A 111,015-nucleotide genomic window follows, 5' to 3' on the forward strand; every position below is an offset into this window, starting at 1 on the left:
AGCGAAGCCGTCCTCCGTGCGCGCGCGGGGGGCGGCCCGACCCTCGTCGAGGCCGTGACCTACCGTATCGACGCCCACACCAACGCCGACGACGCCACCCGTTACCGCGGTGACTCCGAGGTGGAGACCTGGCGTGCGCACGACCCGATCGCGCTCCTGGAGCGCGAGTTGACCGAGCGCGGGCTGCTCGACGAGGACGCGCGGCGTTCCGCGCGCGAGGACGCCGAGACGATGGCCGCGGACCTGCGGGCGCGCATGAACCAGGACCCGGTGCTCGACCCCATGGATCTGTTCGCCCATGTGTATGCCGAGCCCACACCGCAACTGCGCGAGCAGGAGGCGCTGTTGCGCGCGGAACTGGCGGCGGAGGTCCACGGGCCAGAAGGAGCCGGGCGATGACGACCGTTGCCCTGAAGCCGGCCACCATGGCGCAGGCCCTCGGGCGCGCGCTGCGCGACGCCATGAACGCCGACCCCACCGTCCATGTCATGGGTGAGGACGTCGGCACCCTCGGCGGCGTCTTCCGGGTCACCGACGGGCTCGCCAAGGAGTTCGGCGAGGACCGCGTCACGGACACACCGCTGGCCGAGGCGGGCATCCTCGGGACGGCCGTCGGCATGGCCATGTACGGGCTGCGGCCGGTCGTGGAGATGCAGTTCGACGCGTTCGCCTACCCGGCGTTCGAACAGCTGATCAGTCATGTCGCGAAGATGCGCAACCGCACCCGGGGCGCGATGGCGCTGCCGATCACCATCCGCGTCCCGTACGGCGGCGGCATCGGCGGCGTCGAGCACCACAGCGACTCCTCCGAGGCGTACTACATGGCGACTCCGGGGCTCCATGTCGTCACGCCCGCGACGGTCGCCGACGCCTACGGCCTGCTGCGCGCCGCCATCGCCTCCGACGACCCGGTCGTCTTCCTGGAGCCCAAGCGGCTGTACTGGTCGAAGGATTCCTGGAACCCGGACGAGCCGCCGACCGTTCAACCGATTGGCCGCGCGATGGTGCGGCGCTCCGGCCGGAGCGCCACGCTCGTCACGTACGGGCCGTCCGTGCCCGTCTGTCTCGAAGCCGCCGAGGCGGCGCGGGCGGAGGGCTGGGACCTGGAAGTCGTCGATCTGCGCTCCCTGGTGCCGTTCGACGACGAGACGGTGTCGGCTTCGGTACGGCGGACCGGGCGCGCGGTCGTCGTACACGAGTCGGGTGGGTATGGCGGACCTGGCGGGGAAATCGCCGCGCGGATCACCGAGCGCTGCTTCCATCATCTGGAGGCGCCGGTGCTGCGCGTGGCCGGGTTCGACATCCCGTATCCGCCGCCGATGCTGGAGCGGCACCACCTGCCTGGCGTCGACCGGATCCTGGACGCCGTGGGGCGTCTGCAATGGGAGGCGGAGAGCTGATGGCCCAAGTGTTGGAGTTCAGGCTTCCCGACCTCGGTGAGGGACTCACCGAGGCGTTGATCGTCCGCTGGTTGGTCGAGGTCGGCGAGGTCGTCGCCGTCGACCAACTGGTCGTCGAGGTCGAGACCGCCAAGGCGATGGTCGACGTCCCTTGCCCGTACGGGGGTGTGGTCACCGCCCGGTTCGGCGAGGAGGGTGGGGAACTGCCCGTGGGTGCCCCCCTGTTGACGGTCGCCGTGGGTGCGGCTGCCTCCGGCGAGGGTGACGAGGCCGACGAGGGGTCCGGGAACGTGCTCGTGGGTTATGGCACCGGGGCGCCTTCTGCGCGGCGCAGGAGGGTGCCGCCGCCGGGGGTCACCGGTCTGACGGGCGGCGCGCGTGCCGAGGGGCGGCCGGCGCCGGGTGTCTCGATGGCTGCGGACGGTGCGGTGGACGCCCCTGACGAGGTGCGTGAGGCGGGCCGTCGGTCTGCCGTGCGCGCGGGAGACGGGGACCATACGGATCCCGACGGCCGGTATGGCGCGGGCTCGGATGTCCGCGACCGCCCGGCCGATGGCGACCACGGCAATCACGGCGAACACCGGACACGCGGTGATCACGGCAATCACGCTGATCACGGTGGCGTCGCGGTGTACGGGGACGGGCCCGTGCCGGTCATCTCTCCGCTCGTACGGCGACTTGCGCGGGAGAACGGCGTGGATCTGCGCGAGTTGGAGGGCTCGGGGCCCGACGGGCTGATCCTGCGGGCGGACGTCGAGTACGCGCTGCGCGCGGCGGCAACCGGTCACGTACGGGTGCCCGTTGCCGCGGAACCACTCCGGGCACCGGCCGTCGGCCACGGGCCTGTCGCGCCCATGGGCGCACCTCAGTTTCAGTCCCGGCCGGCGACCGGGGCCGCTCCCGCTGCCGCCTCGAACGGCACCCGCGTCCCCCTGCGGGGCATCCGCGGAATCGTCGCCGACAAGCTCTCCCGCAGCCGTCGCGAGATTCCCGACGCGACCTGCTGGGTGGACGCCGACGCCACGGAACTCATGCACGCGCGCGTGGCGATGAATTCCGCCGGTGGCCCGAAGATCTCCCTCCTGGCCCTGCTCGCCCGGATCTGCACGGCGGCGCTGGCCCGCCACCCGGAGCTGAACTCGACGGTCGACATGGACGCCCGCGAGGTCGTCCAACTCGACCAGATCCACCTGGGTTTCGCGGCGCAGACCGAGCGGGGGCTCGTCGTACCCGTCGTACGGGACGCGCACGCCCGCGACGCGGAGTCGCTGAGCGCGGAGTTCGCGCGGCTGACCGAGGCCGCACGGACCGGGACACTGACCCCCAGGGACCTCACGGGCGGCACCTTCACCTTGAACAACTACGGGGTGTTCGGGGTCGACGGCTCCACGCCGATCATCAACCACCCCGAGGCGGCCATGCTGGGCGTCGGCCGGATCGCCCCCAAACCCTGGGTGCACCAGGGCGAACTGGCGGTGCGGCAGGTCGTGCAGCTCTCCCTCACCTTCGACCACCGGGTGTGCGACGGCGGAACGGCGGGCGGGTTCCTGCGCTATGTGGCGGACTGCGTGGAACAGCCGGCGGTGCTGCTGCGGACGTTGTGACTGGCGCTGTCCACATGCTGCCCAGGGGGTGGCAATGATCCTTCGGGCGCTCATACTCGGGGGATGAACGCGTACGAGGCCCCGGGCGACCCCGGCGCCGGTCTCCCGTACGACGCCGTCGTGCTCGCCGGAGGCGCCGCGCGGCGGCTCGGGGGGGTGGACAAACCCGCGGTGCGGGTGGGCGGCCGGGCGCTGCTGGACCGGGTGCTTGCCGCCTGCGCCGGTGCCGCCACCACGGTGGTGGTGGCCGAACCACGGCCCACCGCCCGTCCCGTGGTGTGGGCCCGGGAGAACCCGCCTGGTGGGGGACCGCTCGCCGCGCTCGGCGCCGGGCTGCGGCACACCACCGCGGAGTACGTCGTCGTGCTCTCCGCCGACCTGCCGTTCCTGGAGGCGGGGACGGTACGGCGACTGGTGGAGGCCCTCCAACTGAGCAGCACCGACCCGGTGGACGCCGAAGGGAAACCGGGCGGCCCCGACGGCGTCCTGCTCGTCGACCCCGAGGGCAGGGACCAGCCGCTCGTGGCCGCGTATCGAGTGCCGGCGCTGCGGCGGGAACTGCACTCACTCGCCGCCGGGTCCATCAACGGGTCCTCCACCGCCGCAGACGTCAGCACTTCCGCCGCTGCCGGGGCCGTCGGCGGTTCCGCTGCCTCCGCAGCCCTCGGCGACTCCGCCACGGGCGGCGGTCTGGCCGGGCTGCCGCTCCGGCGGCTCACCGCCGCGCTCGATCTCCTCCGAATCTCCGACCCCGTCGCGTCCTTCGACTGCGACACCTGGGACGACATCGCCGCCGCCCGGGCACGTATCAGGGAGCATGGGCACGTGTTGGATGAATGGATTTCCGCAGTCAAGGACGAATTGGGCATCGATCTGGACGTCGACACCGGCGTCCTGCTCGACCTGGCCCGCGACGCCGCGCACGGTGTGGCCCGGCCTGCCGCGCCGCTGACCACGTTCCTCGTGGGCTACGCGGCCGCGCGCGCCGGGGGAGGACCCGAGGCGGTGGCCGAAGCCTCCCGCAAGGCCGCCGCGCTGGCGCTCCGCTGGGCCGAGGAGGACGCCGCCGCCGACGCCAAGCCGGAGACCGGTCCCGCTGAAGGTCCCGCATCCGGCTCCGGTGCGGGTTCCGACGCCCGGCCGGACGCCGGATGACCGCCGCGCGCGGCACCCGGGACAGCCACGACGCCGACGGCCTCGACGACTTCGACGTGGAGGAAGTGCTGGCGCTGGTCAAGGAGGGCAGCGCCCGCGCCTCGGGCGGGCCGGGCCCCGGGGACAGTGCCGCCGGGGACCGCTCCGGCGCGTCCGCCACCCCCGTGCCCACCCCCCAGGGCGAGCCCCACACGCACGCCGCCAACAGCGGCCACGGAGATCACCGCAGCGGCCACGGCGGCAGCGGTCACGGCGTACGTCACGAAGCCACCCCCTGGCCGCAGGCCCGCACCACCGCCGAGCGAGCCGCCCGTGCCCTCCCCCGCCCCGCCCCCGTCTCCGTACCCCTGGACTCCTCCCTCGGCCTGGTCATCGCCGCCCCCCTCACCGCGCTCTCGGACCTCCCCTCCTTCGACACCTCGGCGATGGACGGGTGGGCGGTCGCCGGGCCGGGCCCCTGGGACGTGCGCGAAGGAGGTGTGCTCGCCGGGCACGCGCAGCCAGCGGCGCTCACCGACGGCGAGGCGGTGCGGATCGCCACCGGGGCGCGTGTCCCGCAGGACGCCACCGCAGTGCTGCGCAGTGAGCACGGGCGTATCGACGACAAGGGGCGGCTGCACGCGGCCCTCCCCCAGGCTTCCGGCTCCGCCCGGGCAGGGGCGATCTCCAGCGTCACGCATGGGCAGGACATCCGGCCGCGCGGCCAGGAATGCCGCAGCGGTGACCAACTCCTGCCGGTCGGCGCGCTGGTCACGCCCGCCGTGCTGGGTCTCGCCGCGGCCGCCGGGTACGACACGCTTGCCGTCATCCCCCGCCCCCGCGTCGAAGTCCTCGTACTCGGCGACGAGTTGCTCACCGAGGGGCTGCCCAAGGAAGGGCTGATCCGGGACGCTCTCGGCCCGATGCTGCCGCCCTGGCTTCGCGCGATCGGCGCCGAGGTCATCGCGATGCGCAGGCTCGGTGACGACGCCAAGGCCCTGCACCGGACCATTACCGGCTCCGAAGCCGACCTGATCATCACCACCGGCGGCACTGCGGCCGGTCCCGTCGACCATGTCCACCCCACGCTGCGGCGCATGGACGCCGAACTCCTCATCGACGGCGTCAAGGTGCGCCCCGGCCACCCCATGCTGCTGGCCCGCATCAAGCCGAACCAGTACCTCGTCGGCCTGCCGGGCAACCCCCTGGCGGCCGTATCCGGGCTGCTCACGCTCGCCGAGCCCCTGCTGCGTATCCTCGCCGGACGTGCGGCGGCGGAGTCGTACACGCTGCCCCTCACGGAAACCGTGCACGGGCACCCGTACGACACCCGGCTGGTTCCCGTCGTTCTGCGTGCCGACCGGGCCGTGCCGCTGCACTACAACGGCCCCGCGATGCTGCGTGGCATCGCGGCGGCGGATGCCCTCGCGGTCGTACCGCCGGGCGGTGCCCGCGCGGGTCAGGAGTTGGAGCTCCTCGACCTGCCGTGGGCCGCGGCAGGCATCGGGGTGTGTTTCACGTGAAACAACCGGGCCATGACGCGATTGCCCGCCAGGCGGACGAACACCTCGTGACCCATCGAGTGAAACTCCCGAAGAACTTGGTGGAACGTCCGATCCGCCAGGTCGGCAAGCGCGTGGCGATGGCCCTGCTGGTGCTCGCCGCCACCGCGTTCATCGTGTGGGTCGACCGTGACGGCTACACCGACAACTCGGACGGCGCCGTCGATCTGCTCGACGCGTTCTACTACGCGACCGTCACCCTCTCCACCACCGGATACGGCGACATCACCCCGGTCAGCGACGGCGCCCGGCTCACCAACATCTTCGTCATCACGCCACTGCGCGTGCTGTTCCTGATCATCCTGGTCGGCACCACGCTCGAAGTCCTCACGGAACGCACGCGCGAGGAATGGCGGCAGAACCGCTGGAGGGCGGCCTTGCGAGATCACACCGTCGTTGTCGGCTTCGGTACCAAAGGGCGGTCGGCCATTGAGACCGTCTGTGCGACCGGGTTGAAGAAGGAGCAGGTCGTGGTCGTCGACCCCAACTCCAAGGTGGTCGACGCGGCGACGGCCGACGGATACGCAGGGGTCATAGGGGACGCGACGCGCAGCGAGGTGCTGGATCGGGCCGAGGTGCGCAAGGCCCGGCAGATCATCATCGCCACCCAGCGGGACGACACGGCCGTGCTGGTCACGCTGACCGCACGGCAGCTCAACAGCGGGGCGAAGATCGTCGCCGCGGTGCGGGAGGAGGAGAACGCGCCACTGCTGCGCCAGTCCGGCGCCGATGCCGTGATCACCAGCGCCAGTGCGGCCGGGCGGCTGCTCGGGCTCTCCGTGCTCAGCCCCGCCGCGGGCATGGTCATGGAGGACCTCATCCAGCAGGGCAGCGGCCTCGACATCGTGGAGCGGCCGGTCATAAAGGCCGAGGTCGGCAAGGGTGTACGGGAGACGGAGGACCTGGTGGTGAGTGTCGTACGAGGGCATCGGGTGCTCGGATACGACGATCCGGCCGTCGGGACACTGCAGTTGACGGACCGACTCATCACGATCGTGCGGGTGACGCCGGGTACCCATGTGGCACCCGACGCCCGTCGACTCCGTACGGACTAGGCCGACGGGACTTGGCGGTTACTTGGGCACGGATCGGCGCAGGTCCTCACGGTCGCCTGCGCGCGGACCACCACCGGCCCTGGCAATCGCCTGTGCTTGCGATCACTTGCGGTTGTACAGGCGCATCGTGATCGGTCCGAAGACGAGGACGAGGAGTCCTGCCCAGCCCAGTGACCAGGCGACTTCCGCGACCGGCCAGTCGCCGGCCATCAAGCCGCGCACCGCGGACGACACGTGGGTGATCGGGCTGTTGTTGACGAAGGCCTGGAGCCAGCCGGGCATGGTCTTCGGGTCGACGAAGACGTTCGAGAGGAAGGTCAGCGGGAAGATCACCATCATGCTGACGCCCATCACCGACTTCTCGGTGCGCAGCAGCAGTCCGAACATGGTCCAGATCCACGAGAACGCGAACGAGAAGACCAGCAGAAGCGCGATCCCGGCGAGTACACCGAGGACCCCGCCGTCGGGACGGTAGCCGAGGATCACGCCGACGACGAGCATCACCGCCGAGGCCATCGTGTAGCGCAGGGCGTCGCCGAGGAGATAGCCGACCATCACCGACGGCCGCCAGATCGGCAGCGTACGGAAGCGGTCGAAGACGCCCTTCTCGATGTCCGTGTTGACCGAGACACCCGTGTACATCGTGATCATCACGACCGACATCACCAGGATGCCCGGCAGCAGGAACTGGATGTACTCCTTGGGCGATCCGGCCAGGGCACCGCCGAAGAGGTACGTGTACATCAGCACCATCATGATCGGGAACGCGGTGACGTCGAAGAGCTGCTCCGGCACGTGCTTGATCTTGAGGATCGCCCGCCAGCCGAAGGTCAGCGACGCCGACAGAGCGCTGGGCCGCGGCGGCCGGTCCTTGCTGATGAGGAGCTCGGCCAGCGACTCGGCGCTGACGGGGGCGAGATCCTGGCTGTCCGTGGTCGTCGCGGTGCTCATACCGCCGCCTCCTTGTCCATGGTGTCGTCGGCCGCGGGAGCCTCGGGGTCGGTCACATGTCCGGTGAGGGCGAGGAAGACCTCGTCCAGGCTGGGCTGGCCCAGCGAGAAGTTGTCGACGATCACGCCGGTGCGGGCCAGTTCGGCGAGGGCCCGCGCGGCCTGTTCCGCCGCGCCCCGGCCATTGGCGGCGCCCGCACCGACCCGGGCCGTCAGCGCCACCGGGTCCGGCTCCAGTTGAACCTCGACGTCCAGGGCCAGGCGCAGTACCTCCTGAGCCTGCGGCCGCTGCGCCGGATCACGCAGCCGCAGATGTACGGAACCGGCGCCGACGGACGCCTTCAGCTCGCCCTTCGTCCCCTCGGCGATCACCTTGCCCTTGTCGATCACCGCGATCCGGGACGCCAACTGGTCGGCCTCGTCCAGATACTGCGTGGTGAGCAGCACGGTGGTGCCCTGGGCGACGACCGCGCGCACGATGTCCCAGACCTGGTTGCGGCTGCGCGGGTCGAGGCCGATGGTCGGCTCGTCGAGGAAGAGCAGGTCGGGGGTGTTGAGGATGGAGGCGGCGATGTCGATACGGCGCCGCATGCCGCCCGAGTAGTGCTTGACCTGCTTGCCCGCCGCCTCGCTCAGCCCGAAGGCTTCCAGAAGCTGGGCCGAGCGGATCGTCGCCGTCCGCTTGTGGTGCCCGAGGAGGCGGCCGAGCAGCACCAGGTTCTCGCTGCCGGTCAGGTCCTCGTCCACGGACGCGTACTGGCCGGTGAGGCTGACTCTTTCGCGTACCCGGTCGGCCTCCTGTACGACGTCGTGGCCGAAGACGTGCGCCTGGCCGCCGTCGGGGCGCAGCAGGGTCGCCAGCATCTTCACGGTGGTGGTCTTGCCGGCGCCGTTCGGGCCGAGGACGCCGTAGACCGTGCCGGCGGGTACGGCGAGGTCGACGCCGTCGACGGCGCGGGTTTCGCCGAACGTCTTCACCAGACCCGCGGTCTCGATGGCCAGACCGGATGTCGGTGTGCTCGGTGCGCTCATGTCTCGGTGTCCTTCCGGGTGCGTGGCTACGCAAGGGGAGACCGCTGCCGTGACGCGAACTCATCGCCCGCCGTACGAGTAATTCGCGCAGTTGTCCGTTTTCGCTGTTCGCGCAGCCGTCCGTCACCACGGCCCGTTGACTTTGCGGTCCCTTTGCCTACGCCGTGCCTCTGCCGGAGGATCCGCGCATCCCCATTACCGCGAGGGGTAGCGTCCCCCTCATGTACGCGATCACGATTCCTGAACCTGGTGGGCCCGAGGCGCTGGTGTGGGACGAGGTCCCGGATCCGGTGGCCGGTCAGGGCGAAGTGCTGGTCGAGGTGGTGGCCAGCGCCGTCAACCGTGCTGACCTGCTGCAACGCCAGGGCCTCTACAACCCGCCGCCCGGCGCGTCCCCGTACCCCGGTCTCGAATGCTCGGGCCGCATCGTCGAGGTCGGCCCGGGTGTCTCGGGGTGGGCGGTCGGCGACGAGGTGTGCGCGCTGCTCTCGGGCGGCGGATACGCGCAGAAGGTCGCCGTTCCGGCCGGGCAGCTGCTGCCGGTGCCCGAGGGCATCGACCTCAGGCAGGCCGCCGCGCTGCCCGAGGTGACCTGCACCGTCTGGTCGAACGTCTTCATGGTGTCCCATCTCCGCCCCGCCGAGACCCTGCTCGTGCACGGCGGCTCCAGCGGTATCGGCACCATGGCGATCCAGCTGGCGAAGGCCGTCGGCGCGCGGGCCGCGGTCACGGCGGGCACCAAGGAGAAGCTCGACTTCTGTGCCGAGCTGGGCGCGGACATCCTGGTCAACTACCGCGAGCAGGACTTCGTCGAGGAGATCAAGCGGGCCACCGACGGCGCGGGCGCCGACGTCATCCTCGACAACATGGGCGCCAAGTACCTGGACCGGAACGTCAAGGCACTCGCCGTCAACGGGCGGCTCGCGATCATCGGCATGCAGGGCGGCATCAAGGGCGAGCTGAACATCGCCACCCTCCTCAACAAGCGCGCCGCCGTCACCGCGACCTCGCTGCGCATCCGTCCGCTGGGGGAGAAGGCGGCGATCGTCGCGGCCGTACGCGAGCATGTGTGGCCGCTGATCGCCTCCGGCCACGTACGCCCGGTCGTCGACCGTGAGCTGCCGATGAGCGACGCGGCGGAGGGCCACCGGGTGCTGGAGGGCAGCGGACACATCGGGAAGGTCCTGCTGGTCGCTCCCTAGGGAGCACCCTGCCCGGGAGAATCCAGCCGCGCGCCTCCCAAGGAGCGCGCTGCTCGGGAGTTTTTTCAGCCGGGCGTTTCTCAGGGCCTGCGCCGTTTGAGCGGTGTCAGTCGGGCGTATCTCGGGGAACGCGCCGTTTGAGCGGTGTCAGTCGGCGCTCCTCAGAAAGTGCGCCGTTTGAGCGGTGTCAGTCGGGCGCTTCTCAGGGAGCGTGCCGTCCGAGCGGTGTCAGCCGGGCGTTTCCCGGGGACTGCGCCGTCCGAGTGGTGTCAGCCGCGTCGGACCCGCAGAGCGAAGAACGCCAGTCCCAGACCCAGCCCGATGAGGATCAGCCCGCTGCCGAGCGGCACGATCTGGAGTACCGGCTCCGGGCTGCTTCCGGGGCGGCCGACGCTCTGCCGTACCGGGATCGCGGCCTCCTGCGGCGGCTCGGAGGCGGCGCTCGCCTCCGAGCGGCCGGGGACGGCGGGGTCGCGGTCCGTGTACGTCGGCTCCGCGGCCTCGGATTCCGGCTGCCGCCCGGGCTCCTCACGCCCGGGTCGCGCACGGCCCTCTCCCGGACGGCTCCCCGCACGGGAGGCATCGGCGCTGGGGTCGGGGGCGTACGAGGGGGCGTGTGAGACACGGTAGGGGGCTGCGTACGAAGGGGACGTCGCCCCGGTCGTCAGGGCCAGCAGCAGTCCCGCCACGCGCAGCGCACGGAGCCATGGAGTCACGCCGGTGACCCCCTCCCGGTGAGGAGTCCATGATCGGTCGGTCCAGCCTCACATGCCCCCTTTGCCCCGGCATCTCGGCTGCTCCCTCTGCTCTCGGCGTCCCTGCCGACGCGGGCCGGGGGGCGGCGCGGTGGACGGGTGCGAGACAATGGACGGCATGGAGATGCCGAGGAACGAACGGTCGCCGGAGAACCCTCAGATCCTGGTCCTGGGCCAGGACGGAATGACTCTCGGTGGCGCCGGAGACGAGGACTCCCGCGAGATCCCGGTGACGGAGATGGTGGAACAGCCCGCCAAGGTGATGCGCATCGGAAGCATGATCAAGCAGCTCCTTGAGGAGGTGCGCGCCGCACCTCTTGACGAAGCCAGCCGTGTCCGGCTCAAGGAGATCCACGCGAGTTCCGTGAAGGAACTGGAGGACGGCCTGGCCCCCGACCTGGTCGACGAGCTGGAGCGGCTCTCCCTTCCGTTCACGGACGAGGCGATTCCCTCCGACGCCGAACTGCGCATCGCGCAGGCACAGTTGGTGGGCTGGCTGGAAGGCCTCTTCCACGGGATCCAGACCACCCTCTTCGCTCAGCAGATGGCGGCGAGGGCCCAACTGGAGTCGATGCGCCGCGCCCTTCCGCCGGGCGCCGGTGGCGCGGAGGGAGACGAGGACCCCCGCACGGGCGGCCGCTCGGGCGGACCGTACCTGTAGCCCCCGACGGCGACACCCGGACAACGAAACGGGCCCGGCACGAAAGTGCCGGGCCCCACTCGTACCTGGATCAGGACGGATCGCCCGTCGACACCTTGAGCTCGATCTCGGGCATGTCCTTCGGGTCGACGTCCGTGCCCTCGGAGGGGAACTGGTCCATGACCGTGCCCTCGCCGTACGTGTTCTCGTCGACGTATTCGATCTTCATCTGCCAACCCGCGGCCTGGAAGCAGGACTTGACCGACTGGAGGTACTTCAAGGAGAAGTTGGGGACCTGGATTTTGGTCTCGTCGTTGTACGACTCCTCCGGCTCCGTGCACTTCTCCGTCTCGATGGTCTTCGTCGTGTCCGGCCCCTTGTGGCTCGCCACCACAGAAGGCGACTGGCTGGCCTCGCTGCCGCCGCCACTGCTGCCGCCGAGCCCGCCGTACAGCGCCAGCGCCGCGATCAGGCCGCCGACCGCGACGACCGCGACCACGATCGAGCCGACGACAACCCCCCTGGCGCTCTTGTGGCCGCCCCCGGAGCCGCCCGGCTGGGGAGTCGCGTACTGGGGCGTCAGGTTGTACGGCGGAGGGGTCGAGAGGCCCTGCTGCGGGGAGTACGCCGAGGTCCCCGGCGGTGTCGGATAGCCGCCCTGCTGCGGATAGCCGTACGACGGAGCCGGAGCGGGGTGCGGAGTGGGTGCCGGGGTCGGCGGACCGTAGGGACCCGGCTGGTAGGGCGACTGGACCGGACCCGGTGCCGGAGCGGCCTGGTCGACGGGCGGGAAGACCGCGGAGCCGACGCCCGCGCCGCTCGACGTACGGGCGCCCGGCACGATGCTCGGCGCGGCGGCGTGCAGCGACTGGGCCACGCGCAGGCACTCTTCGCGCATCGCCTCGGCGCTGGGAAACCGCTCGTTCGGGTTCTTCTTCAGCGCGCGGGCGACCAGCGCGTCCACGGCCGGCGGCAGCGAGCGGTTGACCGAGGAGGGCGCGACCGGCTCCTCCTGGACATGCGCGTACGCGATGGCCAGCGGCGAGTCCGCCTCGAACGGCAGCCGCCCGGTGGTGAGTTGGAAGAGCATGATGCCGACCGAGTACAGGTCGGATCTGGCGTCCACGGCTCTGCCGAGGGCCTGCTCCGGCGAGAGGTACTGCGGTGTGCCGACGACCATGCCGGTCTGGGTCATCGAGGTGACACCGGACTGCATGGCGCGGGCGATGCCGAAGTCCATGACCTTGATGACGCCGCGTTTCGTCGTCATCACGTTGCCCGGCTTGATGTCCCGGTGGACCAGGCCCATCTCGTGGCTGATCTCCAGGGCGGCCAGCACATCCGCGGTGATCTTGAGCGCCTTGTCCGCGGGCATGGCGCCGTACTGCGCGATGTCCTGGTCGAGCACCGAACCGAGCGGGCGGCCCTCGACGTACTCCATGACGATGTACGGCGTCGTCATGCCGTCCAGGACGTCCTCGCCGGTGTCGAAGACCGAGACGATGTTCGTGTGCGTGAGCTTCGCCACCGACTGGGCCTCGCGGCGGAACCGCTCCCGGAAGGCCTGCTCGCGGCCGAGTTCGGTGTGCAGCGTCTTGATGGCGACCTGGCGGTCGAGCACCGAGTCGTACGCGAGATGGACCGAGGCCATGCCGCCCTCGCCGAGCAGATCACGCAGTTGGTAGCGGCCGCCGGCGACCGCACGCCCCGCGTACCGGCCCTGTGCGCCGTCCTGGCTCATCTTCTGCGTCCCCCATCGGCGCGGCGGGAGCAGCTGGTCGCCCCCGCGGTCCGTGACTCGATTGTCGTGATCGACGGTGTGATCTGCCCGGTGATCGGCCGGTGTTCAGTGATCGACTGGCTCATTCCCGGCCAAGTCTGCCCGAGGGCACTGACACGTCAAGTTCGGTGCCCGTTCCGTGACCGTCTGAGAAAGAAGCGTCGCGGAAGCGTTACAGGTGCCCTACGGCCGGTACACAGGATTTGCACGTGGGTACCCGCGACGGGTTGGATGGCCGATCCATCCCACTTCCGTCTCGGACCGGAGCCTTGCGCAGAGCCTGTAGCGTGGCCCGACGGAGACCGTGACAACCACCGCGCAGACCGCGGGCAGAAACGACGGCGAGGACTGATGGCACAGCAGCAGCGCGCTCAGGGCCCGTCCGACCCCGAGGCGACTGGCGGCGGTATGTCGGATGCGCCGGAGCTGTGGGGTAACGGCGGGCTGGTCGGCGACGGCCGGTATCGGCTGACCCACAGACTGGGCCGAGGCGGCATGGCCGAGGTGTTCGCGGCCGAGGACGTACGCCTGGGGCGCACCGTCGCGGTCAAGCTGCTCCGCTCCGACCTGGCCGAGGACCCGGTCTCCAAGGCCCGCTTCACCCGCGAGGCCCAGTCGGTCGCCGGTCTCAACCACCACGCGGTCGTCGCCGTGTACGACTCCGGCGAGGACGCGGTCGGCTCCCGCATCGTCCCGTACATCGTGATGGAGATCGTCGAGGGCCACACGATCCGCGATCTGCTGATCAACGCCGAGGCCCCCGGGCCCGAGCAGGCGCTGATCATCGTCTCCGGTGTCCTGGAGGCGCTCGCCTACTCGCACCAGCACGGCATCGTGCACCGCGACATCAAGCCGGCGAACGTGATTATCACGGAGACCGGCGCGGTCAAGGTGATGGACTTCGGCATCGCACGCGCCCTGCACGGCGCGCAGTCGACGATGACCCAGACCGGCATGGTCATGGGCACGCCGCAGTACCTCTCCCCCGAGCAGGCGCTCGGCAAGGCCGTCGACCACCGCTCCGACCTGTACGCGACGGGCTGCCTGCTCTACGAACTCCTCGCGCTGCGGCCCCCGTTCACCGGTGAGACGCCGCTGTCGGTCGTCTACCAGCACGTACAGGACATCCCGGTGCCCCCGTCCGAGGTCTCCGACGCGGCGCCGCCGGAGCTCGACGGGCTGGTCATGCGCTCCCTGGCGAAGGAGCCGGACGACCGGTTCCAGACCGCCGAGGAGATGCGCGGGCTCGTCCAGTACGGGCTTCAGATGCTGTACGACCAGGGCAGCCACACCGGCACCTGGAACACCGGCCCTGTCGACATGCACGGCGGTCCGCGTACTCCGCCGGGAGGCTACGCCGGCACGGCCGCGCTGCCGCATCCCGGCGACTCCGGCACCTCGCAGATCCCGCAGCCGATCCTGCCGAGCGGATACGGCGGCGGGGACGACGGCGGTTTCGAGGGGCACGGCAACAAGGGCGGCGGCCGCGGCAAGCTGTGGATCCTCGCGGTCCTCGCGGTGATCGCCATCGCGGCGGGTGTCGCGTTCGCGCTCAGCAGCGCCGGTGGCGGTGGCGGCGGGGCCGGCACGTCGACGTCGCCCACGGCGTCGACGTCGTCCACCGAGGGCAGCGATTCCAGCGCGACGCCCAGCGATGAGCCCACGGACACCTCCACCGACGACTCGACGGACAACGGCAACACCACGGGCTCCGGCTCGCAGTACACGCCCTCGTACACGCCGTCGCCGAGTTACAGCAGCGAGCCGTCGAACGAGCCCTCGGGCGAGCCGAGCGAGACGGCGCCGACCACCACGGAGCCGACGGACGAGCCGACCACCACGGAGCCGACGGACCCGGCGACGACGCAGCCGACGGACCCCGGAGGCGTCACCGGCGGCCCCCCTGGCGGCTTGGCCGGCGGCAACTGACCCGGCGAGCGAAACACCCTCCTTACGCGCGCGTGCGGCTCCACAACGGGCTCCACGCGCGCGTGCCGTGTGCCGCCGGACGCCGGGATCACCCCGCGAACGCCTCGCGCACCGCCTCGTACTCCCGTGTCCACCACACCGCCAGCGCCGAAGCCGCCGGGAACTGTGGATCGGCGCGGGTGTCCCCGCGCTCGTAGTGCCAGCGCAGTATCCAGAAGTCGTTGAGGCGCTCCCACCACACCCGGTGCACGGCTGCGGTGAGTTCGGAGGGGGTGGCGTCCGCGGTACGCCGGTACGCGCGCGCGTAGGCCCGCACTTTCGTCAGGTCGAGTGCGCCGACGGGCCGTACGAAGAAGATCACCGCGGCGCGTACCGCCTCCTCGGCGCGGGGCTGGACGCCCAGCCGGTCCCAGTCGACGATCGCGGCCGGTTCGCCGTCGCGGTAGAGCAGGTTGAACGGGTGGAAGTCGCCGTGCACCCAGCCCACCGAGGCGGCCTGCGGAGGCCGCCGGTCGGCATGCCGTTCCAGCAGGGCGCGCCGTTCCAGGAGCCGGTGCCGGGCCAGTTCGTCGAAGGCGTCGGACGGGCGGTGGCGGCGTACCCGGGTGAGCAGGTGGTCGATGAGCGCGAAGGTGTCGGCGGGGTCGGCGCCGTCGGCCGGGGCGGCACCGGGCGACGGAGCGGCGCCGTCGGCCGGGGCGGCTCCTTCGGCCGGTTTCGCCGAACCGCGTCCCTGCGCCGGCATCACCTGCTCCAGGCTCGCGTGGACGACGCCCAGGAGGGCGCCCAGCCGCGCGCACTGCTCAGTGGTGAGCTGGCCGCCGTGCCGGTGCCGTCCGTCGACCCACGGGTGCAGTGCGTACGCGTGGCCCCCGACGACGGCGACCGTGCGGCCGTCGGTGCCGGTCAGCGGCGGGGCGACGGGGACGCCGAGGTCGGCGAGGCGCTGGGTCGCCCGGTGCTGGCGGGCGATCGCGGCGGGGTCGGCGGTCTCGGGGTCGAAGTGGTGCTTGAGGAAGTACCGGCCGCGGGTGGTGCAGAGCCGGTAGCCGCGGTTGAGCAGCCCCTGGTCGACGGGTTCGCAGGTCAGCGCGGACCCGGCGGCGTACTGGCGGAGGAGGGCGCCCAGAGGGGGCGCGTGAGACATAGGGGGTGGTACAGGAGAGCGCGGCACGCGGCAGATGCTAAAGCACGAAAGGGCCTCTGACCTCGGGTTTGTCACACACAGTCGTCCTGCTCGCAACATCGGTCACAGAACGTGCTGGAACCGCCGTTCCAGGCCACCGTCCGTCGCGTGCACGGTGCAGAACTGCGGCTCGATGCCCAGGTAGACCGGCTCGTAGGGCTCGCCGTCCACGAGACGCGGCGCGGGGCCGAAGCGCTCCAGCTGGACCTCGGTCGGCTCTAGGGTCTCGCACTGGCCCACGATCTGCGCGGTCCACAGGCCCTCGCCCGGCCGCGCGGAGTTCAGGTTGTCGGTGCCGTACGCGACGATGCTGTCGGCACACGCCAGGTGGTAGCCGAGGTTCCGGGGCATCCGCAGCAGGACGCGGCCGTCGGCCACGATGTGCCGGGCGAACGCGAGGAAGGGCAGTGCGCGCAAGCTGGTGGCCATCCGGCCGTAGTCGGTGCGGCCGATCAGTTCCACGGCGAACCGCTCGTCGATGGGCTGCTCGTTGGCCGGCTGTGCGTCGGGCATACGACCAATTTCCGGCACCCGGAGGACCGGAAAAAGGGCCACCCGCCCTCTGTAGGGGGGCCATAAGTCCCGAATGACCCCCCAGTGGGCGAGCACTACTGACGCTGCTCCTGCTCCACCTGGAGGCGCGCCACGTACGCCGCCGCCTGGGACCGCCGCTCCATCCCCAGCTTGGAGAGCAGACTCGACACATAGTTCTTGATCGTCTTCTCGGCGAGATGCAGCCGTTCGCCGATCGCGCGATTGGTGAGCCCCTCGCCGATCAGATCGAGGATCCTGCGCTCCTGCTCGGTGAGGTGGCCCAGCTTGTCCTCGCTCTTGGTGGCGCCGCCGTCGCGCAGCCGCTCCAGGACGCGGGCGGTGGCCTCGGGGTCGAGCAGGGACTTCCCGGCGGCGACCTCACGTACGGCCGTGAGCAGTTCGTTGCCGCGGATGGCCTTGAGGACATAGCCCGAGGCGCCCGCCATGATCGCGTCGAAGAGGGCCTCGTCGTCGGCGTACGAGGTCAGCATCAGGCACTTGATGTCCGGGTCCTGGGAGCGGATCTCGCGGCAGACCTCCACGCCGCTGCCGTCCGGGAGCCGTACGTCCAGGACGGCGACGTCCGGGCGGGTGGCCGGAATCCGTACCAGCGCGTCGGCGGCCGTGCCGGCCTCGCCGACCACCTCGATGTCGTCCTCCCCGGAGAGCAGCTCGTGGACGCCGCGTCGGACCACTTCGTGGTCGTCGAGGAGAAATACGGTGATTTTCCCGTTTTCGCGCACGCTGTCAGTGTCACACAGGACCATTGGCCCTGCCCCGGAGTGAACTCTTCCCGTGCCTGGGGTGACCGGGATAACGTGCCGGTGTTCCGGCCCCCTGCAAGGCTGTTACCAGTGCTGTGACCAGCGGCTGTTCCCGACCGACGCGACGTACTTGGACGCCCGACTGAAAAGTAGTTGGAAATCCGAGTAAAAACGCAGGTCAGGAGCGGTCTCACAGAATTGTGAGGCACTGGGTAACGTGGCTGTTGCAGGGCGCTCGCCGGGGCACCTGTCACGTCTGTTCCCGGCCGAGTGCACCCACCCCGTGCACGGGTACTGGAGCAGGCGAGCCGCACTGGCCCACCGGCAACCCCGGGGGCCGGACCGACGGAGGAGTACACGTGACCGTGGAGAGCACTGCCGCGCAGAAGCCGCGACGCAGCGCCGGTACGAAGAGCGCCGCAAGCACCGGCACGACCGGTTCGAAGAGCGCCGCAAGCACCGGCACGACCGGTTCGAAGAGCGCCGCAAGCACCGGCACGACCGGGACGAAGCGCGCCGCGAGCACCGGTGCCAAGCGCGCCGGCGTCAAGAAGTCACCGGGCGCCGACCCCGAACTCATTCAGCTGCTGACCCCCGAGGGCAAGCGGGTCAAGGACGCCACGTACGACCCGTACGTCTCCGACATCACCCCCGAGGAGCTGCGCGGCCTGTACCGGGACATGGTGCTGACCCGCCGCTTCGACGCCGAGGCCACTTCCCTTCAGCGCCAGGGCGAGCTGGGCCTGTGGGCCTCGCTGCTCGGCCAGGAGGCCGCCCAGATCGGCTCCGGGCGCGCCACCCGCGAGGACGACTACGTCTTCCCGACCTACCGCGAGCACGGCGTCGCCTGGTGCCGCGGGGTGGACCCGACCAACCTGCTCGGCATGTTCCGCGGTGTGAACAACGGCGGCTGGGACCCGAACACCAACAACTTCCACCTGTACACGATCGTCATCGGCTCGCAGACCCTGCACGCCACCGGCTACGCCATGGGCATCACCAAGGACGGCGCCGACTCGGCCGTGATCGCGTACTTCGGGGACGGTGCCTCCAGCCAGGGCGACGTCGCCGAGTCGTTCACCTTCTCCGCCGTCTACAACGCCCCCGTGGTGTTCTTCTGCCAGAACAACCAGTGGGCCATCTCCGAGCCGACCGAGAAGCAGACCCGCGTCCCGCTCTACCAGCGCGCGCAGGGCTACGGCTTCCCCGGCGTCCGCGTCGACGGCAACGACGTCCTCGCCTGCCTGGCCGTCACCAAGTGGGCTCTTGAGCGGGCCCGCCGCGGCGAGGGCCCCACCCTCGTGGAGGCGTTCACCTACCGCATGGGCGCGCACACCACCTCCGACGACCCGACCAAGTACCGGGCCGACGAGGAGACCGAGTCCTGGCAGGCCAAGGACCCGATCCTGCGCCTGCGCAGCTATCTCGAGGCCTCAAACCACGCGGACGAGGGATTCTTCGCGGAACTCGAAGCCGAGAGCGAGGCGTTGGGCAAGCGAGTACGCGAAGTCGTACGGGCCATGCCGGACCCGGACCACTTCGCCATCTTCGAGAACGTGTACGCGGACGGGCACGCGCTCGTCGACGAGGAGCGGGCCCAGTTCGCCGCCTACCAGGCGTCGTTCGCGGACGAAGGGGAGGACAAGCAGCGATGACCGCGGAAAAGATGGCGCTGGCCAAGGCGATCAACGAGTCGCTGCGCAAAGCCCTGGAGACCGACCCCAAGGTCCTGATCATGGGCGAGGACGTCGGCAAGCTCGGCGGTGTCTTCCGGGTGACCGAGGGACTCCAGAAGGACTTCGGCGAGGACCGGGTGATCGACACCCCGCTCGCCGAGTCGGGCATCGTCGGCACGGCGATCGGCCTCGCGCTGCGCGGCTACCGCCCGGTCGTGGAGATCCAGTTCGACGGTTTCGTCTTCCCCGCCTACGACCAGATCGTCACGCAGCTCGCGAAGATGCACGCGCGGGCGCTCGGCAAGATCAAGCTCCCCGTCGTCATCCGCATTCCGTACGGCGGCGGGATCGGCGCGGTCGAGCACCACTCGGAGTCCCCCGAGGCGCTGTTCGCGCACGTGTCGGGCCTGAAGGTGGTCTCCCCGTCGAACGCGTCCGACGCCTACTGGATGTTGCAGCAGGCCATCCAGAGCGACGACCCGGTGATCTTCTTCGAGCCGAAGCGACGGTACTGGGACAAGTCCGAGGTCAACACGGAGGCGATCCCCGGACCCCTGCACAAGGCGCGGGTGGTGCGCGAGGGCACCGACCTGACGCTGGCGGCGTACGGCCCGATGGTGAAGGTGTGCCTGGAGGCCGCGGCGGCCGCCGAGGAGGAGGGGAAGTCGGTCGAGGTCCTGGACCTGCGGTCGATGTCCCCGCTCGACTTCGACTCCGTGCAGGTGTCGGTGGAGAAGACGCGTCACCTGGTGGTGGTGCACGAGGCGCCGGTGTTCCTCGGCACGGGCGCGGAGATCGCCGCCCGGATCACCGAGCGGTGCTTCTATCACCTGGAGGCGCCTGTCCTGCGGGTCGGCGGCTATCACGCGCCGTATCCGCCGGCACGCCTGGAGGACGAGTATCTTCCGGGCCTGGACCGGGTGCTCGACGCCGTCGACCGCTCGCTTGCGTACTGAGGAGAGGGTCGTGACGACGATGACTGAGAAGGCGTCGGGGCTCCGCGAGTTCAAGATGCCCGATGTGGGCGAGGGACTCACCGAGGCGGAGATCCTCAAGTGGTACGTCCAGCCCGGCGACCAGGTCACCGACGGACAGGTGGTCTGCGAGGTCGAGACGGCGAAGGCGGCCGTGGAGCTGCCCATTCCGTACGACGGTGTGGTGCGCGAACTCCGTTTCCCCGAGGGGACGACGGTGGACGTCGGCCAGGTGATCATCGCGGTGGAGGTGGCAGGAGGAGCCGCCCCGATCGAGGAGGCCCCCGCGGCACCGGTCGAAGCGCCCGCCGCCGAGCAGCCCAAGCCCGAGGGCCGCACGCCGGTCCTCGTCGGCTACGGCGTCGCCGTGTCCTCCACCAAGCGCCGCCCCCGCAAGGGCGCCGAGGTTCCGGCCCAGGCGGCCGAGCCGGTCTACGCGGCTTCGGCGATCCAGGCCGTCCAGGCCGAGCTGAACGGACACGGGCACTCCGCGTCCGCGGCGGCCCGTCCGCTGGCCAAGCCCCCGGTCCGCAAGCTCGCCAAGGACCTCGGCGTCGACCTGGCGACGATCCGTCCGGCCGGCCCGGACGGCATCATCACGCGCGAGGACGTGCACGCGGCGGTGGCACCGGCGCCGACGGCTCCGGAGCCGGTCGTCCAGCAGCCCGTGGCCGCTCCTGTCCGGACCGCGGCGCCCGTCGCCTCGTACGACGCGGCGCGCGAGACCCGTATCCCGGTCAAGGGTGTCCGCAAGGCCACGGCCGCGGCGATGGTCGGTTCGGCGTTCACCGCGCCGCATGTCACCGAGTTCGTGACGGTGGACGTGACGCGCACGATGAAGCTCGTCGAGGAGCTCAAGCAGGACAAGGATCTCGCCGGTCTGCGGGTGAACCCGCTGCTCCTGATCGCCAAGGCCCTGCTGGTCGCCATCAAGCGCAACCCGGACATCAACGCGTCCTGGGACGAGGCCGGTCAGGAGATCGTCCTCAAGCACTACGTGAACCTGGGCATCGCGGCCGCCACCCCGCGCGGCCTGCTCGTCCCGAACATCAAGGACGCGCACACCAAGACCCTGCCGCAACTGGCCGAGTCACTGGGTGAGTTGGTGGCCACCGCCCGCGAGGGCAAGACCTCCCCGACCGCGATGCAGGGCGGCACGGTCACCATCACCAACGTCGGCGTCTTCGGCGTCGACACCGGCACGCCGATCCTCAACCCCGGCGAGTCCGCGATCCTCGCCGTCGGCGCCATCAAGCTCCAGCCCTGGGTCCACAAGGGCAAGGTCAAGCCCCGCCAGGTCACCACGCTGGCGCTGTCCTTCGACCACCGGTTGGTGGACGGGGAGTTGGGCTCCAAGGTGCTGGCAGATGTGGCGGCGATCCTGGAGCAGCCGAAGCGGCTGATTACTTGGGCGTGACCCGAGAACCCCGGGCTGTCGTCCGTGAAGAGTCCCGTCGGCGAATCCGTTCGGTTCGGTGAGACGTCTTTGCCAAGGGGTAATTGAGTCCCAGTGACACGCCGCGCCTACGGCGTGTCACTGGGACTCGCGGCACGACCGCTGCCTTCCTCGGCACCATTCAGTTCCGCCCAGACCGTCTTGCCCACGGTGAGGTTCTCGACGGCCCAACGGCTGGCGAGCACGCGGACGATGAGCAGGCCTCGCCCGAACTGGTCGCCTTCCTGTGCCGTGCGGGGCTCCGGCAGGCGCTCGCCCTTCGGATCGGTGACGGCGATCCGTAACACCTGACCGATGAGCGACGTCTCCACGCGGAACAGCCGGTCCCGCAGACACCCATGCAACAGCGCGTTCGTGCACAACTCGCTTGCCAGCAGTGCCGCGTCACCGGCTGCGCCGGGATGACCCCACTCGGCGGCGAGGTGGGCCACCCGTCTGCGCGCGCGGGGGATGCTCTGCGGATACGGGGTGTAGCTGACGGCGTCGTAGCGGTCGGGCCTGTGCGGATGGTTCTTGTGGCGGTCGGGGTCGCAGGAGCCGGTCATGGGCGCACCTCCTTGTGCGGGGCGGGTGCCCGGGCGGCTGCCAGGTGGGTGGGGGGAGGTGGCTCAGCCGTACGGCCCTGGGGTGGGCAGCGCGGTGCACTTCCGCCAACTGGTGTCGCTGGGTGGGCGAGTGAGTACTGAAGGTAGCGGGGTGAGTGGGTGGCCATCAAGTGTGAGGCCATAGATTTCTACTCGAACTTGCTTGCTCGCGGTGCGGCGACAGCACAGACTGTGGCCAACTCGGTTGGAGGGAACGCGGGATGGCGGGCAGGAACCCTGATCGCGGCGTGTCCGTGTCGACAGTGCTGGCGCGTCGACTGGGAGGCGAGCTGCTGCGCATGCGCGAGGCGTGCGAGATGCGCCAGGCGCACGCGGCCGACGCCTTGTCGGCCTCGGTGGCCAAGGTCGCCAAGATGGAGCGCGGCCTGGTGCCGATCCGTGACCCGGACATCCGTGCGCTGTGTCACCTGTATGGCGAGACCGACGAGACGGTGGTCGAGAGGCTGCTGACGCTTGCGCGGACGGACCGCGAAAGACGCAAGGCCCACGGTTGGTGGAACCAGTACCCGCAGCTTCCTGCAATGGTCGAGTACGTGGCTCTGGAGGACATTGCTACCAGCATCCGTACCTGGCAACTCGCCCTCATCCCCGGTCTGTTGCAGACACCGGACTATGCGCGGGCCGTGGCGGTCGGAGCCGGCTCATGGGAGGACCCGAACGAGATCGAGCCCTTCGTGGAGGCGAGACTGGCCCGTCAGGCGCGCCTGCGGTCGGACCGCCCATTGGAGCTCTGGGCGGTGATGCACGAGGGGGCATTGCGCCAACTCGTCGGTGGCCGTGAGGTGATGAGGGAACAACTGGGGCATCTGCTGGATCTGGCTCGCACAGACACGGTGAAGGTGCAGGTCCTACCTCGGCTGGCGGGCGCGAGTCCGGGCATGATCGGGTCCTTCAGCATTGTCTCGTTCGCTGAACCCGGAGCCCTGGACGTCGTACACATGGACGTACCCTCTTCTACGCTCTGGTTGGAGAGCGAGGAGGACGCTGCTCGGCACGGCCGAATCTTCGACCGCATCGCGCGGGTCGGGCTGGCGGAGCGCAACGCCCTTGAGCTGATCGAAGCCATTCGCAAGGAGATGTAGGCCCGGTGACCGAGTTCGCGTTCGAGTTCGTCAAGTCCAGCTATAGCGGTGGAGACGCCGGACAGGAGTGCGTCGAAGTCGCCCCCAACATCCCCGGCACCGTCGCCGTCCGTGACTCCAAGGACGCGGACGGGCCGATACTCCGCCTTGCCCCCTCCGCCTGGGCGGCGTTCGCCGGGTTCGCTGCCGCACGCGCTCCGTTGCCGTAGGGGCCCGCTGACCGCTCGCATCCGATCGAAGCACTCACGCAGGCGACGCCAGCTCTCTCGCCTTCCGTCCGTGCGGATCTGCACGCCGACCTGCCGAGCGTCGAGATGCCTGTATCCCGGTTACGGAGTCTGGGCAGGGCACGGCAGGGCATGGGGAGACGCAGGGGCCCGTTTTCGGGGGGCTCGCTGTGACGATCTTTCGAAAGGGCGTCATGGGCAGGGCTTTTAGTCATTACGCGGATGAGCTGGCCGCAGCTCTCCTTGTCGGGGTTCCCGTCTGCATCGCAACGGCATGGCTGCTGCACACATTCATCCTGCGCCACAAGTCAGGAAGGGCGTCCTGGCGTTTGGCCGTGCTGGACGGCCTCTTGGCGGCTTCCGTTCTGCCGTTTCTCTACGCCACTCTTTCCCAGGGGTACGGAACTGGGCGGACGTTGAGTCTGATTCCTTTCGATGAACTTTCCTCGTCGCTCGGGACCACTCAGATGGCACTGTCAGGGGTGACGTTGCTGAACATCGGCGGAAACGTGGCTCTGTTGTTCGCTTTTGGCTTGCTCCTTCCGCTTCGAAGCCGATGGTGCTCGGGCTTCGGACGGGTTGCCATGGTCACCGCGCTGTTGTCCACGGGCGTGGAGGCGGCACAGTATGTGCTGGATGTTGGACGGGTGTCGTCGGTGGACGATGTCCTCATCAATGTCGTGGGTGCCATGGCCGGCGCCCAGGTGAGCCGACGGTGGTGGCTTTCGCGTCGTCATGAGTTTCAGGACGCCTCGATCCCGGCGACCGTCTCTCCTTGACACACCACGGCGGGCGGCTCGCGCATCGCCCCTTCGCCGCCGATCGCGTCGGCCCGGGACGTGGTGGGCGCATGGAGGGGGCCTGCCGCTCGTACGCGGCAGGCCCCCTCCCGTATGCCTGAAATGCCTGTATGCCTGAAATCCCTGAAGCTACCGGCTACTTGGCGAAGGCGTAGTTCATGAGCTTCTTCGCGTCCGACTCACGGGCGGGGATGGACGTGGAGGCGAGGACCGTGCCGATGACGGTCTTGCCGTTGCGGGTGGCCGCGAAGACGAGGCAGTACTTGGCCTCGGGGCCGGAGCCGGTCTTCACGCCGATCATGCCGCTGTAGCCGCTCAGCAGCGACTTGTTGGTGTTCTCCCAGGTGTAGTTGCGGTAGCCGCCGCTCTTGGTGGTGACCTTCTGCGTGGTGGTCTTCGTCTTCACGACCGTCTTGAACGTGGAGTTCTTCATCGCGCTGCTGGCGATCTTCGTCAGGTCCTTCGGCGTCGAATAGTTGGAGCCGTTGCCGATGCCGTCGAACGAGTCGAAGTGCGTGTTCGTCAGGCCGAGGTTCTTGGCGGCCGTGTTCATCTTGCCGATGAACGACTTCACGCGGGCCGCACGCGTCGTGCCCGTGCCGAACTTGTCGGCGAGCGCGTACGCGGCGTCACAGCCGGACGGCAGCATCAGCCCGTAGAGGAGCTGACGGACGGTGACCTTGTCGCCGACGATCAGGTGGGCGGACGAGGCGGTGTTCGTCACGATGTAGTCGCTGTACGCCTGCTGGATCGTGACCTTGGCGTCCAGGTTGAGGTTCGACTGCGCGAGCACGACCTTGGCGGTCATGATCTTGGTGGTGGAGCCGGTGGAGAGGCGGGTGTCCGCCTTCTTGGTGTACAGGGAGGTGCCTGTGCTGTTGTTCATCACGTAGCCGCCCTTGGCGGCGATCGTGGGTGTGGTGAGGGCCTGTGCGGGAGCCGCGCTGAGGGCTCCGGTCGCGATCATGGCGCCGGTCGTGACGACTACGGCGGCAGCTCTGCGGACGCGCGTGCCCTTAATGCCGGTTATCAAGTTTCCTACCCCGATTACGTTAAATGCCCAAGGAGCGCGGCTACATGGAAGTGCCGCCTCTCGTGTGACACGTAAGTGGACCGAATGGTTGTGCGCTTTCTTGGAGAACTTCGCGCGTGTGTCCGAGGGGCCGCGTCCGGCGTAGGGGCGTCCGCATTCTGGAAGGGGCGCGACGATGCGTACGTGTTGTATCTATGCTGTGCGCATGTCCTCCGCCCCGTCCCCCGCAGCCACCCCGACCGTGCCGGTGCCCGCTCCTGCGAAACAACCCCCCGCCGCCGAGCGCGTCTACGCGCACGTCAAGCAAGGTGTCCTGGAACGCCGTTACGAGGGCAGCACGCTGCTCACCGAGGGCGAGCTCGCCGAGGCCGTGGGGGTCTCGCGCACGCCGGTGCGCGAGGCGCTGCTCCGGCTGGAGGTGGAGGGGCTGATCAGGCTCTACCCGAAGAAGGGTGCGCTCGTCCTGCCCGTCTCCGCGCAGGAGATCGCGGACGTGGTGGAGACCCGGCAGCTCGTCGAGGGACACGCGGCGCGCAAGGCCGTACCGGCATCGCCGCGGCTCATCGCCCGCCTGGAGGAGCTGCTCGCCGAGCAGAAGGAGCAGGCCGCCGCCGGGGATCTGGCCGCCGCGGCCGTCACCGACCGCTGTTTCCACGCCGAGATCGTCCGCAGCGCCGGCAACGAGATCCTCTCCCGGCTCTACGACCAGCTCCGCGACCGGCAGTTGAGGATGGGCGTCGCCGTGATGCACGCCCACCCCGACCGGATCACCAAGACGCTCAGCGAGCACGAGCAGATTCTCTCGGCGCTGCGCTCCGGTGACGCGGAGGAGGTCGTCGGCCTCATCCATCGGCACGTCAGCTGGTTCTCCAACCTGGCGCGGGGCGAGGTCCGATGAGTTCCCCGGCCACGCTGCCCGGGGATCCGCCCGGCGGTCGGCGCGCCATCGCCGTCTGGAGCGTCGGCGTCTCCGTCTACTTCGTCGCCGTGATCTTCCGTACGTCGCTGGGGGTGGCCGGCCTGGACGCGGCGGACCGCTTCCACATCAACGCCTCCGCCCTCTCCACCTTCTCGATCCTCCAGCTCCTCGTCTACGCGGGCATGCAGATACCCGTGGGCCTGCTGGTCGACCGTCTCGGCACCAAGAAGGTGCTGGCCATCGGCGCGGTGCTGTTCACGGCAGGTCAGTTGGGCTTCGCGTTCTCCCCCTCGTTCGGGACGGCGCTCGCCTCGCGCGCGCTCCTTGGCTGCGGCGACGCGATGACCTTCATCAGCATCCTGCGGCTCGGTACCCGGTGGTTCCCCGCCCGGCGCGGGCCGCTCGTCGCACAGCTCGCCGGTCTGGTGGGGATGGGGGGCAACCTCGTCTCGACGCTGGTGATCGCCCGGCTGCTGCACGGGGTCGGATGGACGGCGGCGTTCGCGGGCAGCGCGGGCGCCGGTGTCGTGGTCCTCGTCCTCATGCTGCTGTTCCTGAAGGACCACCCCGAGGGGCACGAGCCGGAGCCGTTCCCGCACCAGGGCGCCCCGTACGTCCGGCGCCAGATCGCGGCGTCCTGGCGGGAGCCCGGCACCCGGCTCGGGATGTGGGTGCACTTCACCACCCAGTTCCCGGCGATGGTGTTCCTGCTCCTGTGGGGGCTGCCGTTCCTCGTCGAGGCGGAGGGACTGTCCCCGGCCTCCGCCGGTGACCTGCTGACGCTCGTCGTGCTGTCCAACATGGTCGTCGGACTGGTGTACGGGCAGATCGTCGCCCGGCATCACGCGGCCCGGCTTCCGCTGGCGCTCGGCACGGTGGCCGCGACGGCGGTCGTCTGGGCGGGGGTGCTGGTGTACCCCGGGGAGTACGCGCCCACCTGGGTGCTGGTCGTGCTGTGCACGGTGCTCGGGGCCTGCGGGCCCGCTTCCATGCTGGGGTTCGACTTCGCCCGGCCGGCGAATCCGCCCGAGCGGCAGGGGACCGCGTCCGGGATCACCAACATGGGCGGCTTCGTCGCCTCCATGATCACGCTGCTCGCGATCGGTGTGCTGCTGGACGCGACCGGTGGCAGTTACCGGCTCGCCTTCTCCGTCGTGTTCGTGCTTCAGGCGGTGGGCCTGAGCCAGATCTTCCGGTTGCGGAAGCAGGCGGCTCGCAGGGAGCGGGAGCGGTTGGTTGCCAGCCGGGTGGAGACGGTGCACGTTCCGGCGTAGGGGGTCGTGGGTTTCGCCCCCTACGCCCCTACCCGTCCCCCGTTCCTGGTGGTCCGCCCCGGACCCCGCTCCTCAAACGCCGCCGGGGCTCAAACCACCTACCGGGTGACCGTGAAGTTCCGGAGGATCGCCGTCGTCAGTTCCGGGTCGCCCTCCGTCTTGATGCGGTCGGCGACCGCGTCGGGTGTCACGCGTCCGCAGGCCAGACGGTGATAGGTCTCCCAGTCGAGGGTGAGGGTGGCGGCCGGGCCCAGCGAGGGCGCGCCGTCTATCGTGCCGTGGCCGTCGGCGTCGACGCGGACCGTGCGGAGGAACTCCACCGGCCCGTGGACATCGATGACGACCGCCGAATTCGCGGGCGCACCCGCGTCCTTGGCGACCACTTTCGGGAGAGCGGCGAGAAGCTCGTCGCGCGCGATGTAGGCGCCCGGGGAGTCGAGGTCGCCGGGCCGGCCGAGGGCGGCGCGGAGGTCCTGCTCGTGCACCCACACGTCGAACGCATGGTTGCGCATGGCGTGTTCGAGGGTGACCTCGGTGCTGAGGGGGCCACGCATCTTGGTGTCGGGCTGCCTGTTCTCGTTCCGCAGCTGGCGGTTGCGGCGGATGATCATGTACTCCAGCTCGGAGGTCATCTCGGGCGCCGTGTGGTGACGGCGTACGTCGACCTGCATCTCCGTGTACCGCTGGTGTTCGTTCGTCACGTGGTACAGGTCGCGCGGGAGCGTGTGGATCGGCCGGGGGTCGCCGAGCATCTCGGAGTCGAGGCCGATGACGTGCGAGACGAGGTCGCGCACCGACCAGCCCGGGCAGGGCGTCCGCCTGTTCCACTCGCCTTCCACGAGCGGCGACACCAGTTCGGATATCGCTTCGATCGACTGGGTCCAGGCGTCGGCGTAGGACTGAAGGCTGGGATGCAGACTCACGGAACGGGACCCCTCGGGCGATTGGACGCGGGCAGTGCACAGGCAGCGGGTGTCTTGGGACGCTAAGTTACGCTGCTGTGAGGCACCCCGGCAGTGCTTTGGTGTGACGATCGTAGGCCCGTATCAACGGCTCGAATGCCAGGACGGTGGTACTGTGCGCGCCTCTATCCTCCAAGTCGACGTAAAAGACACCGAATCCGTTGATTCACGGCGCACGAGGGTGGCGGGTCTGGTACGGGAGCAGGCCGGCGCCGACCTTGTCGTACTGCCCGAGCTGTGGACCACGGGGGCGTTCGCGTACGAGGAGTTCGGCGCGGAGGCCGAGCCGCTGGTGGGGCCCACGTACGAGCTGATGGCGAAGGCTGCGAGCGACGCGGGCGTGTGGCTGCACGCAGGCTCGATCCCCGAGCGTGACCCCGACGGGCCCCTCTACAACACCTCCCTCATCTTCTCGCCCACCGGTGAACTGGCCGCCGCCTACCGCAAGATCCACCGCTTCGGCTTCGACAAGGGCGAGGCCGTGCTGATGGGGGCCGGGTCCGAACTGGTGACCGTCCGCCTGCCGGAGACCACCCTCGGCATCGCCACCTGCTACGACCTCCGCTTCCCCGAACTCTTCCGCGCACTCGTCGACGCGGGCGCCGAGACCCTCGTCCTGGCGGCCGGCTGGCCCGAGCGCCGCCGCTCCCACTGGACGCTGCTCGCCCAGGCCCGTGCCGTTGAGAACCAGGCGTACGTCCTTGCCTGCGGAACGGCCGGTACGCACGCCGGAGTTCCCCAGGCCGGGCACTCCATCGTGGTCGACCCATGGGGCGAGGTCCTCGCCGAGGCGGGCTCCGGCGAGGAGGTCCTCACGGTGGAGTTCGACCCGGCGAGGGTCGCGTCGACGCGCGAGCAGTTCCCGGCGCTGAAGGACCGGTTGCTGGGGCTGGAAGTCCCCCGCCGCTGATTCGGTCAGTCCTCCCCGCGTTCCTTCTCCGCCAGGTGGATCACGCACACGGCCACCGCGATCACCAACGCCGGATCCGCGTCCTCCCGTACGACGTCCACGCCGTATGTCTCGCGGACGTGCAGCCAGCGGCGGGAGATCTGGGCGAGGAGTTCGTTGTCGTAGTCGACGGCGAACTCGCGGTCGAGGATCTTGCCGCTGACGTCGAGTTCGGTGCCGTCCACCAGGGACACCCGGTAGTGGTTGCGCAGCAGCGACAGCCGCTTGCGTTTGATCGTCGCGAGCGGGTCCCCGTCACGTTCGATGATCATCGTGTCGCGCAGGGCGAGCATTTTCCGGTGGATGTCGATGAGGACGCGCCCCTGCGTGTCCTTCAGCTCGAAGGTGTCCCGCAGCCGCATGGCCTTGCCGTCGACGAGGAAGACCTTGTTGCCGTGGTCGTCCTCGATCCAGTAGTCGTCACCGAAGCCGAGGAGCCGGTCGCGTACGAGGTATCTCATGCCCTCACCGGTTCCCCGGCAGGCGGTCCGAAACGCCGCCGGTAGGCCGACGGGCTGAGTCCGGTCGCGCGCCGCACCCGCTCCCGCAGGTTCGCCGCGGTCCCCAGACCGCTGCGCTCCGCGACGACGTCCAGCCGCTCCTCCCCGCGCTCGATGAGCCGGCAGGCCAGCGCGACGCGCTCCCCGGTGAGCCACGCCAAAGGGGTCGTGCCGAGCTGGGCCCGGAAGCGCCGGTGCAGCGTGGCCGGGCTGACCGCCGCACGCGCCGCGAGGTCCGCGACCGTGAGCGGTTCGCCGATCCGCCGCTGTGCCCACGCCAGCAGCGGGGCGAGCGACTCGTCCGGTACGTCGGGCACGGGCCGCTCGACGAACTGCCGCTGCCCGCCGTCGCGGTGAGCGGCGAACACGAGCCGCCGGGACACCGCGTTGGCGATCTCGGCGCCGTGGTCGCGCCGCACGAGGTGCAGCCCGAGATCCAGTGCGGCCGCACTGCCGGCCGCCGTCAGCACATCGCCTTCGTCCACGAAGAGCACGTCGGGCTCCAGCAGGACCTTCGGATGGAGCTCGCGGAAGGAGTCCGCCCAGCGCCAGTGGGTGGTCGCCCGGCGCCCATCGAGCAGCCCGGCCTCGGCGAGCGCGAAAGTGCCGGTGCAGAAGCTCACGATCCGGGTGCCGCGCGCATGGGCGCGCCGGATGGCGTCGCGCACGGCGGCGGGGCGCGGTACGACGTTGTCGGGACGGCCGGGCACGATCAGTGTGTCCGCGCAGTCCACCGCGTCGAGCCCCGGCAGGCCGGCCAGGGTGAGGAACCCGTGGTTCATCCGCACGCCGGGCGTGGGGCCGCACAGGGTCAGCTCGTAGAGCGGCACCGGCCGGCCGAGTTCGGGCCGCGGCAGCCCGAACAGCTCGGTCGCGACGCCGACCTCGAAGGGGTTCGTGCCCTCGTCGATGATCACGGCGACCCGGTGCGGCCGGGTCGGGGGTGCGTGCTGAGAGGATCCTTGCGGCATGTGCGATTTCTAGCACTCGTACGGAGACCCGGCACCCCGGACGATGAGGACATGGACCCGATCTCCCTGGACAAGGCCCTGTCCTCCTTCACCGACCTGTGGAGCCCCCGCATCGTCACCGCCGTCAACGACTACGACGTACGCGTGGCCAAGGTCGAGGGCGAACACGTCTGGCACGTGCACGACCACACCGACGAGTTCTTCCTGGTCGTCGACGGCGAGCTGCACATCGCGCTCCGGGAGGCGGCCGGCGAGCGGACCGTCGTCCTCCCCAAGGGCTCCGTCTTCACCGTCCCGCGCGGCACCGAACACAGGCCGGCCGCCCCCACCGGCGCCTCGATCCTGCTGTTCGAACCCACCGGCACCCTCACCGTCGGCGACCGCCACGACGAGATCCCCGAGCACGTGGACACGACGACCGGCCACGCCCTTCACTAGGTCCTTTCCGGCCGGACGGGGCCTAGTGGCACCCTTGACCCCATGGCAGACTCCGCAACCCGTCGCGTCCGTGTCCGCGCCCCCGAGCTGATCGGCAAGGGCGGCTGGCTGAACACGGGAGGTGAGCAGTACACACTTGCTGACCTGCGGGGACGCATCGTCGTTCTCGACTTCTGGACCTTTTGCTGCGTGAACTGTCTGCACGTCCTGGACGAGCTGCGGGAGCTGGAGGAGAAGCACCGGGACACGGTGGTGATCATCGGGGTGCACTCGCCGAAGTTCGCCCACGAGGCCGAGCACCGGGCCGTGGTCGACGCCGTCGAGCGGTACGGCGTCGAGCACCCGGTCCTCGATGATCCCGAGCTCGCGACCTGGAAGCAGTACGCCGTACGCGCCTGGCCGACGCTCGTCGTGATCGACCCCGAGGGGTACGTCGTCGCGCAGCACGCCGGAGAGGGGCACGCGCACGCGATCGCACGGCTCGTCGAGGAACTGGAGTCCGAGCACGCCGCGAAGGGGACCCTACGACGCGGCGACGGGCCGTACGTGGCGCCCGAGCCCGAGCCGACCGTGCTCCGCTTCCCCGGCAAGGCGCTGGCCCTCCCGGGCGGAAACTTCCTGGTCAGCGACACGACCCGGCATCAGCTGGTGGAACTGGCGGCGGACGCCGAGACCGTCGTACGGCGGCTCGGATCCGGTGTACGAGGGTTCACGGACGGCGGGGCCGCGCGGGCCGCGTTCAGCGAGCCGCAGGGGCTGGCGCTGCTCGACGACGGGTCGGTGGTCGTCGCCGACACCGTGAACCACGCCCTGCGCCGACTCGACCTCGCGACCGGCGAGGTCACCACCCTCGCGGGCACGGGGCGCCAGTGGTGGCAGGGGTCGGCGGTCGCCGGGCCCGCGCGCGAGGTCGACCTCTCCTCACCGTGGGACGTCGCCGTGTTCGGCGGACGGGTGTGGATCGCGATGGCCGGCGTGCACCAGCTGTGGGTGTACGACCCCGCGGAGGGGACCGTCGCCGTCGCGGCCGGTACGACCAACGAGGGCCTCGTCGACGGTCCCGGCCCCGAGGCCTGGTTCGCCCAGCCGTCCGGGCTCGCCGCCACCGCCGACCGGCTCTGGCTGGCCGACGCCGAGACCTCCGCGCTGCGCTGGGTCGACCTCGACGGAGCCGTGCACACCGCCGTCGGCACCGGGCTCTTCGACTTCGGGCACCGGGACGGTCCCGCCGAACAGGCGCTGTTCCAGCACCCGTTGGGGGTCACCGCCCTTCCCGACGGCTCGGTCGCCGTCAGCGACACCTACAACCACGCGCTGCGCCGCTACGACCCCGCCACCGGCGAAGTGACCACCCTGGCAACCGACGTGCGGGAGCCGAGCGACGCCGTGCTCGTCGGGGACGACATCGTGGTCGTCGAGTCCGCCCGGCACCGGCTGACCCGGCTGCGGCTTCCCGAGGAGGCCGTACGGGTCGAGTCGGTCGCCCACCGCACCCAGCGCGCGGCGACCGAAGTCGCCCCGGGGGCACTCAAGTTGGACATCATCTTCCAGGCCCCGGCGGGCCAGAAGCTGGACACCCGGTACGGCCCGTCCACCCGGCTGCTCGTCTCCTCGACCCCGCCCGAGCTACTGGTGGTGGGCGAGGGCGCGGGAACTGATCTTTCCCGCGCCCTGGAGCTGAACCCCGCCGTCACGGAGGGCGTCCTGCACGTCTCCGCGATGGCCGCGTCCTGCGACGACGATCCGGCCAACGAGTACCCGGCCTGCCACGTCCATCAGCAGGACTGGGGCGTCCCGGTCCGCCTCATCGAGGGCGGGACGGACCGGCTGCCGCTGGTCCTCGCGGGGATGGACGGCTGACGTATCGGTCGGGACGGACCCCTGGCGTATCGGCCGGGACGGACGCCTGACCTGCGCGCCCTGTCCCAAGTGGCCTGACTCAGCCGCCGTACCCGTCGCGGTAGCTGCCCCGGTGGGGACGTTCCTCGTCGATCACCGGGGCGCTGGGCTGCATGACCACGCGCCTGCGCCTGGCCATGCTGCTGAACGTGGCCACCCCGATCAGTCCGACGATCATGAAGATGAGACCGACCAGATCGAGGTTGACCCCCTGCATGTCCCAGTCGGTCGCGAACGTGAGGATCGCTCCTGCGGCGATCAGAATGATGCATCCGCCCAGGCCCATGGGTGTCGCCTCCCTGCATTCAACTCGGCGTCGTTCTGGCCAACTCCGGGTACCCGCAGTGGAGCTGGACATGCACCGCATGTGGAGGCGTCCGGTTCCGTTACACGGGTCCTAGCCCTCCAGGAACGCCACCATCGCGTTCGCCAGCAGGAACGGGTCGTCCGCGCCGCACAGTTCACGCGCGCTGTGCATCGACAGGATGGCGACCCCGATGTCGACGGTCTTGATGCCGTGGCGGGCCGCGGTGATCGGGCCGATGGTGGTGCCGCAGGGCATGGAGTTGTTGGAGACGAAGGACTGGAAGGGCACGCCGGCCTTCTCGCAGGCGGCGGCGAAGACCGCACGGCCCGAACCGTCGGTGGCGTAGCGGTTGTTGACGTTCACCTTGAGGATGGGCCCGCCGCCCGCGCGCGGGTGGTGCGTCGGGTCGTGCCGCTCCGCGTAGTTGGGGTGCACGGCATGGCCCGTGTCGGAGGACAGGCAGACGGTACCGGCGAAGGAGCGTGCCCGGTCCTCGTACGAGCCCCCGCGCGCGAACACCGAGCGCTCAAGGACGCTGCCGAGCAGCGGCCCGTCCGCGCCGGTGTCGGACTGCGAGCCGTTCTCCTCGTGGTCGAAGGCGGCCAGGACGGGGATGTACGGCAGATACGGCTCACCGGAGTCGGCCGCCGCGACCGCCGCCAGCGCCGCCGTGCCCGCGTGCACGGAGAGCAGGTTGTCCATGCGCGGGCCCGCAAGCAGCTCCTTGTCGCGGCCCAGGTAGGAGGGCGGTTCGACGGAGTGGGTCATCAGGTCCCAGCCGGTCACCTCGCCGGCCGCGAGCCCCGACTCCTCCTCCAGGAACGCGATCAGGTCGCCGTCGCGGACCTGCTCGCCCAGACCCCAAATGGGCTGCAGATGACGCTGCTTGTCCAGCTTCAGGCCCTCCGTCGAGACGGAACGGTCCAGGTGGACGGCGAGTTGGGGCACCCGCAGCAGCGCCCGGTCGATGTTCACCAGACGCGTCGAGCCGTCCCGCAGCGACAGCCGTCCGGCCAGGCCCAGATCCCGGTCCAGCCAGGAGTTGAGCAGCGGCCCGCCGTAGATCTCCACGGCAACCTGGCGCCAGCCGTGCGCCCCGCTGTCCGGGCGCGGTTTCACCCGCAGGTTGGGGGAGTCGGTGTGCGCGCCCACGATCCGGAACGGTGTGTGCGGCTCGGCACCCGCAGGTACGTACCAGGCGATGATCGCACCCCCGCGCAGCACGTACTTCCCGCCGCTCGTCCCCTCCCACGCGTCGGTCTCGGCGACCTGACGGAATCCGGCCTTCTCCAGCCGCTCGGCGGCGTTCGCCACGGCGTGGTACGGCGTCGGGCTCGCCGCCAGGAACGGCATGAGGTCGTCGGTGTGGCCGCGGTCGAAGCGGGGGGGAGTGCTCATGGGGTTCACCTTAACGACGCCAGAAGGCCCGCTCCCGGGGATGGGAGAGGGCCCTCGTAACGGGGTTGTGAAGGGCGGACACGGCCGGACACCTGACTGGAGGGGCGGGTTCCGGTCGGGTGTCCGTCCTTGGCGGAGCACAAGGCCGTCAGTAGCCGGAGCGACCTGGCTCGGCAGTCCCGGGCGAGGGGCCTCAGGAGTGGCGACCGGGCGGTCTCAGTAGTCCCAGCCCGAGCAGTCGTCGTCGTTGTCCTTCACCCATTCACAGACCCGCAGCTTGAAGATCACGCTGCCACCGCCGCTGGTCGCGGTGGTGCCGGTGCCGCTCTTGTTCCACAGGTGGCGCTGCGTGGTGTTGCTCGCGGCCCGGTAGTAATCCGCGTGGGCGTAGGTGGAGGTGTACGTCTTCACGGAGACGAACTCGGAGTCGAGCTTGGTCCAGGCATACGCCTGGTTGTCCGGGGACCACTTCGAGAGGGCCTGGGCCGCGGTGGGCGAGGCTGCGGCGAGGGCCGTTGCGGCCAGCATGATGCCGGCCGTTCTCCTGATTCTGGACATGTCTCTTCCCGTTCCGGCGCTTCGGGGAAGCCCCTGGCGCCACTGATCGATGGTGAGTGATGGGACAACCGGCCGGCCAAGGCAGCCGGTGACGTGCGGGCCGGCCGGAGCCGGGCGCCCCACGCGTACCCGCGGGCGTCTGTGCGGCTATGCGCCGTACGGCCGCCAGCGGGTGGCTTCGTTGATCGCCGAGCGTGCTCCCCAGCACCAGGCGAGGAGGGACAGGAGGGCCAGTCCCATGGCCGTACCCCAGAGCAGGGATCCGGAGAGCTCGATGCCCCGCGTGGCGTCCTCCTGCGGGGCGGCCAGCCAGACGGCGGTCACACAGCCCCACACGATGGCGGACAGCAGGGGAACCAGCAGGCTCCAGGCGGAGCTGGTCCAGAAGAGCCGTCGTCGTCCGGTGAGCACGCTGAGCGGAGCGACCGCCCGGCTCAGCCGTACGAACTCGGCGAGGTTGGCAAGGGCAGCGGCAAGCGCGATCAGCAGGACACCCGGAACGCCGAGGAAGACCACCCAACGTCCATGTTCCGCCGACAGATTGGCGCCGATCAGCCAGGTCTCGCCGAACGTCCCCACGCTCGCGGCGCCGATCGGCAGCCGGTCCCGTACCGTCTGCCGGATCTTGGCCAGGGGCAGTCCGGTCCGATCGGACGAGAGGAGAAGCAACGACTGGGGGGTGTTCTCCTCGGTCAGCTTCGCGGGGAGCGGGTCGCTCCGGCTGACCTTGAAGCCGCCTGTCGCGGGGCCGACCATGACCCACCCCAGCACGGTGCGGAGTGTGACATCGCCCTGGGGAACGTCGACCGTGCGCGTCCCGCGGGACCCGCAGTCCAGGCCCAGTGTCTCCAGCGCGGCGCACGATCCCTGGAGCCGGGTGACCGGCAGCTCGCCGCGCTCCGGGCTGCCCTCCTGATAGACGGCGAGCGTGCGGGTGCCCGCCGGAAGGTCCGCGAGCGCGCGGTCCGCCTGCTCGCGTGTCAGCTGCCCCCCTTTCAGGTCCATCACCAGGACACGCGTCCCGATGGTCTGCAGGGTGGCCGCGGCGGCCTGGGCCGTGGACCCGTACTGCGTGCTCTTGAGCTGAAGCTGGCTGATCAGGACCATGGCGATGCAGACACCGGCCACCAGCCGTGCGGTGATCGCCGGGTGCGCCGCGGCATGGCGGCCCGCCACCAGGGCTCCGGCACTGCCGGTCCGGCGCACGGAGCGGGCGAGTCGGGATCCCACAGCGGCCGCACCGACCGCGACCGCACAGGGCAGAGTGAGCATGACCAGGGCCACGCCTGTGAGATAGAGAGTGGAGCGCAACTGGGAGTGCCTGGCCACGTCGAGCAGCCCGGGCACCCACACGGTGGCGAACACCAGCAGCGGGCAGGCCATCGCGGCCCACTGGACGACCCGCTCCCGGCGCGCCGCCAACCGGGTGGAGCGGGCCTTGGCAGGGTTCGGCGTTCGGTGCAGGGCGCAGACCAGGAGCATTACGGCTGCTGCGGCCGCGCCACCCGCGAGGGCGAGTGCCCGCCACCAGTGGACCAGGTCCGCCGCGGACAGCCGGTAGTCGATCCACGGCAGCGTCACGTCGCCGGTGACTGCGACGGCAAGGGCGGGAAGGGTGCCGAGCAGTGCGCCGGACAGCACGGGAAGCGCGGACTCGCCGAGGTTGAGCCAGAGCCGGTGCCGCCATCCGCCGCCGAGAGCGCTGATGAGCGCGGTACGCCGGTCGCGGGCGGCTGAGCCCATACGGGCTGCGATCACGGTGAGGACCAGGGCGGGGACGAGGAGGAGGTACAGCGCGGTCTGGAGCCGTTCCCGGGGGGCGATGAACAACCAGTCGCCCGAAGAGCCCGGCGCCGAGCCACCGAATCCGACGACGTCGAAGGCCTTGTCCGCGTTGAACTGGCGGTCGGTCGGATTGACGTAGGCGTACAGCTCGCCCGGGCCGGCGAGCCCGGGGGCGGTGATGGTGTCGAGGACTCTGCCGTACCGCTTCTGCTCACCCGCGTTCCTGAGGGCTGTGAGAAGGGCCGGCGACAGCACGGCCTCGCCGGGCTTCGGCCACTCGCCCAGACCGACAGGCAGCGGGGAGCCCGGGGACTCCGGTCTGATGTAGACGACGCTGTACTGCCGTTGGTCGAGCGTGTCGAATCCGTCGATGGCACGCGCTACGGTCTCGCGGCCTGGGAAGTCTGCCTGGAACTGGAGGCTGCGCGAGGCGGAGCGCCGCTCGATGCCGTCGTACGCGGCATACACCGCGACCTCGGCGGTCAGCCCGACCGCGAGCGCGGCGGCCGCGAGAAGCAGTGCGACCCGGCGAATCCGGCCGCCCTCCGCCCGGCGGCCCGCGGCCCATCCCATCCGGAGCAACTGCGAGCGCAGTGAGGAGCGTTTCATCCGGTCACCACCGGGGTTGCCCCGGCTTCGACCAGCCGGCCGCCGTGAAGATCGAGGCGGCGATCGGCGCGTGCCGCCACCGCGAGGTCGTGGGTGACGACGACGAGACCGCAACCCCATCGCTCCGGCACCGCGAAGAGCAGGTCGGCGACGCTGTCGCGGGTCTTCTCGTCCAGCGCGCCGGTCGGCTCGTCGGCGAGCAGCAGCTTCGGCTCGTTGACGAGGGCGCGGGCAACGGCGGTGCGCTGACGCTCTCCGCCGGAGAGGTGCCCGGTCGGGGTGTCCCCGTAGGGCACCTTGAGCTCGCGGAGCAACTCCTGCGCACGCCGGTAGGCCTCGGCGGCGCCGGTTCCGGCGAGCAGCGCGGCGAGCGCGACGTTCTCGACGGGCGTCAGCTCCGGAAGCAGCTCGCCGAACTGGAACACCACACCGATGGACCGGCTGCGGTGCCGCTCAAGCGCGCGCCCGCGCATCCGCACCAGGTCCGAGCCAGCGATCTCGACGCTGCCCGAGCCGGGACGTACCAGGCCGAGTGCGCAACCCAGCAAAGTGCTCTTTCCACTGCCGCTGGGACCGGTGACAGCCACGGAACGGCCGGCGGGCACGTCCAGATCCAGCCCTTCGAGCAGTTCCCGGTCGCCGATGCGATAGCCCAGTCCCCGGATCCTCAGTACGGACGCGGCCTCGTCCGGGCCGTCGTGTTCCCGATTCACTGTGCTTCCCTGCCTGGTGAGTGATGCGGCCTCGTACGGTACGAAGCCCCCTCTGGTCGGCTCGTCGCCACGACCGCGCGGCCTCGTCTGAGGGATGGTCAGGAGTCCCAGCCGGAGCAGATGTCGTCGTTGTCCGCGACCCACTCGCACGCGCGGAGCTTGAACACATCGCTCCCCGAACCGCTGGTCACCGTGGTGTTCACCCCGCTCTTGTTCCACAGGTGCCGCTGGGTTCCGGAACTCGCGGTGCGGTAGTAGTCGGCGTGCGAGTAACCGGACTTCTGCTGCCACACGTTGATGAGGCTGTCGGAGCTGGTCGTGTAGGCGTACGCCCTGTTGTTGGGCGTGAACTTTGACAGCTGGGCGGCGGCCGGAGATGCCCCGGCCAGAGCCAGACCCGCGACAGTGAGCATGACAATGCTGGTCTTCTTCATGTGAACCCCCTGAACATGCCCCTCCCCGGGGCTGGCATGGCCTGATCAGGCCTGTCTGAATGATCATGGGAAAGTGTGGAAAGTGTCAAGAAAATATGTCCACCGTCTGCACACTCGCGGGAACGGTGTGCTCCGGTTTCCTGTGTGCACAAGTCAGTGGCCCGTTCCCGGAATCCGATTCCGGGAACGGGCCACTGACGGGCCGTGCTTCAAGCCGTACGTATCAGACGCGTCAGAACGCCGCCTCGTCCAGCTCCATCAGGTCCAGGTCCACGCCCTCGGCGAGCTTGCGTGCGCCGGTGACGCCGGGGAGGACGGTGGCGGCGAAGAACTTCGCGGCCGCGATCTTGCCGCTGTAGAAGGGCACATCTTTAGCAGACACAGCCTTGGCAGAGGCCGTCTGGAGCTTCTCGGCGGCGACCGCGGCACCGCGTAGCAGCAGGTAGCCGACGACCACGTCACCGGAGGCCATCAGCAGCCGGGTCGTGTTCAGGCCCACCTTGTAGATGTTCTTGACGTCCTGCTCGGTCGCCGCGAGGTCGGTCAGCATCAGGCCGACGATGGTCTCCAGCTCGACGGCCGCCTTGGCGAGCTGCTCGCGGGCGCCCGCCAGCTCCTCGCCGCCGGTGCCGAGCGCGAGGAACTTCTTGATGTCCTCGGCGAGGGAGTTCAGCGCCGCGCCCTGGTTGCGGACGATCTTCCGGAAGAAGAAGTCCTGGCCCTGGATCGCGGTCGTGCCCTCGTACAGGGTGTCGATCTTGGCGTCGCGGATGTACTGCTCGATCGGGTACTCCTGGAGGAACCCGGAGCCGCCGAAGGTCTGTAGGGACTGCGCGAGCTGCTCGTAGCCCTTCTCGGAGCCGTAGCCCTTCACGATCGGCAGGAGCAGGTCGTTGAGCGCGTGCAGCTGCGAGGTGTCCTCGCCCGCCGCCGTCCGGACCGCGATCTCGTCCTGGACGGACGCGGTGTGCAGCACCAGGGCGCGCATGCCCTCGGCGTACGCCTTCTGCGTGATGAGCGCGCGGCGCACGTCCGGGTGGTGCGTGATGGTGACCTTGGGCGCGGCCTTGTCCATGAAGTTCGCGAGGTCGGGACCCTGGACGCGCTCCTTGGCGTACTCAAGGGCGTTCAGGTAGCCCGTCGACAGCGTCGAGATGGCCTTCGTGCCGACCATCATGCGGGCGAACTCGATGATCCGGAACATCTGGCGGATGCCGTCGTGCTTGTCGCCGATCAGCCAGCCCTTGGCGGGGTGCCGGTCGCCGAAGGTCATCTCGCAGGTGTTGGAGGCCTTGAGGCCCATCTTGTGCTCGACGTTCGTGGCGTAGGCGCCGTTGCGCTCGCCCAGCTCGCCGGTCTCGAAGTCGAAGAGGTACTTCGGTACGAGGAAGAGGGAGAGCCCCTTGGTGCCGGGACCGGAGCCCTCGGGGCGGGCCAGCACGTAGTGAAGGATGTTCTCCTCCATGTCGTGCTCACCGGAGGTGATGAACCGCTTCACACCCTCGATGTGCCAGGAGCCGTCCTCCTGCTCGATCGCCTTGGTACGGCCGGCGCCCACGTCGGAGCCCGCATCGGGCTCGGTGAGGACCATGGTCGAACCCCAGGTCCGCTCCACCGCGATCTCGGCGATCTTCTTCTGTACGTCATTGCCCTCGTCGAAGAGGATCCCCGCGAAGGCCGGTCCTGACGAGTACATCCAGACCGCCGGGTTCGAGCCCAGCACCAGCTCCGCGAACGCCCAGATCAGGGACGCGGGGGCGGTCGTACCGCCGATCTCCTCGGGCAGGCCCAGACGCCAGTACTCGGAGTCCATGAAGGCTTTGTACGATTTTTTGAACGACGCCGGTACGGGCGCGGTGTTGGTCTCCGGGTCGAAGACCGGCGGGTTGCGGTCGGCGTCCGCGAAGGACTCCGCGAGCTCGTTCTCCGAGAGCCTGGTCAGCTCGCTGAGGATGCTCTTGGCGGTGTCCACGTCCATCTCCGCGAACGGACCGGTGCCGTACAGCTTGTCGCGCCCGAGCACCTCGAAGAGGTTGAACTCGATGTCGCGGAGATTCGACTTGTAGTGCCCCATGGCGACGGCTCCGTAAGGGATCGGGGAGGCCGAAGCTCTTCGGAGAACTCGGGGCCTCGTTACACGTACCAGCTAGTAGCTACGATGATGCTACCCGTCGGTAATAAGACGCAACCCCGGACGGGCATCTGTGACGAGGCAGTCCGCCGGAGGCGGGCGGGCATCCCGTCCCGCCCGTCGCTCCCGTACCTGCCCGCCCGGACGGCCGTCTCGGTACGCTTGCGCCCATGTACGGCTATGACCAGAACGCGGGCGCACAGCAGGGGTACGCCGCGCCCCAGCAGCAGATGCCCGGGCAGATGCCGGGCGGCCAGATGCCCGGCGGGTACGGGCAGCAGCAGCCGCTCTACCCCGAGCCGTCCCCGCCGTCCCTCGCGGACGCGGTCCGTGCGTTCACCACGGGGTCGATGGCAGCCGAGGACTTCCAGCAGGTCTTCGCCACGTCGAAGGTGTACTGCCCGCGTGGCGACAACCCCGGATTCCTCGCGCTGCACAACACCCAGCAGCCGGTCATCCCCATGTTCACCTCCCTCAAGGAGCTCCGCCGGTACGCCGGCAAGGAGTCCAAGTACTTCGTGATCACCGGCGCCGAGGTGATCGACCTGCTCCCCACCGGCTACGGCTTCGTCCTCGACATGGAGGGCGAGCACCGCATGGTCTTCGACGCGAAGGCCGTGGAGCAGATGGTGGACTTCGCGATGCGCCGTATGTACGGCTGACGTACCTGGAGCAGTGCTGGACGCCCGGAGGGAATGCCCTCCGGGCGTCCGTCGTTACAGGTGGCAGAAAGTTCAACAATCAACTAAAGTGAACGCACAAGGAGGTACCGACATGCCTGCAGTGACCGTCGAGAACCCGTTGGCCCTGCCCCGTGTGGTGGCGCCCGCCGATGCCGTGGCCCGCCCGGTGCTCACCGTGACGACCGCGCCCGGTGGCTTCGAGGGCGAGGGGTTCCCGGTCCGCCGTGCGTTCGCCGGGATCAACTACCGCCACCTCGACCCGTTCATCATGATGGACCAGATGGGTGAGGTGGAGTACGCGCCCGGAGAGCCCAAGGGCACTCCTTGGCACCCGCACCGCGGCTTCGAGACCGTGACCTACATCATCGACGGCACCTTCGACCACCAGGACTCCAACGGCGGCGGCGGCACCATCACCAACGGTGACACCCAGTGGATGACCGCGGGCTCGGGCCTGCTGCACATCGAGGCTCCGCCGGAGGCGCTCGTCATGTCCGGCGGCCTCTTCCACGGCCTCCAGCTGTGGGTGAACCTTCCGGCCAAGGACAAGATGATGGCCCCGAGGTACCAGGACATCCGCGGCGGCCAGGTCCAGCTGCTGTCGACCCCCGACGGCGGCACGCTCCTCCGCGTCATCGCCGGTGAGCTCGACGGCCACGAGGGCCCGGGCATCACCCACACGCCGATCACCATGGTCCACGCGACCCTGGCGCCCGGCGCGGAGCTGACGCTCCCGTGGCGTGCCGACTTCAACGGCCTCGCGTACGTCCTCGCCGGCCGCGGCAGCGTCGGTACGGAACGTCGCCCGGTGCACACCGGTCAGACCGCCGTCTTCGGCACCGGCACCTCGCTGACCGTCCGCGCGGACGAGCAGCAGGACTCCAACACCCCGGACATGGAGGTCGTCATCCTCGGCGGACAGCCGATCCGCGAGCCCATGGCCCACTACGGCCCCTTCGTGATGAACACCCGCGAGGAACTCCAGCAGGCCTTCGAGGACTTCCAGAAGGGCCGGCTCGGCACGGTTCCGGCGGTGCACGGGATGTCCGAGGGCGGGCTGTAAGCGACCGGTTGACTGGTCGTCGAACGCCGGAACCGGCGTCCGTCTCCTGCTGAAGCGTCAGCGGAGACGGGCGCTTTTTCGGTCGGCACCGCTCCGGAAGCCGACGACGGCACATTCCCCTGCACGTTCTTCAAGGCGCTCGGCGCGTCAGTCCGTTCTCCCGTTGACGGGCAGCACAGACACTCCGAAGCCGCGGTACTCCTGCGGTTCAGTGGTGGCGATCTCCCACCCGGAGACGAGACTTGCCGCGACCGCGTGCAGGACGTGCCAGCCCTGCTCGGGAAAGAGCCCGGCCCCGATACGCCCCATGGTGTCAGCGACGATCCGGTCGATCACGGTGACCTCGACCGCCGGGAGCTGTGCCAGGTGCGCGGAGACGCCCGGCCGGTTCCGGGTGGCCTCGGCGAGGCAGAGTGCGGGGACGGACAGCGTGTAGAGCGGGTCCTCATGGGCTGCTACGACGAACCCCGAGAGCCTTCGATTTCCGCGGCCCAGCGCGAGCAGACCATGGTGGTCCAGGACGATCCCGTCGCTCACGCCGCCGCGTTACCGCCCGTACGGCGTGCGGCCGTACGGGCCTTGCTCGCGGCCAGCATCCCACGGGCTTCGACGACTTCCTCCTCGCTCAGCGGCTGCCCGCCGAGCAGGGTCTCCTCGATGTACGCGCGAGCCCGCTCGGCATTGCGCCGTCGCTCCACGCGGCTGCGCATGGTCTCGTTGATCGCCGCCGAGAGCGAAGAAGCCTCTCCCGCTTCGACGAGACGCTGCAGCTCTTCGAGTACGTCAGGGTCCAGGGTTACGGAGATGGGCTTCTTGGCGACCATGATGCGAGGGTATCGCATGGTCATGCGATGAACTCCTGTTGTTGGAAGGGTAACTGGTTTGCGAGGCGCGGACCGCTGAGGTCGGAGGGCTCCACAGGTCAGGTGCGACACGGTTCGCGGAGTGCGATGCGCAATTGGTCGACGCGATGGCGTACGACGTCTGCGGAAAGCGCGGCATGTGAGGCCGTGGCGGCACCGGCGCCCGCGTCCCGGCACGTGCGGCACAGGCCTCCGGGCAGGGCCTCCGGGCGGCCGGGTACGCCGCAGTCGGTGCACTCCATGAGGTTGCGAGGCGTGCGGACGTCAGGCGTGGGTAGTTCGGGCGGCATCTTGTCGCGCAGTCGTCGCTGGACGAGGGCCCGGGGTGAGTGCACCTGTTCGGGGAGCCCGGCTGCGAGGCTCCGCAGCAGTTGGGTCGTGTCGGACCCGCGGGCCAGCCAGTCGGCGGCGAGGCCTTCGAGGGCGGCGCAGTCGGCGGCGGAAAGCGTCAAACGCGGTTCGGTACGGCCGAGTTGGGCGAGAGCCGTATATGCGGGGGACGGACCCGCCTTCTTTGGTCGTACGTCGCTGGGGGCGCCCTTCGGTGCGGGCTCGCGGGGTGCCCGGGGCGCTACGGGATCCGGTTCGGCACCTGGTACGTCACCGTCGAGGAGCCGGGCCCACCATTCGTTGTCACGTGCGGTACGGGACCAGTAGGTGTGGAACACCCACCGGGTTCCGGTGTCGCTGCCCTCGGCTCGGAGGCGTACCCGGCGCAGATGCCCTGTCGCGGAGAGGTTGTTGAGCGCGGTCCGGACGGCCTGCTGGCCGTAGAGGGGGAGGGCTTTCGCGAGGGTTTTGGCGTCCATCGCGGCGCCGTCGGGAAGGCGGTCGATGAATCCGGCGACGTACGCCTCGCGGGCGGGCAGATGTCTGAAGGTGACTGCGCGGGCGGGCAGTGGGTCCGAGGCGGAGCGCTTGCCGTAGCCGGGGTTCGCCAGGGGGTGTGCGGCCGTGGGCAGGGCGACGTTAGAGTCGTCGTAAGCCATGAGATCGCTCTTTTCGATCTTGAGGTCAGACCCCGGTTTGGTGCTGCTAACACCTGCCGGGGTCGTTTGTTGCTGCGAACGGTAGACGGTCGCGACGGTGCGTCGCAAGCCGATCACGAAAAGTCATGTTCGCTGGTGTGTAGGGCAGTTGAGGCGCGGGGAGGGTGGGAGGGTGGGTTGGACCCACCGCCCATTCCATGCAAAGGGAACTCGGGTCCCGGCCGCCGAAGCTCAAGCTCCGGCGGCGTACGCGACGAAGGCGGCCCAGGCGTCCGAGGCGACCGCGAAACCGGGGGCTCCGAGGGCCGGGCTTCGAGTCCCGGACGTGGATGGCGTGGGGGGCGTCACTGTGGCTGGACCTGCGCCAGGTGTAGGCGACTTCCAGGCAGGCGTCGCCCGAGGAGTCGCTGTAGCTGGACTTGAACCACGACACTTCGGCGCTCATAGTTCCTCCGCCACGCGTACCGCCACGTGAAGGTCTCCCCCGGGGCCGTGAGATCCGGGCCCGGACGACGAGTCGGGCCGAGGCCTGGCGCTGGTGGCCGCGCCGGCCGACCAGGGGGCGCGGGCCCACGCGAGGGCGGCATGGGCAAGACGGTCCGGTTCGAACTCGCTCACCCGCTTGCCGGTTGAGCGGCGGCCGGGTTTGTGTGATCGGCAGGTTGACGGCCCTAACACGGGTCGGACATCCGTGTGCGCGATAGCCGCCGAACGCCTGCTGGGGACACTCCGGCGGGGCCATCCTGGTGTCGACGAGGGAGCGGCCATGGAGGCGCAGCAGGAACAGCCGGCTGAGTTCAACACCTACAGCACGCGGGCGGTGGAGGAAGCACACGCGGCGATCAACGCGCACTACTACGACTTTCGCCTGGACGTACTGGGAGAGACGGACGACTTTGTCACGGACCTCTCCGTCGTCGATCTGGGCGGACTGACCGTCGGCAAGATCAGCTTCGGTACGCCGATCAGGGCGCGGACGGGCGAACTGGGCTTCTACAACCTGGCGGTGCCGCTCACCGGCTCCCACAGCGCGCGGCAGGGCCGGGGACCGACCTCGTATGCCACCACCAGCCGCACGGTGGTCTTCGACCCCGCAGGCGACATGCTCATCGACGACTGGTCGCCCGACTGCGCCATCATCACGGTAAAGGTGGACAAGGCGGCGCTGGTAAGGCAGTTGGAGACGCTGTTGGGCCGCGCGGTGCACCGTCGCCCGGTCATCGCGCCGATCATCGACACCAGTCGCGGTCCGGGGCGCAGCTGGACGAACCTGGTGTCGTGGAGCCTGCTGGACCGGGACGTGCCCAACGGCCTGCTCCAGCAGCCGATGTTCGCCAGGCGGATCGAACAGGCGCTGCTGGAGGGCCTGTTGCTGGCGAGCGACCACCAGTACCGCGCGGCACTGGAGGCACCACCCCCGTCCATGCGGCCCGCCGCCGTCAAGCGGGTGATGGACGCGGTGCGCGAGCGCCCGGCCGAGCCCTACGACGCCAGTCAGCTCGCCGTCATCGCCCAGGTCAGCCTGCGCACCCTCCAGGAGGCGTTCCGCAAGAACCTGGGCATGTCCCCGATGACGTACGTCAACGAGGTGCGGCTGCAACGGGTTCGGGAGCAGCTGAGGGTCTCGGCGCCGGGCACGGTCACCGTCTCGGACGTCGCCTACCGGTGGGGGTTCGCGCACCTGGGCCGCTTCGCGCACCGCTACCGGGCCCGGTTCGGGGAGTCCCCGTCCCAGACACTGGGCTCCGCCTGACCCGTGGGGCCGACCGTGCTCCGTGCGGCAACGGTGGCCCCGCCGGGCGGACAGGGGGAACTCGGTGTCTCGGAGACCGGCAGGGTCAGGAGACGATGCGGTACCTGGCCATCATGCAGTCGTCCTCGTGGTCGATGAGGTGGCAGTGCCAGACATAGCCCTGCAGGCTTTCACCGCTCTGCGACGTGAACACCGCGTCGGGGTCGAAGCCCAGCTCGTCGGCGGTCGGGAAGCGGATCAGGACGCGGGTGACCGTGTTCAGCGGACACAGCACGGTGTCCTTCAGCCCGGCCTCCCAGGGCGCCGGGGTCTGACTCTGCCCGGTCAGGTAGGCATCGGTCGGCGGGGCCCAGCGGTTGCCCATGGACGGGGCCGGGTTGGCCTTGAGATAGGCGTTGATGTCGAAGGACTGGCGGCTGAGGACACGCATGTTCACCAGATGCAGGTGAACGGGGTGGTCCTCCACGGTGGAGTTGACGATCTCCCAGACCTCGGTGCTGCCCTGCTTGGGCTTCTCTATCGGATCGTCGCCGTAGCAGAGGTTGCTGAGCGCCATGCCCTCGCCCGTCAGCGTCAGGCCCACCACTCGCCGGGTCGGTACCGGCACGGCCGGCGGCAGGGCAGCGGGCTGGGACGGACCGCCCCGCAGGACGGTCGGCGCGGCCTTGGTGAAGCCCGTGCTGCTGGAGACGGTGAAGCGCATGACCCGGGGCAGGCTGTAGCCGCCGGTGATGGCGGCGATGGAGGGGTTCACCTGCTCGTCGTTGCGCAGCTCGACCGTGTCGCCGCCGGACAGGGCGGAGAAGTCGATCAGCAGATCCGCGCGCTCACCGGGACTGACCCGGATCGACGTGGTGCTGACACCGCTGTTGAGCAGACCGCCGTCGTTCCCGATGACCCGGAAGGGCATGCTGTTGGACAGATAGAGGTGGTACGCCCGCCAGTTGGACGCGTTCAGCAGCCGGAACCGGTACAGCCCGCGCGCCACTTCCAGCGACGGCATCACGACACCGTTCACCGTCATCGTGTCGCCGACCATGGGCTCCTGGAGTGTGCCCTCGGGGGTGCTGCGGGCGGTACGGGGATTGAGGGAGCCGTCCTCGTTGAAGCGGTGGTCGGCGATGATCAGGGGTATCTCGTAGTCGCCACTTGGCAGGCCCAGCGGGTTGCTTGAGGTGCCGGTGTCGAACTCGTCCCGGATCAGGTACATCCCGGCGAGCCCCGCGGGGACGTTCAGCCGGGTGAGCGCCATCGCGTGGTCGTGGTACCAAAGGGCGGTGGCCTCCTGCCCGTTGGTGAACTCGTAGGTCATCGACGCGCCGGTGCGGAAGGTGTTCTCGGTGTGCCCGTCGAACTCGGGCCGCACGACCGCGCCGTGCAGATGGACCGAGGTGCGGGGCCTGGTGCGGTCCTCCTCGGACGCGCCGTCCAGGGTGGTGTCGACCGAGTTGGCGAACAAGTGGCCGTTCAGGTTGTTGGTGAACGTGAGCTTGAGCTTCTCCCCCGACCGGGCCTCGATCGTCGGACCCAGATACGGCTGCCCTCCGAAGGACCACGTGGGCGCGGTGCCCAGGTCCCGGTGGAAGCGGTGGCTGGACCGGGCCATCGACAGGGTGCGGTCACCGCTCAGCGACGGGGGGATCCACAGGTCGTCCACGTAGGGCGTCAGGTCCGGTGAGGGGTAGGTGAGTTGGTCGCCCGGAGAGGTCTGTTCCCCGGCGGGGGCGACCGCCATGGCCCGGGTCACCGCCCCGACCGTTCCCAGGGCACCCAACACCATCCCTGCGCTCAGCAGTCGGCGACGTGAAATTCTGTGCGACATGGAGTCCGTTTCCAAGTTCGTTGGTGGGGGGTCGGACGAACGGAGGAAGGCGTCGCAGGGGCTCACTGAGCCACACCTGAGCCAAAGATCACTCCGGTCGTCCGCGGCCACAGAATTGCACACCAGTGAGCAAAGAGTCTACCGCGGTTGGGTCACGTGAGTTCGTGGATGACAGCCGATCAGAAATCATCCTGAACCGGGCAGTTGGGGTACGAACCCGCTGCGTCACCCGGCTGGACCGTTCCGGCAGGACGGCCCGCTCCTGCCGTGGTCGGGTGGGCGTGTGCAGCTACTTCCCGAAGACGCCCGGCGGTTGGCGGCCTGGTGTGCGGTGGTCCTGCTGGCCGCCGGGGTCGGCTGGGTCGGCGTCGAGCTGTGCTCCCAGGTGCGGACGGCGGTCGTGCCGGTGCTCCTCGCGCTGCTGGGGACGGCCCTGCTGGGACCGCTGTACCAGCGGCTGGTGAAGGCCCGGGTGAACCGGTCGGTGGCGGCCGGGCTCACCTGTGTCGCGGTCGTCGCGGTGGTCGGCGGGGCCGTCTACGTCGTCGTCGCCGCGCTCATCGACACCGGCGACGAGATCGTGTCCTCGCTCAAGGAGGCCGCCAAGTCGGTCTCCGAACACTTCGGAGCGGCGGGCACGTCACTCGACGACCTCGCGACCAACGCCAAGGACCTGCTGTCCAAGTTCGGCGGTACGGCGGCCTCCGGGGTGATCAGCGGCATCAGTGTCGTCGGCGAGGTGATCGCCATGGCGGTGCTCGCCCTGCTGCTCGTCTTCTTCTTCCTCCGGGACTCCCACCGGGCCGTGGGAGCCCTGCGGTCACTCGCGCCGCGCGGCACCGCGGACACCGTCGAAGCCGTGGCCCGACGTGCCTTCGAGGCCGTCGAGGGCTTTATGCGCGGGACGACGATCATCGCGTTCATCGACGCCGTGTGCATCACGGTCGGACTGCTGATCCTCGACGTTCCGGGCGCGGTGGGACTGGGCGCGCTGGTCTTCGTGGGCGCGTACATCCCGTATCTCGGCGCGTTCCTCTCCGGCGCGGTGGCCGTGCTGGTCGCGCTCGCGGACCGGGGCGTCGTCATCGCGCTGTGGGCGCTCGGGGTGGTGCTCGCCGTGCAGGTCCTCGAGGGCCATGTGCTACAGCCGATGATCCAGAGCCGGACCGTGCAGATGCATCCTGCGGTGGTGATGCTGGCGATCACCGCGGGGGCGTCCGTCGCGGGGATCCTGGGCATGCTGCTCGCCGTACCGCTGACGGCGGCCGCGTTCGGGGTGCTGTCGGAGCTGCGGACGCGCTACTCGGCGGAGGCGTCGGACGAGCCGTCGGAAGCGTCGGGAGCGGGCTCGTAGAACTCGAACCAGATGCTCTTCCCCTCGCCCCGCGGGTCCACGCCCCACACGTCCGCGAGGAGTTCCACGAGGACCAGCCCACGCCCGGAGGACGCCAGTTCGCCCGGGTGGCGTCTGTGCGGCAGATCGTCGCTGGCGTCGGTGACCTCCACCCGCATCCGGCGCTTGTCGCCCTCTCCGGTCACCTCGGCGAGGAGGAGGGCGTCGGCGTCCGTGTGCACGAGGACGTTCGTCATCATCTCGGAGACGAGGAGGACGGCGGAGTCGAGCTGGTCCTCGGACGTCCAGTCGTGGAGGAGTTCCCGCACCTGTCGGCGGGCGACCGCGACACCCTCGGGCTCGGCCTGCGCCACGGTCAGCACGGTACGGCGCGTGAAGGACCGTACGGCCGTGACCGTGTCGCCGCAGCCGCAGCCCGGCCCTATCCGGCACAGCAGCAGCACGGCTATGTCGTCCTCGCGTCTGTCCACCAGCGGACCGGGGGTGTGGTGCGAGGAGGGCCCGTGGACGGCCTGGACCAGGGCGTCGGCGAGGGCCTCCATGTCGCCGTCGTGGGCCTCGAGGATCCGGCGGATGCGCCGCCAGCCGGTGTCGAGGTCGTGGCCACCGGTCTCGATCAGCCCGTCGGTGCAGATCAGCATGGTCTCGCCGGGCTCCAGGACGAGCCGGGTCGTCGGATAGTCGGCGTCCGGGTCGATGCCGAGCGGCAGCCCGCCCGCCGTGGGGCGCGTCAGCACGGTCCCGTCCGCCATGCGTATCGCCGGGTCCGGGTGCCCGGCACGGGCGATGTCCAGCGTCCCGGTCTCCGGGTCGACCTCGACGTACAGGCAGGTCGCGAAGCGCATGTCACCGGCGTCGCCCTCGCTGTCGCTGCCGCCGCTGGAGCCGTACGTCACCGAGTCCGTGACCCCGTACAGGAAGCGTGAGGCGCGGGAGAGCACCGCGTCCGGGCGGTGGCCCTCGGCGGCGTACGCGCGCAGCGCGATCCGGAGCTGGCCCATCAGGCCGGCCGCGCGGACGTCATGGCCCTGGACGTCGCCGATGACGAGGGCGAACCGGCCGGTCGGGAGCGGGATCATGTCGTACCAGTCGCCGCCGACCTGGAGCCCGCCGCCGGTGGGGACGTAGCGCGCGGCGACGGTCATGCCCGGCATCTGGGGGCCCAGCGTGGGCATCATCGAGCGCTGGAGGCCGTCGGTCAGTTCCCGCTCGGTCTCGGCGGCGCCGGCGCGGGAGAGGGCCTGGGCGAGCATGCGGGCCACGGTCGTCAGGACCGCGCGTTCGTCGGGTGTGAAGGTGACGGGGTAGGCGAAGGCCGCCATCCACGCGCCCATCGTGCGGCCCGCGACCGTCAGCGGCAGGAACGCCCAGGACTGCCGGCCGAAGCGCTGGGCCAGCGGCCAGGAGACGGGATAGCGCTCCTTGTAGTCCTCCGGGGAGGAGATGTAGACGGCGCGGCCGGTTCGGACGACCTCCGCGGCCGGATAGTCCGTGGTGAGGGACATGTGGACGAACGGTGCCTCGTCGCCCGGCTGCTGCCCGTGGTGTCCGATGACCGTCAGCCGGTCGCCCTCCGCGCCGAAGACAGCGAGCCCGTCCGGCGAGAACCCGGGCATCGACAGGCCCGCCGCGACCCGCAGTACCTCCGCCGTGGACCGGGCCTCGGCCAGCGCGCGCCCGGCGTCCAGCAGGAACGCCTCGCGCGAGCGCCGCCAGTCACCGGTGATGGGCGTGCGCCACGCGGCGTCCGGCGAGGGCTCGGTGACCTCCTGGAGCGTGCCGATCATGTCGTACGCCGGCTTTCCCGGGGTGAACATCGGCTTGGAGCGGCAGCGCAGCGTACGGACCACCCGGCCCTGCCCGTCCATGATCCGGACCCGAACCTCGGCGAGGGTGCCCTCGGCGACGGCCAACTGGACGACCGCGGTGATCTCGTTCCAGTCGACCGGGTGCATCCGGGCGCGTGCGCGGGCCCGCGTCAGCGTGGAGGGCTCCGCGGGCAGGCCGAGCAGCCGTGCCGCCTCGGCGTCGACCGTGACCAGCCCGGTGGCGGTGTCCCAGCGCCATACGCCGGTCGCGAGGGCGGCCAGGACGTCCCCCACGGCGGGCACGGGCTCACCAGTTCGCATTGACCCACTGTAGGGAGAGGGGATCCGTACCTGCCACCTAGACCTGTCGCGGTCGCAGTGGGCTGCGGCGGGGTTATAGGGGGGAGTGATCTTGGCGTGGCCGGTAGTCTTGGGGAAGTTTCACGTGAAACAGAGCTCGATCCACGGCTCTGTTCACGGCTCGATCGGTTCCGATCCGTTCACGTGAACACAGCCCCTGATCCGCAAAGACTGGATGAAACGACGATGCATCGGTACAGGTCCCACACCTGCGGCGAGCTCCGCGCCTCTGACGTCGACAGTGACGTCCGGCTGAGTGGCTGGCTGCACAATCGGCGCGACCTGGGCGGCATCCTCTTCATCGATCTGCGCGATCACTACGGCATCACGCAGCTCGTCGCCCGCCCCGGCACGCCCGCCTATGAGGCGCTCGACAAGATCTCCAAGGAGTCGACGGTCCGCGTCGACGGCAGGGTCGTCTCGCGCGGCGCGGAGAACGTGAACCCGGATCTGCCGACCGGCGAGGTCGAGGTCGAGGTGAGCGAGGTCGAGCTGCTCGGTGCGGCGGCCCCGCTCCCGTTCACGATCAACGCCGAGGACGGGGTCAACGAGGAGCGGCGCCTGGAGTACCGCTTCCTGGACCTGCGCCGCGAGCGTATGCACCGCAACATCCTGCTGCGTACGGCCGTGATCTCGGCGATCCGTCACAAGATGACGGCGCTGGGCTTCAACGAGATGGCGACCCCGATCCTGTCCGCGACCTCCCCCGAGGGCGCCCGTGACTTCGTGGTCCCGTCCCGGCTGAACCCGGGCAGGTTCTACGCCCTCCCGCAGGCTCCGCAGCAGTTCAAGCAGCTGCTGATGATCTCCGGCTTCGACCGCTACTTCCAGATCGCGCCCTGTTTCCGCGACGAGGACGCGCGCGCGGACCGTTCGCCGGGCGAGTTCTACCAGCTCGACGTGGAGATGTCCTTCGTCGAGCAGGAGGACGTCTTCCAGCCGATCGAGAAGCTCATGACGGAGCTCTTCGAGGAGTTCGGCGGCGGCCGCCATGTCACCTCGCCCTTCCCGCGCATCCCGTTCCGCGAGTCGATGCTGAAGTACGGCTCCGACAAGCCGGACCTGCGGGCCAAGCTGGAGCTCGTCGACATCACCGACGTCTTCGAGGGCTCGGAGTTCAAGGCGTTCGCGGGCAAGCACGTGCGCGCCCTGGCGGTGCCGGACGTCGCCGGGCAGTCGCGGAAGTTCTTCGACGGCCTCGGTGACTACGCGGTCGAGCAGGGGGCGAAGGGCCTGGCGTGGGTGCGGGTGACCGAGGACGGTTCGCTGAACGGCCCGATCGCCAAGTTCCTGACCGAGGAGAACGTCGCGGAGCTGACGAAGCGCCTGTCGCTCGCCGCGGGCCACGCGGTGTTCTTCGGCGCGGGTGAGTTCGACGAGGTCTCGAAGATCATGGGCGCGGTGCGGGTGGAAGCCGCGAAGCGTGCCGGTCACTTCGAGGAGGGCGTCTTCCGCTTCTGCTGGATCGTCGACTTCCCGATGTACGAGAAGGACGAGGAGACCGGGAAGCTCGACTTCTCGCACAACCCGTTCTCGATGCCGCAGGGCGGCCTGGAGGCCCTGGAGACCCAGGACCCGCTGGACGTCCTGGGCTGGCAGTACGACATCGTCTGCAACGGCGTCGAGCTGTCCTCCGGCGCGATCCGGAACCACGAGCCCGACATCATGCTCAAGGCCTTCGAGCTCGCGGGCTACGACCGTGACACCGTCGAGGAGCAGTTCGCCGGCATGCTCCGCGCGTTCCGCTTCGGCGCCCCGCCGCACGGCGGCATCGCGCCCGGCGTCGACCGCATCGTCATGCTTCTCGCCGACGAGCCGAACATCCGCGAGACCATCGCGTTCCCGCTCAACGGCAACGCGCAGGACCTGATGATGGGCGCGCCGACGGAGCTGGAGGAGTCCCGCCTCCGCGAGCTGCACATCTCCGTACGGAAGCCGCAGCCGAAGTAGACCTTCGTCCGCGTCCCCCACGGGTTCGAATGGCTCGGAATCGACACCGGTTCCGAGCCATTCTCATGTGGTCCTCGGGAACCCCCGTCAATCACAGCGCTTTGACAGGTTCACTTCATAATCTCCGCGGTCATGACTGAGAACCCCCAACACACAGCAACAGAACAGGAACTGACGCGCCGTCGGGTCATCGTCGCCGGCGGTGCGACGGTCGCGGCAGCGGGTCTGGCGGCCGGCCTGGGCGCGAACGCCTTCGCGGGCGACGGCTCACTCGGGACGGAACCCGCGAGCTCGTCCGGCACCCCGGAGGCCTGCTACGTCCTGACCACGGAGACCACCGAGGGTCCGTACTACATCGACGCCGACAAGATCCGCCAGAACGTCACCGAGGACGAGGAGGGCATCCCCCTCGCCCTCCGGCTCAAGGTGATCGACGCCGAGACCTGTAGACCGGTACGGAACGCCGCCGTCGACATCTGGCACTGCTCGGCCCTGGGCATCTACTCGGGCTACGAGGACATGGGCAACGGCGGTGGCGGCGGCCCCCGGCCCACCGGCGTCCCCACCGGCCCGCCCCCGACGGGCGGCCCCGGCGGTCCCGGCGGTCCGGTCCACCAGGAGCCGACCGACGACGAGCGCTATCTGCGCGGCACGTGGCGGACGGACAAGCACGGCTTCGTCACCTTCAGGACCGTCTTCCCGGGCTGGTACCAGGGCCGCTGCGTGCACATCCACGTCAAGGTTCACGTGGACGGCGAGTGGACCTCCTCCGGATACGAGGGCGGCCACACCTGCCACACGGGCCAGCTCTTCTTCGACGAGGAGTCGGTGCTCGCCTCCGCCGAGCTGGACCCGTACTCGACGAACACCATCGCCCGCACGACCCTCGACGAGGACACGATCTACCCCGACAACGGCGCCGAGGGCGGCCTTCTCCACCTCAGGTACGACAAGAGGCACCTCGCCCGGGGTGTCCAGGCCGACCTGACGCTGGGCGTGGCCCCGGACGAGAACGAGAACGAGAACAGCACGGACACGGCGCCGAGCGCGTCGGCGCCGGCTTCGGTGTCGTAGCTCTCGATCTGGTCGGCCAGGGCCCGGAACTCCACTGGTTCCGGGCCCTTTGTGCCCTCGCGTCCTGGGTAACGGGATACCGAGTACCGCGAAGACGCGGCCGGAGGAACGTTCACGCTGCCCAAGTCAGTTCGCACCAGATGTACTTGCCGGTGTCGGCGATGTGCCGGGGGTCCCGCTGCTGTACCCATCCCCAGCTGTCCGCGCGGCTGTGGACGAGGGCGAGGCCGCGGCCCGTCTCGGCGTCCGGGGCGGTCTGGCGGGCGAGGCGGGGCGGTGCGGGGTCCGCGTTCCAGACCCCGATACGCAGGGCGCCGCCCTCTGCACGGAGCCGTATGGCGGCGGGGCCCTTCGTGTGCTGGACCGCGTTCGTGACCAGCTCCGTCGCCACCAGTTCGGCCGCTTCCGTGAGGTGGGGGAGGCCATGGGTGGCGAGGATCAGGCGGAGGGTGCGGTGGCAGATGGTGACGGCTCGGAGGTCGTTGGGGACTGGCGCCCGGAGCTCCCGGAGAGTGAGCTGGAGCCGAGGGTCGAACACCGGATGCGCCGAAAGGCAGCCCTCTTCAAGGACGGGGCGGCCCCGTACTCGGCGGTGCTGCACGAGTCCGTGCTGCGTACACGTGTCGCGGACCGGCGTGTTGCTCGCGCCCAACTCGAGGAAATCCTCAGGGAGTCAGAGAATCCGCAGGTCACGGTGCGCGTTGTCCCGTTCGACGTGGACGGCTTCGCCGGGGCGAGTTCAGCTCTGGTCTACACGGGCGGGCGGGTACCCGCGCTGGACACCGTTCAGCGGGACACCCCGTACGGCTCGGCTTTCCTGGACGCCGCTGCCCAGCTCCAGTCCATGCGAACACTCTTCCGTAAGGTGGAATCGGCTTCCCTGGAGCCCGCCCGCTCGCGGGACTTCATCCACCGCCTGGCGAAGGAGCTGTAAGACGTGACTCAGTGGCAGAAGTCGTCGTTCTCGGGTGGCGCGGACGGCAACGAATGCATAGAACTCGCCCAGCGCGAAGGCGCCTTGCTCCTCCGTGAAAGCGAAGAGCCCACTCGAGTACTCCCCGTGTCCCGCGACAGCCTGCTCGCCCTCCTGCGGCAGGCCCAGACGAACCGCGCGTGACCGAAGACGACTTCACGCAGACCCTCCGGCGCGCTCCCCCTGCGGAGGACACCCGCCATGGCCGGGGCCAGACTGGACAGTAGGCGGTGATTGGCAGATCCGTCCCAGCCCTGGCAGCCGTGACCAGGCCTTGTCGGAGTCATGTCTGGGACCGATCCGCCAGTCCCCGCGGATCCATCCGGAGCGGAACCGACCTGGAGGAGTCATGACGGCAACCACGCGGACTGAGACTCCCGTCGCGATCGAGGGCGGCGGTGTGGAGGTGCGCACGCGGGAGATCGGGGGAGACATGAGTGTCGCCTTCGCGCGGCTTCCAGGGGGCACGGACATGACACCGGCGGTCAAGGGCCTGCCCGGTGACTCGTGCCAGTGCCCGCACTGGGGCTACCTGTTCAAGGGACGGCTGAAGATGCGCACCGAGCAGGGGGACGAGATCTACGAGGCGGGGCAGGCCTTCTACTGGGCGCCCGGTCACGTCCCGGAAGCGCTTGAGGACTGCGAGTACGTGGACTTCTCGCCGACGAAGGAGTTCAACGAGGTGATCGACCACATCAAGGCGCAGCTGGGATGACCCGGCCCACGGGGCGCTGCTCGGGGAGTGGGATTGATCGGAGTGATGGAAGTGGTCCGGCATGAGCGGGCTGAAGGATTTCCAATCATTGTCGGGTTAGGTCGGCTATTCGGAGGATTCTGTCCGTACGGGAGATGATTCGGAGTCGGGTACAGGCAAATGCTGGCATCTTGAGGGCCTTCGGACGCCGTAGCCGCTCTGGAAAGGCACCGTCATGCAGGCATCCCCCGCCGACAGCGCCACGCTCCCGCCTCAGCAGTCGCAGCTCGGCGAGCAGACGCGAGCAGGGGATTCCCCCAGGAGCCACTCCAGGATTCCGTGGTGGATCTGGGCCCTCGCGGGAGCGCTGTTCTTCGCGTACATGACGCTGTCCCTGCGCCTCCATCAACGGATGCTCTCCAACGCCTTCGACCTGGGAATCTTCGAACAGGTCATCCGGTCCTACGCGGAGGGCCACCTTCCCGTCTCCGAGGTGAAGGGGCCGGACTTCCCTGTGCTGGGGGACCATTTCCACCCCGTTCTGGCGCTTGTCGCTCCGCTCTACCGGCTCTGGCCGTCGCCGATGGTGCTTCTCGTGGTGCAGGCCGCGCTGATCGCCGCGAGCGTTCTGCCGCTGGCCCTCTGGGCCCGTCGGACACTGGGCGCAGCGGCCGCGGGGATCATCGGCACCTGCTACGGCCTGTCCTGGGGTATCGCGAGTGCGGTCGGCGTCGACTTCCACGAGGTGGCCTTCGCCGTACCGCTGCTCGCGTGCTCACTGGCCGCGCTGGGGAGTGACCGGCTTCGTGCCGCGGCGTTCTGGGCGCTGCCCTTGCTGCTGGTGAAGGAGGACCTCGGGCTCACCGTGGCCGTGATTGGCCTCTTCATCGCGCGGCGAGGGGATCGCAGGCTGGGGATCGGCACCGCCGCGGCCGGTCTGTGCGGGACGGCCCTGGCGATGCTGGTGATCCTGCCGGCCTTCAACCCGCAGGGGTCCTACGCGTATACGCACTGGCTGACGACAGGTCCGGAAGGCGGCGGCGAAAGCGGGCTGTCGGATCTGCTGTACAAGGTCACGATCGGTCTCATCACCCCCGAGGCCAAGGTCACGACGTTGCTCTTCCTGCTGGCGCCCACGCTGTTCCTGGCCCTGCGGTCCCCGCTGTTGTGGGTCGCGCTGCCGACTCTGGTCTGGCGCTTCGCCTCCGGGCTCTCCACCCACTGGGGGACCAGCTACCACTACTCGCTCGTACTGATGCCGATTGTCTTCGCCGCCTTCATCGACGCCCTGGTCCGGAGGCAGCCGAGCGGGGTCAGCCTGCGGCGCTATCTCGTGGGCTCGGCCGCGATCACGGCCCTGATCCTTCCGCAGTACCCGCTGTGGCAGTTGGTCAGGCCGGAGACCTGGCGGACCGATCCGCGGATCGCCGTCGCCCATGGCCTCATGGACCGCATCCCCGACGGCGCGACGGTTCAGGCGTCCAACCAGCTCGTGCCCCAGCTCACCGGCCGCACGAGTGCCAGCCTCTACGGCTGGGCCGACAGCCGCCCCGACCCGGAGTGGATCATGGTGGACACCCTGGTACCGCAGCATCGGCGCTGGCCGCAGAGTTTCGGGGAGGAGAAGATCTCCCTGGACCGTGCCCTGGCCGAGGGATACCGCACCGCGGCGGAACAGGACGGCTTCGTACTGCTCACCCGCGCGGGCTGACGGACACCGCCCAGGGCCGGCCGGAGTGATACCTGCCCGCCCGGCGGGCCTACCGCAAGGCCACCGACTCGATGACGACGGGCTTGCGCGGTCTGCCGTCGGTGGATCCGTCCGACGTCCCGGCCACGCCGATCTCCTGCAGTACGTCCATTCCCCCGACGACCTTCGCGAACGGAGTCCACTGGGGCGCCATGCCGACGTCCGGATCGGCGTAACTGATGAAGAACCGGCTTCCATTCCTCCCCGGTGTCACCTTGGCCATCGCCACGGTGCCCGCACGATAGTCCGCGCCGTCGAGGTTCTCGTCGGGGAAGAAGTACCCGGGATCGGATTTGCCGTCCCCTTTGGCGCCGCCGCATTCCAGAACATAGATTCCCCGGGTGGTGACGCGGTGGCATTCGCTGCCGTCGAAGTACCCCTTGCGGGCCAGGAAGGAGAACGAGTTGGTTGTGCAGGGCGCGTCGCCGGTCAGGGCCTTGAGCGTTACCTCTCCTCGGTTGGTGACCAAGGTGGCAGTCAACGGGCGGGCGGCCTTTTCGGCGTCGAAGACGGGGATGTCGGTGGGCTTCCCGCGCTCGGTGGCCGTGTAGGAACACGCTGCCTGTGGCCTGGAATCAGCGTCGAGGGTGGTCAGGGAGACAGACATCCAGGTCAGCGCCGAGCCGACACCGGTGACGGCGAGAGCCATCGTCGCGGCCGCCACCACACGGTTCCTGGGCCGTGGGTAATCCCTCAGTTTTCCTGGCCATTTACTGATGGGCATTCATTCCCCGATCGTGGTGGGTTGCACTGGCCGACACGACGCCGAGAGCGTATCCAGGCGTATTTGGATCAGGGCCGGCGACACACACCGTTCCCGTTTCCTATCGGCGCGCCTCAGACGTTCCTGCCAGGGAGCTGGAATTTCATGAGGATCGTGAATCCAACGGTATGCCTGAACATGATCGTCAAAGACGAAGCGCCGGTGATTCGCCGCTGTCTGGAATCCGTCCGCCCCTTGATCGACACGTGGGTCATCCTGGACACCGGCTCCACCGACGGCACCCAGGACGTCATCCGTGAGGTTCTCGGGGATCTGCCCGGCGCCCTGTACGAGCGGCCCTGGAAGGGTTTCGACGGGAGCCGCAGCGAGGCGGTCGACCTCGCACGCGACCGTGCGGACTACCTGCTGTTCATCGACGCCGACGACCTGATGGAGGTGGAGGAGGGGTTCCGTATGCCGGAGCTGACACATGACGCCTATCGCGTCGCCCTCCACGACGGGCCGATCATCCACTGGCGCCCCGCCCTGGTCTCGACCCGGCTGCCCTGGCGCTATGTCGGTGTCCTGCACGAGTACCTCGACTGCGGGAAGGAGTACAGCCGCGGGATGTTCAAGGGCGCCAACATCCTCTCCGTGGGAGGCGGGGCACGCCTGCGGGAAGGCCAGCGGAAGAAGTACCTGCGCGATGCGGAGATCCTTGAGGAAGGCCTGGTCGAGGAGCCCGACAACGCCCGCTACGTCTTCTATCTCGCACAGAGCTGGCGCGACGCCGACGAGCCGGAGAAAGCACTCGCCGCCTACGACCGCCGGGCGGCCATGGGCGGGTGGGGCGAGGAGGTCTTCTGCGCCCATCTTTATGCCGCGCGGCTCGCGGCACGGCTCGAAAGGCCGGCCGCCGAGGTGATGGACCGCTATCTCCGCGCCCACGAGAGCAGGCCCTCGCGCGCCGAAGCCCTCGGCGATCTGGCGCGCTTCTGCCGCGAAAACGGCCCGCGCTGGCCGCTGGCCCATCTCTTCGCGAAGGCCGCGGCGCAGATCCCCTATCCGAGCGACATCCTGTTCGTCGAGTTCGACTGGTACGACTGGCGCGCACTCGACGAGCTCGCGGTGGCGGCGTACTGGACCGGGAACTACCAGGAGTCCATGGCCTGCTGCGAGCGACTCCTGGACGGCGAGAAGCTGCCCGAGGGACAGCGCGAGCGTGTGACCCACAACCTTGAGTTCGCCCGAAGCAAACCGGGCGAATGCGAACTGGTGATCGCCTGACCGCGCCGGGATCACGCACAGGCAGACTGGCGGCCGCACGGCAACACCGCTCGCGGCGATTCGGACCGGGAGACCCTAGGCACAGGAGCCCTGAGCCTTGTGAAGGCTCGCCGGTACGCGGTGCCGAATTCGCTGTCGCGCACGCACCCATCTGTGGATGCCCAGTACGCCGATATGTTGATAACTCCGTCGAATTCTTAAGGCGTTGCTCCTGCGATCCGATGTTGCCGAAGGATGCTCGAACGTTTTTCCGGAATGGAATCTCGAACGTGTTTCTGGGACATCACTCGATCCACATCATGAGGAGCAGTGTATGAGTCCTGAACATCGGAACCGATCGCCATTCGGTCCGCTTCCCCTGCGGAACGCGTGGCTGACCGGCGGCACCATCGCCTCGCTCGCACTAGTGCTCTCGAGCATCGCGACCCCCGCGGGCGCCATGGCGCGCAACGCCGATCCGGCCAACGGGACCACCGTGGCGAGCCCGTCGACCGGGGACCCCTGCAAGAAGCCGAGGCCGAAGCCAGGGCCGAAGGGGATGACCGCCGGGCCTGTGGCCAACGCAGCCCACGACAAGTGCAAGGTCGGACCGACGGGGCCTACGGGGCCCACGGGTCCCACCGGTGCGACGGGTGCCACGGGTGCGACCGGTGCGGGTGCGACGGGTCCGACCGGCGCGACAGGGCCGACCGGGCCAGGAGCCGGTGCCACGGGCCCGACCGGCCCGACCGGTCCCACGGGCGCGACCGGCGCCACCGGCGCGACGGGCCCCTGTACCGACATCGACACCTACGCGCCCTCGGGCTCGGAGGAGTTCAGCGCCGCGCTCGTCAACGGTGTGGCGTACGCCGGGCGCAGGGACAACACACCGGCGCTGGGCGACTACGAGTGGACGGACCTCAGCGACAACGGGAACTTCCCGGACGACGCCTGCGGTATCTCCATCGCGGCCCAGGGCAACGACGCCTCGGTGAAGGTGGTGACCACGGAGGGCGACGTCTGGGAGACGCTGGGCATCACGAACGGGAACAACTTCACCTGGACCGACGGCTGGGACCAGCTGGTCGGGCCGACGGACGTGCTCCGCGCCGTCATCAAAACCAAGGGAGACCTGAACACGATCGGCTCCCTCAACGGACTCGCGACGAACAGGAAGGGTTCCTGACACCCTCCTGACACCTGCGGCCCGCCGCGCGCGCTGCTGTGCGCGCGGCGACCCGGGGCAGCCCCGGACGGCTTGCGCTGCCTGGTCAGGTGTCGTACGAGCCGTCCCAGGGCTCGGTGAAGGCCAGGCGGTCCGGGTAGAGCTCGGCCCAGGTCTCTTCCTCGTCCTCCTTGATCACCAGGCCGAACAGGACGCCGTCGACGGTGACTTGGAAGGGGCGGATCGCGATGTCCAGGTACGAGCGCCGGGGGAGGCTTCGCAGGAGTTTCCCCAGGTGGGCCTCGGCCCGGGCGAGGACCGAGCCCTCGGAGTGCGGGGCGCGGTGCTGCTCGGCCCAGGTGCCCGCGCACCAGATCTCCGAGTCGCGGTACCGGCCCTCGGAGTCGAAGGTGTGAAGCACCGTATAGAGACGCTTGTGCTCTTCCCAGCCGTCGTCGGGACGGAACCCTTCGGGGAAGGCATACGTGACCGACGCCAGGAACTGACCATCCGCGTAACGGCCGATGGCCTCGGTGCGGTGGTTCGGTTCGTACGCGATCGGGATGACCTCGGGGACTGCCATGGCGAAACCATACGGGTGGTCGCGGACATGCCAGCGCCGGGGGCGGTTTCCAGCCTGGCGGATTTTGTGAAGAGGCCCGGCACCACAGGGTGCCGGGCCTCTTCACCACGCCATGACTACTCCGGTGCGCCGCCGAAGCGCTCCTTGTACGACTCCAGGTCCTCGTCCGTGATCTTGGCGAAGAGCACGGGGGGAACGGTGAAGGCCGTACCGGCGGGGACCGCGGTCAGCGCCTTCGCCTCCTCCGCCGTGACCCAGGTCGCGGTGTCGTCGGGAAGGGAGAAGGCCGAGCGCATGGCTGCCGCCGACGCCGGGATGAAGGGCTCCGACACCACCGAGTAGAGGTGGATCAGGTTCATCGCCGTACGCAGGGTCAGGGCCGCGCCGTCCGGGTCCGTCTTGATCTCCAGCCAGGGGGCCTTCTCCTCCAGGTAGGAGTTGCCCGCCGACCACAGGGCGCGCAGTGCGGCGGCCGCCTTGCGGAACTGGAGCGCCTCCATCTGGGACTCGTACTCCGCGAGCAGGCCCGCGATCTCCTCGCCGAGCCGCGCCTCCGCCGCACCGGCGTCCGAGCCCGCCGGGACCTCGTCGCCGAAGCGCTTGCGCGAGAAGGACAGGACCCGGTTGACGAAGTTGCCCAGCGTGTCCGCGAGGTCCTTGTTCACCGTCGCCGTGAAGTGCTCCCAGGTGAAGGACGAGTCGTCGGACTCGGGGGCGTTGGCGATCAGGAAGTAGCGCCAGTAGTCGGCGGGGAGGATGTCCAGGGCGGCGTCGGTGAAGACACCGCGCTTCTGGGACGTGGAGAACTTTCCGCCGTAGTACGTCAGCCAGTTGAAGGACTTCAGATAGTCGACCTTCTTCCACGGCTCGCGCACGCCCAGCTCGGTCGCCGGGAACATCACCGAGTGGAAGGGCACGTTGTCCTTGGCCATGAACTCCGTGTAGCGGACCGGGTTCTCGCCGGAGTCGGCGTCGTACCACCAGGACTTCCAGTCCCGGTTCTCCGGGTCCAGATCCGACCACTCCTTGGTCGCGCCGATGTACTCGATCGGCGCGTCGAACCAGACGTAGAAGACCTTGCCCGCCGCCGCCAGCTCCGGCCAGGTGTCGGCCGGGACCGGGACGCCCCAGTCCAGGTCACGGGTGATCGCGCGGTCGTGCAGGCCCTCGGTCAGCCACTTGCGGGCGATCGAGGAGGCGAGCTGCGGCCACTCGTCGCTGACCTCGTCGATCCACGCCTCGACCTCGTGCTGCAGCTTCGACTGGAGGAGGAAGAGGTGCGTGGTCTCCCGGACCTCCAGATCGGTGGAGCCGGAGATGGCGCTGCGCGGGTTGATCAGGTCGGTCGGGTCCAGGACGCGGGTGCAGTTCTCGCACTGGTCGCCGCGCGCCTTGTCGTAGCCGCAGTGCGGGCAGGTGCCCTCGACGTAACGGTCCGGGAGGAAACGGCCGTCCACAGGGGAGTACACCTGGCGGATCGCGCGCTTCTCGATGAAGCCGTTCTCGTTCAGGCGGCGGGCGAAGTGCTGGGTGATCTCGCGGTTCTGCGGGCTGGAGCTGCGACCGAAGTAGTCGAAGGCCAGCGCGAAGCCGTCGTACACCGCCTTCTGCGCGTCATGCGCCTGCGCGCAGAACTCGTCGACCGGGAGGCCCTGCTCCTTCGCGGCCAGCTCGGCCGGGGTGCCGTGCTCGTCCGTCCCGCAGATGTAGAGGACGTCGTGGCCGCGCTGGCGGAGGTACCGGGAGTACACGTCCGCCGGGAGCATGGACCCCACCATGTTGCCCAGGTGCTTGATTCCGTTGATGTACGGAAGGGCGCTGGTGATGAGGTGTCGAGCCATTGCGGGCTGCTCCCAGGTCGGTACGTGGGGTGACGATCGTCGTTTCAGGTCGTGTCGTCGGTCGTCTTACGAACCTTGAAATCGTATCCGACATGGGTAGGCCGCCCGCCTCCCGTTTTACCGGGTGGGAAGCGGGCGGCCGTTGTGAGGTGCGGGTGGGGGTTACGGGCGCCAGTTCGCCAGTACGCCCTCGTAGACCTCGGCGTCCGTCAGTTCGCGCGGGGTCGGGCCCGCGTGGAAGAAGGCCGTGTTGCCGGTGCTCAGTTTGCGGAGGTAGTCGAAGGCCTTGTTGTCCTGCTCGCCGAAGGCGACGAAGGAGAAGAAGACGGAGGGGTGGTTCTTCGCCGCGTCCGTGAGGGACTGGGTGGCGGGGGTCTTGGCGTCCGGGGCGCCGTCCGTCTGGAAGACGACGAGGGCGGGGGCCGTGGTGTCCGACTTCTGGTGGTGCGTGAGGACTTCTTCCACGGCCGCGTGGTAGCTCGTACGTCCCATGCGGCCGAGGCCTGCGTGGAGTTCGTCCACCTTGTTCTCGTGGTCGGTGAGGGTCAGCTCGCCGGTGCCGTCCAGCTCCGTGGAGAAGAAGACGACGTGGACCGTGGCCTCGGGGTCGAGGTGGGCGGCGAGGGCGAGGGTCTGCTCGCCCAGGGCCTGGGCGGAGCCGTCCTTGTAGTAGGCGCGCATGCTCGCGGAGCGGTCCAGGACGAGGTAGACCTTGGCGCGGGTGCCGGTGAGGTTCTGCGTCTTGAGGGCGGTGTCCGCCTCGGTGTAGGCGGTGAGGAGACTTGCGGGTACGGCTGCCTGGGCGGCGGCCGGGGTGAGCGGCGCCGGCTCCGTCGCGGGGGTTTCCTCGACCTCCTCGGCGTCGGAGGTTTCCTGAACCTCCCCCGCCTCGGGGGTCTTGTCGGCCTCGGGCCGGTGGGTGGGCACCCGGCCTTCGGCCGGATCGGTCTTCCCGCCCGCACCACCCGTGACACTTTCGTCGTCGGCTGCGGGTGGCCCCTGTGGGGGCTCGTCGCCGTCGGCGGCTTCCGGTTCGTCCGCCTTCGCGGCGAGCGGAGTCGGGTCCTCGGTGGCGGTGGCGGTGGCGGTGGCGGTGGCGGTGGCGGTGGTGTCGTCGGCGGCCGGCTCGGCCGCTGCTGCCGCAGGCTGCTCCTCGGCCTTCGGCGCCGGGGTCTCCTCGACCTCGACCTCGACCTCGGGGGTCGCCTCGGCCTTCGGTTCGGGGGTCTCCTCGACCTCGACCTCGGGCTCCGGAGTCGCCTCGGTGACCTCGGCCTCCGGCTCGGAGGCCTCCGGGACCTCGGCGACGGTCTCGGGTTCAACGACCGGCTCGGGCGTCTCCACCTCAGCCTCGGCCTCGGGCTCTGCCGCGACCTCCGCCTCCGCCGCAGGCGGCGCCGTCGGTTCCGGTTCCGGGTCCCGCTTCGGCGTCCTAGCCGAAGGAACCGTCACATTGTCGAACGCTGCCGAGACCAACTCGTCCACGACGGACGGTTGGGGGGCGGGGGTCGGAGCGGGGAGCTCCGTGGCTGGTTCCGGCCGGAGTTCGGAGGACGGCGCCGGAATCTTCGGCTCGGCCTCCGGTGCGGAAGCCTGTGCCGGAACCGTCGGAGTCGAAGCCTCCCGCGAGGTCTCCCCGTCGGTGTCACGGCCCTTGCGTGAGCGGCCGAACGCATTCCGCAAGACGGTGAGAATGCCCATGTGCGCAACCCTTCGCGTGAGTTGGTGCCCGTCAATCCCTGGCCAGGACGGACACGTAAGGTTAGCGGTCACAGCTGGTGATCTTGGGCAGGGGCGGAGTACGGGGCCCGCACTCGTCAAGACCGCGTCCCCGTCGCGACCCGCGCCCCGCCGCACAAGCGCCCCACCAGCCCTCTCGGCAAGCCCCTGCGACCAAGCCCCTCGCCGGCGCTATCCGAGTAATCCCCACACGTCTTCGGATCCCAGGGGTTCACCCCCCGTTCATTCCGGTGGCCTGTTTCCGCACATACGCACCACCTGGCGTCACGCTGAAACCAAGGCAAGAAAATGAGGAACGGCAGCTCGCACCCGGCCCCGTCCTCCTACCTGCCCGCCGCCTGTCAGTGCGGCGAAGTGATCGCCCGTGCCGCCGCGACCTCCTGCCGCAGTGGTTCCAGGACGCTGCCCGACGGGCCGGTGAGGTCGGTGCGGACCTCGAAGAGTACGTCGGTCTTGTGCAGGCCCTCGGACAACTCCCGCAGTTGCAGGGTGACTTGGCCGACCTCGCCGGAGGAGGGCCGGGCGGCACCGTGCCGGATCCGTACCCCGGCCGCCGTTGTCGCGTCGACGATCCGTTCCACGGCGACGACGAGCGGCAGCCAGCCGGCGGCGCGCCGGCCGCTGGGCGGCGGTTCGGTGAGGGCGCGCTGGAACTCCGTACGGATGGCGGAGAGATCGCGGTAGAGGCCGCGGCGCATCCGGGCGCGGGTGGCGGAGTCGGCGTCGTCGCCGAACGCGTACTCCACATACCCGGCGGTGTCCGCGACCGCGTCCGCGAGCCGGTCGCCGACCCGGGTGTGCCAGCTCTCCGGCCACAGCAGATACCCGGCGACGAGGGCGATCGCGCACCCGATGAGGGAGTCGACCAGGCGGGGCACCACCAGGGCGGTGCCCTGGTGGTTGAGGACGTCCGAGAGCAGCAGGATCACCGGCGTGACGGCGGCGGTCTGGTAGCCGTACCCGCGCCGGGTCAACGCCGGGATGAGCGGCGCGAGGACGAACATCACCGGCACGTCCCACCAGCCGAGCGGTACGACGGCGAGGACCCCGGCCGCGACGACGAGCCCCGCGACCGTGCCGAGGGCGCGCAGCAGAGCACGTGAGAACACCGAGCCGAAGTCGGGCTTCATCACGAAGGTGACGGTGAGGGCGACCCAGTACGAGCGCGGCACCGGGACGATCGAGACAAGGGCCTGTGCGAGCCCGATGCACAGGGCCAGGCGCAGGCCGTAGCGCCAGGAGGCGCCGGACAGGATGACGTTGCGGGCGGCGCGGGCGGCGCGCACATGCAGGGCGGCGGGCCTGCCGAGCGGGTCGTCGACGTTGCGTGCGTCCGCCGCCTGGTGGGTCACCACGGCGGCCGCGTGCCGCAGGGCGTGGTCGACGGCGCGCGCGGTCTCGTTCTCGGGCACGGGGAGCTTGAGCCCTATCGGGCCGCTGTAGCCGGTCTCCACGGCCTCGGCGAGGTGGCGTAGGGCGGCGGGGACTTCGGCCGGCAGCGGCTTCCCGTACTGGTGGGCCGCTGGAGCCGCTTCCACGACGGGTGTCACGGCGTTGAGCTGGGCCAGCAGACGCACCAGTTCGGGGTTGCGGCCGTGGTGGAAGGCGCGCCGGGCGAGGACGAGGTCGTAGGACTGGTTGAAGGACTGGGTGACGGCGAGGCGGATGTCGTCGTACTTCGCGGTTCCGCTCGCGGCGAGCAGATCCGCCACCGTGCGGTAGCTCGCGGCCACCGCGGCCCGTTCGGGCACCCCCGACCGCAGCGGCCAGGCGAGCAGCGCCAGGACGAGCACGAGGAGCCCGCCGCCGGCCATCAGCAGCGGCGCCAGCCACCACTGGCCCGGCAGGGGGAGTCCGGCGCCGATCGCGCAGTTGAGGAGCAGAAGTAGGCCGGACACGGAGGCCACGGCGCCGATCGACGAGATCATCCCGGACAGGAGCGCGACGGCGGTGACGGCACCGACGGTGAGCCAGCCATGTCCGAACGCGAGGGAGCCGATGGTGACGCCGGCCGCGCCGAAGAGCTGGGGGACGGCGATGTTGAGGATCCGCATGCGGTAGGCGTCGGCGGTGTCGCCGATGACTCCGAACAGGGCGCCCATGGAGGAGAGGGCGCCGTACGCCGGCTGTCCGACGGCGAGGCCGATGGCGAGCGGCAGGCTCATGGCGATCGCGGCGCGGGCGACGGCGGCCCAGGGGATGGGGGCCGGTTGCGGTTTGAGGTTCCTGACCAGCCAGTCGGGAGGGCTGAGGCTGCTGATCGGGAGCTGGCGGAACATGCCCCTCAGTATGGCGGCCGGCCCTGTCTCAGCCGCGTTGGTGGAGGGTGAGGTCGGCGACGAGTGTGTGGTGGTCGGGGCGGGTGAGGGTGAGGAAGGGGGCTTTGCGTGTCGAGAAGTCCCGGGAGACGAGCAGTCCCCGGAGACGAGAAGTCCCCGGAGTCGAGCAGTCCCCGGAGTCGAGCAGTCCCCGGAGTCGAGCAGTCCCCGGAGACGATAAGTCCCGGGAGACGAGAAGTCCCCAGAGACCGGGAGTGGTCCGGGTGGGGCGGCTTGGGGTGCGCGGGCGGCGTCGTTTCAGCCGCGTTGGTGGAGGGTGAGGTCGACGACGAGTGCGTGGTGGTCGGAGCCGGTGAGGGTGAGGAAGGCGGCTTTGTGCGCCGAGAAGTCGCCGGAGACCAGGACGTGGTCGATCTGGGCGCCGAAGGTGGGGGCAGTCCTGGCGGGCCAGCTCGGGGTGCGGGCGGCTCCGGCGAGGCGGGAGCTGTCACGCAGGCCGGTGTCGAGGACGCGGCGGAACGCGGCGTGGTCCTGGGAGGCGTTGAAGTCCCCGGCCAGGATCGTGGGCTCCTCGCTCGCCGCCGCGTAGTCGCGCAGCGCGCCGAGCTCGCGCCGCCAGACGTCGACCTGGCCGGGCAGCGGGGGCATGGGGTGCGCGAGCTGGAGTCGTACGTCGTGGCCGTCCACGTCCGCCACCGCGCCGGGCATGCCCATGGTCGTCCCGGGTATGCCGTCGGCGGCCTTGAGCGGGAACCGGCTGAGGATCACGGACCCCGCGGATTCGGCGCCCTCGACGGCCTGCCGGTACGGGAACGCCCCGCCGCTTCCGCCGAGGGCGTCCTGTAGGGCGCGGGAGCAGGTGTACTCGCACTCCGCCACGAACACGACGGCGGGTTTCTCCCGCTCGACGGCGCCGATCAGCGCGTCGGTCGCCCACCCGAACTGCACGTTGGCGGTCATCACCCGGAGTTCCGCGAGGGGCGTCCCCGTCGGTGCGCCGATCTTCCCGTACGGCTCGATGTACCAGGCGAGACCGCCCAGTACGGCCACGCCCCACACCATCCCGGTCCGCCAGCGGGCGAGCAGCGCGAGGGCGAGTCCGAGCCCGGTGGGCGCGAGGAGCCAGGGCAGAAACGCCAGCAACTGCGGCACGGGGGTGATCCCGTCACTGTCGCCGGCCCGGAACCCGAGGACCACGCTGACCCCGGCGAGCAGCGGACCCGCGAGCCAGGTACCCCCGCGCCGCCGCTGCTCCGGACCAACCCACACCGCCGCAGTATCCAAGTCCGGGGCCCGGCCTTTCGCTCGTCCGCCGGGGAGTCGGAATTCTCCCCTCAGGATCCTAAGGACGAGGCGGGGCGGTGGCGGGTTGCCCTGGCGGCCGGTGCCAGCGGGCTACTTCGTGGTGGACGGGCGTCCGGCCGTGGCCAGGGCCCAGATCACGAAGACCGCGATGGCGATGGAGATGAGCGACCAGAAGGGGGCGTAGGGCAGGAACATGAAGTACTCGACCATGGAGAGGGCGGCGAGGCCGATGCCTGCGCCGCGGGCCCAGTCCTTGCCCTGGAGGATGCCCCAGCCGGTGACGGCCACGAGGACGCCGATCACGAGGTGGATCCAGCCCCAGGTGGTGAGGTTGAACTCGTACACGTAGCTGCCCAGGCGCGTGTAGACGTCGTCGGCGGCGATTCCCGCGATGCCGTTGAGCACGCTCAGGATGCCGCTGACCATCATCAGGACACCGGCGAAGACGGTGCCGCCGGTCGCCCAGGCCGAGCCTCCGGCCGAAGTTGTCGGGTGCGTGGGGTGCTTGGGGTCGAAGGGCGGCGCGGCGTGCTGGGTCATGGCGTCTCCTCTGGGCGGGCCTGGAGGTCAATGGCAGGTTCGCTCCGGCGGCGAAGGCACGCATCAGGGGTGGGCCGAACGGGTGAGGTACCTGGAGGGGCGGTGCCGTCAGGCCCGGATCTGTGTCGTCGCCTCCCCTGCCGGAGCCTGCGCGGGCGCCGTCGTGGCCGCCCGCCGCCGGTGCCGGTGCCGGGCGTACGCGCCGGTGAGCAGGGCGGTGACGGCCACGGTGACGCCGAGGGCGAGGAGCAGCCAGCAGGCGAGGCGGAGTGTGGACGTGAGGGCGTCGTACACCGCACCCGCCGCCGTGTCGGAGACGCCGGGCGGCAGGTCGGAGAGGGTGAGCCGGCGGCCGACGGCGATCGCGGCGCCGAGCAGCGCGGCGCCCAGCGCGGTGCCCAGCCCCGTCGCGAGGACCGCCCGGCGGCGGCACACCGCGACGAGGATCCCCGCGAGGGTGAGGACGACGGAGGCGGCCGGCAGCCAGAAGGCGGCGACTTCGAGCACGTGGAAACCCTTCCGGAGCTCGACCAGTTCCTCGGCCCCGAGCACCGTGACCTCGGTGTGCTCGACGGGGATACGGTTCGCCAACGGCATGTGGTCGTCGGTGAGTTGGAGCTTCACCCGCTCGGTGACGGTCGCGAGGTCGACGGTCACCGCCCCCTCGCTGTCGTCGCGCAGCGCCCGCATCACGGCGTCGTGCGTGGCCGTGTTCGCCGCCTCCCACGCCGTGACGTACGCCTCCGTCTGCGTGAACGAGCGCACCGCGTCCCGTACGAAGGAGTTCACCGGCCCCTGCATCCGCGGCCGTACGTGGACCTCCCGCATGATCTCGTCGGTGACCCCGGCCGCGATCGCGTCCCGTACGTCCGCGTCGGCGGCCAGCGGCGCCATCGTGGCCTCGTAACGAGCCGTGTCGCCGATCCCGTACAGCGCCCAGGCCGAGAGCGCGCCCAGCGGCGTGAGCAGACAGGCGAGAAGGATCAGCGCGGCCGACAGGGCGCTGCGGGCACGGTGGGACACCCCTCCAGGCAAGGCCCCCATGCCGCCCGGTGCGAGCCTTTTGGCTGCAAATGGGCGCATATGACAAGCCGTACGGGGAGCCGAGCTCCGGTGCAGAGCTCCCCACGTGCTCACCCCGTGCTCACCCCGTGCTCCCCACGTACCCCCCGCACCCCTCCGCGGCCCAGTAACCGCACGGACCGCGCTCTCTCCGGTGGAGCCCTCACCCGAACGGGTGTTACCTGGTTCTGGGGAAAAGGAGGCCGATATGCGCACCAACCCGGCCCTGCGGACCCTTGCTGTGGGCCTGTTCACCGGCGGTGTTCTCACCGTCGCCGTGGCGGGCACCTCGGCGGCGGCCACGCCGGCGCACACCACCTCCGGTGGCGGCGGCTCGGACAGTCCCATATGGGGCACCGTCGTCTCCCGCGGTGACATGAACGTACGACAGGAGCCCACCGCCTACTCGTCCGTCGTCGACAGGCTCTCGCCGGGCAGTCAGGACCGCGTCCTGTGTGCCGTGCAGGGACAGAGCGTCTTCGGCAACACGGACTGGTTCTGGCTCGTCGGGGCGCAGGGCTGGGCCAGCGCCGCGTTCGTGGACATCGGCAGGCAGGGGGTGCCCAGCTGCCAGGACCCGTGCCCCGGCTGGAAGGACGGGGCCTGGGACGACGACAACTGGAAGAACGGCGACAACAGCTGGAACAACGGTGGCTCCTCCTCGAGTTCGTCGAGTGCGTCGAGTTCGTCCGGCTCGGGCTCCTGGAGCTTCAGCGCCTCCGGATCGTGGAGCTGGAGCATCTCCGGCTCCTCCGCGAGCTCCTGGGACTGGAGTCCCAGGGGATAGGTGAGTGAGGGAGACACACGAGGCCCCGGCTGCTGCGCCGGGGCCTCGTGTGCCGTATGCCATGCCGTACGTGGGAGGTCACTTGACCCGCTGACCCTCCGCGTCCTCGTGGGTGTAGTAGTGGTAGAAGAGCGCCGCGAACACGCTCACCGCGACCGCCAGCGACATCATCACGGACCGCAGGATGCTCGCGCCGGTCTGGCTGTAGATGAAGCCGAACGCGAAGCCCGCGAACGCCATCCACATCAGCGCGTGCAGTTCGCGGCGCATCAGCGGCGCCATCATGCGGACGCCGGTCCAGGCCGCGGCGAACGCGATCGCGCAGACGAAGCCGAACAGCACGTTCCAGCCCGTGATCGCACCGGTTTCGCGGTTGATGGCCGCCGCCCAGAAGCCGTAGACGAGACCGCCGACGACGGGCGTCGCCCACTTCAGGGCGTTCGCGGCCCGCGCGCCGATGAGGTCGTCGATGATGCCGGGCTGATCAGGTCCGGTGGTACGTGGTGTCCCTGACGCCGGTGATGCGGGTGCTGCCTGAGCCATGGGAGCACTCCTCTCTCCTCGCCCCTGCCTCCAGGGCACACCTCGCCCGAGTGGCTGGCAAGTCGGGATGCGGGGCTCAGCGCACCGTGTTTCGCTGAGCTTCATGAAGCTCATACTTTTCGGCGCCACCGGGATGGTCGGCAGCCGTATCGCCACGGAGGCTTCGGCACGAGGGCACCAGGTCACGGCCGTGAGCAGGTCCGGGCAGTCCCCGGTCCCCGGCGTGACCACGGCGGCGGCGGACGTCTCGGACCGGGCGAAGGTCGCGGAGCTGGTGGCGGGCGCGGACGCGGTGGCCTCGGCGTGCGCGCCGCCCCGGGACGGTACGAATCCCCAGGCGCCCTTCCTCGCGATGAACCAGTCGTTGGTGGAGGGGGTCCGGGCGGCAGGCGTACGGCGGCTCGTGGTCGCCGGGGGAGCGGGCAGTCTGGAGGTCGCGCCCGGTCAGGCACTGGCGGACCAGCCCGGCTTCCCCGAGGCCTACCTCCCCGAGGCCCTCGCCCAGCGCGACGTCCTCACCTACCTCCGCACCCTCGACGACGACCTCGACTGGACCTACGTGTCCCCCGCCCCCGAGATCGCCCCCGGCCAACGCACCGGCCGCTTCCGTATCGGCGGCGATCAGTTGCTCACCGACGACCTCCACGGCGGCCGGATCAGCGCCGAGGACTACGCGGTAGCCTTCGTCGACGAGCTGGAGAAGGACGCCCATCCGCGGGCCCGGATGTCGGTCGCATACTGACGGGCACGAGAAAGAGGCGGTACGGCGATGGGCAGCCGGCGGTCCGAAATCGAGCAACTGCCCCCCGCTGGAAGGCCGGACGCGGTCCAGCGGCAGAAGATCCTGCGGCTGCGCGGCCGCAGCGTCGGCTGGGTGCCGCCGCTGCTCCTCCTCATCGGCATCACGCTGGCCGACGCGAACACCTCCGGCGAGTTCCGGATCATCTCCTGGATCGTGCTCGTGCCGGGTATCGCGGCGGCGATCTGCGGGGTGTGGGGCACGGGCGCGTACGCGGTGCTCTCGCTGATCACCTACTTCACCGTCGACACGTCCTGGCCGCACCAGTACCAGACCGGCCTGCCCGACTTCATCCTCGTCGCCGTGGGCGGCATCCTCGCGACGCTGGCCTGCGCGGTCCGGGTCCGCGGTGAGCGGCGCATGCTGCACATGCAGGACGTCGCGGAGACCACCCGGCGCACCCTGCTGCGCCCGCTGGCACCGGGCTGGGGCGGTCTGGAACACGCGGCCGTGTATCTCGCCGCCGACAGCGAGGCCCGTGTCGGCGGCGACTTCTACGACATCCAGCCGGGCCTGTACGGCACCCGCGTGCTCCTCGGCGACGTCCAGGGCAAGGGACTCAAGGCGGTGGAGACGGCGGCCGCGCTCCTTGGCACCTTCCGCGAGTCCGCCTACCACGAGCCCCTCCTGCGCACCGTCGCCGACCGCCTGGAGATCCGCATGCTCCGGCACGCCGACTACTGCGCCGCGCTCGGCAACGACGAGGACGACCGCTTCGCGACGGCGATCCTGGTCGGCTTTCCCCGGGCCGCCTGGGACGGCCCGACCCGGCGGGACAGCGCGAATCCGCCCGAGGGCCCGGTCTCTCCCGACGACCCGGCGCCGCCCGCCTCCCTCGACACCGTCGAGGTCATGAACTTCGGCCATGATCCGCCGCTCGTGATCACCCCCGACGGGGTGCGGTCGCTGCCGCCCGGGGACGGACTCCCGCTCGGGCTCAGCGAGTTGACGCGGCACTCGGCGCCGCTGATCGTCGTCCCGCTCGTCTCCGGCGAGACCCTGCTCCTCGTCACGGACGGGGTGACCGAGGCCCGCGACAGCGCAGGGGTCTTCTTCCCGCTCCGCGACAGAGTGGCGCACGCCGTGGCCGCGGATCCGGGCATCGCCGATCCGCAGCGCCTCGCGGAGTTCGTCCGCGACGCCACCCTGCGGCACTGCGGCGGCCGACTGGCCGACGACACGACGATCTTCGCCGTACGACGTCGGCAGCCGCCCGCGACAGGGGTACAAGCCGCGTCATAGCCGGGCGTTTGCACCCCTGTCTCCCTCCTTCGCAGGCGCAGCGGTTACGGTGCTGGCGTACGTGATCGATGGGGAGGGAACCTGTGCCCGGAACCGTGCTGCTCCTTGCGGCCTCGCCGGTGGGCAAGGGGTGTCTCGTGGACGCGGCCTCCGTGCTTCCCGTGCTCGCGGCGGTGTCCCCCGCCGTGCTGTCCGGCGCGGACACCGCGAACGTGGTGGAACTCGCCGACCCGCTGGAGCCGCAGGCCGTCCTCACCCGGCTCCGCGCCGCGGCGGCGGCCCTTGGCCCGCTGACGGTGTTCGTGACGGGCCAGCTCCAACTCGACCGCCGCCAGCGCCTCCTCCATCTCGCCCTGGCCCGCACCACCCCCGCGACGGTCCGCTACACCGCCTTCCCCTGGCACTGGATCGCCGAGGAACTCAGGCTGCGCCCGCCGGGCACGACCAGCATCGTGGCCGACCTCCACGCCGACCCGGAAACCTGGCAGCACCTCACCGCGCACCCGCTCACCGCGGGCCGGACCGCCGCGCTGTACGGCCGTGTCGCGCCGCCACCGCCGCGCCGTACGGTGGCGTCGCCGACGTACATGAAGGCGGTCGCCACCCTCCTGCGCAGTGGCTACCGCCCGCCGCTTCCGCAGCTCCATCAGCACGCGCTGATGCGCATCGCAGGGGAGGGCGGGTACGGGGACATGGTGTTGCAGTGGGATCCGACGGTGCCCGGAGCTGGTGCCGGGGGAGGGTTTTTCGCCCCCTCCGCCCCTGCCCAACCCGTACCTGAGGGCTCCGCCCCCAGACCCCCGTATCGCGCTGAACGCGCTCGTCCTCAAACGCCGGACGGGCTGAAATCGGAAGCCGCCGACCCGCATGCCCTCATCAGTGCCGCTGTGCAGTCCGAGCGGCACGGTGACGCCGACGCGCTTGCCGCGCGGCAGGAGCAGGAGGCCGCCCGGACGCACGGCCCCGCCGCCGAGCAGGTGCTGCACTGGATGGAAGTCCGTGCGGACCTGGCGATGTTCGCGGGGGACCCGGTCCGCAGCTGCCGGACCTGGCTCGCGGTCGCGAACGCCAGGCTCGGCGCCGGCCAGCCCCCGGACGCGCCCGCCGTCGAGACGGCCGCCGACCGCGCCCACCACCAGTGGGGCAGCATCGCCGACGCGGCACAGGCCCGCGAACTCGGCGCCGCCCTGGCCCACTTGCGCCGCCGGGTCCCCGGCCGCCGCGAGGGCGCACTGAGTCACGTACAGAAACACCTGGACGAGCTCCGGGCGACGGAACTCGCCGGCTAGTCGGCTAGTCGGCGAGGGCGAGGTACGCGAGCGCCCCCGACACCAGCGTCCGTACGCCCGGTGCGACCACGGACAGGTCGGGCGCGAAGAGCGGGCTGTGGTTGCTGGGGACGGCGTCGAACCTCGTCATCAGGTCCTCGCCCGGCGCCTGGTCCCACACCGCGGCCGGGGTGCTCGTCACGAACCAGTAGGCGTACGGCAGTTTGCCCTCCGCGAGCTGCGAGAAGTCCTCGCTGCCCATCATCGGGCCGGAGTCGAAGACGGTGGCCGCGCCGAACACCTCACGGTGGACGGCGGCGACACGGTGGTCGGTCTCCGCGTCGTTCACCGTCGCCGGGAAGCTGTTGCCCAGCGTCACCTCGGGCTCGCGCGGGCAGCCCGCGGCGAGGCACTCGCCCTCGGCGATCCGGTGAACGGCGGCGATCATCCGGTCCCGCACCGCCTCGGACTGCGTACGGAGGTTGAGGGAGATACGGGCGGTCGTGGGGATGATGTTCGAGGCCGTGCCCGCCTCGATACGACCGACGGTCAGGACGGCCGACTCGCGCGGGGCGATCTCGCGGCTGACGACGGTCTGTAGCCGGGTCACGAGGTACGCGGCGGTCACCACCGGGTCGACGGTCGTCTCCGGCCGTGACCCGTGGCCGCCCCGCCCGTGCACCACGATGTCGATGTCCGTCATCGCCGACATGATCAGCCCCGGCACATGCGCGTACAGGCCCGCGGGCCCGGGCGCCACATGCTGGCCGAGCAGCACATCGGGGCGCGGGACGCGCTGGTAGAGCCCGTCCGCGAGCATCGCGGCCGCGCCCTTGCCGGGCTCCTCGGCGGGCTGCCCGACCACGAGCAGCGTCCCGGACCAGGCGTCACGCCCGGCGGCCAGCGCCGCCGCCGCGCCGGCCAGCCAGGTCACATGCATGTCGTGCCCGCAGGCGTGCATCACACCGGGCGCCCCGGAGGCGTACGCCAGCCCGGTCTCCTCGGTCACCGGCAGCGCGTCCATGTCGGCGCGCAGCAGCACGGTCGGGCCGTCGCCGTTGCGCAGCAGCCCGGCGACTCCGGTGCCGCCGATGCCCTCGTACGTCTCGTACCCCGCCTCGGTCAGACGCTCGGTCAGTTTCGCCGCCGTGCGGTGCTCCTGGAAGGCCAGTTCGGGATGGCGGTGCAGGTCCCGGTAGAAGTCCTCCAGCGCGGAGACCGGGAGGTCGGCGGTGATGTCCAACGCGGCGCGTGCGGCGGCAGAGGTCATGAACGCAGCGTAGACCGGGGAAGCGTGCCCCGACGGGGCGGAGTGTGACCTTTTGTGCTGTTTTGCGTCACGCTGGGTCCCGCTTGACGTGACACTCGAACCACACCGTCTTCCCCGCCCGTCCCGGCAGCGGGTTCCACCCCCACCGGTCGGTGACCCCCTCCACGATCACCAGCCCCCGCCCGCCCTCCCCGAGCTCATCCACAGCTGTGGACAACGGTGGCCGCGGACACGTGTCGGTCACCTCCACCCGTACGCCGTCCGCCTGCCACAGCATCAGCAGCGCCGCCCGCCGGTCCGGCACATGGCGTACGACGTTTGCGACCAGCTCGGTCAGCGCGAGCGCGGCGGCGTCGTTCAGCTCCGGCATCTCCCAGGCGATCAGGTACGCCCGCAGGATGCGCCGCAGATGCCGCGCCGAGTGCTCACCGACGGTGAAGTTGATGCCGTACCTCGCGGCAATCGCCGCGTGCGGGGGGTCGGTTGCGTGATTCATGTCACCAGCGTGGAGTGGAGTGATTACGCTCGGCTACAGACTGAATTGAACGCCGTCCGGCGTTCGGACCCGGGGGTGACCGTCCCATGCCCAACATCCGCGCACTCGATCCCAGCGCCTCCCCGTTGGACTACTTCGGCTTCGAGCTGCGCCGCCGGAGAGAAGCGGCGGGTATGAAACAGGGCGAGCTGGGCTCCGTCATCTTCTGTACGGGGTCCCTGATCGGGCAGATCGAGACCGCCCACAAGGTCCCGACCAGGGATTTCGCCGAGCGGGTCGACGCGGCACTGATGACGGACGGGGCGTTTTCGCGACTCATCGGACTGGTGCTCAGGAGCCAACTTCCGCATTGGTTCCAGCAGTATGCGGAGATGGAGGCGAGGGCGACGTACATCTCCACGTATCAGGCGCAGATGGTCTACGGGCTTCTGCAGACAGAGGAGTACGCCAGAGCGGTGCTGGCAACGGGTATGCCGCGCAAGCTCGATGAGCTGGTCGCCGCGCGGATGGAACGTCAGCGCATCCTGGCACGCGAGCGTCCGCCGCTGGCATGGGTTGTCCTGGACGAGGCGGCACTGCATCGACCGATCGGCGGCCGCGAGGTCATGCGCAAGCAACTCGCGCACCTGTTGAGTTTCGTCGACCGTCGTTGGGTGCGTATCCAGGTGCTGCCGTACGAGGCTGGTGAGCACGCCAGCCTCATCGGGTCGTTCACGGGCATGCGGTTCGAGGACGACCCGGACATCGTCTACACGGAAGACCTCATCTCGGGTCACATGACTGCCAACCCGGAGACTGTACGTGAAGCCGCGCTCCGTTACGCTCACTTGCAGGCCGCCGCTCTCTCCGTAGAGGATTCGGCGGCACTGATCGCTCGCGTGATGGAGGAACGCTATGGGGAGCATCCAGGACCTGACGCGCGCTCAGTGGCGTAAGTCGTCGTACAGCGGATCCAGCGGCGGCGACTGCGTGGAGTGCGCCCCCCTCGGTACCGCCGAGTGGCGCAAGTCGACCTACAGCGGCAACACCGGCGGCGAATGCGTCGAAGTCGCCGATCTCACCCCCCACATCGCCCTCCGCGACTCCAAGAATCCCGAAGCCGGGGTCTTCACGGTGAGCCCGACCGCCTTCTCGGCCTTCGTGGGCCACGTCTCCGCGCGGTAGCCCAGCGGTGGGAAGGGGTCCTGAGGGGGAGGGCCGGGGCTAGCGTGCCACGGCCGCGACCGGTACGGGGTCGGCCGCCCGTGCGGGGCCCGCGTTCGCGGCCAGGAGCAGGGCGGCGATGGCGATGACAGCCGCGCCGAAGCCTCTTGAGTAGCGGGTGGTAATACGTCGGAGCATGGCGACCTCGCAACGACAGCGGCGTATTAAGCGGGCTTAACCTCGCGCTTAACGTAGGGCTTGAGAGTGTCAAAGGGCAAGGGAAGCAAGGGGAGTTGGAATAATAGTCAAGAGTTGACCGAATGTAAGTGGGCTTACTGGCATGCTTAAGTCATGGCGGAGCGCGACGACCCGGAGATCATCGGGCGCAGAGTCCAACAACTGCGTATGAAACGCGGGTTGACGCAGAAGCAATTGGCGGAACCGGTGTATACGCCCGCTTATATATCCACCCTGGAGGCCGGGCGGGTGCGGGCCTCCGACCCGGCGCTCAGGCACATCGCCGAGCGCCTCGGGGTGGCGTACGAGGAACTGGCCACCGGCCGTCCCGCCCATCTCGCCACCGACCTGCGGCTACGGCTCACCGACGCGCAGCGCACCCTCGCCACCGGCGAGGCCGAGGTCGCGGCGGAGCAGTACGACGGGCTCCTCGCGGAGGCGAACGCGCACGGGCTGGTCGCCGAGCAGGCCGCCGCGCTGCTCGGGCTCGGTGAATGCGCCCTGGAGACAGGGGACCTGGAAACGGCGCAGAAGCGGTTCGAGGAGTCCGAGGGGCGGTTGGGTGACGCCCCGCTGCCGAACCGCGTACCGGCCATCCGTGGCCGTGCCGTATCCCACTACCTCGCCGGTGAACTCCGCTACTCCTGCTACCTGTTCGAGTCCACCCTCGACGAACTGAACCGCACCGGGATGCACGACCCGGACGCCCTCCTGCTCCTCTACACCGGCATCATCGCGCCCTACATGGACATGGGCGCGCACGCCCGCGCCGCTCAGGCCGCGGAGCTCGCCCTCGCGCTGGCGCCGCAGGTGGGCGACCCGGCGCTGGTGGCCCGTATGCACAGGTCGGTCGCCCGGACGATGATCGCCGAGGGCCGGATGGCGGAGGCCGACGCCTCGCTGGCCAAGGCCGCCGAGCTCTACCGCCACCTCCAGATCCGTACGGAACTCGCCAACTGTCACTGGATGCGCGGGTACCTGTACGTCCAGAACGGTGAACTGAAGCGTGCCGAGGCCGAGTTGCGAGAGGCCCGCGCCATGCTCTCCGCCAAGCGTGCCGCCCTCTACACCAGCCAGGTCGCCGTCGAGCTGGCGGACGTACTGCACCGGCGCGGCAAGTCCGAGGAGGCCGCCGCGCTGCTTCACGAGGTGCTCGGTGACCTCAGTCCCGAGCGGGGCGCCGTCCACTCGGCCGGTGCGCACCGGCTCCTCGGGATCATCGCGGAGGACGCCCGGGACACCGAGTCGGCGGAGGAGCACTACGTGCGTGCGCTGAGCCTCCTGGAACGCGCCGGCGCGGCGGGCGACCTCGCCGACCTCTGCCGCCTCCTCGGTGACCTCCTCCGCCGCACCGGCCGAGTGGAAGCGGCCCTCGACGCCTACCGCACGGGCCTGGGCCACCGCACGGCCCCGGGCACCACGACCTTGGGCCCGGCACCGGCCCAGCCCCCGCTGTAAGGGTTTTTCCGCCCCCGGAAAGGCATCCGAGGAAAGGCATCCGACGGCTTCACGCCATCAGGTGTAGAGGAGTTCGGCCTGCCACTGGTCCTGCGGCTGCTGATGGAGGTTCAGGTAGGCGGCGGCCAGTGTCCCGGGAGAGAAACGCGGGTTGTCACCACCGATGGAGCCACTGACGGTCACGGTGGTCACGTGCACGTCGGAGCCCTGCTGCTGCTTGTGGAGAGCCTGGACGTAGGCCCGCAGCGACGCCTTGCCCGCCGACAGGGACGTGTACTCGGGCGAGGGGTCCAGAGCCAGACCGCCACCGGTGAACAGCAGGCTCCCCCGGCCGTCACGCAGGAGCGGGAGGACCGTTCGGGCCGCGACGACGGCTCCGGTGACGTTGACCGCGAGGGTGTGCGCGAACTCCCGCGCATCCAGCTCGGTGGGCGTGTCAGCCCTCATCAGGGCCGCGTTGTACACGAGCACCTCCGGCGACCCCAACTCGTCCGCGGCACGCGTGAGCGCAGCCTCCAGGCCTTCGGGATCGGCCGCATCCACCGGGTAGGCGCGCGCCGTGCGGCCCTCGGCGGTCAGTTCGGACACGTGCGTGTCGAGGCGCGCCGCGTCACGTCCGAACAGCCCCACAGGGTGGCCGTCCCCGGCGAACGCCGCCGCAAGCGCCAGCCCGAGACCGGGGCCGACTCCGACGATCAGTGCGGATCCCTTAGTCATGATCGCTACTCCTTGTACCAAGTGTTGGACCGACGAAGCAGCCAACAGCTCGGCGGACGACCTTGTTCCGCTTCTATCGGCCGGGAGAGATCTTTCAGCCCGTCCGGCGTGTGAGGACGAGGCCGTTCAGGCCGATGCGGGGGTCTGGGGGCGGCAGCCTCCAGGGACAAGACAAGACAAGGGACGGACGGACGGGTGGGGGCGAAGGGGGTGAAATGACCACCTCAGCGCCCCGCACAGCCCCCTCCTCGGCGATTGCGGGCCCCCGCACAGCGCCCCCGGTTAACCTGCGGGGGCGTACGAGCGGGACACCCAAGGGCAGGCGGGAACCAGGCGCGTGGAGAACCAGCACTACCCGGCGCGCCGGCGCGGTCTGGCCGACGGCGTGCGCATCGCCGCCCGCACCCTCGTCTACCTGGTCCTCGGCGGACTCGCGCTGACAGCGATAGGCACCGTCGCCTCGGTGCTCGGCCCGATGGTCGTCCTGGACCTCGCCACCCCCGCGATGGCGGCGTGGTGGACGGTCTTCACGGCCGTCGCCGTACAGGGCGTCCCCTTCCTCCTGCTCGGCACACTCGTGTCGGCGGCGATCGGCGCCTTCGTCCCCGAGCGGGTCTTCAGCAAGCTGCTCCCCAGCAACCCGGCGCTTGCGGTACCCGTGGCCGGCGTGGCCGGCGTCGTACTCCCGGGCTGCGAGTGCGCCTCGGTCCCCGTCGCGGGGAGCCTGATGCGCCGCGGGGTCACCCCGGCCGCCGCCCTCGCGTTCCTGCTCTCCGCTCCCGCGATCAACCCGGTCGTGATGGTGGCCACCTCGATCGCCTTCCCGGCCAACCCGATGATGGTGCTCGCCCGGCTGCTCGCCTCCCTCGCGACGGCCGTCGTGATGGGCTGGCTGTGGGTCCGCTTCGGGAGGGAGGAGTGGATCCGGCTGCCGAAGCCGGCCCGTACGAAAACCACCGGCTCCCGTTGGGACGGCTTCCGCGCCGGGCTCCAGCACGACTTCCTGCACGCGGGCGGGTTCCTCGTCCTGGGCGCGGGGGCGGCAGCGACGTTCAACATCGTGGTCCCGAGGTCCATCCTCGACCTCTTCACCGGCTCCCCGTGGCTGTCGGTACTGCTGCTCGCCGTACTGGCCGTCGTGCTCTGCGTGTGCAGCGAGGCCGACGCCTTCGTGGCCGCCTCCCTGACGGGTTTCTCGCCCACCGCGCGGCTGGTCTTCATGGTGGTCGGCCCGATGGTGGACCTGAAACTGATCGCCCTCCAGGCGGGAACCTTCGGAAAGTCCTTCGCCGCGCGCTTCTCCTCCGTGACATGGGTGGTGGCTCTGGTGAGCAGTGCCCTGGTCGGGTGGTGGCTGCTGTGAGGCGCTACGGGCCCGCGCTGTTGCTCCTGCTCAGCGGAGCGGCGGTACTGAGAATCACCCTCTTCAGCGACCTGTACCTGCGGTACGTGCAGGCGGGGCTCAAGGTGTACCTCATCGCGTCCGGGGTGGTCCTGCTGGCGCTGGGCGCGCTGAGCGCCGTACGCGCGACGAGGACGCACGACCACGAGGAGCCCGACGAGCTCGAGGAGCCCGACGAGCCCGACGAGCTCGAGGAGCTCGAAGGCGACGACGGTCACCGTCACGACCACCACCGCGCCCCCCGTATCGCCTGGCTCCTCGCCATCCCCGCGGCCGCGCTCCTCCTCTTCCCGCCCCCCGCCCTCGGCTCGTACAGCGCGGACCGCGAGGCGGAGCAGCGCGCGGCCCAGGGAATCGGGACGTTCCCGGCTCTCCCCTCGGGGGATCCGGTGGACCTGACCCTGGGCGAGTACACCTCCCGGGCGATCTACGACAGCGGCAAATCGCTGACGGGCCGCACGGTCCGGATGACGGGCTTCGTCACCCGGGGCGACAACGGGACCTGGTATCTGGCCCGGCTCCTCATCACGTGCTGCGCGGCCGACGCGAGCACGTACAAGATCCAGATCACCGGCGCCGACGCCCCCGTGAACGACACCTGGGTCACCGTCACCGGCACCTGGCACCCCAAGGGCAAACTCGGCTCGGACGAGGCCTGGCCGCCCGTACTGGACTCGACATCGGTGCGGAAGGTGAAGGAACCGGCGAACCCGTACGAGCGCCGTTAGGGCGTCACGATGGGGAACGCTTTGTCCGGCGGCTCCGAGGCGTACGAGAGGAGGCGGGCCAGCAGCTCCGGATCGCCGTCCGTCTCGATGCCGGCGAGGCCCTTGCCCGCGAAGACGCCGGGGCGGGGAGCCCAGGCGCTGACCTATCTGTGCGGGCGCCCGAACGTAGTCGTCCACCTCCACCGCCGCTCACCGCGGGTTCCGCACGCTGCGGAGGCGGCTGTCGCGGGGTGAGGTGGACGGGGGTGGAGGTGGACGGGTGACGGACCAGTCACTATGTGCGGGTCAGAGCCGGTCCATCCGGGTGTAGGGGCTGAGGACGCGGACCTGGCGGGCGCCGAAGTCGACGAGCATCGCGATGCCCTCTTCGACACCGACGATCGTGCCCAGGCCGTACTGGTCGTGGGAGACGCGGTCTCCGAGGCTGAACTCCTTGGCCACGGGGACGACCGGGGCGGCGAAGGGGCTGGTGGGCAGGTGGCGCCGGGGCGCGGATGGCTTCGTCATCGTAGAACCAGTATGGGCCCTATTTCGGCCTGCGGTAGAGCTTGAAGGTCTCGATCCCGGCTCTGGGCGGAGTCGATCTCGGCTCTGGATCGCTTCCTGGGCTCAACCGTTCGGACAGAGCCTCGGTGGTCCGGCAGGTCCGCCGGACTGTTCGCCGGGCTGCTCTGACACGGGCGGGGGGCGAGGTCACAGTGTGTCTCGTCGGGGCGGTCCGGTGGTGGCGGGGCGGGGTCATGGTGTGTGCCGTCGGGCCGGTCCGGCGGAGACGGGGCCGAGGTCACTGTGCGTGCCGTGCGCTGTGTGTCACTCCGGGTTCTGCCACGGCTGGTCTGTCGGCTCCGGGACGGGTACGGCTGCCTCCCAGGCCCCCGGGGCCAGCCGGTTCCGTACGTCCACGTTGACGCGGAGGGCCAGGTCGGAGGTGCCGGAAGGGAGCTGGGCCGTGCGGGCCGGCTGTTTGCCTTCGGCGGGGTGCTGGGCGAAGAGGGCGACGGTGACGGCGAGCCGGTCGTCGTACGTGGTCTGCCAGAGGGTGCGGGTTCCGGCGCCGCCGGTGTGCGCGGGCACCGGGCCGATGGGGCCGGTGGTCCCGCTGTACAGGCGCTTGGCGATCATCTCGCCGGCGAAGGGCTCCATCGCGGTGTGGGTGCGGGGCTGCGCCTTGTACACGGTGTGCCCGGCCCGGGTGATCTTCGCGACCGTGTAGGGCTCGGCGTACGTGCCCTGGGCCGCTGCCGTGGCCCATGCCGAGGCCAGCTCCAAGGGGGTGGGTGCGGTCTTGCGTGGCAGGTCCGTCAGCGGAGCGCCGAGCTTCGTCCCGGCGAACGGTTGGAGCGCCGTGCCCGCCTCCACGGCGCCGTTCAGCGCGTCGTTGAAGGGCTGCCGCGCGTAGTCCGCGCCGCCGTACAGCACCCGGACCGCTCCGTCGCCGGGCACCAGCGCGACGACGGAGGTGTGGAGTTGAAGATCCTTGTCCGAAAACTTGGCGTCGTCGACCATCTCCGCCGCCGCGTTCTGGGCCGCGAGGTCGAAGGTGGTGTGGACGGTGTAGCCGCCGCGGGCCAGCTCGTCCTGGGTGATGCCGAGGCGGTCGGCGGCCTCCGCAGCGGCCGCGTCGATCAGGTACTGCCGCTGCCCGTCCGTGTCACCGGGCGGATAGAAACGGAAGGCCGGGAAACGCGCCGCGCTCCGCTCGGCGGCCGTGACGGCGCCGCTGTCCGCCATCGCGTCCAGTACCCACTCCCACCGGGCCACCAGCGTGTCCGTCACCTCCGGGTCGGAGCCCGCCTTCTCGTAGTACGAGGGGATGTTGACGATGCCCGCCAGCGCCGCTCCCTGACTGATCGTCAAGTCCTTGGCGTCCACGCCGAAGTAGTTCCGGGCGGCGGCCTGGATGCCGGCCGCGCCCCGCCCGAAGTAGACGGTGTTGAGGTAGCCCTGAAGGATCTCGTCCTTCGACCGGGTGCGGTCCAGCTTGACCGCGATCAGGGCCTCCCGCGCCTTGCGGGACAAGGTCTGCTCGGGGCTCAGCAGCGCGTTCTTCACGTACTGCTGCGTGATCGTCGAACCGCCCTGCGGGGCACCCCCGGTCACCGCGGCGAGCGCCGCCCGCGCGATCGCGGTCGGGGCGACCCCCGTGTCCGTACGGAAGGACCGGTTCTCGGCGGCGATCACCGCCTCCTGCACGTGACGCGGGACCTGGGAGAGCGGCACCTCCTGCCGGTCCACCGGGCCGCGTCTGCCCAGGTAGTCCCCGTGCGAGTCGACGAAGACCGTGCTCTGCATCGCCGTCTCCGGGTGCGGCTCGGGGATGTCCGTCATCCGGTACGCCACCACGGCCGCGCCGACGAGGGTGAGGAGAAGGACGAGGAGTACGGCGAGGGTGCGGCGCAGCCGGCGGCCACGGGTGCGGCGGACGCGCGTACGACGGGCACGGACCCGGCGTACGAGGCCGGCGCGCCGGGCGCGAACGGTGGCCGCACCACTCCGTACAGCCGCGCGGGCGCTGCGCAGGGTGTCCCTCATGTGGCGAACTCCTGGCTCGCGATCACTCCGCCCGCGGAGTCGTACACCGTGACTCTCTCGGCGACACCGGCCGTCTGCGAGTCCGAGGTCGGCGTCTGGGACTGCGGCACCTTCACCTCCGCGTACCAGACGCCCCAGCCGGGCTCACCCGCCAGCGTGAGCGCGGTGCCGTCGATGTAGCCCGCGACGGTCTTCACCTCGACGCGGGCCGGTTCGCCGGGGCCGTGGAAGATGCCGGAGAGGAAGGAGACGCCGTCGTGCGTCGACTCCTGGACGCTGACGCCGGGACTGCTCAGGTCGAGGTTGCCGTCGCTCACGCTGCGGAACTGGGTCGGGTGGTCCGGCTCCGACCAGTGCTTGCCGTCCTCCGTGAGCCAGATCTCGGTGCCGGGCGAGACCTCCACCCGCTCGCCGGGCGTCACGATCCGCACCTTCCCGGCGAGCTCCATGGAAGGGGAGGGCGTCGGACCGGCGCTCGCGGCCGGCGGCGTGACCCGCTCGCTCTCGCCCTGCCCGGAGGACAGGTCCGCGCGGAGCACCACCACGGCCAGCGGCACCAGCAGCACCCCGCAGGCGGCCCCCAGCGCCGCGGCCGTACGGCGCCGTCTGCGCCGTCGGCCCGCGCGCTCGATGGCGGCGATCGGCACGGCGGAGGGCATGACGTCGAGGGCGGCCTCGGCGAAAGCCTCGTGCAGCTCCTCGTACAGGCCCTCGGGCTCCGAGGTGGGACTCTGCGGACGGGAGGGGCGGTTCATGGGCGGGCTCCGGAAACGGGGTGTCGGCCGGCGAACAGGGGGTGGACGCGCAGGGACTCCAGGCCGCGCCGGGCATGGGTCTTGACCGTGCCGACCGAGCAGCCGAGCAGCTGCGCGATCTCGGCCTCGCCCAGGTCCTCCCAGTAGCGCAGCACCAGCACGGCCCGCTGCCGCGCCGAAAGCGAGTCCAGGGCCTGGCCGAACGCCGCCCGCTGCTCGACGGCCTCGGCGTGCCCCGGCTCGCGCAGGTGTATCCGCTCGGGCAGGAACGGCGTCAGCAGATGGACGACCCGTCTTCTGCGCACCCGGCTGAGGTTGTTGTTGACCAGCGAGCGGCGTACGTAGAAGTCGACGTCGTCGCGCGGGATGCGCCGCCAGCGGGCGTACACCTTGACGAGCGTGGTCTGGACGAGATCCTCGGCCTCGTGGAAGTCGCCGGTGAGCATGTGCGCGGTGCGCACCAGGCGGGGCCACGCGGCGGCGGCGTACGTGGCGAACTCGCCGTCAGCGGAAGGGACTTCGGTGGCGTCGGTGGAGTTGTGCTGCACGGCCGGCGGTGTCCCTTTGGAATCGGGTTCGTGGGGGGAAGGGGCGGCGCGGGGGAGTCGAGACCTGAACAACCCGACTCCCCCGCCCGCGGGCTCAGTTCAGCTTCAGCTGGGAGTAGACCCGGCCTCTGGTGTCGTAGACGGTGATGGAGTGGAAGGCGTCGAAGCCACCCTCATCGCTCACCGGCACGTCGGCGGTGGCGTACCAGACGCCCCAGCCCGGCCTGCCCGCCAGCTCCAGCAGCTTGCCGTGCACGGTCCCGACCGAGGTCTCGAGGGCGACCCGCGAGGCGGTGCCCTTGCCGCCGTAGTAGAGGCCGGAGAGGACGTAGTGCCCCTGAACGCCCTCCGCCTGGACCGAGACGCCCGGCCGGCTGAGGTCGATGTTCCCGTCGACCACGCTGCGGAACTGCGGCTCGGGATTGTCGGGTGTGGTCCAGTGCTTGCCGTCCTCGGTGAGCCAGAGCTCGAAGCCGGGTTCGCCGCCCGTGACGTGCTCGCCGGGGGCGACGATCTGTGCCGAAGGCGTCTGCCTGGCGGTGTCGTACGCCGCCCTCCCCGGCGCGGCGGCGTACGACACCGTGGGCACCGCCACCAGCGCGGCGGCGACCGCCGCGACGGCCACGTACTGCTGTATCCGTGTCGTGGACATCCGTGTCATGGACGGACAACTCCTCGTGTTGCGCGGACCCTTGAGGATCCGGATGAGTGAGACCAGTGCTGCTGTGGGACGAGCACTGCTGTGGGGCGAGCACTGCTGTGGGGCGAGCACTGCTGTGGGTCGGAGAGCGCCTCTCCACTCCTCAGAACTCCCGGCGGCCACAGCCGGGATGACACAGGCGCCGGATTTCTTCGGCCGGTGGGTCACGTCAGCGCGCTGCCCGCCCGCCACTGCTCCCAGCTCGCGTTCCAGTCGCCGTAGCCGTTGCCGACGTCGACGGTGTCCTTCGAGCCGACGACCTCGACGACGTCGCCGGGGATGACCTCGTCGTAGAACCGCTTCGCGGTGCCGTCCGTCGCGAGCCCGACGCAGCCGTGCGTGACGTTCTGGTTGCCCGCGTACGTGTTGGCCTTCGGGTTCTCGTGGAGGTAGGTGCCCGAGGTGGTGAGGTGGACGGCGTAGGAGTAGTAACCCGCGTACGCGTCGCCGTAGTTGACCGTGCGCGAGTCCATGAAGACCTCGCGCTGCTTGTCGGAGACGACCATCGTGCCGTTCCAGGTGTCCATGCCCGGGGCGCCCGCGGTGACCGGAACGGTCCGGGTCCGGCCGTCCTTGACCACCGTCATGGTGTGGCTGCGGACGTCGACCGTGGCGACGAGCGAACGGCCGACGGTGAAGTGTCGGGCGATCCCGGAGCCGGCCCGGACGGTGACCTCGCTGTCAGGACTCCAGTACTCGCGCGGACGGAAGTCGACGCGCTGCCCGTCCAGAAGATTGCGGTCCTTGACCCAGCTCCAGGAGCCCTCGACATCGGCCGAGACCTTCAACTGCCGCTCGGTGTCGGCCCGTTCGGTGGCAGGTATCGGGTGGTCGAAGGTGACGGATATCGGCATACCGACACCCACGGTCTGTCCGTCGGCGATGTTGACGTGCGCGCCGTCCAGCGTCTTGAGAGGCGTCTGCGTGGGCTTGGGCGTGGGCTTCGCCGTGACACTCGGCTTCGCGTCCGCCACCCGGGCGTTCGCCTCCTGCGGTGTCCCCCCGGCCACCGCCTGCGCCGAACAGCCCGCGAGTGCGAGCACGCACAGGGCCGCCGCGCTCACGGCGCGTGCCGCCCGGCCGCTCCGCACTCCCCCGGTCCTCGCGGTCGTCCTGGTCCCCGTGGTCATCCCGATCCCCCTGTGATGTGTTTCGATGTGCGACGTACGGGACCTGTACGCACGGCACCGACCGCCGGGTTGCACGGGACGTGGGATATTCCGGAAACTCCGGCGGGGGGCATGACAGAGGACGAGTTCGACGTGTTCTACGCGACCGCGTTCCCCCGGCTGACCGGCCAGCTCTACGCCTTCACCGGGGATCACGGCGAGGCACAGGACGTCGTCCAGGAGGCGTTCGTCCGCGCCTGGGACCAACGCCGGGAGTTCCTCCTCGACGGGGCGCCGGAGGCGTGGATACGGACCGTGGCGATGCGGCTCGCGGTGAGCCGCTGGCGCCGTGCGCGCCGCTGGCTGGAACTGGTGCGCAGGAATCCGCCGCCGCAGCACGTCCCCGGGCCCGACCCGGAACGCACCACCCTGGTCGCCGCGTTGCGCACACTGCCCGAACCGCAGCGGATGGCCCTGGTCCTGCACCATCTGTGCGACCTGAGTGTCGAGCAGGTAGCCTCCGAAACCGGCGCCCCCGTGGGGACGGTCAAGGCCCGGCTGTCCCGTGGCCGGGCGGCGCTGGCGCGGGAGCTCACGACGGACTCGACGGGCGGCGCGGGCTCGAGGGGCGGCGCGGGCTCGGCCGGTTCCTCCGGCTCGGTCGGCGAAGGGGAGCGGGAGGACGACCGTGTCCGATGAACTCACCTCCGAACTCACGGTGGAACTGCGCGAGTTGGCCGCCGCCGGTGAGACACCTCCGGCGCTGTCCGGCGCGGAGATCCGCGGCAGGGCGGTACGCCGCCGACGCCACCGCCGTACGGCTGCGACTGTCGTCGGCGCCTCAGCCGCGGCTGCGCTCGCCCTCGTCGTGGCGCTGAACCTGGGCGGCGGAGCCGCGGACCGGCACCCGTCCCCGGCGGGGAGCCCCACCGGAACGCCCAGCGTTCCCGCGACGCCGGACGCCACGGTCAACCTGTCCCGGCGGGTGGTCACCGTCGCGGGCCGCGAACTGCCGGTCTCCTCCGGCGCCTTGGAGACGCCCACGGCGGCGGGCCGGATGACGGTCACCGCCAGGGCGAGCACGAAGGTGATGCCCAGTGACGACATCGTCGGCCCGGGCTACGACCTCAAGGTCTCCTGGTTCATCGAACTCCTCGCCGCCGACGGCAGGACGAACTACATCGCCGCTCTCTCCTACGACGAGAAGGCCCCCGGCGTCTACGACCGCACGTCCGGCTGGATCGGCCTGCGCACGAGCGACGCGGAGTGGCTGTACGGGCAGCTGGCGGTGGGCTCGGTGGTCGACGTCGAGGGCACGGCGCCCACAGCGACGCCCGAGCTGTCGACAACACCTTCCGCGGCCACGCCCGAGCTGTCGACAACACCTACCGCGGCCACGCCCGCCGGAGACGCGACAGCACCGACGGCTACGCCGCCGTGACCTCCATCGCGCCGTTCTCGGAGGCCGAACGGGCCACGGTGCCTGGCCTGTTGGGCGGGGTGGGCGCGCGCGTCGTCGCCGCCTAGGATCCCGCACCATGGAAATGACAGGACTCCTGGTCGTCGCCGCGATCGTGTTTGCGAGTGTCGCGGGACTGGAAACCAAGCTCAGCCGGACCGACCGCAGAATCGCCCGGGTCGCAAAGAAGCTCGACCTGATAATCGGCCACCTCGGCATCCACGAGGACGATTCCGAGTTGGCGGAGGTGGCCGCGTTCCTGCGGGACGGCAAGAAGATCCAGGCGATCAAGGCCTACCGGGCGGCAACGGGTGCCGGCCTCAAGGAGGCGAAGGAGGCCGTGGAGCGCATGGAGCGCATGGAGAGCATGGAGAGCATGGAGAGCATGGAGTAGAGCCTGTTCCGAAGCCGGGACGAACTCTCGCTGTGGTCAGCCCTGTCGGGCGGAGGGACGGCCGGAGGGGCGGGCGGAGGGACGGGGTGCCGGGGACTTCTTCGCGAGGACGTCCTGGAGGCGCTGGGTGCCCAGTTCGATCGCCTGGTTCGTGAAGTCCTCCTCGGCGCCGCCGAGTCCGCCGTTGGTGAGGGAGACGGCCCGGTCGCCGACCCGCACGGCGGCGAAGTCCAGTGTCAACGTCGGGGTCTCGCCGTACGGATCGCCCTCACCGCTCATGGTCATCCGCAGTCCCTCGCGGGCGTCGCCCACACCGGGCAGTTTCGCCGGGACGACCGTCACCGTCTGCCGCCCGCCCCGGACATCGGTGGACGTGAACTCCGCGCACTTCACCGGCAGCGTCCGCAGCCAGGCCATCTTCGCGTCCACCTCCGCCGGTCCGCCGTACGCGGCCACCTGGTAGCGCAACTGCGCCTCGGTGTCGCTCTCGTCGAGGCCGACGACCGCGCCGGCGCCCTTCGGCTTCCCGAGCAGATCCTCGGCGTACAGGCCGTCGAGCAGCCGCTGACATTCCGCGACGTCCGTCCTGCCCTTGAGGAGACCGTCCCGCCAGGTCGCCCCGCCCTGCGTCGCCGACCACCGCTCGCCCAGTTCGGTGGGGCCGAGCAGGGCGTCCTGGGCCTGTGTGACGGTGAGCGAGGGGGTGGCGGACGCGGCGGGGGACGACGGGGCGGCGGGAGACGCCGTGACCCTTTCGTCGGTCGCCTCCTCACCGGGTTGCTCGAATACCGAGCAGGCGGACACCGACATCAGTACGCCCACCGTCAGCGCGGCGGCAAGAGCAGTGGAGGCGAGAACACGGGACGGGCGAGGGTTCATGGCGGGGGCCTCCTGAGAACGCGGCGGTTCCCCCACGCCACCACCGGACCTCCGCCCCCACCAGCGCACCGGTCCGTCCGGGTGAGTCCCGAGCCGTGGGGTGGGTCAGCCAGTCGGCACCAGGGTCTGGCGGGTGGGTCAGCCAGTCGGCACCCGGGCCCGGCGGGTCGGTCAGCCCACGGAGACGCAGGGCCCGCCGGGTCGGTCCGGTCAGGAGGCCGACACTCGGACCCGTCGGCTCCCGCACTTCCGGCACACCGCGTCGGTGAGCGGTGACCTGATGGCGGCACCGTCCTCGTCGACGTACTCCTGGGTGGTCTGTCCCGTCGGGTCGAGCGCGTCGAGCGGGTCGGTGAAGAACATCAGCCGGAACGTCGCCTGCCAGCTGTGCCCGCAGTTCCCGCAGGCGAACGCGAAGGTCTCCCGGACCGCGCCGGGCTCGGTCGTCATGCCCCCAGCGCACCGCGGGCGGCGGGGCCCGGCAAGTCGGGAGCGGGCTCGTCGGCGGCGCACGACAGGTGATCACTGCCTCCGACGGGGGTGAATATCTGTCCTGACAGACGGAGAAATTGGAGCGCAGTGCGGGGAGTTTCTTTATTCCCCCGAGGGGGGTGAGATAGTGCGCCCCCTCCGCGCCCGTCCCGTGCTAGTGTCGATATCAGTTGCAGTTGTGGTTCCCAAAGTCTTGGAGCTTGCTTTCCGGTCCGTACCGGGAAGTCGGCTTCTGAATATCCGGTGCTTATCCGGAGGGGGCAACATCGCGCAGACGCGGACCCACACAGTGTGGGTCCGCGAGCTTTGCCCCGAAGGAGATTTGACATGGCTACTGGCACCGTGAAGTGGTTCAACGCGGAAAAGGGCTTCGGCTTCATCGAGCAGGACGGCGGCGGCGCCGACGTCTTCGCCCACTACTCGAACATCGCCACCCAGGGCTTCCGTGAGCTCCAGGAAGGCCAGAAGGTGACCTTCGACGTCACCCAGGGCCAGAAGGGCCCCCAGGCGGAGAACATCGTCCCCGCCTAGTCCGGGACCCCCGCTGACGCCTGACTCCTGAGTCGGCCGACGCTTACAGGTGGCCGGGACCTGCACCCTGAGGTGCGGGTCCCGGCCACCTGCTTTTTGTTTATTCCCGCATTAAATTTCCGGCGAATTTCCCGTGACGCCGTGCCTGCTTTCCGGTGCTCGGAAACTTCCCTCGCGGAGGCACCCATGCGTTGTGTGATCGCCCGTTTCCCCTTCGACCTCATCAAGGGCGAGGTCGAGCACTCGATGGCGGACGTCCAGCCCGAAGCCGTCACCGGCGCGTCCGTGGTCATCGGTCCGCGTACCTACCCCGTCAAGCAGGTCGGCGAGATCATCACCCGGCAGGACCGCCGCGACTTCACCGAGTTCGAGGTGGCCCGCGCGCTCACCCGCCTCGGGTTCGTCTGCCGCACGGCCGCCGCGCCGACGCAGCCCCCCGCGCGCACCGACTGGACGGCCGAACCGGCGTAGTCTCCGCGCCCGTGCATCAGCTCCACGGCGCGCTCGGGACGCCTGCGCGAGCCCGGGTCTTCGCGAAGTCCACCGTTGCCTTCCGACCGGGGGCGACCTCGGCCGTGACCCGGCGCAGGTCGCCGGCCGCGTCGACGGAGTAGGTCGGGGCGAGCGCCGTGTCGACGGAGTAGGTCTGGGGGAGCGCCGAGGCTTCGGGGTGGGCGCTGCCGCCGGCCGGGGCGCGGGGCGCCAACCGCGGGGATTCGACGGGGAGCCGGGTGCTCGCGCTCGCCGGGCCGTCCGCGGCCACGGACACGCTCGCCGGGCGGTCCGCGGTCACGGTGAGCGCCAGACGCAGTGCCTGGTCCAGCGGAGCGGTGCCGTACGGATGGCGGGCCCAGTGGCCGGACTTCAAAGTGCTTGCCCGACGCGCCGCCTGGACGGCGGTGGTCACCGGACCCGGAGCGGCCGGTCTCGCCTTGGTGGCAAGGGTGCTGTCGGGGGCCGAAGCCGGGGACCCGGCCACGGCGACGCCCTCCAGGTCCCAGGCGAGCAGGCCCCGCATGATGTGGCCGTCGTCCGTCACCTCGTACACCCCGACCGCCCGATGCAGGCGATGGTCGGCCACGGCGCGCACCGTCACCGTCCCGCTCCCCGCGGAGGGGAGCCGCACGGTGACCTCCGAAGGGCCGGCGGCCGTGGATGTCCGGAACCGGGTCAGGGCCATCGCCGTGCGCCGGTCCTCGTCCGCGGAATCGGCACGCGAACCGGAGCCCGCGCTGTCGCCCCCGCTTCCTGTGATGAGCACCGCGGTCAGCGCAGCGCCCGCGACCGCCGTCGCTGCCACGGCCGACACCCGGACTTTCCGAGTACGGGGTACGCGCAGGACGCGGGAGATACGAGAGAGGCGCATGGTTCGTCTCTACATGCGCGTGGGGTGATCATCGGCCTACGCCGGTCGGCGGGCCGCGCCGCGTCACCCTCCCGGGCGCACACGGCCGGAACGGTCGCTCACACCGCCAGGACCGCGCGGACCGTCTTGCCTCCGAAGCCGGTGCTGACGACCTCAAGGCGATGGGCGAGCTGCTGGACCATCGCGAGACCGCGTCCGCTCTCCGAGTCGGTGTCCAGCCGGCCGACACTGGGCCGGCCGGGGCTGTCGTCGTGCACCTCCACCGTCACCTCGCCGTGCGCCAGCTGAAGGCGCAGCCGACAGCCGGTACGGCCGTGCCGGACGGCGTTCGCGACGAGTTCGGAAGCTATCAGCGTGGCGTCGTCCACCTGGTCGGCGGTCGGCGCGTCCATCCGCGGCCGGGTGAGGAACGCCGAGGTGAGTCTGCGGGCCCTCCCCGCCGACACTGCTGTGCGCGGCAGTGTGTACTCGACGCGGGCGGTCTGCCGGACGGCGCGCTCATGCGCACGCATGACACCTCACTCCCCTCCAGGACGGTCGGCATTCCCGGCGGTCGGACCCCCCGCCAACCGGGACCCGCGCGATACGGTGCGCGGCCGGTCCTGCCTACGGGTCATGCCCACGCTGAGTGATCCGCAACCGGCGTCCGACGTCACAAAGGCGCTAAAAGAGTTTCGGGGGGTACGGGGGATACGGGGGCGCCTGTCACGGGGTCCGGGTGAGCAGATCCCGTACCGCCTCGGTGACTTCGGCGGGTGCCTCCTCCGCCATGAAGTGGCCGCAGGAGACGGTGCAGTGGCGCAGGTCGGTCGCCCAGGCGGCCCACCGGGCGGCGGCGTCGAAACCGAGCGCCGCGCCCCAGTCCTGCTGAAGGACGGTGACCGGCATCCGCAGCCGGTTGCCGGACGCGCGGTCGGTCAGGTCGTGTTCGATGTCGATACCGGCGGAGGCGCGGTAGTCGGCGACGATTGACGGCACCGCCTCGCGGGAGGCCTTGAGGTAGGCGGCGCGGATGTCGTCAGGGATGGCCGCGGACTCCGAAGCCCGTGTCCACTGGTCGAGGAAGTGGCCGAAGAACGCGTCCGGCGCCGCGCCGATCAGTTGCTCCGGCAGACCCGGCGGCTGGGCCATCAGGTACAGGTGGAAGGCGACCGCGGCGGTCGTGCCGTGCAGCACGTCCCACATGTCCAGCGTGGGCAGCACATCGAGCGAGGCGAGATGGGTGACCGTGTCGGGGTGGTCGAGCCCGGCGCGGATGGCGACGAGCGCCCCCCGGTCGTGGCCGACCAGGGCGAAGCGGTCGTGCCCCAGTGCGCGGGCGAGCGTGACGATGTCGGCGGCCATGGTGCGCTTGGAGTACGTCGTCGGGGCCGCGTTCTCCGTGTTCTCCGCGGGCTCGGCCGGCTTGTCGCTGGCGCCGTAGCCGCGCAGGTCGGGGCAGATGACCAGGTGGTCGGCGGCGAGGTCGGCGGCGACGTGCCGCCACATCAGGTGGGTCTGCGGGAAACCGTGGAGGAGGACGACGGGGGTGCCGCCGGAGCCGCCGACGGCGACATTCAGGGACACGTCGGTGGCGACCGGGATGCGGTGGTAGGCGAAGCCCGGGATGGTCGGGGGTGTGCTCGGGGGCATGGGTTTCTGCCTCTCGGAGGGGTGCGGGAGCAGGACGTCTTGAGCTTGCCGGGCGTGAATCAGCGGTGAATCAGCGCGCGTACGGTGACGGGTGGGCGGCCGGAGAGGGTGGTGGCGTGGAGCAGCGGGTCGTTTTCGGGGTGCTCGGGGCCGTCGTGGCCGAGCGGGACGGGGGCTCGCTCGCGTTGAAGGGGCCGCGGCACCGGGCCGTGCTCGCCCGGCTGATCGTGGCCCGTCGGCGGGTCGTGCCGGTCGTCCGGCTGGTCGACGATCTGTGGGAGGACCCGTCGCCGGGCGCCGTGGGTGCGCTGCAGACCTTCGTCGGCTCGCTCCGCCGGGCCCTGGAACCGGAGCGGCCGCCGCGGGCGCCGGCTCGGCTGCTGGTCACCGAGGGGACCGGGTACGCCTTGCGTGCCGCGCCGGACGCGGTGGACGCGTGGCGGTTCGAGGCGGCTGTCGCGGATGCCGTGAAGCTGCCCGCAGAGGAGGCGCTCGGGAGGCTGGAGGAGGCCCTCGGGTGGTGGCGGGGGCCCGCGTACGTCGAGTTCGCGAGGGAAGGGTGGGCTCGCGCGGAGCGCGCCCGGCTGGCCGAGCTTCGGCTTCAGGCCGTCGAGGGGCGGGCTGCGGCTCAGCTCGCGCTGGGCCGTGCGGGGGAGGCGGTTGCCGATCTCGATGCGTACGTCGCCGAGCATCCCTGGCGTGAGGGTGCCTGGGGGCTGCTCTCCCTTGCGCTTTACCGGGTGGGGCGGCAGGCGGATGCGCTCGCTGTGCTGCGGCGGGCGCGGGTCGCGTTGGCCGACCAGTTGGGGCTGGACCCTGGGCCCGGGCTGCGGCGGCTGGAGGCGGACATCTTGGCGCAGGCGCCGGGGTTGGACGGGTGTGGTTCTTCGCCCCCTCCGCCCCTGCCCGTCCCTTCTTCCTGGGGCTCCGCCCCAGACCCCGCTCCACGAACACCGGAGGGGCTGACTCCAGCCCGTCCCGCGTGTGAGGACCAGGTCGTTCAGGCCGAACGGGGGTCTGGGGGCGGAGGGGGCGAAGAACCCCGCGGCCCGCACCTCGACGCCGCCGCGCAGGTCTGGACACAGGCCTCCGCCGCCTACGACCGTGCCGTCGGTGCGGGGCCGCGGGCCCGGCTGGAGTCGGCTGTCGGGCTGATGCGGAACCTCGCGGTGACCGGCGGCGGGGGGTTGGAGGCGGCGCGGGAGCACCGTATGGCGGTGGTCGCGGCGGCGGAGGAGACCGGTGACGTGGAGCTGACCGCCCGGGTGATCGGCGCGTACGACGTCCCCGCGATCTGGACGCGAGCCGATGACCCGGAGCTCGCCGAGCGCCTCGTCGCGGCGGCCGAGCGCACCCTCGCCGCCCTGCCGAGGGACCCGGCGTACGACGGGGCGCGTTGCCGCCTGCTCGCCACGATCGCGCTGGAGATGCGCGGTACGCACGCGCCCCGCGGACCGAAGGCCGCCCGCGAGGCGGAGGCGATCGCCCGCCGTCTCGACGACCCGGCGCTGCTGGTGTTCGCCCTGAACGGGACGTTCATGCAGTCCTTCACCCGGGCCGGCCTCGCCGCACGGCGGGACGGGATCGGCGCGGAACTGATCGCCCTGTCCGCCCGGCACGGCCTGACGACCTTCGAGGTCCTCGGTCATCTCATCCGGGTCCAGTCCCGCAGTGCCCTCGCCGACTTCCGTACGGCGGACGAACACGCCGCCGCGGCCGACCTCCTGGCGGAGCGTCATGACCTGCCGCTGGTGGGGGTGTTCACCGAGTGGTACGCGGCACTGCGGCTGGCGGCCTCGGATCACCGGGAACGGGCCGAGGCCGCGTACCGGGCCGCCGCCGCGCGGCTGGACGGCGCCGGGATGCCCGGCCTGGACCGCGGGCTCCTCGCCCTGGCCCTGCTGAGCCTCCGGGTGCCGCCGAGCGGCGCGGACCCGCACGCGGACTGGGGTCCGTACCGCCCCTGGGTCGAGCCGCTGGCCCTCCTGGAGGCCGGCCGCCGGGCGGAGGCGGCCGTCGCGCTGGATGCCGTGCCTGAACCGCCCCGGGACCTGTTGTACGAGGCCCTGACCTGCCTGGAGGCCAGCGCCGCGCTGGCCCTCGGCGACCACCGGGTTCTGGCCCGGACCCACGCCCGCCTCCGCCCGGCCACCGCCGAACTCGCGGGCGCGGCAAGCGGCTTGCTGTCACTCGGTCCCGTCGAGCACTGGCTTGCGCGGATCGAGACGGCACTGCGCGCTCCGGGGCGCCTACCGGACACCGGTGACGAAGGATGACGCCGGAGCTCGCGGCCCGCCCCCTTCTCGTCCGGAGCGTCAGTGCTCGGCAGAGTCCTCGGTGAACAGGTTCCAGTGGTCGGGTTTCCGGAACCTGGAGGGATCTTGGGCAGGGTGCCCGGCCGAGGGACTGGGATCACTCTTTCGTGGGTCGAAGAAACGTTCAGACCCGCGGTGCTCAGTCCCGGGAGTCGATGAGTCGGAAGTCCGCGTAGTCGAAGCCCGGCGCCACGATGCAGCTGACCAGGACCTCCTGGTCGGTTGCCGGGTGGGCGGACTGCCAGGTGCCGCCGGGGACGAGTGCCTGGAGGCGTTCGCCGTTCTCCACGTCCGGGCCGAGGCGGATGACTTCGGGGGCCTGGTCCGGCTGGTCGGCGTCGCCGCCGAGGAGGAGTTCCAGCGGGCCGCCGCGGTGCCAGAGCCAGAGTTCGTCGGAACGGACCGTGTGCCAGGCGGAGGTGTCGCCGGGGGCGAGCAGGAAGTGGATCGCGGTGGCCGCGGCGCGGGGGCCGGGGTAGCCGTCGGGGCGGAAGGTCTGCGGCGACCGCCATGTTTCGACGAACCAGCCGCCTTCCGGGTGCCGTTGCATGCCCAGCGCGGTGGCCAGCGCCGGGGTTTCGGGGGCGGGGGTCTCGGAATTGAGAGGGGTCGGTGTCACAGGGTCTCTTTTAGCGGATCGCGGGACTTGAGGGGGATGTTCCTGGCCGCTCACGCCGGATACGCGTGCGTCTGCGCTGCCTTCACGGTCGCCCAGACGGGCGCGCCGGGGTGCAGATCGAGTTCGGCGGCGGCGACGGTGGTGAGGTCGGCGGCCAGCGGGAGTTCGCCGGTGAGATCCGCGCGGATCTGGTCACCGTGCGTTTCCAGGCCGCCGACCTCGCAACTCCACAGATTGCGTGCGCTGGAGCCGGTCGGGCGTTCGCGGTGGAGGGTGACGGCGCTCGGCGGGAAGGCGACGAAGACGGGACCGGTGAGGTCCTCGGTCGTCGTGATCGCCGGGCCCGCGTCCAGCCGTACCGTGTGGCCGTCCGCCCGGCCCCGGTAGAGGTTGAGACCGACGAGCTGGGCGATGTAGTCGGTGCGCGGGTGGCGGGCGATGTCCGACGGGGTTCCGTCCTGGACCGCGCGGCCGTCCTCGATGACGACCAGCCGGTCCGCGAGCACCATCGCGTCCAGCGGGTCGTGCGTCACCAGTATGGCCACGGCCTCGAAGTCGGCGAGATGGCGCCGGAGTTGGGCCCGTACGTCCAGGCGGGTGCGGGCGTCGAGTGCGGCGAGCGGTTCGTCGAGCAGGAGCAGCCGGGGGTGGGTGGCCAGCGCGCGGGCGAGGGCGACGCGCTGGGCCTGACCGCCGGACAGCCGGCGGGGTTTGGCGCCCGCGTGGTCGGCCAGGCCCATCCGGTCCAGCCAGTCGGCGGCCTGGGCGCGGGCCTCCGCCTTCGACACGCCCTGGCAGCGCGGCCCGAAGGCGACGTTGTCGAGTGCGGTGAGGTGCGGGAAGAGCAGATAGTCCTGGAAGACGACGCCGACGGGACGGGACTCGGGCGGCGTACGGTCCAAGTCGCTGCCGTCCAGGCGTAGATGGCCGCCGGTCGAGAGCGGCGTGAGTCCGGCCAGGGCACGTAGTGCGGTGGTCTTGCCGGCGCCGTTCGGGCCGAGGAGCGCGACGACGTCGCCGGGGGCGGCGGTGAGCATGACGTCGAGGTGGAAGGAGCCGCGGTCGACGACGAGTCGGGTGTCGAGCCCCTTGTCGGACACGAGGGATACGTCGGTTGTCATGACGTCCCTGTCGTCCGGTGGTTGTGCGGGTTGGTCGGTACCGTGATCGGTGCGTCGGTTGTCATGACGTCCCTGTCGTCCGGTGGTTGTGCGGGTTGGTCGGTACCGTGATCGGTGCGTCGGTCGTCATGACGTCCCTGTCGTCCGGTGGTTGTGCAGGTAGGTCGGTACCGTGATCGGTGCGTCGGCTGTCATGACACCCCCGTCATCCAGCGGTCCCGCAGCCCCGCGAGGACCGCGATCGATACGGCGAGCAGCACCAGGCTCAGCGCGATGGCGGCGGCCGGGTCGTTCTGGAGGGCGAGGTACACCGCCAGGGGCATGGTCTGCGTACGGCCGGGGAAGTTGCCGGCGAAGGTGATCGTCGCGCCGAACTCGCCGAGCGCGCGGGCCCAGGCCAGTACGGAACCCGCCGCGACGCCGGGCGCGATCAGCGGCAGGGTGACCCGGCGGAACGCGGTGAAGCGGGAGGCGCCGAGGGTCGTCGCGGCTTCCTCGTAGCGCGGATCGGCGGCCCGCAGCGTGCCCTCCACGCTGATGACCAGGAACGGCATCGCCACGAACGCCTCGGCGACCACCACCCCCGCCGTGGTGAACGGCAGCGTGATCCCGAAGGCCGAGTCCAGCCACTGCCCGACGACACCGTTGCGGCCGAGGGCAAGGAGCAGCGCGACACCGCCGACCACCGGGGGCAGCACGAGGGGCAGCGTGACCAGGGCTCGTACGAGGCCGCGTCCCGGGAAGTCCGTGCGGGCCAGCAGCCAGGCGAGCGGCACGCCGAGGACGAGGCTCACCGCGGTCGCCGCCGTCGCCGTGATCAGCGACAGCTGAAGGGCCTGCCAGACCGCCGTACTGGTCAGCTGGTCGGGGAGGCTGCGCCAGGGGGCCCGTACGAGGAGGGCGACCAGGGGGAGCAGCAGGAAGGCCAGCCCCACGAGCGCGGGCAGGAGGAGAGGAAGCGGCACCCGGCCCCGGATGCCGGGCACTCGGGGGCGCTTGCCCGGTGGCCCGCTCCGCATCCCGCCCCGGACACGCCGGCGCCGCGGCCCACCGGTCAGGGTGTCGGTCGCGGCGTCGGAGCTGTCGGGGGCGGGCTCGGTCACGGCTTCAGGAACCCCGCCGTCGTCAGCACCTGCTGGCCCTCGGCGGACTGGACCAGCGCGATGAACGCCTTCGCCGCGGCCGCGTTGGGCGCGTCCTTGAGCAGGGTGATCGGGTAGTCGTTGATGGCCTCGGCCGACTCGGGGAAGTCCACGCCCTCCACCTTGTCACCCGCCGCGTTCACATCGGTCTTGTAGACGACGGCGGCGTCGGCCTCCTTCAGCTCCACCTTCGTCAGGGCGCTCTTGACGTCCTGCTCGTAGGAGACCGGGGTGAGCTTGAGGCCACTCGCGTCCAGCGCCTTCTGCGCGGCGGCGCCGCACGGGACGGTCTCGTCGCAGAGCACGACCTTGAGGCCGGACTTGGTGAGGTCCTTCAGGGAGGCGATCTTGTCGGGGTTGCCCGGCAGGGTCGCGATCTCCAGCTGGTTGCGCGCGAAGGTGACGGGGGTGCCGGACGCGTCCTTCGCGTCGGTCACGACCGCCATCGTCTTGGGGCTCGCGGAGGCGAACACATCGGCCGGGGCACCCCCGGTGATGCTCGCGGCGAGCGTGTCACTGCCGCCGAAGCTGAACGTCACCTTCGTACCGGGGTGGGCCTTCTCGAAGTCCTTGCCCAGCGTCGTGAAGCTCTCCTGGAGCGAGGCCGCGGCGAAGACGGTGACCGTCCCGGAGAGCTCAGGGGAGGCGGAGGCCGAGCTGTCCGACGACGACGATGACGACGTGTCGGAGTCGGAGCAGGCGCTGAGCGCCAGGAGCGCGGCGACGGTGCCTCCGGCGAGGCGTACGGAACGGGTGATCACAGGACTACTCCCTCGGGAAGGTATGTGCGGATCATACTTCCGCATATGCGAGCCATAAGTCTCCTGTCACTTTGCATGAGCCGTGTGATCAGCAGGTAGTCCTGGTATGTGCGTTCGTACCGAGGTCACCGTCGGCCGGGTACCGTCGTAGCGGAGGTGACTGATGCTGCTGCGTCAGCTGGAGTACCTGGTCGCGCTCGCCAGGGAGCGGCACTTCGCGCGGGCGGCGGCCGCCTGTTTTGTGTCGCAGCCGTCGCTGTCGGCCGCGATCCGGCGCCTGGAGCACGAACTGGACGTGCCGATCGTGCGGCGGGCCAGGCGATACGAGGGGCTGACCCCGGAAGGCGAGGTCGTCCTCGCCTGGGCGCACCGCATCCTCGCCGAACGGGACGCCCTGCGCCAGGAGCTGTCGGCGCTGCGCGGCGGTCTGACCGGCACCCTGCGGCTGGGCGTCGTCCCGACCGCGCTGCCCGCCGCCTCTCTCCTCACCAACCCGTTCTGCGAGCGCCACCCGCAGGCCAGGGTCAGCCTGGAGTCGCTGTCGTCCGCCGAGATCACCCATGGTTTCGCCGAGTTCGAGCTGGACGCGGCGATGACGTATCTGGACGACGACGAGCTGCGTCACGTACGACGGATTCCGCTGTACGAGGAGCGGTACGTGCTCCTCACTCCCGTCGACGGCCCGCTGGCCACCGCGTCGACGGCGCGCTGGGCGGACGCGGCGGCGCTGCCCCTGTGCCTGCTGAGCTCGCGGATGCGCAACCGCCGGATCATCGACGAGTGCTTCGCCGCCGACGACGCCAAGGCCGAGCCCGCGATCGAGTCCGACAGCGTGGCCGGCCTGTACGCCCATCTGCCGGGCGGCCGCTGGTCCAGCGTGATCTCGCACGCCTGGCTGCACATGTTCGGCGTACCGGAAGGGATGCGTGTGGTGCCGTTGAAGGGCCCAGCGCACGGACCGCGGGTGGGGCTCGTGGTGGCCGAGGGGGATCCGCAGTCCGTACTCGCGGAGGCGCTGCTGAAGGTGGCGCGGGAGGCGGGCGTGCGCGACGCGCTGGACACGCTGCTGCACACGTACCTGGAGGTACGGGAGTGAGACAGCGGCTGCCTGGACGGACCGCGGAGGCGGAGCGGCTGTCTGGACGGATCGCGGTGGGGGAGCGGCTGCCTGGGGGTACGGCGGTGGCGGAGCGGCTGTCTGGGCGGACCGCGGTGGCGGAGAGGCCGTCTGGAGGTACGGGTGGCGCAGCCGGCGCCTGGAGGTCGGCGGTGAGATAGCCGCCGGCTATCTCGGCATAGCAACGTTCGCTTTGACCTGCGGATTCGACCCCGAGGATGGTGAAGAGCACCTTCACACAACGGAGTTGAGGAGAGCCGCGACATGGCCAAGGTGCTCTGCGTTCTGTACGACGACCCGACCGACGGATACCCGAAGACGTACGCCAGGGACGATCTGCCCGTCATCGACCACTACCCGGGCGGCCAGACCACGCCGACCCCGAAGGCGACCGACTTCACCCCCGGCCACCTGCTCGGCAGCGTGACCGGCGAGCTGGGTCTGCGCCGCTTCCTGGAGGAGCGCGGCCACACCCTCGTCGTCACCTCCGACAAGGACGGCGAAGGCTCGGTCTTCGACCGTGAGCTGCCCGACGCGGACATCGTGATCTCGCAGCCGTTCTGGCCGGCCTATCTGACCCCCGAGCGCATCGCCACCGCCAAGAACCTGAAGCTGGCGGTCACGGCGGGCATCGGCTCCGACCACGTCGACCTCGACTCGGCCATCGCGCGCGGCGTGACGGTCGCCGAGGTGACGTACTGCAACAGCATCAGCGTCGCCGAGCACGTGGTGATGATGACGCTCTCGCTCGTACGGAACTACCTCCCCTCGCACCAGGTGGTCCTGGACGGCGGCTGGAACATCGCCGACTGCGTGGAACGGTCGTACGACCTCGAAGGCATGCACGTCGGCACGGTCGCCGCCGGGCGGATCGGGCTCGCGGTGCTGCGCCGCCTGGCGCCCTTCGACGTGAAGCTGCACTACACCGACCGCCACCGGCTGCCGCGCGAGACCGAGGAGGAGCTGGGTCTGACCTGGCACGAGAGCTCGCAGGACATGGCCCCGCACTGCGACGTCGTCACCATCAACGCGCCGCTGCACCCGGAGACGGAGGGGCTGTTCGGGGACGAGCTGCTCGGTGCGATGAAGCGCGGCGCCTATCTGATCAACACGGCCAGGGCGAAGATCGTGGACCGGGACGCGGTCGACCGCGCCCTGCGGAGCGGTCAGCTGGCGGGGTACGCGGGTGACGTCTGGTATCCGCAGCCCGCCCCGGCGGACCACCCCTGGCGCACCATGCCGCACCACGGGATGACCCCGCACATCTCCGGTTCCTCGCTCTCCGCGCAGGCCCGTTACGCGGCGGGCACCCGGGAGATCCTGGAGTCGTTCTTCGACGGCACCCCGATCCGGGACGAGTACCTGATCGTCGACGGGGGCGCGCTGGCGGGCACGGGGGCGCACTCGTACTCGACGTCGACGACGACCTGACGACGACCTGACGTCGACCTGACGGAGGCGTGCCCTGGGCGGATCCTGGGCGTGCCCTAGGTGCGGTCGATGTGCACGTTGGTCGACTTCACCCTCGCGGTGGCCTCCATGCCGACCTCCAGGCCCAGTTCCTCGACAGCCTCCCGGGTGAGGAGGGAGACCAGCCGGTGCGGCCCGGCCTGGATCTCCACCTGGGCGGCGACGTCACCGAGTTTGACGGCGGTGACGATGCCCGCGAACGCGTTCCGGACGGAGGTGTAGGAGGAGACGTCCTCCTCGCCGCCGGTCTTCGCCAACTCCACGGAGAACGCGGCCAGATCCCGGCCGTCGATGAGCCGCCGCCCGCCGTCGTCCCGGTGGGTGGCCACCCGCCCGGCGTCCGCCCACCGCCGGGCGGTGTCCGGGCTCACGCCGAGCAGCCGGGCGGCCTGGCCGATTGTGTAGGACTGCATACGCGTCACGATACGGGGAGCCGGCTGCCCGCCTCGCGGAGCGGTCGGGCAACTTGCCGAGACGGTCCCGCAACCTTTGCCGGTTATGGTGACGACGCGAATCGAACACCACAAAGCAGAGAGAACGTAGAACACCGCACAAAGCACAAAGCACAAAGCACAAAGCGCGTGGCGCAAAGCACGTGGCAGGTGGCACGGAGAGAGTCGGCGGGGGCGCGTTGTGTCGGACGAGGGGCGGCTGATCGCCGGGCGGTACCGGTTGGCCGAGCAGATCGGGCGCGGGGGTATGGGCACCGTGTGGCGGGCCCAGGACGAGGTTCTCAGCCGGGACGTCGCGCTGAAGCGGCTGCATGTCCAGCGGCACCTCACCGACGACGAGCTCGCCACGCTCTACGAACGCACCCGTCGTGAGGCGCGCAGCGCCGCCCGTATCGCCCACCCGAACGTGGTCGTCGTCCATGACGTCGTCGACGACGAGGGGCTGCCCTGCATCGTCATGGAGTACGTGCCCTCGACGACTCTCGGCGCGCTGCTCAAGGGCGGCGGGACCGTCCCGCCCGGCGAGGCCGCCCGGATCGGGCTCGGCATGGTCGCCGCGCTGCGGGCCGCCCACGCGGCCGGGGTCCTGCACCGTGACGTCAAGCCCGGCAACGTACTCCTGGGCGCCGGCGGCCGTGTCGTCCTCACCGACTTCGGTATCGCCCTGGCGAGCGGCACCTCGACGCTGACGAGGACCGGCGAGATCATCGGGTCGATCGACTACATCGCGCCCGAGCGGATGCGGGGCCAGAAGCCGGGGCCCGCCGCCGACCTCTGGGCGCTGGGAGCGACCCTGTTCCAGGCCGTCGAGGGGCGGCCGCCGTTCCGTAAGGACACGGCGGTGGAGACGGCGTACGCCGTCGTCGCCAACCCCCTTGAGCCCATGAAGCTGGCCGGACCGCTGGAACCCCTCATCGAAGCGCTGCTGGCCAAGGACCCGGACGCACGGCCGTCCGCGGAGGCGACGGAACGGGCGCTGGGGGCGGTGCCGGTGGTGGCGCCGACGCCGTTCACGGCCGGTGCGCAGGCACCGGCTCAGGCGCTGCCCGCGCCCACCCGGCGGGAGCCTTCACCGGCGCCGATCCCGGCCCCGGCGCCTGCGGGGAGGAAACGGCGTGCGTTGGGCTGGAGCGCGGTGGCCGTGACGGTGGCCGCCGTCGTCGTGGCGGGAGGGTTCTACGTCGTGACGCGCCACGACGAGGACGGCGGTGCGGGCGGCACCGCCCAGGGCACCGGCACGGCGACCGCGTCCACCCCTCCCCCCGTCCCCGCGGACTTCCACCTGGTCACGGAGAAGACGCTGGGCATCGCCTTTCCCGTCCCGGACAGCTGGAAGCGCGGCAAGGCGACGAGCGAAGAGGTCAACTACGCCGACCCTTCAGGCCTCGCCGGTCTCACGATCGACATCGTGGACCCCGCGGGCCCCAACCCCGTGTCGCACTTCACGAACATCGAGGCGAACACCAAGGTCAACTACCCCACGTACCGGAAACTGCGGATGCAGCGCACCACCTTCCAGGGACAGCCCGCGGCCGTATGGGAGTTCACCTTCGAGGGACGGGTCCGGGCGTTCCGTGCCATCGACTTCGGCTTCGGGCGGGAGGGCGACAGGGAGTACGACATCTATCTCTCGGCGCCCGACAAGCAGTGGGACACTTTCCGACCGGTCTTCGACAAGGTCAAGGCGGGCTTCCGCACGCTCCGTTGAGGGCTCCCCGCCGAGTGCGCGCGCCCTCGCCGCCGGGCGCTCGCGTCTCCCGGCGAAGGCGTCGTCCACCGAGGTCTTCCAGCGCTCCGCCAGTACGTCCTTGACCTGTTCGACCGCGGTTCCTCGCTTCGGTATGGGTCGAGTGCACGTCCGAAGAGCCATCTCCTGGCCGGATACCGATGGTTCGGAGGCGGAAGCTGCACGCGAGGCGGCCGGCGGACGCCGACCCGAGGATGCCGGGCTGTGGACGCCCGCCCGCGGATGCCGGGCTGCTTATGCCGACCCGCGGACGCCGGGCTGTGGACGCCGGCCCACGGATGCCGAGCTGCGGACGCCGGCCCCCGACGCCGGCCCGCGACGCCGACCCCCTGACGGCTGCCGCGCTCACCGACGGCTGGCCGAGCTGAACGATCCGTGTTGCCGAAACGGCAACATCACTCGCCGCGGGCCTGTCATCATCCGCATGATCGAATCGCAGACCGAAACCTCTGGAGGACTGATGCCGCACCCGGTCATGGACGTAACGCACCGGCTGGTTCCCGCCCCCGCGGGCCGGATCCACCTGGTGGAGCAGGGCACGGGCCCGCTGGTGCTGCTCGTGCACGGCTTCCCGGAGTCCTGGTACTCCTGGCGCCACCAGCTCCCGGCGCTCGCGGCGGCCGGGTACCGGGCGGTCGCCATCGACGTCCGGGGCTACGGCCGCTCCTCCAGGCCCGCCGCCACGGAGGCGTACCGCATGCGCGAACTGGTGGCGGACAACGCGGCGGTGGTGCACGCCCTCGGCGAGCGGTCCGCGGTGATCGTCGGCCACGACTGGGGGTCGCCGATCGCCGCCAACTCCGCCCTGATCAGGCCGGACGTCTTCCGCGCGGTGGGGCTGTTGAGCGTCCCGTACGCGCCGCGTGGCGGCCCCCGGCCCACGGAGATCTTCGCGGGGATGGGCGGCGGGGACGAGGAGTTCTACGTCTCCTACTTCCAGCGGCCCGGTCGCGCCGAGGCCGAGATCGAGCCCGACGTACGCGGCTGGCTCGCGCGTTTCTACGCCGGTCTGTCCGCCGACACCATGCCCGAACCCGGCGCGCCCGACCTGCACTTCGTCGGCCCGGGCGGGGAACTGCGCGACCGGTTTCCCGTCGACGGACGGCTGCCCGGCTGGCTCGGTGAGGACGATCTCGACTTCTACGCCGGGGAGTTCGAGCGAACCGGTTTCAGCGGAGCGCTGCACCGCTACCGGAACATGGACCGTGACTGGGAGGACCTCGCCGACTTCGACGGCGCCCCGATCACCCAGCCCTCCCTGTTCATCGGCGGTGGCCTGGACGCCTCGACCACCTGGCGGGCCGACGCGATCAAGGCCTACTCCACCACCCTGCCCGGCCTGTTCTCCTCCGACATCCTCGACGGCTGCGGCCACTGGCTCCAGCAGGAACGCCCCGACGAGACCAACCGGCTCCTCATCGACTGGCTGTCCGCACTGCCCGCCGCCTGAGGTCACCCAGGTCACCAGCGGCCGGGCTCGGTCCCCACGATCGGTTCGGAGGGCCTGCCGTCCACGCCGACCGGGATGTCACCGGTGAGCATGACGCGGTGCATCACGCGCGGGAAGTCGAGATGGGCCAGGTCGTTCGGGGCCAGGTGGATGGTGGCGCGGTTGTCCCAGAAGGCCACGCTGCCCGGCTCCCACCGGAAACGGACCGTGTACTCGGGCCTGGTCGCCTGTTCGAGCAGCATCTCCAGGAGCAGCCGGCTCTCCGCGCGGGACACGCCCTGGATCTGCTCCACGTAGTAGCCGTTGACGAACAGCACCCGCTCGCCCGTCTCCGGGTGCACCCGGACCAGGGGATGGCCGGAGGCGACCTGCCGGTCCAGCAGATGACGTGCGTACGCGTCGTCGCCCGGCCGCGGCTGATACCCGACGCCGAGCCGGTGCTCGGCGCGCAGCCCGTCCACGAAGTCCCGCACCGGCTCCGACAGTCCCGCGTACGCGGCCGCCAGGTTGGACCACGTGGTGTCACCGCCGTACGGGGGTACGGTCTCGGCGCGCAGGATGGTCGCGGCCGGCGGGTCGATCCGGGCGCCGTGGTCGCAGTGCCAGCCCCTCAGCAGGGTGTGCCGGCGCCGCTCCAGCCACTCGGCCTGGTCCATGCCGTACCGTCCGCCCAGCTCCAGCCGGTCGGCCGTCGTCTCCACCTGGGGAAACCCCTCCGGCGACGCGCTCCCGCGCTTGCCCGGCGTCACCGGCTCACCGAACCGCCGCGCGAACGCGATGTGCGCCGCGTGGTCCAGCGGCTGGTCCCGGAAGAACACCACCTTCCAGCGCAGCACCGCCGCCCGGATCACGGCGACCACCGCGTCGTCCAGCGGCCCGGCCGCCAGATCGACGCCCGTGATCTCCGCGCCGATCAGTCCCGCGACCGGCTTCACCTCGACATCGTCTGCTGTTGTCATCTGCGCTCCGTCGACTGTGATTTCGCCCCTGCTTCCGACCCCGTCCAAAGAATCATGGACGGTCCTCGGTTCGTTCGGGCGTGCGTCGTGGGTCATAGTCTCGATGAGACGAAGCGAGCGGTCAGGAGATGTCCATGGAGATCCTCAAGCAGCAGCCCACCGTCAAGGCCCCGGCGGACTGGTTCACCGGCGATGTCTGGTTCGACGTCATCTACGCGGGCCAGGAACCCTCCCGGATGCGCGCCAACATGGTGCGCTTCTCCCCCTGCGCCCGCACCGCCTGGCACGCGCACGCCGTCGGCCAGACCCTGCACATCGTCTCCGGGACCGCGCTGATCGGCACGCGCGACGGCACGGTCATCGAGGCCCACCCCGGCGACACCATCCACACCCCGGCCGGGCAGGAGCACTGGCACGGCGCCGCTCCGGACCGCTTCATGGAGCACCTCGCGCTGTGGGAGGGCCTCGGCGACGGCACCCCCGAGACCGAGTGGCTGGAGAAGGTCAGCGACGAGGTGTACACCGCCCCGCGCAGCAGCACGCGCTGAGCCGGGCGCGGCCCCGGACGAGTACGGGGGAGCGGCCCTGCCGGGATGCGCGCCGGGCCCGCAGTCGGGATGCTCGTTGAGGGCCCCTGTGCAGGTGCCCCTGGCCGCCCCGCCGCCCCGCCGCCTCGTCCCCCAAGGAAGCCCCCCTCATGACCACCATCGCCATCATCGGAGCGGGACCCGGACTGGGCGCCGCCGTCGCACGGCGGTTCGGCCGGGAGGGCCATGACGTCGCCCTCATCTCGCGCAGCCGTGAACGCGCCGAGGCCCTCGCCGCAGGCCTGGCCGACGCCGGCGTCACAGCGCGCGGCTTCGCCGCCGACGTACGCGATCCGGAAGCCCTCGAAGCGGCGCTGGCCGCCGCGGCCGCGACGCTGGGCCCGATCGAGGTCCTGCAGTACAGCCCGATCCCGCATCGGGACTTCATGCGGCCGGTGCTGGAAACCGCCGCCGCCGATCTGGTGGGCCCGATCGAGTTCTCCCTGTACGGGGCCGCCACCGCCGTCCGTGAGGCGCTGCCCTCGATGCGGTCGTTGGGGCGCGGCACCATCCTCTTCGTGAACGGGGGTACCGCCGTCGTTCCCCACCCCGACAGGGCCGGCACCTCCATCGCCTTCGCCGCCGAGAGCGCGTACGGCCACCTGCTGCACGACAGGCTCGCCGCCGACGGAATTCACGTCGCGCAGCTCGTCATCCCCGGCGCGATCATCCAGGGCCACGACAGAAAGGACCCCTCGGCGCTCGCCGACACCCTGTGGGGCATCCACCGGGAACGGCACGGGTTCCGGCACTACGCGGACGACCTCGACAGCTGATCAGTCTCCGGCAATCCGTCTCCGGCAATGCGTCTCAGACGATCCGTCTCCGGCGATCCGTCTCGGGCACGGCCCGTGTCCAGGCGCTCGGTCAGCTGGAAGTGTCAGTCGTTTCCTTCGCGGCGCGGCGGTACTCGGCGTTGATGCGCTGAGCCTCCTCGAGCTGGTCCTCGAGGATGACGATGCGGCAGGCGGCCTCGACCGGGGTTCCCTTGTCGACCAGCTCGCGGGCGCGGGCGGCGATCCGCAGCTGGTAGCGGGAGTACCGCCGGTGCCCGCCCTCCGAGCGGAGCGGAGTGATCAGGCGGGCCTCGCCGATGGCCCGGAGGAAACCGGGCGTGGTGCCGAGCATCTCGGCGGCCCGGCCCATCGTGTAGGCGGGGTAGTCGTCGTCGTCCAGATGGCCACTGAGCGGAGTGTCTGCAGTCATTTCACCTCGATGTGCAACGCGTCGAGGGGCCCTGGTGCCGTACGGCACCAGGGCCCCGAAGGAAATTCAACACCATCGGTCGGCCTTAGCGTTGCGCCGACCTTCTGTTTCCGCTGCCCGGTCTGAGACAAGGACGGGACTGCGGGGATCGCGGATGCGTGACCGGGGACCACCTTCCAATCCAGGGGTCTTGCGGTACCCGGGCCGGATACATCGCGGCCCGGGCGATCCAGATGGCGTCTGCTCCTCCGTCCTTCCTCTGGTTCGGTCTGTCCGTTCGTGTCTGCCGGGTCTCGCTCGACCGCGGCTACGAGAGAAACCTTAGCCACGGCGCCAGCCAATGTCTACTCTTGCCAGAGTAGATTTCGGCGCGCAGGGAAGGTCAATATTCTGCTCCTCCGACCGGTGGGAAGCGGTGGGGAACTCGTCGGGGATCCGTGGACAACCCGGTGGAACGCGAAGAGGGCCCTGCCGACGCGCGTCGGCAGGGCCCTCAATGCTGTACGAGCTGTACGTACAGCTCGCTGAACTGGTGTGGCGTGTGGCGGGGCGTGGGTTCCGCTCCCGCCCGTCCTCAGACTTCCAGCGGAGCCGGGCTGCCGAGCAGCGCCGACGCGTTCTGGAGCGGGGTCAGGGGGCGCGGGGCGGGTGCGGCGGGTGCGACCGCCTCCTGGCCGCCGCGGCAGGTGAAGCCGAGGCGGGCCATGGCCCGGGTGACCTCGCCGCTGGTGAAGT

The 111,015-nt window shown here is 70.4% G+C and carries 110 protein-coding genes and 1 pseudogene (2 of these 111 cut by a window edge); 53 read left to right on the forward strand and 58 right to left on the reverse strand.

Annotation, left to right across the window (positions count from 1 at the left end; all coding sequences use genetic code 11):
* The 6 genes from pdhA (ACIPC1_RS14340) to ACIPC1_RS14365 form a co-directional block, all read left to right on the forward strand.
* A protein-coding gene (pdhA, locus tag ACIPC1_RS14340; RefSeq protein WP_402516671.1) for a pyruvate dehydrogenase (acetyl-transferring) E1 component subunit alpha crosses the window boundary here: on the forward strand, nt 1-399 show its 3' end. The gene continues 747 nt to the left of window position 1, outside the view; the window shows 399 of its 1,146 coding nt (coding positions 748-1,146); its start codon lies beyond the left edge, outside the window; its stop codon occupies nt 397-399.
* Nucleotides 396-1,400: an alpha-ketoacid dehydrogenase subunit beta gene (locus ACIPC1_RS14345; protein WP_402516674.1), complete on the forward strand. Its 1,005-nt coding sequence runs from the start codon at nt 396-398 to the stop codon at nt 1,398-1,400. Before pdhA (ACIPC1_RS14340) ends, ACIPC1_RS14345 begins: the two co-directional genes overlap by 4 nt.
* Entirely contained in the window at nt 1,400-3,004 is a 1,605-nt protein-coding gene (locus ACIPC1_RS14350; RefSeq protein WP_402516676.1) for a dihydrolipoamide acetyltransferase family protein, read from the forward strand. Before ACIPC1_RS14345 ends, ACIPC1_RS14350 begins: the two co-directional genes overlap by 1 nt.
* A 63-nt stretch (nt 3,005-3,067) precedes the next feature.
* The gene (locus ACIPC1_RS14355) at nt 3,068-4,159 is read left to right on the forward strand and encodes an NTP transferase domain-containing protein (protein ID WP_402516679.1); all 1,092 of its coding nucleotides are present in this window, start codon (nt 3,068-3,070) and stop codon (nt 4,157-4,159) included.
* On the forward strand, nt 4,156-5,661 hold the full coding sequence (locus ACIPC1_RS14360; protein ID WP_402516681.1) for a molybdopterin molybdotransferase MoeA: 1,506 nt from the start codon (nt 4,156-4,158) through the stop codon (nt 5,659-5,661). The genes ACIPC1_RS14355 and ACIPC1_RS14360 overlap by 4 nt, the downstream gene beginning before the upstream one ends.
* Entirely contained in the window at nt 5,649-6,755 is a 1,107-nt protein-coding gene (locus tag ACIPC1_RS14365) for a potassium channel family protein (RefSeq protein ID WP_402516684.1), read from the forward strand. The genes ACIPC1_RS14360 and ACIPC1_RS14365 overlap by 13 nt, the downstream gene beginning before the upstream one ends.
* Nucleotides 6,756-6,857: 102 nt before the next feature.
* Here the strand turns inward: ACIPC1_RS14365 and ACIPC1_RS14370 are convergent, their stop codons facing one another.
* Both ACIPC1_RS14370 and ACIPC1_RS14375 read right to left on the reverse strand, forming a co-directional pair.
* Nucleotides 6,858-7,706, reverse strand: a complete 849-nt coding sequence (locus tag ACIPC1_RS14370; protein ID WP_402516686.1) for an ABC transporter permease — start codon at nt 7,704-7,706, stop codon at nt 6,858-6,860.
* Entirely contained in the window at nt 7,703-8,737 is a 1,035-nt protein-coding gene (locus ACIPC1_RS14375; protein WP_402516688.1) for an ATP-binding cassette domain-containing protein, read from the reverse strand. Before ACIPC1_RS14375 ends, ACIPC1_RS14370 begins: the two co-directional genes overlap by 4 nt.
* Nucleotides 8,738-8,958: 221 nt before the next feature.
* Between ACIPC1_RS14375 and ACIPC1_RS14380 the strand changes: the two genes are divergently transcribed.
* Nucleotides 8,959-9,939: an NAD(P)H-quinone oxidoreductase gene (locus tag ACIPC1_RS14380; protein WP_402516690.1), complete on the forward strand. Its 981-nt coding sequence runs from the start codon at nt 8,959-8,961 to the stop codon at nt 9,937-9,939.
* A 269-nt stretch (nt 9,940-10,208) separates the two neighbouring features.
* On the opposite strand, the gene ACIPC1_RS14385 is transcribed toward ACIPC1_RS14380, so the two are convergent.
* Nucleotides 10,209-10,655 (reverse strand): hypothetical protein, encoded by a 447-nt coding sequence (locus ACIPC1_RS14385; protein ID WP_402516693.1) that lies wholly within the window; start codon nt 10,653-10,655, stop codon nt 10,209-10,211.
* A 157-nt stretch (nt 10,656-10,812) separates the two neighbouring features.
* Here ACIPC1_RS14385 and ACIPC1_RS14390 point away from each other — a divergent pair, with 157 nt between their 5' ends.
* Nucleotides 10,813-11,355, forward strand: a complete 543-nt coding sequence (locus ACIPC1_RS14390; RefSeq protein ID WP_384377348.1) for a bacterial proteasome activator family protein — start codon at nt 10,813-10,815, stop codon at nt 11,353-11,355.
* 70 nt (nt 11,356-11,425) lie between these two features.
* On the opposite strand, the gene ACIPC1_RS14395 is transcribed toward ACIPC1_RS14390, so the two are convergent.
* A complete protein-coding gene (locus ACIPC1_RS14395) occupies nt 11,426-13,075 on the reverse strand; it encodes a protein kinase (RefSeq protein ID WP_402516695.1) in 1,650 nt (549 codons plus the stop codon).
* 390 nt (nt 13,076-13,465) lie between these two features.
* On the opposite strand from ACIPC1_RS14395, the gene ACIPC1_RS14400 reads away from it, so the two are divergent.
* Nucleotides 13,466-15,043 (forward strand): protein kinase, encoded by a 1,578-nt coding sequence (locus tag ACIPC1_RS14400; protein WP_402516698.1) that lies wholly within the window; start codon nt 13,466-13,468, stop codon nt 15,041-15,043.
* Between the two features lie 88 nt (nt 15,044-15,131).
* Here ACIPC1_RS14400 and ACIPC1_RS14405 read toward each other — a convergent pair whose 3' ends face one another.
* The 3 genes from ACIPC1_RS14405 to ACIPC1_RS14415 form a co-directional block, all read right to left on the reverse strand.
* Complete coding sequence (locus ACIPC1_RS14405; protein WP_402516700.1) at nt 15,132-16,190, reverse strand: phosphotransferase; 1,059 nt, start codon at nt 16,188-16,190, stop codon at nt 15,132-15,134.
* Nucleotides 16,191-16,292: 102 nt separating this feature from the next.
* On the reverse strand, nt 16,293-16,742 hold the full coding sequence (locus ACIPC1_RS14410) for a pyridoxamine 5'-phosphate oxidase family protein (protein ID WP_402516702.1): 450 nt from the start codon (nt 16,740-16,742) through the stop codon (nt 16,293-16,295).
* Nucleotides 16,743-16,837: 95 nt separating this feature from the next.
* Nucleotides 16,838-17,506, reverse strand: coding sequence for a response regulator (locus ACIPC1_RS14415; protein WP_402516705.1), 669 nt, complete (start codon nt 17,504-17,506; stop codon nt 16,838-16,840).
* Between the two features lie 380 nt (nt 17,507-17,886).
* Between ACIPC1_RS14415 and pdhA (ACIPC1_RS14420) the strand changes: the two genes are divergently transcribed.
* The 3 genes from pdhA (ACIPC1_RS14420) to ACIPC1_RS14430 are packed head-to-tail and all read left to right on the forward strand — an operon-like array spanning nt 17,887 to nt 21,594.
* A complete protein-coding gene (gene pdhA, locus ACIPC1_RS14420; protein WP_402516707.1) occupies nt 17,887-19,182 on the forward strand; it encodes a pyruvate dehydrogenase (acetyl-transferring) E1 component subunit alpha in 1,296 nt (431 codons plus the stop codon).
* Nucleotides 19,179-20,159, forward strand: a complete 981-nt coding sequence (locus ACIPC1_RS14425; protein WP_402516710.1) for an alpha-ketoacid dehydrogenase subunit beta — start codon at nt 19,179-19,181, stop codon at nt 20,157-20,159. Before pdhA (ACIPC1_RS14420) ends, ACIPC1_RS14425 begins: the two co-directional genes overlap by 4 nt.
* A gap of 10 nt (nt 20,160-20,169) precedes the next feature.
* Nucleotides 20,170-21,594, forward strand: coding sequence for a dihydrolipoamide acetyltransferase family protein (locus tag ACIPC1_RS14430; RefSeq protein ID WP_402516711.1), 1,425 nt, complete (start codon nt 20,170-20,172; stop codon nt 21,592-21,594).
* 107 nt (nt 21,595-21,701) lie between these two features.
* On the opposite strand, the gene ACIPC1_RS14435 is transcribed toward ACIPC1_RS14430, so the two are convergent.
* Nucleotides 21,702-22,178 carry an ATP-binding protein gene (locus ACIPC1_RS14435; RefSeq protein ID WP_402516713.1) on the reverse strand — a complete coding sequence of 159 codons (477 nt, stop codon included), beginning with the start codon at nt 22,176-22,178 and terminating at the stop codon, nt 21,702-21,704.
* 260 nt (nt 22,179-22,438) lie between these two features.
* Here ACIPC1_RS14435 and ACIPC1_RS14440 point away from each other — a divergent pair, with 260 nt between their 5' ends.
* The 3 genes from ACIPC1_RS14440 (at nt 22,439) to ACIPC1_RS14450 (ending at nt 24,326) form a co-directional block, all read left to right on the forward strand.
* Nucleotides 22,439-23,320: a helix-turn-helix domain-containing protein gene (locus ACIPC1_RS14440; protein ID WP_402516715.1), complete on the forward strand. Its 882-nt coding sequence runs from the start codon at nt 22,439-22,441 to the stop codon at nt 23,318-23,320.
* A gap of 5 nt (nt 23,321-23,325) precedes the next feature.
* Complete coding sequence (locus ACIPC1_RS14445; RefSeq protein ID WP_402516716.1) at nt 23,326-23,529, forward strand: DUF397 domain-containing protein; 204 nt, start codon at nt 23,326-23,328, stop codon at nt 23,527-23,529.
* Nucleotides 23,530-23,717: 188 nt separating this feature from the next.
* A complete protein-coding gene (locus ACIPC1_RS14450) occupies nt 23,718-24,326 on the forward strand; it encodes a VanZ family protein (protein ID WP_402516718.1) in 609 nt (202 codons plus the stop codon).
* 157 nt (nt 24,327-24,483) lie between these two features.
* Here the strand turns inward: ACIPC1_RS14450 and ACIPC1_RS14455 are convergent, their stop codons facing one another.
* Nucleotides 24,484-25,380 carry a D-alanyl-D-alanine carboxypeptidase family protein gene (locus ACIPC1_RS14455; protein ID WP_402516721.1) on the reverse strand — a complete coding sequence of 299 codons (897 nt, stop codon included), beginning with the start codon at nt 25,378-25,380 and terminating at the stop codon, nt 24,484-24,486.
* A gap of 205 nt (nt 25,381-25,585) precedes the next feature.
* Here ACIPC1_RS14455 and ACIPC1_RS14460 point away from each other — a divergent pair, with 205 nt between their 5' ends.
* Complete coding sequence (locus ACIPC1_RS14460; RefSeq protein ID WP_402516722.1) at nt 25,586-26,278, forward strand: GntR family transcriptional regulator; 693 nt, start codon at nt 25,586-25,588, stop codon at nt 26,276-26,278.
* Nucleotides 26,275-27,573, forward strand: a complete 1,299-nt coding sequence (locus ACIPC1_RS14465) for a nitrate/nitrite transporter (protein ID WP_402516725.1) — start codon at nt 26,275-26,277, stop codon at nt 27,571-27,573. The genes ACIPC1_RS14460 and ACIPC1_RS14465 overlap by 4 nt, the downstream gene beginning before the upstream one ends.
* Nucleotides 27,574-27,671: 98 nt before the next feature.
* On the opposite strand, the gene ACIPC1_RS14470 is transcribed toward ACIPC1_RS14465, so the two are convergent.
* A complete protein-coding gene (locus ACIPC1_RS14470; RefSeq protein WP_402516726.1) occupies nt 27,672-28,496 on the reverse strand; it encodes a maleylpyruvate isomerase family mycothiol-dependent enzyme in 825 nt (274 codons plus the stop codon).
* A gap of 154 nt (nt 28,497-28,650) precedes the next feature.
* Between ACIPC1_RS14470 and ACIPC1_RS14475 the strand changes: the two genes are divergently transcribed.
* Nucleotides 28,651-29,445, forward strand: a complete 795-nt coding sequence (locus tag ACIPC1_RS14475; protein ID WP_402516728.1) for a carbon-nitrogen family hydrolase — start codon at nt 28,651-28,653, stop codon at nt 29,443-29,445.
* A gap of 5 nt (nt 29,446-29,450) precedes the next feature.
* Here ACIPC1_RS14475 and ACIPC1_RS14480 read toward each other — a convergent pair whose 3' ends face one another.
* A complete protein-coding gene (locus ACIPC1_RS14480) occupies nt 29,451-29,945 on the reverse strand; it encodes an LURP-one-related/scramblase family protein (protein WP_402516730.1) in 495 nt (164 codons plus the stop codon).
* Complete coding sequence (locus ACIPC1_RS14485; RefSeq protein ID WP_402516732.1) at nt 29,942-30,955, reverse strand: helix-turn-helix domain-containing protein; 1,014 nt, start codon at nt 30,953-30,955, stop codon at nt 29,942-29,944. Before ACIPC1_RS14485 ends, ACIPC1_RS14480 begins: the two co-directional genes overlap by 4 nt.
* 51 nt (nt 30,956-31,006) lie before the next feature.
* On the opposite strand from ACIPC1_RS14485, the gene ACIPC1_RS14490 reads away from it, so the two are divergent.
* Together ACIPC1_RS14490 and ACIPC1_RS14495 are read left to right on the forward strand one after the other, a co-directional pair.
* Nucleotides 31,007-31,393: a cupin domain-containing protein gene (locus ACIPC1_RS14490; RefSeq protein ID WP_402516734.1), complete on the forward strand. Its 387-nt coding sequence runs from the start codon at nt 31,007-31,009 to the stop codon at nt 31,391-31,393.
* A 42-nt stretch (nt 31,394-31,435) separates the two neighbouring features.
* Nucleotides 31,436-33,253 (forward strand): NHL domain-containing thioredoxin family protein, encoded by a 1,818-nt coding sequence (locus tag ACIPC1_RS14495; RefSeq protein ID WP_402516736.1) that lies wholly within the window; start codon nt 31,436-31,438, stop codon nt 33,251-33,253.
* 79 nt (nt 33,254-33,332) lie between these two features.
* Here ACIPC1_RS14495 and ACIPC1_RS14500 read toward each other — a convergent pair whose 3' ends face one another.
* The 7 genes from ACIPC1_RS14500 to ACIPC1_RS14530 form a co-directional block, all read right to left on the reverse strand.
* Nucleotides 33,333-33,578 (reverse strand): hypothetical protein, encoded by a 246-nt coding sequence (locus tag ACIPC1_RS14500; protein ID WP_384377415.1) that lies wholly within the window; start codon nt 33,576-33,578, stop codon nt 33,333-33,335.
* A gap of 111 nt (nt 33,579-33,689) precedes the next feature.
* A complete protein-coding gene (locus tag ACIPC1_RS14505) occupies nt 33,690-34,997 on the reverse strand; it encodes a M18 family aminopeptidase (protein WP_384377418.1) in 1,308 nt (435 codons plus the stop codon).
* 216 nt (nt 34,998-35,213) lie between these two features.
* On the reverse strand, nt 35,214-35,525 hold the full coding sequence (locus ACIPC1_RS14510) for a hypothetical protein (RefSeq protein WP_402516738.1): 312 nt from the start codon (nt 35,523-35,525) through the stop codon (nt 35,214-35,216).
* Between the two features lie 177 nt (nt 35,526-35,702).
* Complete coding sequence (locus tag ACIPC1_RS14515) at nt 35,703-37,949, reverse strand: hypothetical protein (protein ID WP_402516741.1); 2,247 nt, start codon at nt 37,947-37,949, stop codon at nt 35,703-35,705.
* On the reverse strand, nt 37,946-38,662 hold the full coding sequence (locus ACIPC1_RS14520) for an ABC transporter ATP-binding protein (RefSeq protein WP_402516743.1): 717 nt from the start codon (nt 38,660-38,662) through the stop codon (nt 37,946-37,948). The genes ACIPC1_RS14515 and ACIPC1_RS14520 overlap by 4 nt, the downstream gene beginning before the upstream one ends.
* A gap of 98 nt (nt 38,663-38,760) precedes the next feature.
* A complete protein-coding gene (locus tag ACIPC1_RS14525; protein ID WP_402516745.1) occupies nt 38,761-39,096 on the reverse strand; it encodes a hypothetical protein in 336 nt (111 codons plus the stop codon).
* Nucleotides 39,097-39,328: 232 nt separating this feature from the next.
* Nucleotides 39,329-41,170 carry an acyl-CoA dehydrogenase gene (locus ACIPC1_RS14530; RefSeq protein ID WP_402516747.1) on the reverse strand — a complete coding sequence of 614 codons (1,842 nt, stop codon included), beginning with the start codon at nt 41,168-41,170 and terminating at the stop codon, nt 39,329-39,331.
* A 227-nt stretch (nt 41,171-41,397) separates the two neighbouring features.
* On the opposite strand from ACIPC1_RS14530, the gene ACIPC1_RS14535 reads away from it, so the two are divergent.
* Nucleotides 41,398-41,889: an SseB family protein gene (locus ACIPC1_RS14535; RefSeq protein WP_365441298.1), complete on the forward strand. Its 492-nt coding sequence runs from the start codon at nt 41,398-41,400 to the stop codon at nt 41,887-41,889.
* A gap of 112 nt (nt 41,890-42,001) precedes the next feature.
* Nucleotides 42,002-42,973 carry a pirin family protein gene (locus tag ACIPC1_RS14540; protein ID WP_402516749.1) on the forward strand — a complete coding sequence of 324 codons (972 nt, stop codon included), beginning with the start codon at nt 42,002-42,004 and terminating at the stop codon, nt 42,971-42,973.
* A gap of 147 nt (nt 42,974-43,120) precedes the next feature.
* Here the strand turns inward: ACIPC1_RS14540 and ACIPC1_RS14545 are convergent, their stop codons facing one another.
* From ACIPC1_RS14545 to ACIPC1_RS14560, 4 genes are all read right to left on the reverse strand, one after another.
* Entirely contained in the window at nt 43,121-43,510 is a 390-nt protein-coding gene (locus tag ACIPC1_RS14545; RefSeq protein ID WP_402516751.1) for a hypothetical protein, read from the reverse strand.
* A complete protein-coding gene (locus ACIPC1_RS14550; protein WP_365441304.1) occupies nt 43,507-43,821 on the reverse strand; it encodes a ribbon-helix-helix domain-containing protein in 315 nt (104 codons plus the stop codon). Before ACIPC1_RS14550 ends, ACIPC1_RS14545 begins: the two co-directional genes overlap by 4 nt.
* Before the next feature lie 74 nt (nt 43,822-43,895).
* On the reverse strand, nt 43,896-44,825 hold the full coding sequence (locus ACIPC1_RS14555; RefSeq protein WP_402516753.1) for a MarR family transcriptional regulator: 930 nt from the start codon (nt 44,823-44,825) through the stop codon (nt 43,896-43,898).
* Between the two features lie 46 nt (nt 44,826-44,871).
* Nucleotides 44,872-45,567, reverse strand: coding sequence for a DUF397 domain-containing protein (locus tag ACIPC1_RS14560; protein WP_402516755.1), 696 nt, complete (start codon nt 45,565-45,567; stop codon nt 44,872-44,874).
* A gap of 24 nt (nt 45,568-45,591) precedes the next feature.
* On the opposite strand from ACIPC1_RS14560, the gene ACIPC1_RS14565 reads away from it, so the two are divergent.
* Nucleotides 45,592-46,578 carry an AraC family transcriptional regulator gene (locus tag ACIPC1_RS14565; RefSeq protein WP_402516756.1) on the forward strand — a complete coding sequence of 329 codons (987 nt, stop codon included), beginning with the start codon at nt 45,592-45,594 and terminating at the stop codon, nt 46,576-46,578.
* Between the two features lie 85 nt (nt 46,579-46,663).
* Here the strand turns inward: ACIPC1_RS14565 and ACIPC1_RS14570 are convergent, their stop codons facing one another.
* Complete coding sequence (locus ACIPC1_RS14570; RefSeq protein WP_402516757.1) at nt 46,664-48,400, reverse strand: multicopper oxidase family protein; 1,737 nt, start codon at nt 48,398-48,400, stop codon at nt 46,664-46,666.
* Between the two features lie 283 nt (nt 48,401-48,683).
* On the opposite strand from ACIPC1_RS14570, the gene ACIPC1_RS14575 reads away from it, so the two are divergent.
* Nucleotides 48,684-49,754, forward strand: coding sequence for an AI-2E family transporter (locus tag ACIPC1_RS14575; protein WP_402516758.1), 1,071 nt, complete (start codon nt 48,684-48,686; stop codon nt 49,752-49,754).
* On the opposite strand, the gene ACIPC1_RS14580 is transcribed toward ACIPC1_RS14575, so the two are convergent.
* Nucleotides 49,700-51,883, reverse strand: coding sequence for a SpoIIE family protein phosphatase (locus ACIPC1_RS14580; RefSeq protein WP_402516759.1), 2,184 nt, complete (start codon nt 51,881-51,883; stop codon nt 49,700-49,702). The two genes, ACIPC1_RS14575 and ACIPC1_RS14580, sit on opposite strands and share 55 nt — an antisense overlap.
* 225 nt (nt 51,884-52,108) lie before the next feature.
* On the opposite strand from ACIPC1_RS14580, the gene aspS reads away from it, so the two are divergent.
* Complete coding sequence (gene aspS, locus ACIPC1_RS14585) at nt 52,109-53,872, forward strand: aspartate--tRNA ligase (RefSeq protein ID WP_402516760.1); 1,764 nt, start codon at nt 52,109-52,111, stop codon at nt 53,870-53,872.
* Between the two features lie 132 nt (nt 53,873-54,004).
* Complete coding sequence (locus ACIPC1_RS14590; protein ID WP_402516762.1) at nt 54,005-54,946, forward strand: intradiol ring-cleavage dioxygenase; 942 nt, start codon at nt 54,005-54,007, stop codon at nt 54,944-54,946.
* A gap of 112 nt (nt 54,947-55,058) precedes the next feature.
* Here ACIPC1_RS14590 and ACIPC1_RS14595 read toward each other — a convergent pair whose 3' ends face one another.
* Nucleotides 55,059-55,484: an ATP-binding protein gene (locus ACIPC1_RS14595; RefSeq protein ID WP_402516763.1), complete on the reverse strand. Its 426-nt coding sequence runs from the start codon at nt 55,482-55,484 to the stop codon at nt 55,059-55,061.
* Here ACIPC1_RS14595 and ACIPC1_RS14600 point away from each other — a divergent pair.
* The 4 genes and pseudogenes from ACIPC1_RS14600 to ACIPC1_RS14615 form a co-directional block, all read left to right on the forward strand.
* Nucleotides 55,440-55,880 (forward strand): annotated as a pseudogene (locus ACIPC1_RS14600) (DUF5753 domain-containing protein); the annotation flags it as partial. The gene ACIPC1_RS14595 and the pseudogene ACIPC1_RS14600 sit on opposite strands and share 45 nt — an antisense overlap.
* Nucleotides 55,881-55,883: 3 nt before the next feature.
* Complete coding sequence (locus ACIPC1_RS14605) at nt 55,884-56,063, forward strand: DUF397 domain-containing protein (RefSeq protein ID WP_402516765.1); 180 nt, start codon at nt 55,884-55,886, stop codon at nt 56,061-56,063.
* Between the two features lie 205 nt (nt 56,064-56,268).
* Complete coding sequence (locus tag ACIPC1_RS14610) at nt 56,269-56,634, forward strand: hypothetical protein (RefSeq protein WP_402516767.1); 366 nt, start codon at nt 56,269-56,271, stop codon at nt 56,632-56,634.
* 214 nt (nt 56,635-56,848) lie between these two features.
* Nucleotides 56,849-58,324: a DUF2079 domain-containing protein gene (locus tag ACIPC1_RS14615; RefSeq protein ID WP_402516769.1), complete on the forward strand. Its 1,476-nt coding sequence runs from the start codon at nt 56,849-56,851 to the stop codon at nt 58,322-58,324.
* A gap of 49 nt (nt 58,325-58,373) precedes the next feature.
* On the opposite strand, the gene ACIPC1_RS14620 is transcribed toward ACIPC1_RS14615, so the two are convergent.
* Entirely contained in the window at nt 58,374-59,027 is a 654-nt protein-coding gene (locus ACIPC1_RS14620; RefSeq protein ID WP_402516771.1) for a peptidylprolyl isomerase, read from the reverse strand.
* Nucleotides 59,028-59,264: 237 nt separating this feature from the next.
* Here ACIPC1_RS14620 and ACIPC1_RS14625 point away from each other — a divergent pair, with 237 nt between their 5' ends.
* Nucleotides 59,265-60,353, forward strand: a complete 1,089-nt coding sequence (locus ACIPC1_RS14625) for a glycosyltransferase (RefSeq protein ID WP_402516773.1) — start codon at nt 59,265-59,267, stop codon at nt 60,351-60,353.
* A gap of 313 nt (nt 60,354-60,666) precedes the next feature.
* The gene (locus tag ACIPC1_RS14630; protein WP_402516776.1) at nt 60,667-61,518 is read left to right on the forward strand and encodes a hypothetical protein; all 852 of its coding nucleotides are present in this window, start codon (nt 60,667-60,669) and stop codon (nt 61,516-61,518) included.
* An 85-nt stretch (nt 61,519-61,603) separates the two neighbouring features.
* On the opposite strand, the gene ACIPC1_RS14635 is transcribed toward ACIPC1_RS14630, so the two are convergent.
* The 7 genes from ACIPC1_RS14635 to ACIPC1_RS14665 form a co-directional block, all read right to left on the reverse strand.
* The gene (locus ACIPC1_RS14635) at nt 61,604-62,080 is read right to left on the reverse strand and encodes a hypothetical protein (RefSeq protein WP_402516778.1); all 477 of its coding nucleotides are present in this window, start codon (nt 62,078-62,080) and stop codon (nt 61,604-61,606) included.
* A gap of 116 nt (nt 62,081-62,196) precedes the next feature.
* Nucleotides 62,197-63,921, reverse strand: coding sequence for a methionine--tRNA ligase (gene metG / locus ACIPC1_RS14640; RefSeq protein WP_402516780.1), 1,725 nt, complete (start codon nt 63,919-63,921; stop codon nt 62,197-62,199).
* 162 nt (nt 63,922-64,083) lie between these two features.
* Nucleotides 64,084-65,622 (reverse strand): VWA domain-containing protein, encoded by a 1,539-nt coding sequence (locus ACIPC1_RS14645; RefSeq protein WP_402516781.1) that lies wholly within the window; start codon nt 65,620-65,622, stop codon nt 64,084-64,086.
* 380 nt (nt 65,623-66,002) lie between these two features.
* A complete protein-coding gene (locus ACIPC1_RS14650) occupies nt 66,003-67,940 on the reverse strand; it encodes an FUSC family protein (RefSeq protein ID WP_402516783.1) in 1,938 nt (645 codons plus the stop codon).
* A gap of 297 nt (nt 67,941-68,237) precedes the next feature.
* Nucleotides 68,238-69,224 carry an endonuclease/exonuclease/phosphatase family protein gene (locus ACIPC1_RS14655; protein ID WP_402516785.1) on the reverse strand — a complete coding sequence of 329 codons (987 nt, stop codon included), beginning with the start codon at nt 69,222-69,224 and terminating at the stop codon, nt 68,238-68,240.
* A gap of 111 nt (nt 69,225-69,335) precedes the next feature.
* The gene (locus ACIPC1_RS14660) at nt 69,336-69,785 is read right to left on the reverse strand and encodes a hypothetical protein (protein ID WP_402516787.1); all 450 of its coding nucleotides are present in this window, start codon (nt 69,783-69,785) and stop codon (nt 69,336-69,338) included.
* Nucleotides 69,786-69,893: 108 nt separating this feature from the next.
* Entirely contained in the window at nt 69,894-70,808 is a 915-nt protein-coding gene (locus tag ACIPC1_RS14665; protein ID WP_402516789.1) for a hypothetical protein, read from the reverse strand.
* Nucleotides 70,809-71,055: 247 nt separating this feature from the next.
* Here ACIPC1_RS14665 and ACIPC1_RS14670 point away from each other — a divergent pair, with 247 nt between their 5' ends.
* Entirely contained in the window at nt 71,056-71,634 is a 579-nt protein-coding gene (locus ACIPC1_RS14670; protein ID WP_402516791.1) for an SH3 domain-containing protein, read from the forward strand.
* Nucleotides 71,635-71,712: 78 nt separating this feature from the next.
* Here the strand turns inward: ACIPC1_RS14670 and ACIPC1_RS14675 are convergent, their stop codons facing one another.
* Complete coding sequence (locus ACIPC1_RS14675; RefSeq protein WP_402516793.1) at nt 71,713-72,177, reverse strand: hypothetical protein; 465 nt, start codon at nt 72,175-72,177, stop codon at nt 71,713-71,715.
* A 103-nt stretch (nt 72,178-72,280) separates the two neighbouring features.
* On the opposite strand from ACIPC1_RS14675, the gene ACIPC1_RS14680 reads away from it, so the two are divergent.
* The 3 genes from ACIPC1_RS14680 (at nt 72,281) to ACIPC1_RS14690 (ending at nt 75,507) form a co-directional block, all read left to right on the forward strand.
* Complete coding sequence (locus ACIPC1_RS14680) at nt 72,281-72,919, forward strand: NAD(P)-dependent oxidoreductase (RefSeq protein ID WP_402516794.1); 639 nt, start codon at nt 72,281-72,283, stop codon at nt 72,917-72,919.
* A 27-nt stretch (nt 72,920-72,946) separates the two neighbouring features.
* A complete protein-coding gene (locus ACIPC1_RS14685; RefSeq protein WP_402516797.1) occupies nt 72,947-74,218 on the forward strand; it encodes a PP2C family protein-serine/threonine phosphatase in 1,272 nt (423 codons plus the stop codon).
* A gap of 83 nt (nt 74,219-74,301) precedes the next feature.
* On the forward strand, nt 74,302-75,507 hold the full coding sequence (locus tag ACIPC1_RS14690) for a hypothetical protein (protein ID WP_402516798.1): 1,206 nt from the start codon (nt 74,302-74,304) through the stop codon (nt 75,505-75,507).
* Nucleotides 75,508-75,511: 4 nt separating this feature from the next.
* Here ACIPC1_RS14690 and ACIPC1_RS14695 read toward each other — a convergent pair whose 3' ends face one another.
* Together ACIPC1_RS14695 and ACIPC1_RS14700 are read right to left on the reverse strand one after the other, a co-directional pair.
* On the reverse strand, nt 75,512-76,756 hold the full coding sequence (locus ACIPC1_RS14695; RefSeq protein WP_402516800.1) for an amidohydrolase: 1,245 nt from the start codon (nt 76,754-76,756) through the stop codon (nt 75,512-75,514).
* 67 nt (nt 76,757-76,823) lie between these two features.
* Entirely contained in the window at nt 76,824-77,252 is a 429-nt protein-coding gene (locus tag ACIPC1_RS14700) for an ATP-binding protein (RefSeq protein ID WP_402516801.1), read from the reverse strand.
* Nucleotides 77,253-77,338: 86 nt separating this feature from the next.
* Between ACIPC1_RS14700 and ACIPC1_RS14705 the strand changes: the two genes are divergently transcribed.
* Complete coding sequence (locus ACIPC1_RS14705; protein WP_402516802.1) at nt 77,339-78,187, forward strand: helix-turn-helix domain-containing protein; 849 nt, start codon at nt 77,339-77,341, stop codon at nt 78,185-78,187.
* The gene (locus ACIPC1_RS14710) at nt 78,147-78,416 is read left to right on the forward strand and encodes a DUF397 domain-containing protein (protein ID WP_402516803.1); all 270 of its coding nucleotides are present in this window, start codon (nt 78,147-78,149) and stop codon (nt 78,414-78,416) included. The genes ACIPC1_RS14705 and ACIPC1_RS14710 overlap by 41 nt, the downstream gene beginning before the upstream one ends.
* 39 nt (nt 78,417-78,455) lie before the next feature.
* Here ACIPC1_RS14710 and ACIPC1_RS14715 read toward each other — a convergent pair whose 3' ends face one another.
* Nucleotides 78,456-78,593 carry a hypothetical protein gene (locus ACIPC1_RS14715; RefSeq protein WP_402516804.1) on the reverse strand — a complete coding sequence of 46 codons (138 nt, stop codon included), beginning with the start codon at nt 78,591-78,593 and terminating at the stop codon, nt 78,456-78,458.
* 153 nt (nt 78,594-78,746) lie between these two features.
* Between ACIPC1_RS14715 and ACIPC1_RS14720 the strand changes: the two genes are divergently transcribed.
* Nucleotides 78,747-80,090: a helix-turn-helix domain-containing protein gene (locus ACIPC1_RS14720; protein ID WP_402516805.1), complete on the forward strand. Its 1,344-nt coding sequence runs from the start codon at nt 78,747-78,749 to the stop codon at nt 80,088-80,090.
* Nucleotides 80,091-80,147: 57 nt separating this feature from the next.
* Here the strand turns inward: ACIPC1_RS14720 and ACIPC1_RS14725 are convergent, their stop codons facing one another.
* Entirely contained in the window at nt 80,148-80,807 is a 660-nt protein-coding gene (locus ACIPC1_RS14725; RefSeq protein ID WP_402516807.1) for an SDR family NAD(P)-dependent oxidoreductase, read from the reverse strand.
* A 337-nt stretch (nt 80,808-81,144) separates the two neighbouring features.
* Between ACIPC1_RS14725 and ACIPC1_RS14730 the strand changes: the two genes are divergently transcribed.
* The gene (locus tag ACIPC1_RS14730; RefSeq protein ID WP_402516809.1) at nt 81,145-82,170 is read left to right on the forward strand and encodes a permease; all 1,026 of its coding nucleotides are present in this window, start codon (nt 81,145-81,147) and stop codon (nt 82,168-82,170) included.
* Nucleotides 82,167-82,937, forward strand: coding sequence for a TIGR03943 family putative permease subunit (locus ACIPC1_RS14735; protein WP_402516811.1), 771 nt, complete (start codon nt 82,167-82,169; stop codon nt 82,935-82,937). The genes ACIPC1_RS14730 and ACIPC1_RS14735 overlap by 4 nt, the downstream gene beginning before the upstream one ends.
* Nucleotides 82,938-83,222: 285 nt before the next feature.
* Here the strand turns inward: ACIPC1_RS14735 and ACIPC1_RS14740 are convergent, their stop codons facing one another.
* The 6 genes from ACIPC1_RS14740 to ACIPC1_RS14765 form a co-directional block, all read right to left on the reverse strand.
* On the reverse strand, nt 83,223-83,444 hold the full coding sequence (locus tag ACIPC1_RS14740; RefSeq protein ID WP_081218430.1) for a hypothetical protein: 222 nt from the start codon (nt 83,442-83,444) through the stop codon (nt 83,223-83,225).
* Between the two features lie 303 nt (nt 83,445-83,747).
* The gene (locus tag ACIPC1_RS14745; RefSeq protein WP_402516812.1) at nt 83,748-85,469 is read right to left on the reverse strand and encodes a transglycosylase domain-containing protein; all 1,722 of its coding nucleotides are present in this window, start codon (nt 85,467-85,469) and stop codon (nt 83,748-83,750) included.
* On the reverse strand, nt 85,466-86,224 hold the full coding sequence (locus ACIPC1_RS14750; RefSeq protein ID WP_402516814.1) for a hypothetical protein: 759 nt from the start codon (nt 86,222-86,224) through the stop codon (nt 85,466-85,468). Before ACIPC1_RS14750 ends, ACIPC1_RS14745 begins: the two co-directional genes overlap by 4 nt.
* Entirely contained in the window at nt 86,221-86,772 is a 552-nt protein-coding gene (locus ACIPC1_RS14755; protein WP_402516815.1) for a SigE family RNA polymerase sigma factor, read from the reverse strand. Before ACIPC1_RS14755 ends, ACIPC1_RS14750 begins: the two co-directional genes overlap by 4 nt.
* Nucleotides 86,773-86,866: 94 nt before the next feature.
* Nucleotides 86,867-87,433: a hypothetical protein gene (locus ACIPC1_RS14760; protein WP_402516817.1), complete on the reverse strand. Its 567-nt coding sequence runs from the start codon at nt 87,431-87,433 to the stop codon at nt 86,867-86,869.
* A 203-nt stretch (nt 87,434-87,636) separates the two neighbouring features.
* Complete coding sequence (locus tag ACIPC1_RS14765; RefSeq protein ID WP_402516819.1) at nt 87,637-88,602, reverse strand: L,D-transpeptidase; 966 nt, start codon at nt 88,600-88,602, stop codon at nt 87,637-87,639.
* Nucleotides 88,603-88,713: 111 nt separating this feature from the next.
* Between ACIPC1_RS14765 and ACIPC1_RS14770 the strand changes: the two genes are divergently transcribed.
* The 3 genes from ACIPC1_RS14770 (at nt 88,714) to ACIPC1_RS14780 (ending at nt 90,434) form a co-directional block, all read left to right on the forward strand.
* Nucleotides 88,714-89,280 carry a SigE family RNA polymerase sigma factor gene (locus ACIPC1_RS14770; protein ID WP_402516820.1) on the forward strand — a complete coding sequence of 189 codons (567 nt, stop codon included), beginning with the start codon at nt 88,714-88,716 and terminating at the stop codon, nt 89,278-89,280.
* Nucleotides 89,270-90,022 (forward strand): L,D-transpeptidase, encoded by a 753-nt coding sequence (locus ACIPC1_RS14775; protein WP_402516821.1) that lies wholly within the window; start codon nt 89,270-89,272, stop codon nt 90,020-90,022. The genes ACIPC1_RS14770 and ACIPC1_RS14775 overlap by 11 nt, the downstream gene beginning before the upstream one ends.
* Nucleotides 90,023-90,119: 97 nt before the next feature.
* Nucleotides 90,120-90,434 carry a ribosomal protein L7/L12 gene (locus ACIPC1_RS14780; RefSeq protein WP_402516823.1) on the forward strand — a complete coding sequence of 105 codons (315 nt, stop codon included), beginning with the start codon at nt 90,120-90,122 and terminating at the stop codon, nt 90,432-90,434.
* Nucleotides 90,435-90,470: 36 nt separating this feature from the next.
* On the opposite strand, the gene ACIPC1_RS14785 is transcribed toward ACIPC1_RS14780, so the two are convergent.
* Together ACIPC1_RS14785 and ACIPC1_RS14790 are read right to left on the reverse strand one after the other, a co-directional pair.
* On the reverse strand, nt 90,471-91,313 hold the full coding sequence (locus ACIPC1_RS14785; protein ID WP_402516825.1) for a hypothetical protein: 843 nt from the start codon (nt 91,311-91,313) through the stop codon (nt 90,471-90,473).
* Nucleotides 91,314-91,523: 210 nt separating this feature from the next.
* Nucleotides 91,524-91,763 carry a hypothetical protein gene (locus ACIPC1_RS14790; RefSeq protein ID WP_402516826.1) on the reverse strand — a complete coding sequence of 80 codons (240 nt, stop codon included), beginning with the start codon at nt 91,761-91,763 and terminating at the stop codon, nt 91,524-91,526.
* 369 nt (nt 91,764-92,132) lie between these two features.
* Here ACIPC1_RS14790 and ACIPC1_RS14795 point away from each other — a divergent pair, with 369 nt between their 5' ends.
* Both ACIPC1_RS14795 and ACIPC1_RS14800 read left to right on the forward strand, forming a co-directional pair.
* A complete protein-coding gene (locus ACIPC1_RS14795) occupies nt 92,133-92,336 on the forward strand; it encodes a cold-shock protein (protein WP_010986199.1) in 204 nt (67 codons plus the stop codon).
* 186 nt (nt 92,337-92,522) lie between these two features.
* Nucleotides 92,523-92,807 carry an SCO5918 family protein gene (locus tag ACIPC1_RS14800; RefSeq protein WP_402516828.1) on the forward strand — a complete coding sequence of 95 codons (285 nt, stop codon included), beginning with the start codon at nt 92,523-92,525 and terminating at the stop codon, nt 92,805-92,807.
* 16 nt (nt 92,808-92,823) lie between these two features.
* Here ACIPC1_RS14800 and ACIPC1_RS14805 read toward each other — a convergent pair whose 3' ends face one another.
* The 3 genes from ACIPC1_RS14805 to ACIPC1_RS14815 all read right to left on the reverse strand — a co-directional run bounded on the left by ACIPC1_RS14805 (nt 92,824) and on the right by ACIPC1_RS14815 (nt 95,334).
* Nucleotides 92,824-93,636 (reverse strand): hypothetical protein, encoded by an 813-nt coding sequence (locus ACIPC1_RS14805; protein WP_402516830.1) that lies wholly within the window; start codon nt 93,634-93,636, stop codon nt 92,824-92,826.
* Nucleotides 93,637-93,800: 164 nt separating this feature from the next.
* Nucleotides 93,801-94,214, reverse strand: coding sequence for an ATP-binding protein (locus ACIPC1_RS14810; protein WP_402516831.1), 414 nt, complete (start codon nt 94,212-94,214; stop codon nt 93,801-93,803).
* Between the two features lie 193 nt (nt 94,215-94,407).
* A complete protein-coding gene (locus tag ACIPC1_RS14815; protein ID WP_402516832.1) occupies nt 94,408-95,334 on the reverse strand; it encodes an alpha/beta fold hydrolase in 927 nt (308 codons plus the stop codon).
* A 116-nt stretch (nt 95,335-95,450) separates the two neighbouring features.
* Here ACIPC1_RS14815 and ACIPC1_RS14820 point away from each other — a divergent pair, with 116 nt between their 5' ends.
* Nucleotides 95,451-97,610, forward strand: coding sequence for a BTAD domain-containing putative transcriptional regulator (locus ACIPC1_RS14820; protein ID WP_402516834.1), 2,160 nt, complete (start codon nt 95,451-95,453; stop codon nt 97,608-97,610).
* 178 nt (nt 97,611-97,788) lie between these two features.
* On the opposite strand, the gene ACIPC1_RS14825 is transcribed toward ACIPC1_RS14820, so the two are convergent.
* From ACIPC1_RS14825 to modA, 4 genes are all read right to left on the reverse strand, one after another.
* Nucleotides 97,789-98,268, reverse strand: a complete 480-nt coding sequence (locus tag ACIPC1_RS14825) for a cupin domain-containing protein (protein WP_402516837.1) — start codon at nt 98,266-98,268, stop codon at nt 97,789-97,791.
* A gap of 50 nt (nt 98,269-98,318) precedes the next feature.
* Complete coding sequence (locus ACIPC1_RS14830) at nt 98,319-99,389, reverse strand: ABC transporter ATP-binding protein (protein ID WP_402516839.1); 1,071 nt, start codon at nt 99,387-99,389, stop codon at nt 98,319-98,321.
* Between the two features lie 191 nt (nt 99,390-99,580).
* Nucleotides 99,581-100,408 (reverse strand): molybdate ABC transporter permease subunit, encoded by an 828-nt coding sequence (modB, locus tag ACIPC1_RS14835; protein WP_402517631.1) that lies wholly within the window; start codon nt 100,406-100,408, stop codon nt 99,581-99,583.
* An 80-nt stretch (nt 100,409-100,488) separates the two neighbouring features.
* Nucleotides 100,489-101,292 carry a molybdate ABC transporter substrate-binding protein gene (modA, locus tag ACIPC1_RS14840; protein ID WP_402516841.1) on the reverse strand — a complete coding sequence of 268 codons (804 nt, stop codon included), beginning with the start codon at nt 101,290-101,292 and terminating at the stop codon, nt 100,489-100,491.
* 163 nt (nt 101,293-101,455) lie between these two features.
* On the opposite strand from modA, the gene ACIPC1_RS14845 reads away from it, so the two are divergent.
* Entirely contained in the window at nt 101,456-102,388 is a 933-nt protein-coding gene (locus tag ACIPC1_RS14845) for a LysR substrate-binding domain-containing protein (RefSeq protein WP_402516842.1), read from the forward strand.
* A gap of 285 nt (nt 102,389-102,673) precedes the next feature.
* A complete protein-coding gene (locus tag ACIPC1_RS14850; RefSeq protein ID WP_402516844.1) occupies nt 102,674-103,840 on the forward strand; it encodes an NAD-dependent formate dehydrogenase in 1,167 nt (388 codons plus the stop codon).
* Nucleotides 103,841-103,896: 56 nt separating this feature from the next.
* On the opposite strand, the gene ACIPC1_RS14855 is transcribed toward ACIPC1_RS14850, so the two are convergent.
* On the reverse strand, nt 103,897-104,292 hold the full coding sequence (locus tag ACIPC1_RS14855) for a molybdopterin-binding protein (protein ID WP_402516847.1): 396 nt from the start codon (nt 104,290-104,292) through the stop codon (nt 103,897-103,899).
* 220 nt (nt 104,293-104,512) lie between these two features.
* Here ACIPC1_RS14855 and ACIPC1_RS14860 point away from each other — a divergent pair, with 220 nt between their 5' ends.
* Both ACIPC1_RS14860 and ACIPC1_RS14865 read left to right on the forward strand, forming a co-directional pair.
* A complete protein-coding gene (locus ACIPC1_RS14860) occupies nt 104,513-106,039 on the forward strand; it encodes a serine/threonine-protein kinase (protein ID WP_402516849.1) in 1,527 nt (508 codons plus the stop codon).
* A 499-nt stretch (nt 106,040-106,538) separates the two neighbouring features.
* A complete protein-coding gene (locus ACIPC1_RS14865) occupies nt 106,539-107,528 on the forward strand; it encodes an alpha/beta fold hydrolase (protein WP_402517632.1) in 990 nt (329 codons plus the stop codon).
* An 11-nt stretch (nt 107,529-107,539) separates the two neighbouring features.
* Here ACIPC1_RS14865 and ACIPC1_RS14870 read toward each other — a convergent pair whose 3' ends face one another.
* Nucleotides 107,540-108,487, reverse strand: a complete 948-nt coding sequence (locus tag ACIPC1_RS14870) for a TauD/TfdA dioxygenase family protein (protein WP_402516852.1) — start codon at nt 108,485-108,487, stop codon at nt 107,540-107,542.
* A gap of 134 nt (nt 108,488-108,621) precedes the next feature.
* On the opposite strand from ACIPC1_RS14870, the gene ACIPC1_RS14875 reads away from it, so the two are divergent.
* Together ACIPC1_RS14875 and ACIPC1_RS14880 are read left to right on the forward strand one after the other, a co-directional pair.
* Nucleotides 108,622-109,035, forward strand: a complete 414-nt coding sequence (locus ACIPC1_RS14875; RefSeq protein WP_384377594.1) for a cupin domain-containing protein — start codon at nt 108,622-108,624, stop codon at nt 109,033-109,035.
* Between the two features lie 149 nt (nt 109,036-109,184).
* Nucleotides 109,185-109,850, forward strand: coding sequence for an SDR family NAD(P)-dependent oxidoreductase (locus tag ACIPC1_RS14880; protein ID WP_402516854.1), 666 nt, complete (start codon nt 109,185-109,187; stop codon nt 109,848-109,850).
* Between the two features lie 91 nt (nt 109,851-109,941).
* Here ACIPC1_RS14880 and ACIPC1_RS14885 read toward each other — a convergent pair whose 3' ends face one another.
* Both ACIPC1_RS14885 and ACIPC1_RS14890 read right to left on the reverse strand, forming a co-directional pair.
* A complete protein-coding gene (locus ACIPC1_RS14885; protein ID WP_402516856.1) occupies nt 109,942-110,280 on the reverse strand; it encodes a MerR family transcriptional regulator in 339 nt (112 codons plus the stop codon).
* Nucleotides 110,281-110,854: 574 nt separating this feature from the next.
* Nucleotides 110,855-111,015, reverse strand: partial view of an SCO5918 family protein gene (locus tag ACIPC1_RS14890; RefSeq protein ID WP_365430183.1) — the 3' portion only. The gene runs 169 nt beyond the window's last position; 161 of the gene's 330 nt are visible here — the last part of the coding sequence; its start codon lies off the right edge, out of view — the gene reads right to left on this strand; the stop codon is at nt 110,855-110,857.

The organism is Streptomyces sp. NPDC087263 (genome assembly GCF_044744645.1).
In the GTDB taxonomy this organism is placed as follows: domain Bacteria; phylum Actinomycetota; class Actinomycetes; order Streptomycetales; family Streptomycetaceae; genus Streptomyces.

Coding starts and splice junctions, on each gene's coding strand:
- ACIPC1_RS14480 (WP_402516730.1), bottom strand. CDS start 29,945: ATGAGATACCTCGTACGCGACCGGCTCCTCGGCTTCGGTGACGACTAC.
- ACIPC1_RS14395 (WP_402516695.1), bottom strand. CDS start 13,075: ATGAGCCAGGACGGCGCACAGGGCCGGTACGCGGGGCGTGCGGTCGCC.
- ACIPC1_RS14505 (WP_384377418.1), bottom strand. CDS start 34,997: ATGAGCACTCCCCCCCGCTTCGACCGCGGCCACACCGACGACCTCATG.
- ACIPC1_RS14355 (WP_402516679.1), top strand. CDS start 3,068: ATGAACGCGTACGAGGCCCCGGGCGACCCCGGCGCCGGTCTCCCGTAC.
- ACIPC1_RS14790 (WP_402516826.1), bottom strand. CDS start 91,763: ATGACGACCGAGCCCGGCGCGGTCCGGGAGACCTTCGCGTTCGCCTGC.
- ACIPC1_RS14550 (WP_365441304.1), bottom strand. CDS start 43,821: ATGACCATGCGATACCCTCGCATCATGGTCGCCAAGAAGCCCATCTCC.
- aspS (WP_402516760.1), top strand. CDS start 52,109: ATGCATCGGTACAGGTCCCACACCTGCGGCGAGCTCCGCGCCTCTGAC.
- ACIPC1_RS14390 (WP_384377348.1), top strand. CDS start 10,813: ATGGAGATGCCGAGGAACGAACGGTCGCCGGAGAACCCTCAGATCCTG.
- ACIPC1_RS14560 (WP_402516755.1), bottom strand. CDS start 45,567: ATGGCCCCGCCGGAGTGTCCCCAGCAGGCGTTCGGCGGCTATCGCGCA.
- ACIPC1_RS14530 (WP_402516747.1), bottom strand. CDS start 41,170: ATGGGGCACTACAAGTCGAATCTCCGCGACATCGAGTTCAACCTCTTC.
- ACIPC1_RS14700 (WP_402516801.1), bottom strand. CDS start 77,252: ATGAATCACGCAACCGACCCCCCGCACGCGGCGATTGCCGCGAGGTAC.
- ACIPC1_RS14345 (WP_402516674.1), top strand. CDS start 396: ATGACGACCGTTGCCCTGAAGCCGGCCACCATGGCGCAGGCCCTCGGG.
- ACIPC1_RS14795 (WP_010986199.1), top strand. CDS start 92,133: ATGGCTACTGGCACCGTGAAGTGGTTCAACGCGGAAAAGGGCTTCGGC.
- ACIPC1_RS14570 (WP_402516757.1), bottom strand. CDS start 48,400: ATGTCGCACAGAATTTCACGTCGCCGACTGCTGAGCGCAGGGATGGTG.
- ACIPC1_RS14670 (WP_402516791.1), top strand. CDS start 71,056: ATGCGCACCAACCCGGCCCTGCGGACCCTTGCTGTGGGCCTGTTCACC.
- ACIPC1_RS14870 (WP_402516852.1), bottom strand. CDS start 108,487: ATGACAACAGCAGACGATGTCGAGGTGAAGCCGGTCGCGGGACTGATC.
- ACIPC1_RS14435 (WP_402516713.1), bottom strand. CDS start 22,178: ATGACCGGCTCCTGCGACCCCGACCGCCACAAGAACCATCCGCACAGG.
- ACIPC1_RS14535 (WP_365441298.1), top strand. CDS start 41,398: ATGTACGGCTATGACCAGAACGCGGGCGCACAGCAGGGGTACGCCGCG.
- ACIPC1_RS14525 (WP_402516745.1), bottom strand. CDS start 39,096: ATGAAGAAGACCAGCATTGTCATGCTCACTGTCGCGGGTCTGGCTCTG.
- ACIPC1_RS14615 (WP_402516769.1), top strand. CDS start 56,849: ATGCAGGCATCCCCCGCCGACAGCGCCACGCTCCCGCCTCAGCAGTCG.
- ACIPC1_RS14400 (WP_402516698.1), top strand. CDS start 13,466: ATGGCACAGCAGCAGCGCGCTCAGGGCCCGTCCGACCCCGAGGCGACT.
- ACIPC1_RS14845 (WP_402516842.1), top strand. CDS start 101,456: ATGCTGCTGCGTCAGCTGGAGTACCTGGTCGCGCTCGCCAGGGAGCGG.
- ACIPC1_RS14715 (WP_402516804.1), bottom strand. CDS start 78,593: ATGCTCCGACGTATTACCACCCGCTACTCAAGAGGCTTCGGCGCGGCT.
- ACIPC1_RS14785 (WP_402516825.1), bottom strand. CDS start 91,313: ATGAACCCTCGCCCGTCCCGTGTTCTCGCCTCCACTGCTCTTGCCGCC.
- ACIPC1_RS14580 (WP_402516759.1), bottom strand. CDS start 51,883: ATGCGAACTGGTGAGCCCGTGCCCGCCGTGGGGGACGTCCTGGCCGCC.
- ACIPC1_RS14880 (WP_402516854.1), top strand. CDS start 109,185: ATGACCACCATCGCCATCATCGGAGCGGGACCCGGACTGGGCGCCGCC.
- ACIPC1_RS14865 (WP_402517632.1), top strand. CDS start 106,539: ATGCCGCACCCGGTCATGGACGTAACGCACCGGCTGGTTCCCGCCCCC.
- ACIPC1_RS14425 (WP_402516710.1), top strand. CDS start 19,179: ATGACCGCGGAAAAGATGGCGCTGGCCAAGGCGATCAACGAGTCGCTG.
- ACIPC1_RS14650 (WP_402516783.1), bottom strand. CDS start 67,940: ATGTTCCGCCAGCTCCCGATCAGCAGCCTCAGCCCTCCCGACTGGCTG.
- ACIPC1_RS14495 (WP_402516736.1), top strand. CDS start 31,436: ATGGCAGACTCCGCAACCCGTCGCGTCCGTGTCCGCGCCCCCGAGCTG.
- ACIPC1_RS14815 (WP_402516832.1), bottom strand. CDS start 95,334: ATGCCCCCGAGCACACCCCCGACCATCCCGGGCTTCGCCTACCACCGC.
- ACIPC1_RS14410 (WP_402516702.1), bottom strand. CDS start 16,742: ATGCCCGACGCACAGCCGGCCAACGAGCAGCCCATCGACGAGCGGTTC.
- ACIPC1_RS14695 (WP_402516800.1), bottom strand. CDS start 76,756: ATGACCTCTGCCGCCGCACGCGCCGCGTTGGACATCACCGCCGACCTC.
- ACIPC1_RS14540 (WP_402516749.1), top strand. CDS start 42,002: ATGCCTGCAGTGACCGTCGAGAACCCGTTGGCCCTGCCCCGTGTGGTG.
- ACIPC1_RS14610 (WP_402516767.1), top strand. CDS start 56,269: ATGACGGCAACCACGCGGACTGAGACTCCCGTCGCGATCGAGGGCGGC.
- ACIPC1_RS14630 (WP_402516776.1), top strand. CDS start 60,667: ATGAGTCCTGAACATCGGAACCGATCGCCATTCGGTCCGCTTCCCCTG.
- ACIPC1_RS14725 (WP_402516807.1), bottom strand. CDS start 80,807: ATGACTAAGGGATCCGCACTGATCGTCGGAGTCGGCCCCGGTCTCGGG.
- ACIPC1_RS14460 (WP_402516722.1), top strand. CDS start 25,586: ATGTCCTCCGCCCCGTCCCCCGCAGCCACCCCGACCGTGCCGGTGCCC.
- ACIPC1_RS14675 (WP_402516793.1), bottom strand. CDS start 72,177: ATGGCTCAGGCAGCACCCGCATCACCGGCGTCAGGGACACCACGTACC.
- ACIPC1_RS14680 (WP_402516794.1), top strand. CDS start 72,281: ATGAAGCTCATACTTTTCGGCGCCACCGGGATGGTCGGCAGCCGTATC.
- ACIPC1_RS14590 (WP_402516762.1), top strand. CDS start 54,005: ATGACTGAGAACCCCCAACACACAGCAACAGAACAGGAACTGACGCGC.
- ACIPC1_RS14635 (WP_402516778.1), bottom strand. CDS start 62,080: ATGGCAGTCCCCGAGGTCATCCCGATCGCGTACGAACCGAACCACCGC.
- ACIPC1_RS14850 (WP_402516844.1), top strand. CDS start 102,674: ATGGCCAAGGTGCTCTGCGTTCTGTACGACGACCCGACCGACGGATAC.
- ACIPC1_RS14810 (WP_402516831.1), bottom strand. CDS start 94,214: ATGCGTGCGCATGAGCGCGCCGTCCGGCAGACCGCCCGCGTCGAGTAC.
- ACIPC1_RS14830 (WP_402516839.1), bottom strand. CDS start 99,389: ATGACAACCGACGTATCCCTCGTGTCCGACAAGGGGCTCGACACCCGA.
- ACIPC1_RS14685 (WP_402516797.1), top strand. CDS start 72,947: ATGGGCAGCCGGCGGTCCGAAATCGAGCAACTGCCCCCCGCTGGAAGG.
- ACIPC1_RS14705 (WP_402516802.1), top strand. CDS start 77,339: ATGCCCAACATCCGCGCACTCGATCCCAGCGCCTCCCCGTTGGACTAC.
- ACIPC1_RS14370 (WP_402516686.1), bottom strand. CDS start 7,706: ATGAGCACCGCGACGACCACGGACAGCCAGGATCTCGCCCCCGTCAGC.
- ACIPC1_RS14380 (WP_402516690.1), top strand. CDS start 8,959: ATGTACGCGATCACGATTCCTGAACCTGGTGGGCCCGAGGCGCTGGTG.
- ACIPC1_RS14625 (WP_402516773.1), top strand. CDS start 59,265: ATGATCGTCAAAGACGAAGCGCCGGTGATTCGCCGCTGTCTGGAATCC.
- ACIPC1_RS14720 (WP_402516805.1), top strand. CDS start 78,747: ATGGCGGAGCGCGACGACCCGGAGATCATCGGGCGCAGAGTCCAACAA.
- modB (WP_402517631.1), bottom strand. CDS start 100,408: ATGCGGAGCGGGCCACCGGGCAAGCGCCCCCGAGTGCCCGGCATCCGG.
- ACIPC1_RS14780 (WP_402516823.1), top strand. CDS start 90,120: ATGGAAATGACAGGACTCCTGGTCGTCGCCGCGATCGTGTTTGCGAGT.
- ACIPC1_RS14510 (WP_402516738.1), bottom strand. CDS start 35,525: ATGCTGGCCGCAACGGCCCTCGCCGCAGCCTCGCCCACCGCGGCCCAG.
- ACIPC1_RS14770 (WP_402516820.1), top strand. CDS start 88,714: ATGACAGAGGACGAGTTCGACGTGTTCTACGCGACCGCGTTCCCCCGG.
- ACIPC1_RS14740 (WP_081218430.1), bottom strand. CDS start 83,444: ATGACGAAGCCATCCGCGCCCCGGCGCCACCTGCCCACCAGCCCCTTC.
- ACIPC1_RS14555 (WP_402516753.1), bottom strand. CDS start 44,825: ATGGCTTACGACGACTCTAACGTCGCCCTGCCCACGGCCGCACACCCC.
- ACIPC1_RS14565 (WP_402516756.1), top strand. CDS start 45,592: ATGGAGGCGCAGCAGGAACAGCCGGCTGAGTTCAACACCTACAGCACG.
- ACIPC1_RS14800 (WP_402516828.1), top strand. CDS start 92,523: ATGCGTTGTGTGATCGCCCGTTTCCCCTTCGACCTCATCAAGGGCGAG.
- ACIPC1_RS14750 (WP_402516814.1), bottom strand. CDS start 86,224: ATGAACCGCCCCTCCCGTCCGCAGAGTCCCACCTCGGAGCCCGAGGGC.
- ACIPC1_RS14465 (WP_402516725.1), top strand. CDS start 26,275: ATGAGTTCCCCGGCCACGCTGCCCGGGGATCCGCCCGGCGGTCGGCGC.
- ACIPC1_RS14405 (WP_402516700.1), bottom strand. CDS start 16,190: ATGTCTCACGCGCCCCCTCTGGGCGCCCTCCTCCGCCAGTACGCCGCC.
- ACIPC1_RS14360 (WP_402516681.1), top strand. CDS start 4,156: ATGACCGCCGCGCGCGGCACCCGGGACAGCCACGACGCCGACGGCCTC.
- ACIPC1_RS14765 (WP_402516819.1), bottom strand. CDS start 88,602: ATGACCACGGGGACCAGGACGACCGCGAGGACCGGGGGAGTGCGGAGC.
- ACIPC1_RS14710 (WP_402516803.1), top strand. CDS start 78,147: ATGGGGAGCATCCAGGACCTGACGCGCGCTCAGTGGCGTAAGTCGTCG.
- ACIPC1_RS14645 (WP_402516781.1), bottom strand. CDS start 65,622: ATGGGCATTCTCACCGTCTTGCGGAATGCGTTCGGCCGCTCACGCAAG.
- ACIPC1_RS14760 (WP_402516817.1), bottom strand. CDS start 87,433: ATGACACGGATGTCCACGACACGGATACAGCAGTACGTGGCCGTCGCG.
- ACIPC1_RS14440 (WP_402516715.1), top strand. CDS start 22,439: ATGGCGGGCAGGAACCCTGATCGCGGCGTGTCCGTGTCGACAGTGCTG.
- ACIPC1_RS14500 (WP_384377415.1), bottom strand. CDS start 33,578: ATGGGCCTGGGCGGATGCATCATTCTGATCGCCGCAGGAGCGATCCTC.
- ACIPC1_RS14490 (WP_402516734.1), top strand. CDS start 31,007: ATGGACCCGATCTCCCTGGACAAGGCCCTGTCCTCCTTCACCGACCTG.
- ACIPC1_RS14745 (WP_402516812.1), bottom strand. CDS start 85,469: ATGAGGGACACCCTGCGCAGCGCCCGCGCGGCTGTACGGAGTGGTGCG.
- ACIPC1_RS14350 (WP_402516676.1), top strand. CDS start 1,400: ATGGCCCAAGTGTTGGAGTTCAGGCTTCCCGACCTCGGTGAGGGACTC.
- ACIPC1_RS14375 (WP_402516688.1), bottom strand. CDS start 8,737: ATGAGCGCACCGAGCACACCGACATCCGGTCTGGCCATCGAGACCGCG.
- ACIPC1_RS14875 (WP_384377594.1), top strand. CDS start 108,622: ATGGAGATCCTCAAGCAGCAGCCCACCGTCAAGGCCCCGGCGGACTGG.
- ACIPC1_RS14885 (WP_402516856.1), bottom strand. CDS start 110,280: ATGACTGCAGACACTCCGCTCAGTGGCCATCTGGACGACGACGACTAC.
- ACIPC1_RS14485 (WP_402516732.1), bottom strand. CDS start 30,955: ATGCCGCAAGGATCCTCTCAGCACGCACCCCCGACCCGGCCGCACCGG.
- ACIPC1_RS14660 (WP_402516787.1), bottom strand. CDS start 69,785: ATGACCCAGCACGCCGCGCCGCCCTTCGACCCCAAGCACCCCACGCAC.
- metG (WP_402516780.1), bottom strand. CDS start 63,921: ATGGCTCGACACCTCATCACCAGCGCCCTTCCGTACATCAACGGAATC.
- ACIPC1_RS14855 (WP_402516847.1), bottom strand. CDS start 104,292: ATGCAGTCCTACACAATCGGCCAGGCCGCCCGGCTGCTCGGCGTGAGC.
- ACIPC1_RS14515 (WP_402516741.1), bottom strand. CDS start 37,949: ATGAAACGCTCCTCACTGCGCTCGCAGTTGCTCCGGATGGGATGGGCC.